Here is a 106,703-nt window from a genome sequence, read left to right on the forward strand (position 1 = left end):
TCCACTGAGGCGATCAATACGGTTGCCTATGGTTACGGCATGCCCAAGATCGGCGAGGGCGACGAGATCGTCATCTCGATCATGGAGCATCATTCCAACATTGTGCCATGGCATTTCATCCGCGAGCGGCAGGGCGCCAAGCTGGTCTGGGTGCCGGTTGATGATGACGGCGCATTTCATATCGAGGCTTTCGAAAAGAGCCTGACGGAGCGCACCAAGCTCGTTGCCATCACCCATATGTCGAATGCGCTCGGTACCATCGTGCCGGTGAAAGAAATCTGCCGCATCGCGCATGAACGTGGCATTCCGGTGCTGATAGATGGATCGCAGGGTGCGGTTCACATGCCGGTGGATGTGCGCGATATTGATTGCGACTGGTATGTGATGACCGGTCACAAGCTTTACGGTCCCTCGGGCATCGGCGTGCTTTATGGCAAGGCTGACCGCTTGCGCGAGATGCGGCCGTTCCAGGGCGGCGGCGAGATGATCCTCGATGTTTCCGAGGACAACGTGACCTATAATGAACCGCCGCACCGTTTCGAAGCCGGCACGCCGCCCATCGTGCAGGCGATCGGCCTCGGTTATGCGCTCGATTATATGGATAATCTCGGCCGCGCCGCGATTGCAGCACACGAGGCCGATCTTGCCGCTTATGCCGCCGAGCGGCTGCGCGAGATCAATTCGCTGCGGATCATCGGCAACGCGCCTGACAAAGGCGGCATTTTCTCCTTCGAGCTAGAGGGAATTCACGCCCATGATGTCTCGATGGTGATCGACCGGCGCGGCGTTGCTGTGCGGGCCGGCACCCATTGCGCCATGCCGCTCTTGAAACGCTTCGGCGTCACCTCCACATGCCGGGCATCGTTCGGCCTTTACAATACCCGCGCCGAAGTAGACTCTCTTGTCGAGGCGCTGGAATATGCGCGCAAATTTTTCGCCTGATATCGCAGCTTGAAATCAGGATTGAGGTTTAAGACCATGACTGCCGATGCCACTGCAAAGACCCAGGATGCGACCGAAGCTCAGGAAAAGGTATCCACCATTCCGCCTGATGAGCTTGCACGCCTCAGCGACGATGTGATCGCGGTGCTGAAGACCGTTTATGACCCGGAAATTCCGGCCGACATCTTCGAACTCGGGCTGGTCTACAAGATCGATATCGAAGACGACCGGATGGTCAAGATCGTCATGACGCTGACGGCACCCGGTTGCCCGGTGGCCGGCGAAATGCCGGGCTGGGTGGAGAACGCCGTTGGCGCCGTCGAAGGTGTTTCCGGTGTCACCGTCGAAATGACCTTCGATCCGCCGTGGACGCCGGACCGCATGTCGGAAGAAGCGCAGGTTGCCGTCGGCTGGTACTGATTTGATTTTGACTGGTGTCATCCCTTGATGACATCGTCAGGCGAACTTAAATTGAATTCCATAAGCATCGAGCCTTGAACTCGATTGTCGAAGGAGAATGGGCCCATGGGCTTTGCAATCATGACCATGACCGGGGCTGCGGCCTCCCGCGTTAAGGCGATCGTCGAAAATTCCGGACCGGACGCCAAGGGCGTGCGCGTCGGCATCAAGAAGGGCGGCTGCGCGGGCATGGAATATACCATCGACCTCGTGACCGAGCCGGATGCGAAGGACGATCTGGTGGAGTTCGAAGGCGCTAAAGTCTGGGTTCAGCCTTCCGCCGTGCTTTATCTGCTCGGTACGCAGATGGATTTCGAAGTGACCAAGATGCGCTCCGGTTTTACCTTCAACAATCCGAACCAGACATCCGCCTGCGGCTGCGGTGAATCGGTTGAGCTGAAGCCTGCGGATCTCGCGGCGCTGGCGAAGCAGCGTGAGGCTGAAGCCAGCGTTTGATTGGTTACGCTATCTCTGCGATGGAGAGACAGACCTTTCTTATGCACACGGCGTTGCTACAAACGCTACGTCATCCTCGGCTTGACGCGAGGATCCATCCCCGTGAAATCGCTTGAGACGTTTGTAGATCCTCGGGTCAAGCCCGAGGATGACGGATGACAAGTTTCAGATTCATTTTCCGCAAACTGTGTCCCGCGCAAATCAGCTTTCGAAGGATCATGATTGCTGTTTCAGCGTATCGATAAAATCCGCCAGCGGATGAACCGATGGCGTCGTCGTCAATAGAGGCTCCAGAGCCGCGGCGACCTCCCGGCAATCTTCTGCAGAGAGTGGCCGGAGGCTTGACGTGACCCTGTTATAGTCAGGCGTCCCGCGCGAGGCGAGCGAGCGATGGATCACAAACACTTCCGTCTGCCCGTCCTGTCGCTCCAAAAATAGGGCCAGCGATCCGCCGTCTGCAGCCGCAGCGCTATCGGATACGGATTTAAACATCCAGATTTCTCCCGCTACCTTTTACCCTCACTCGTGTCTCAGGGCTTCGATCGGGCTGAGACTCGCCGCCCGCCGAGCGGGAAAATAGCCGAATATCACCCCGATGGCTGCCGAAAAGGCGAAGGCGAGGAAGATGATGGACGGGCTGGTGACGAAGGGCACGTTGAGATAACCCACGACGGCATAAGCAAGGCCGAGGCCGGTGAGGATACCGACGAGGCCGCCGAAGGCCGACAGCATGACCGCTTCCACCAGAAACTGGGTCAGCACCTGTTTTTCCAGCGCGCCGATCGCGAGGCGAATGCCGATCTCGCGGGTACGTTCCGTTACCGAGACCAGCATGATGTTCATGATGCCGATACCGCCGACCAGCAGGCTGACGGCCGCGACCGCACCCAGAAGCCCGGTCAGCAGCGTCGTCGTACCGGTCATGGCCGAGGCGATCTGCGTCATGTCGTTGACAGTGAAATCATCCTCACGGCCGATGTTGATGCGGCGGCGTTCGCGCAGCAGGTTCTGCAAGTCGCTCTGCACTTTGGCGGTCGAAACGCCATCCTGCGCCGAAACCATGATCGAGGAGATGGTGGTGGTGCCACCGATGCGCCGCTGGTGGATTTTGAGCGGCATGATGATGGTGTCGTCCTGATCGTCGCCGAGGCCGGACTGGCCTTTTCTCGCCAGCACACCGATAACGGGGCAGGAGATGTTGCTGACGCGGATCGTCTGCCCCACAGGGTTTTCCGCACCGAACAGTTCCTGCCGCACGGTTTCGCCGATGATGCAGCCGATCTGGCCGCCGCGATCTTCGGCGGGCTGGAAGTCACGACCCAGCGCGATCGTCCAGTCCTGGGCGATCAGATAATCATTGGTGGTGCCAATGACGCTTGTCTGGTGGTTCTTGCCGCCGAAAATGACTGTGGCGGCGGAACTGCGGTTCTGCGGCGCGACGGCGCGGATGCCTGATATCTGGTTGCGGATGGCCTCAACATCGCGATCATCGAAGCGCTTGGCCTCGGTGCTGGCACGGCCGGGCCCGAACTGGCCGGGGCGCACGAACAGCATGTTGGTGCCGAGCCGCGACAGCTCGGATTTCACCTGTTCCGTGGTGCCGTTGCCGATGGTGACCATGGCGATAACGGCGGCCACACCAATGACGACGCCGAGCACGGTGAGGAAGGAGCGTAAGATGTTGCGGCTGATGGCGCGCAGCGCAAGACGCGACGTTTCAAAGAACATCGGATGTCTCCTTTTTATCCGCTGCACTATCGGAGGCGAGGTGGCCATCGACGAAACGCAGCAGGCGCCCCGCATGGGCGGCGATATCCTCTTCATGGGTAACCATGACGACGGTGATGCCTCTGTCGCGGTTGAGCGCGGTGATCAGATCCATGATCTCGTTGCTGGTCTTCGTATCGAGATTGCCGGTCGGTTCGTCAGCCAGAAGCAGGGCGGGGCGGGTAACGATGGCGCGTGCAATGGCCACACGCTGCTGCTGGCCGCCGGAAAGTTCCTGCGTGGTGTGATCCTCGCGGCCCTTCAGTCCCACCTGCGCCAGCGCCTCCATGGCGCGCTCACGCCGTTCCGAGGCCTTCATGCCGCGATAGACCAGTGGCAGCTCGACGTTTTCCACCGCCGAGGTGCGGGAGAGAAGATTGAAGCCCTGAAACACGAAACCCAGCATGTGACGGCGCAGCAGCGTCAGGTGCTCATTGTCGAAGCCGCTGGTCGGCACGCCCTGAAAAAGATATTCGCCAGCTGTTGGCACATCCAGACAGCCGATGATGTTCATCGAAGTGGATTTGCCCGAGCCTGATGGACCCATGATGGCGACGAATTCCTTTTCACGAATGGAAAGGCTGACGCCATCGAGCGCACGGATCGTCGCTTCGCCGCGTCCATATTGCTTGACGACATCGCGAAATTCGATGAGCGGCGGCTGTTGCATGCGGTTCTCCTGCGTCAACCGGCGTTGCGGGCGGTTGCGTCGGTAATCACCTGGTCATCGACTTTCAGTTCGCCCGATTTCACCACGGTATGCTGACCGTCGGTGGAGCCGGTTTCGATGGCGACGGAGACCGGATTGTTGTTGCGTAGCACCCATACCGTTCGTTTACCCGTCACCGCCTTCGCAGCGTCGCGGCCCTGCGAGCGACCCATGCGGGGAGGGCGGAACAGGCTCATCAACCCGCCGCCACGGGAGGCGGATTCGCGCGGCGGCGTGTAGCGAAGTGCCGAATTCGGCACCAGCAGCGTATCCTTGATGTCTTCAACGACGATATTGGCCGTCGCCGTCATGCCAGGGCGCAGCAGCAGTTCCGCATTGTCGACCGTTAATATGCCCTTGTAGGTCACAACGTTGGAAACGGTTTCAGAGGCGAAACGAACGGTTTCTATCTCGGCCGGAAAACTGCGGTCAGGATAGGCATCGACGTTGAAGGTGGCTTTCTGTCCGGTCTCGACCTTGCCGACATCGGCCTCATCCACCGAAACCTGCAATTCCATGTGGCGCAGATCGCCGGCGATGGTGAAGAGCACCGGCGCGTTCAGCGAGGAGGCGACGGTGGCGCCGGGGTCAACGCTCCGGGTGAGGATGACGCCATCGATGGGTGAGACGATCTTGGCCTTGCCGAGATTGACCTCGGCGAGCCGCAGATCCGCTTCCGCCGAAAGCACGGTTGCCTCATTCACCTCCAGCGTCGCAGCGGCGGCATCGTGGGTGAACTGTGCTGCATCCAGATCCTGCTGGCTGGACACACGGTTCTGCACCAGCGATCGAAGGCGCTCCATGGACGTCTTTGCCGAGCCGAGATCGGCACGCGCCTTCAGCACGTTGGCCTTGGCGGAGGCGAGTTTGGCGCGGGCGCTCTGGACGTCGGCCTCCAGCTTGTTGGTATCCAGCTCCGCCAGAACGTCTCCAGCCTTGACCGGGGTATTATAGGTGACGTTGACCTTGCGCACCGTGCCGGACAATTCGCTTGATATATCGACCTGATCCGTCGGCTGAACCGAGCCGGTTGAGGTGACGATGACCGAGAGATCGCCCTGACGCGCGGCTTCCGTCGTGTAGTTATAGGCAACGCCTGCGGCGCGCGACTGGTAATAATAACCAAGGCCACCGCCAACCAGCACGAGGAAGGCGGCCGCATAAAGATAGCGGCGCGATTTCTTCTTCCTGCCGTTTCGGTTCGTTCCCAGAATCTCACGCAGATCGGGCTGGCTGTCTGGTGTGTCGCGGCCATTGCCGTTGGCGTCATTCATTCTCGTCACTCGCAAATTTCAAAATGCCACAGAGGGTTGTTTCCGCTCTGCGGTTTGTCCGTCCATCTGTCGCCGTTGTATTCCTCTGATTGTGGGAAGTGACATAGCTTGCCTCAAGGGTGAAGTGAAAACTTGGTAATATTTATGATAGTTCTGGTCTGCTAGAGATAGGAATTGGAAAGACCGATGCCACCGATGCGGCAGAGGTTTCAGCAGCGACATTCAGGACGATGATGAAATGAACGACAACGTGGTGAAGTTCCGCAAACCGGTGCCGCCGAAAAAACCACGCGAACCAATGGGGCCAAAAGCGAAGAAGGCCCTGACGATCGTGGCCGTGATCGCCTTCTTCGTGGCTGCGTGGGGTTATTTTTCGTTTGTAGGGAAGGGGTGACGCGATCCTGCGTGCGACGGAATCCGGACGTGCTGTATGAGGACGATATTGGGAATTGACGCCGCTTGGACGGCGACCGAACCGAGCGGCGTCGCGCTGGTTGTCAAGGATGACTCATGCTGGCGGCTGCGCGCGGTTGCCCCCTCTTACGATCATTTTCTTGCACGACAATACGAGGCATCAGCCCGTAGCGACCGCCCTCGTGGTTCGGTTGCACAGGCGACAGAACTTCTGGACGCCGCCGAAGCGCTTGGCGGATGCAAGGTCAACCTCGTCGCGGTTGATATGCCGCTTTCACATGCCCCGATAACGGCTCGACGCGTTTCGGACAACAGGGTTTCCTCGGCTTATGGTGCCCGCCATTGCGGCACGCACACCCCGAATGCTCTAAGGCCGGGCAAGATAAGCGACGATCTCAAAATCTCCTTCGAACACGCAGGATATCCACTCCTGACGACGCGGGTCTGCGAGCGCGGTCTTCTTGAGGTCTATCCCCACCCCGCATTGGTTGAGCTGACGCAATCGGAGAAGCGGCTCCCCTATAAACACTCGAAGATCGGCAGCTATTGGCGATCAGACACCATTCCCGTTCGGCGCACGAAACTGGTTGAAGTTTGGCGTTCGATTGTGGCGCATCTCGATGCCCGCATTGGCAATGTCGCCGATGCTCTCACCATTCCTCCCATCGGCGCGCGAACATGGGAAATGAAGGCCTTTGAAGACATGATGGATGCAGTTGTTTGCGCCTGGATTGGCATCTGTGTTCTGGAGGGCGATGCGATCCCTTATGGCGACCAGACGTCCGCGATCTGGATACCGGCGGCGCAATGATTGTTGTCGCCTTTGAGGAAAGGTGGCGACCCCTGCAGGACTCGAACCTGCGACCTACTGCTTAGAAGGCAGTTGCTCTATCCAGTTGAGCTAAGGGGCCGTCATGCCGGGCAATTGATGCTCCGGCAGAAATCTTCAATGGGCGTGTTTCAGTGCGTCCAGGGCTGGGTGCGGTTGAAACGGAAATTGTCGGTGTAGGAAACCACCTTACGGGTTGCTTCCTTCGGCAGGATGACGCGGTATTCGATGCCCTTGCGCTGGGCATAGGCTTCGGCCTGTTCCTGCGTCTCGAATGTCAGCTTGACCTGCTGCTTCATGTCGGAACTGGAGGTGTAGCCCATGATCGGATCGATCTTGCGCGGAACCTCGGCGTCGAATTCCAGAACCCAGACATTGGTCTTCGCCTTGCCGGATTGCATGGCGGTTTTTGCAGGGCGGTAAATCTTCGCAGACATGTCGAAACTGCTCCGGTTGGACAGCGGGGTGAAACACCCCGGATTATTCATCACGTACCTGAATAGAATAACCAAATCGTGTCAGGAACGTCGAATTTGAAATGGACTGACTTCAGGTGAGAGTCAAGACGATTATCCCCTTACGGCTTCATCAAACCCTGCGGTTTCGGCGTCATCTTTTGCCCGTCGGGGGCGCGGCTGAATAAAGATGAATTTCCCTGTTGCGGACTGCGGGTGAACCGTGTATTCCCCAGCCATCGCCTCGGCGGAGTGTAGCGCAGTCTGGTAGCGCATCTGGTTTGGGACCAGAGGGTCGGGAGTTCGAATCTCTCCACTCCGACCATTTTAAAGCTGAACATCAGCTTTCCGGCGTAACCCTATCCCAAAGAACACATTTATTCCGCAGGTGGACCGGCGAGAGTGCTCTCTGCCGTGCCGATGGTCATGACATTGCCGCGCCATGCCACCGCGCTGCCAATCCAACTGCGGGTCCATACGACGGGCATGATCATGTCGCGGGCGATCATGGCCGGCAGCGTATGGAGCGATACCGGCCAGCCATTGAAGGCAGCGAGCGCCAGCTCCGGGCCGTACATCAGGGCGAGAACGACGGAGGCCGTCGCTATGAGGTTCACATCCGTCATCGCGGCAGCAGCAAGCGCGAAAAGAAGCGGCGGAAGCGCGCCGGTAAGAATCTCAGGTGCGAAATATTGCGGGAAGGTAACGCGTCTCAGCCGTGCCCAGCGGGTCTGTCGCGACCAGATTTCGCCGGCATGGCGCTGGCCGAGTGGTTGCTCGAACGGAGCGGAGACCAGATGCACCCGGCGGCCGGCGTTTCGAACCAGCTTGGTTGAGGCGGCGTCCTCGGCGATTTCGGCGGCCAGGGCGCGGATGCCGCCGCGGTCCTCCAGGAACGGCTTGTTCCACAGCATTGATTTGCCCTGTGCGAAACCCATGCCGATTGCTTCGGCAGCATATTGCCAGCGTCCCTGCGACCCATTGAGGAAGGCGCACTCCACATTGGCCCAGAACCCCACAGGGCGGGAACCGAGCGGCGGTGAGCAGACCAGCCCACTATCCTGCCGCCAGGCCGACATCATGGTGGTTATGTAGGATTTGGGCATCAGCACGTTTGAATCGGCCAGAATCACCCATTCGTGCCTGGCGGCGCGCCAGCCCTTGACGCAATTGTTCAGCTTCGGATTGGCGCTGACGCGGTCGTCGCCGAGAAGCAATTGCATGGAGACCGAAGGAAACGTGGCCGCGGCCTTGCGTACTTCCGCGATAACGGGATCGAATTCGTCCGCAACGCAGAACAGCAGTTCGTAATCCGGCCAGTCGAGCTCAAAGGCGCGCGAGAGCGTCAGCGGCGTGAAGTTTTCGACGCCGCGCAGCGGTACAACCAGTGAGACCGGTGGTTTTTTCTGGACAAGATCGTTTTCCGCGTCCCGTCTCGTCAGTCGCCAGCCGGCGAGAACGATGCCGAGAAGATTGAAGGCAAGGAGCAAAATTGCGCAAAGGGCAAAGACGGTTTCCATGCTGGCCAGTTCCACTCCCGCGCTTTTGGCGATCCACCGCCAATCGATTCCATGGAATTCATCTCTGCGGATTATAACGTTTGAGTGACAGTTACATGTCATCATCGGAAGGCAGAGGCAGGGAGGCGCGCCGTGCATGAGAGCACTGTGGAAGCCTCACGCAAAGAAAAGCCCTCCATGAAGAAGGGCCCAATCATCATGACGGTCAAATTGTTCTAGTGGACGTTCAGGATATGGGCATGGCTGCTTGCAACGAGAAACGATTCCCTTGCTATCTCGATGTCGCATTTGCCGGCGATGGCATCGAGGCAGTTTCTGCGAGCCTCCTCATATTCAGGTCCATGTTCTTCGGGCCAGCGATACATCAGCATGTCCAGCGCGACCAGCGGACTATAGATTTCCACCGCGGCCGAAAGCGGCAGGTGGATAGCCACCGGTTTCATCCACGAGGCGTGGTGACACGGCTCTGTTCTGTGAATCAGCATGTCATTTTCCTCCCTGTTTCGTGTGCCTTAAAGACCCTCCAAGCTCCCATGCGCGTAATGCCCACCTCACGCAATTGTTCCCGATCACCTAAAATGTGATCGGCCAGGGGGTTCCAATTTTTCAAGATGAATGGAAGATGAACAAATAGATGAACCGGAGATGAACAAAACCGCCGCTTGAGGCGTTGTTATGTCCATAAGAAGGAGAACGCATATGTTCAATTTATCAGGCATTCAGGAAAGCTTTTTCGGAGACCGCATGGCTGGCGTATGCCAGGCAATCACTTCGGCTCTGGCCTTCGAATCAGGGCTCGAAAAGTCGCGTATTTCCGCGATGGTCGAAAATGACGTGATTTATCTGGAAGGTACGGCCGATTCGGTCGAGGCGATCGATATCGCCATCAATCTTGCCGCTTCGATCTCCAATTGCCGGATTTTGAGCCATATCGAGCCGGTTTACTGATTATTGCGTCAGCCGGGCGAAAATTCGTCCGGCGCATTCAGAGGCAATAACGCGGCAAGGTCAGTTCCGGTTGCCGATTTGCGCGCTGCTAACCATATCGCCCGGCTTGATGCCATAGCGTTTCGCGGCGCCACCATTCAATTCCAGCACGAATTTTACCGGTCCGCGCGAGCTGATGATCGCTTCCGAATGCGGAACCGCATTTTCATGGATGTGGGTGATTCGGCCATCGCTGCCGATGAACAGCATATCTAGCGGTATCAGGGTATTGCGCATCCACATGGCGACCGGGCGTGGTTCATCGAAATCGAACAGCATGCCGCTTTCGGGGGGCATCGATTTGCGGAACATCAGGCCTTGTTGGCGCTGGGCGTCGTCCAGAGCCAGTTCAGCAGTGAAGTCGTATGTTTTTCCAGAAGCCGTTGCAATCGTCAGCGGTTCGGACGTGAACGTCACCCGTTCCTGAGCCTGAGCAACGCCAGCGAGCGTGAAAAAAAGAAGCGCCATGACGGCGCTTTTTACCATATGGGGCAGGGCGGACATCAGTGCGACATCCCCATCGACGCCGGGTTGTCGGGGTGGATTTCCGCCGCCATCAGGCCCTTGTCGCCATCGCCGTAGCGCACCAGCACCACCTGGCCGGGACGCAGTTCCGCCAGGCCAAAACGGCGAAGCGTTTCCATATGCACGAAAATATCTTCCGTTCCTTCGCCACGCGTCAGGAAACCGAAACCCTTGGTGCGGTTGAACCACTTGACGATGGCGCGTTCCAGCCCGCTTGAGGGCGTCACCTGCACATGGGTGCGTACCGGTGGCAGCTGCGAAGGGTGAACGGCGGTCGACTGATCCATGGACAGGATGCGGAAAACCTGAAAACCGCGGTCGCGCCGCTGGATAAGGGCGACGATGCGCGTGCCTTCAAGGATTGTCTGGTAGCCGTCGCGGCGCAGGCAGGAGACATGCAGCAGCACATCCTGCGCGCCATTATCGGGAACGATGAAGCCGAAACCCTTGGCGACGTCGAACCATTTCACGACGCCAGTGATTTCGGTCAGGTCCACGGCATCGCCCGAAAGGTCCTCGACATCGACTATCGTTTTCGATGACATCCTATCAGCCATATCCTGCCAACCCCTCGATTACGCGCCATACACCGGTCAACTGATTCCTGTGCGCCAGATTAACATCTTGGTAACGGTTTCACGCAAGCCCTAGTTTTTGATTTACGCAGCTGCTTTTATGTCGCCGTCCTTGTCCGGGGCTTGCCATTGTGCGTTTAACGGCTTCGGACCCGTGTAATGGAAAGGAATAAAATGCGGTATCTGCACACGATGGTTCGCGTCAAAGACCTTGGCGAATCACTTAAATTCTATGTCGACTTGCTCGGTCTTACCGAAATACGCCGAATCGAGAACGAAAAAGGCCGGTTCACGCTGGTATTTCTTGCGGCGCGTGACGACATTGCTGCGGCCAAGGAAAACAAGGCGCCGTGTCTGGAGCTGACCTATAACTGGGATACCGAGGATTATACCGGCGGCCGCAATTTCGGCCACCTCGCTTATGAGGTCGATAATATCTACGACTTCTGCGCGCGCCTGCAGGAAAACGGTATCGTCATCAACCGGCCACCGCGTGACGGTCACATGGCTTTCATTCGCTCGCCTGACGGTATTTCCTTCGAGATTCTGCAGAAGGGCGAAAGCCTCGCACCAGCCGAACCGTGGATATCTATGCAGAATACCGGTTCCTGGTAGGGGTTTTTCGGTGAATAGCTGCGTTTTCGGGCGCTCTTGCCTTGTCCTGAGAGGATGAGGCATAGTCCGCGAATCGAAACGGCCGGTTCCGTTTTGGAAAAAGCGCACGATTCCGTTCCCGTGCAGCTGCTTGGAAATGCAAGATACGGAGGCCATCCATGAAAACTGTCGGGAGTGCGAAAGGACGCCTTTCGTGTCAGCGTTTCGTTGTCGCGGTTTCGCTGCTGGGGCTTTCCGGTTGCGTTTCGGCGGTAACGGATGACGAGATGGCCGCCACGGCGAAGAAGCCGGAAATCGCCGCACAGCACAAGCAGCAGACGGCCGCGGCGACAGTTTCCGCACCGGCGGCCGGCACACAGCCGGGACATTATGTGGATCCCGCCGTCGCATCGGCGGCCGGTGCCGGCAATGTTCCCGCCCAGCATCAGGCACCCGGTAGTCCCGCCCAGGGTTATGGTGCGGCCGCTGACATTGGCGGGCTGACGACGCAGCCGACGGCGATTTCCGCTGGAACGTCCAGCATCTATTCCACAGCGAACAGGGCAATGCCTTCCGCTTCCGCAGCGGCTCAGGGCGCGGCCGCAGCCCAGGGCGGTTCCGGCCAGAAAATCGTTCCCGCTGTCAGCAGCGTCTATTCCGCGCCGATGCAGCCGCAGCCTGTTGCCGCGCCGGTCCCCGTTCCGGCAGCCGCTCAGGTGCCGACGGAACAGCATAGCCAAAACCGCCAGCCCGCCGCCGTGCCGGTGCCGCCGCCGGAACAGCTCGCGGCCGCGCAGCCTGCGGCCAATGGCGGAGCGACGGGTGAGGGGCAGGAAGGTGAAGGAAAGGGCGTGACGCTTGCGGCATTTTTCGCCGGCGCGGCCAAGAAGCGCCTGCCGAAGATGATCGAAAACGGCACGGCCGGTAACACTGAAGTTGCCGCCTTGTCCGGAGGCGCTGGCGGATCGATGGGCATTGCGCTTTCCGGTCGCTCGATGATGTCCGAGGAATTCGACGACGCCCATCTCGATGAAGAAGACGACCAACCGACCGGCCTGATGAAGCTCGCCTCACTCTCGGGGCTTACCCGTGTCGCCCCGAACGGGCTTTTCCTGCAGACGGATCATGTCGAAGTCGGCTGTTTCAAGCCGGAACTGGTGCGGATGATCAAGGATGTCGAGCGTCATTATAATAGCCCGGCGATCGTTACCTCGGGTTATCGCCCGCCGAAGGGAATAAGGCAGGGCTCCAAGCACTATACCTGCGATGCCGCCGACATCCAGATCAAGGGTGTTTCCAAGTGGGAGCTCGCCACCTATCTGCGTTCCCTGCCGGATCGCGGTGGCGTGGGCACCTATTGCCACACCGAATCCGTGCATATGGATACCGGCGAAGCGCGGGACTGGAACTGGCGCTGCCGCCGAACGGCCATTCGCAAATAATCCCTGGCGCGTTTTATAGCGCCGCGACCATGAGCCGTGCCTCTCGGGAAGGCTGGAGATCGCGCCCGCATGGACGGATGGCTCCGCTTGCTGTAGGAGGCGGTTCGTTGTGTCCCCCTATGGTGCCTTGCGAATGCAGCCTGTCTCCACTTTCCCTATCTATATCATTTCGATTGCCCGCGCACGGGCGCGGCTGGCGAAGATGCTTGAGGGCGCTTCCGGCCTCGATCTCGACCTGCGTCCGGTGGAGGGAGTGGACGGCAAGACCATTTCCCCGGACGACTGGCGGGATTTCGACCGGCGCGGCTTCGAACTGCGCAATGGCCGCCACGCTCTGCCGGGAGAATATGGCTGCTACGCCAGCCACATCAAAGCGCTCGAAACCTTCCTCGCGACGGACGCGCCTGTCGCCGTGATCGTTGAGGATGACGTTGCCTTCACGCCAGATTTCTCGGAACGGGTCAAGGCAATGGTTGCGGTGATGCCTGACGATGCCATCATAAAATTGACCAACCACCGTCGAAAGGGGTTCAAGGGCCGCAAAACCAGCGCCCTTGGTGACAACTTTGGCCGGTGCATCTACGGTCCCCAGGGCTCATCTGCCTGCTACATCATCTCCCGCATTGCTGCTGCGCGTTTCCTCAAGACGGCGCGAAGGATGACGCTGCCCTTCGACCGGGCTCTTGAATGCGGCTGGGGCTACGGCACCGAGGTTTACGTCACCGACAAGGATTTCCTGCCATTTGGCGACCCGGATACACTCGTTGGCACGCGCGACGAATATAAGGGCAGCAAGTTCGCCCGCTTGAGTAGGCTTCCCGCTTATCTTTCCAGCTTTTACGACAACATCGCGCGGTACATCTACGCCTATCGGTAGGCATGGCTATCCTACGGCCTTCAGTGCAATCTCTCCCGAAACATAGCGCAATCCTGTCGTGCTGTGAGGGTCACGCTACGACCGTATCCGCGTCAAAATGCCTAATGTTGCGGAAGGGAGTTCCGGGGTAATTCTCGCGGCGATAGTGTTGAATCAAAATCTGGAAATATCAGAAATGTGGGACTTTTTCCCTATAGTCTTCCTGCCGTTCAAGCTTCTCGTGTTAGGCATCGGCATGTTTTACGCCATCAAGTGGCATCACGATCAAGCCAAGAACAAGTAGAAAAACCAGCGGACCCCAATGTCCGCTGAGCAGGGAAAAAAACCCGTTTACTCCGTTTAGGGTTGTGCCGCTCTGGCATCGTTCCGCTAACTTTCGAACGTTCCTTCGGTTCGCAGCTGCGACGGACACAGGTGCGGTGGGCACCTTCCACTGTGCCGGTCAGCCGGGCGACGTCCAAAGTTTAGAGAGTGTCCTGTGTCACCGCTACAAGGAGCCGAGCTTGTCGTAGCCTCGGTCGCGGCAATGTCTGCAACGCTGCTTCCAACGCTGCATATTTAATGACGATCTTGCCGGCTTGAAGAGTGTTATCAACGGATAAGTGCTTGTTTCCGTTGGTGAGAGCGCAGGGATTCGAACCCTGGACCTACTGATTAAAAGTCAGTTGCTCTACCGGCTGAGCTACGCTCTCCCGCGGTGGGCTTGGTTGCCCTTCGGAAGTGCGCGGAACATAGGTAGAGCGATCCGTTCGGTCAACCCAAAAAAAGCGGTTTCGACACGCAATACGGTTTTTTTTGTCGCACCCCCGAAAAGGTGATTGGAGAGAGGGGGCGGCTGGGGATAAAACCGGCCTCAGACGTGTCGGCAGACGGGTGAAATCGTTTTGCAGCAATGACATGCATGAAAATGAAACGTGAAGCATCGGCGAATAGTGAGAATCGCGGGGCTTTGCGGGATGCGGAGTTCTTTCTTGTCGATTGCCGATATTTCCCTGTTCAGTGCGCTTCTGGCCGGCGCTCTTTCATTTCTCTCGCCCTGCGTCCTGCCGCTGGTGCCGCCTTATCTCTGTTACATGGCGGGTGTTTCGGTCGAGCAGTTCAGGACGGAGGAGACCGCGCCGCGGCCGGAGGTTCGCCGGGCGGTGCTGTTTTCGGCTTTCTGCTTCACGCTCGGTTTCGCCACGGTGTTTGTGGCGCTGGGGGCAGGCGCTTCGACGATCGGTACGCTTCTGCGGCAGAATCTCGATATCCTCGCCAAGATCGGCGGTTTCATCATTATCCTCATGGGTCTGAATTTTCTTGGTGTTTTCCGCATCGGCCTGTTTTCGCGCGAAGCGCGGTTTCAAGGGGCGGGCAAGCCCGCAACCCTGTCCGGAGCCTATGTCATGGGCCTCGCCTTCGCCTTTGGCTGGACGCCATGCATCGGCCCGGTTCTGGGGGCAATCCTTGGGGTTGCCGCTTCGCGTGATACGGTGGGCGATGGCGCGATGCTGCTTGCGGTCTATTCAGTTGGTCTTGCGGTGCCGTTCTGGATCGCGGCGGCGTTTTCCGGGTCGTTCATGCGTTTCCTTGTGCGCTTCCGCCGCCATCTCGGCCTCGTGGAAAAGCTGCTCGGCGTGTTGCTGGTGCTCACCGGTCTCGCTTTCATGTCCGGTTTCATCACCAATGTCGCGATCTGGTTCCAGGAGACCTTTCCGATCCTGATGCAAATCGGCTAAGCCTCCGGCTGTACTTGTTCTGAGGGAAGGCCGTGGCCGATATTGTTGGACTGCTTTTACCGTTTTTCGGCCTGATCTTCATCGGCTACGGTGCGGCGCGCATCACCAAACAGCCAGTCGAAGCAATGGGCTGGCTGAATACCTTCATTATTTATGCCGCGCTGCCGGCGCTGTTTTTCAAGCTTGTTTCGAAAACGCCGGTGGAAGAGCTGGCGCGGATGGATTTTGTCGTTGCCAGCCTTGCCTGCACCTACGGCATTTTCCTTTTGGTGTTCCTCATCGGCCGTTTCGTGCGAGGGAACAGCCTGGCCGAAACCACGATCCAGAGTTTCGCGGCCAGCTATGGCAATATCGGTTATATGGGCCCGGGCATAGCGCTTCTGGCGCTGGGCGAGAAGGCGGCGGTGCCGGTGGCGCTGATTGTCTGCCTTGAAAACGCTGCGCATTTCATCGTCGCGCCGGCGATGATGGCGGTTGCTGGCGGGGACAAGCGCTCGGCGGGAAGGCTTGCCCTGGATGTGGCGCGCAAGGTCATCACCCATCCCTTCATCGTGTCTGTCGTCGCCGGTTTTCTGGCCGCTTCGTTCTCCTGGCAGCCACCGGAGGCGGTGCAGCGGCTGGTGGATTATCTGGCGCAGTCGGCGGCGCCCTGCGCTCTCTTCGCCATGGGGGTGACGCTGGCGCTGCGGCCGATGAAACGGGTTCCGGTGGAAATCAGCTATATCGTGCCGGCCAAGCTGATCCTGCATCCGCTCGCGGCTTATCTCGTTCTTTCGTCGCTCGGGCGATTCGAGCCGGTGTGGATTTATTCCGCAGTGCTGCTGGCCGCGCTGCCGACAGCGACGAATGTCTTCGTCATCGGTCAGCAATATCACGTCTGGCAGGAGAGGGCGTCGGCAACGATCCTGATCTCGACGGTGCTGTCGGTCTTCACGCTGACCGGCGTGGTTTATTTCATCCAGCCTTTTTGAAACTGCCGAACAGCAGCGAGGGCAGGGCTTTCAGTCCACGTCCCGACTCGATGCCTTCGCGCATGACCATGCTTCTGAGCGTGCCGATGCCGGAGAGGATGTGCAGGCCTGCCGCGCGGGCCATCTGGATGGGCAGGAAGTCGGAAAGCAGCGACCGGTTCAAAAGGTCGACGCTCAGCGTCCGGCTATAGACATCCGCGCGCCGCCTGCGGTCGAAGCTATTGCCGGCATCGGCCGCAATCGGTCGGTCAGAGACGGCGCCGAGCAGTTCCGTCAGCACGATGATGTCGCGCAGGCTGAGGTTCAGGCCCTGTGCACCGATGGGTGGGAAACCATGCGCCGCCTCACCGATCAGGGCGACGCGGCCCTTGCCGAAACGATGCGCCGTCATGGAAGAGAGCGGCCATGCCTGTACGCTGTCTTCCACGGTCACAGCTCCGAGCATGGATTGCATGCGTTCCTCGACCTTAAGGCTTAGTGCCTCCAGCGGCAGAGCAGTCAATTCTTCGGCCTGCTGCGGCGTGACAACCCAGACGAGGCTGGAGCGGTTACCGGGCAAGGGTACCTGGGTGAAAGGTCCGGTGGGCGTGTGGAATTCCGTCGAAACATTGCCATGCAGACGGCTATGGCCGAAGTTCAAAACCACGGCGGTCTGCGGATAAGACCAGGATTTGGCACCGATGCCGGCCGCTTCCCGCACCATCGATTTCCTGCCATCCGCACCGATCAGGAAATCAGCGGAAACCACGTCGCCATCCGCGACCGTGATCGAAATCCGGTCATTGCCGATGTTGATCGTCTCGGCAGTTGTGTCGAGGCGGGTGATATTGTGTTCCTGCTCCACTGCTTCGCTGAGAACACCGAGCAACGCCTCGTTCGGAATATTCCAGCCGAAGGCGTCGAGACCGATTTCGGAGGAGCGAAACTGCACGGTCGGCGCATGCAGCAACCGATCAGTGCCGTCGATGATCTGCATGGTGGAAAGGCGTGCGGCGGAGGGTGCTACGCGTGACCAGAGGCCAAGGCGATCCATGAAACGGATGGACTGGTCCATCAAAGCCGTTGTGCGTCGGTCCTTCCTGTCGCTCGAAGGTGCGATGAGCGCCACATGGCGGCCGGCCCGCGCCAGCGCAATTGCCGCGATCTGGCCCGCAAGTCCCGCACCGGTAATAGCGATATCGAAGTGTCTCATGGTCCTGATCCGTTGTTATTTCCCGAGCATCATAGAAGCTTTGCGCGGGTAAATCCACTTGGGCGCCGGAACATCCGGGCACAAACATTCGTTGGTTGAGAGGCGATATTAGTCTTAGGATAAGCGGATTGAGCCGGTTGCAAAGCGTGGTGAATGGCCGCATACCGGAATGAACAGGGCGGATGGAAAAAACGGGGCGCAGACGCTGACTATGAAAATTTTCAACTACAAGCGTGTTCCCTACGCGGAAATCCGCGCCTTTTCCGTTCATATTCTCACGGCGTCCGGGTCGTTTCTGGCTTTTCTTGGCGTCGTCGCTGCTTCCGAACACCGGTTTGTCGATATGTTCTGGTGGCTGGGGCTGGCACTTTTGGTCGACGGTATCGACGGACCCATTGCCCGCAAGGTGCGGGTCAAGGAAGTTCTGCCCAACTGGTCCGGCGATACGCTCGACAATATCATCGACTACGTGACCTATGTGCTGTTGCCCGCCTTTGCGCTTTATCAGAGCGGCATGATCGGCGAGCCGCTGTCCTTCGTGGCGGCCGGCATGATCGTGGTGTCGAGCGCCATTTATTATGCCGATATGGGTATGAAGACGGATGAATATTTCTTCTCCGGCTTCCCGGTGGTGTGGAACATGGTGGTGTTCACCCTGTTCGTCATGGATGCCAGCGCAACCACGGCCATGATCATCGTCACCGTCTCGGTGTTCCTGACATTCCTGCCGATCAATTTCCTGCATCCGGTGCGGGTAAAACGGCTGCGGCCGCTTAATCTGCTCGTCGTGGCGATCTGGTGCGCGCTTGGCGGTTACGCGCTGCTGATGCATTTCCAGACGCCGACATGGGCGGTGGTCGCCTTCGTGGCGAGCGGCATCTATCTTTATTGCATCGGTGGGATATTGCAGTTTTTCCCCTCGCTGGGCGCGAAATAAGAAAAAGGTAAAGCCGTTTATTGCTTGTGCAAATTGCATTTAAGCAACTGCTTTTTATGTTGTGCGCAGCAGCAAAACAGTTATCAATACATCTTGATGGCGCAGCATTGCATACGACCTGCGGCGCGATTGGGAACAATGACCGCGGCCGTTGAAACGCCTCGCAGAAGGCATGGACGTCCGGTGAGAGAGGGAACTCGTGACTGGAACTTTGGCGCCGGAGGCCGTGCCTCTCCTGTCGGTTCGCAAGCTGACAAAGCTGTTCGGCAATTTCGCCGCCTGTAACGGCATCGATCTCGATATTGCGCCGGGCGAAATCCATGCGCTTCTGGGTGAAAACGGCGCGGGAAAATCCACGCTCGTCAAGATGCTGTTCGGCGTGCTTTCGCCCACTGAGGGCGATATCATCTGGCAGGGTCAGCCGGTTTCCGTGGGCTCGCCGAGCGAGGCCCGCAGGCTCGGAATCGGCATGGTGTTCCAGCATTTTTCGCTGTTCGAGGCACTGACGGTTGCTGAAAACATCGCCCTGTCGCTCGATCCGAAAATTTCTCTGAAGGAAATTGCCAGGGAAGCGGAAACGCTGTCGCGGGCCTATGGCCTGCCGCTCGACCCCAATGCGCATGTGGCCGACCTGTCGGTCGGCGAGCGCCAGCGGATCGAGATCGTCCGCGCCCTGTTGCAGAACCCACGCCTGATCATTCTCGACGAACCGACCTCGGTGCTGACGCCGCAGGAAGCCGACAAGCTGTTCGAGACGCTGGCAAAACTGAAGGCCGAAGGCCGCTCTGTGCTTTACATCAGCCACAGGCTGGAAGAGGTGCAGCGCATCTGCGACCGTGCCACTGTCCTGCGTCACGGCAAGGTGACGGGCGCCTGCGATCCGCGTAAGGAAACGCCGGCCTCGCTGGCGCGCATGATGGTCGGCAGTGACGTTGCCAGCGTTTCGCGTGCGACGGGCGAGGCGCTCGGCGCGCCGCAGATCGAAGTCATGGGATTGTCCGTTGCGCCGCGCACGCCTTTTGCCGTGGCCTTGAAATCGATTTCAATGAATGTGCGCGCCGGTGAAGTGCTGGCGATTGCCGGTGTGGCCGGCAACGGGCAGGGCGAGCTGTTTGATGCGCTCTCGGGCGAATATCCCGTCTATAATAATGACGCTATCCATCTGCGGGGCAAGCCGGTGGGCCGGATTGGCATCAATGGCCGCCGGCTGATGGGTGCGGGTTTTGTGCCGGAGGAGCGCCACGGTCACGCCGCCGTTCCCGGCATGAGCCTTTCCGATAATCTGTTGCTTGCGCGGGCGCGCTCAGACCGCAAGGCCTTTCTGACCGGCGGTTTTCTGCGCATCGTCAGAGGTTCGGCCATCAAGGCCGCGGCGCGGCGCATTTCGGAAACCATGGATGTGCGCAAAAGCGGGGCCGATCCGCTGGCAGGTTCGCTTTCGGGCGGCAATCTGCAGAAATTCATCGTCGGGCGCGAGCTTGACCGTCAGCCGTCCGTGCTTGTCGTCAACCAGCCGACCTGGGGTGTGGATGCGGGTGCCGCAAGTCGCATTCGCCAGGCGCTTGTCGATCTTGCCAAGGCGGGATCGGCCGTCATCGTCATCAGCCAGGATCTCGATGAAATCTTCGAGGTCGCCACCAATATCGCAGTGATTTCCGACGGCAAGCTTTCAGAGGCTCATCCGGTGGAGGAGATGACGCTTGAAAAGATCGGCCTGTTGATGGGCGGCATTCACTCGCACTCGGGAGCCGCCCAGCATGCGCATTGAGCTTGAAAAACGCGCAGGGGTTTCCCGGCTTTTCACCCTGCTTTCGCCACTGCTGGCGCTGGTGCTGACGCTGCTCGTCGGCGCCATCATGTTCGCCCTGCTCGGCAAAAATCCGGCCCATGCGCTTTATGCTTTTTTCGTCGAGCCGTTGCTGGAAGTGTGGTCGCTGCATGAGCTGGCGATCAAGGCCGCGCCGCTGATCCTAATCGGCGTCGGCCTGTCGATCTGTTATCGCTCCAATAACTGGAATATCGGCGCGGAAGGGCAGTTCACCATCGGTGCGATTACCGGCTCCATTCTGCCGGTGCTTTATCCCGACTGGCATTCGCCGCTCATCCTGCCTTTGATGATGATGATGGGTGCTGTCGGCGGTGCGCTTTATGCGGGTATTCCGGCGCTGTTGAAAACCAAGTTCAACACCAACGAAATCCTCGTCAGCCTGATGCTGGTCTATGTCGCGCAGCTTTTCCTCGACTGGCTGACGCGCGGCATCTGGCGCGATCCGGGCGGTTATAATTTCCCGCAGACCAAGCCCTTCAACGAGAGCGCCGTGCTGCCGGAAATGCTGGCGTCCGGCCGGGCGCATTGGGGCTTTGTGTTCGCCATCGTTGCAGCTATCGCGCTGTGGTTCATGATGCGTTACATGTTGAAAGGCTTCGAGGTCACGGTTCTCGGCCAGTCGGCGCGGGCAGGGCGCTTTGCCGGTTTCTCATCGAGCCGCATGGTCTGGTTTTCGATGCTGCTTTCCGGCGCGCTGGCCGGTCTTGCGGGCATTTCGGAAGCATCCGGCTCCATCGGCCACCTCCAGCCCAGCATTTCGCCGGGCTACGGCTTTACCGCCATCATCGTCGCCTTTCTCGGCCGCCTCAATCCGCTCGGCATCATCGTCTCGGGGCTGGTGCTGGCGCTGACTTATCTCGGCGGTGAGGCGGCGCAGCTTTCCATCGGCGTTTCAGACAAGGTGACGCGGGTGTTTCAGGGGCTGATGCTGTTCTTCGTATTGTCCTGCGATACGCTGATTTTTTATCGCATCAAGGTGGTCTTCAACGGTATGACGCATCGCAGAGAAGGAGCGGCGTGATGGATATGCTTCAGGCCATTCTCCTCACCGTCATCACGGCCGCCACGCCGCTGGTCATCGCCGCCTCGGGCGAGTTGGTGGTGGAGCGTTCGGGCGTGCTCAACCTCGGCGTCGAAGGCATGATGATCATGGGCGCCGTCTGCGCTTTCGCGACCGCGCATATGACGGGTTCGCCCTATCTCGGCATTCTCGCCGGCATCGCCTCGGGTGCAGTGTTTTCGCTGCTGTTTGGTTTCCTGACGCTGACGCTGGTGACGAACCAGGTGGCGACGGGTCTTGCGCTTACCATTCTCGGCCTCGGTGTTTCGGGCATGCTGGGCGAAAGTTTCGTCGGTCTGCCCGGCATCAAGCTGCAACCGATCGTGTTTCCTGTCCTGTCGGAAATACCCTTCATCGGGCCGCTCCTGTTCCGGCAGGATCTGATCTTCTACATGTCGATTGCGCTCGTCGCAGGCATAGGCTGGTTCCTGTTCAAGAGCCGCACGGGCCTGAAAATCCGTGCTATCGGCGACAGCCATGCTTCGGCCCATGCGCTCGGCATCAACGTTATCCGTACCCGCTATCTGACCGTTATGTTCGGCGGCGCGTGCGCCGGCCTTGCCGGTGCGCAGCTATCGCTGGTCTATACGCCGCAATGGGTGGAAAACATGTCGGCCGGGCGCGGCTGGATTGCGCTGGCCCTCGTCGTCTTTGCCTCCTGGCGTCCTTGGCGTCTGCTGGCGGGCGGTTATCTGTTCGGCGCTGTCACCATCGGCCAGTTGCACGCGCAGGCCTTCGGCATCGGCGTGCCGTCACAGCTGCTTTCGGCGCTGCCCTATATCGCCACTATTGTCGTGCTGGTTCTCATCTCGCATAATCGCCGCACGACCTTGATCAATACACCGGCATCGCTGGGCAAATCCTTCGTGCCGGACAGGTAAAAACTATCCAGTCTCCAAACCAACAGGGGTAAAAATGAAAAAACTGGTCATCGCACTTGCCGCTTCCATTGCGGCGCTTGGAGGCGTTGTTTCCTCCGCTGAAGCCGCCGACGCCAAGAAGGTCTGCTTCATTTATGTCGGCAGCCGCACCGATGGCGGCTGGACGCAGGCGCATGAAATCGGCCGCGAAGAGCTGCAGAAGCACTTCGGCGACAAGATCGAAACGCCGTTCCTCGAAAGCGTTCCCGAAGGCCCGGATGCCGAACGCGCCATCGAGCGCATGGCCCGTTCCGGCTGCGAGCTCGTCTTCACGACTTCCTTCGGCTTCATGGATGCGACCGTAAAGGTTGCCCAGAAATTCCCCAAGGTGAAGTTCGAACACGCCACTGGCTTCAAGACCGCTGAAAACGTTGCGACCTACAATTCGCGTTTCTATGAAGGCCGTTACATTCAGGGCCAGATTGCCGCGAAAATGTCCAAGAAGGGCGTTGCCGGTTACATCGCGTCCTTCCCGATCCCGGAAGTGGTGATGGGCATCGACGCCTTCGTTCTCGGCGCGCAGTCCGTCAATCCTGAGTTCAAGGTCAAGGTCGTCTGGGCCAACACCTGGTTCGACCCCGGCAAGGAAGCCGATGCCGCCAAGGCGCTGATCGACCAGGGCGTCGATATCCTCACGCAGCACACCGACACGACGGCACCGATGCAAGTTGCAGCCGAGCGCGGCATCAAGGCTTTCGGCCAGGCCTCCGACATGATCAAGGCTGGTCCGCAGACGCAGCTGACGGCGATCAAGGATACCTGGGGCGCTTATTACATCAAGCGCACGCAGGCGCTTCTGGACGGAACCTGGAAGTCCGAATCCGTCTGGGATGGCCTGAAGGACGGCATCCTGACCATGGCTCCCTACACCAACATGCCTGACGACGTGAAGAAGATGGCCGAGGACACCGAGGCCAAGATCAAGTCGGGCGAGTTGCACCCCTTCACCGGCCCGGTGAAGAAGCAGGATGGTTCTGAGTGGCTGAAGGCCGGCGAAAAGGCCGAAGACAAGGTTCTGCTCGGCCTTAACTTCTACGTTGCCGGCGTGGACGACAAGCTGCCGCAATAATGCGGATTATCTATCGTTACTGAAGCAAGGCCGCACGTGTTTCATGTGCGGCCTTGCTTATTTTCATGCGTTTTACTGTGCGGATGCAGTTTACCTTTGCTTTTCATGCGACTTGATGTTTTTCACTAGGATCTGAGTTGAAAGACACACGTCTGGCGCGATTTTTTAAGATTGCCCACCGAACGGAAGGACACGACATTTGCAGCGCGGAATGCTCGATGCGGCGATCGGTTTTCGAAAGCTGCGGACAAATCATGCACAGGTCGTCCACACGCTCGGTCTCGATATCGTCTCCGGCACTTTCAGGACGGGTGACATCCTGCCCGGCGATGCCGAATTGATGGAGCGGCTGAAAGTTTCCCGCACGGTGCTGCGCGAAGCGATGAAGACGCTGACCGCCAAGGGTATGATTTCGCCCAAAGCGCGTATCGGCACCCGCGTGACGGAGCGCGAAAGCTGGAACATGTTCGATAGCGAAGTGCTGCTATGGCACTTCGAGGCCGGAGTGAGCGACGAATTTCTGCTGCATCTCTATGATATCCGTCAGGCTTTCGAACCCTATGGCGCAGGTCTTGCCGCCATCAGGGCAATGGACACCGATATCGCCAAGCTTGCCGCTTACGCCAACGAAATGGGCAATACGGCCTATTCCAAGGAGAAGCGCGCGCTGGCGGATATGAATTTCCATGTGCTCATTACCGAAATGTCCGGCAATCCTTTCATGCGCACCGTCGGTTCGCTGATCAAGGCGGCGCTGGTGGGCATTTTCCGCATGAGCAACCCGGATACCGATCCCCATGAAATTTCCGATGTTTCTGCCTCGCATCTAAGGCTCGTCGAGGCGTTTCGCCTGCGAGACGAGGCGGGTGCCCGCCGTGAAATGGAACGGCTGATCGAAAACGGCCGCCAGCAGATATTGCAATTCACTGCCCGTAATCCTCGCAAATAGATCACTGCCTTCCGCCGCTGATCACGTTTGATGAAAATCGCTGCGGAAATTTTGGTTGGGATTTGCATGGTTTCTTAAGCGGGCCGCCGTTATAGCAATGCCGGAATACATTACCCATGCGCCTTTCCGCCTCGCCGGACGGCGTGAAGTCAAACATATGCCCTTGTCCCATCCGCCTTAGGCGTGTGACAGGTGTTGGAGGTCTTATGGAGCGCAGCTCTCTAGCCGTTATTCTCGCAGCGGGCGACAGCACGCGCATGAAATCGTCGAAATCCAAGGTGCTGCATACGGTCGCCGGTCGTCCGATGATTGCGCATGTGGTTGGTGCGGTGGCTGGATCAGGTGTCAGCACGGTGGCGCTCGTCGTCGGGCGCGATGCCGACAATGTTGCTGCGGCTGCAAGCCTGCCGGGCCTTGAGGTCGAAGCGTTTCTGCAGACGGAGCGCAGGGGCACCGGACACGCGGTTCTCGCTGCCCGCGCCGCCATCGAACGTGGCTTCGACGATGTCATCGTCGCATATGGCGATGTGCCGCTGATTACCTCGGCGACGCTCGACCGGGCCCGCGAGGCCATTGCTTCCGGCGCTGATGTCGCCGTGATCGGTTTCCATACGGAACGGCCTACGGGTTATGGCCGATTGCTGGTCAAGGATGGCGAACTGGTCGCTATCCGCGAGGAGAAGGACGCGACCGATGCGGAGCGTAAGGTAACCTGGTGCAATAGCGGATTGATGGCCATCAACGGCCGCAATGCGCTTGATCTGCTCGACCGCATCGGCAACAGTAACGTGAAGGGCGAATATTATCTGACCGACGTGGTTGAGATCGCCCGTTCCCTCGGTCGCCGCGCCGTCGCCATCGATGCGCCTGAAGCGGAACTGGTCGGCTGCAACAACCGCGCCGAACTGGCCTTTATCGAGAAACTCTGGCAGGAGCGCCGGCGTCATGAATTGATGGTCGATGGCGTATCGATGATCGCGCCTGAGACGGTGTTCCTCTCTTTCGATACGACGATCGGGCAGGATGCGCTGATCGAGCCCAATGTCGTTTTCGGCCCCGGCGTGACGATCGAACCGGGTGTTGTCATCCATGCCTTCTCGCATCTGGAAGGCGCGCATGTCGCTGAAGGCGCCACGGTCGGGCCCTATGCGCGGCTGCGCCCGGGCGCAAATCTGCATGCGAATTCCAAGGTGGGCAATTTCTGCGAGGTCAAGAAGGCCGAGATCGGCGAGGGCGCCAAGGTCAATCATCTGACCTATATCGGCGATGCGTTCATCGGCGCGGGCAGCAATATCGGTGCCGGCACCATCACCTGCAATTATGACGGCTACAACAAGGCGGAAACGCGCATTGGCGCCAACAGCTTCATTGGCTCGAACTCGTCGCTGGTTGCACCTGTCACCATTGGCGAAGGTGCCTATATCGCCTCCGGCAGCGTCATTACCGATGACGTGCCTGAAGATGCGCTGGCTTTCGGGCGCGCACGGCAGGAGGTGAAACCCGGTCGCGCGACGGTGGTGCGCGAGCGGGCAAAAGCGCTGAAGGAAGCGAATAAAAAGAAGTCCTGACGGACGTTACCAAACGATACCGAAAGTGACCGGCGCCATAATTGCGGATTGTTCGGGAACCGTTAGTAGTTTCGGCGAAGAGATCGCCGTCTGGAGAAATATATGTGCGGAATTGTCGGAATTGTCGGAACCCAGCCCGTTGCTGAACGACTTGTCGATGCGCTGAAGCGTCTCGAATATCGCGGTTACGATTCGGCTGGTGTCGCCACTATCGACAATGGTGCGATGGATCGCCGCCGGGCGGAAGGCAAGCTGTTCAATCTCGAGAAGCTGGTTTCGGAAAAGCCGCTGCCGGGTGTGGTCGGCATCGCCCATACGCGCTGGGCCACGCATGGTGTTCCCAACGAAACCAATGCCCATCCGCATTTCGTTGATGGCGTTGCCGTCGTCCATAACGGCATCATCGAAAACTTCGCGGAGCTGCGTGAAGAGCTGACCGCCGAGGGCGCGACCTTCACCACCCAGACGGACACCGAAGTGGTGGCGCAGCTTCTGGCGAAATATACCCGCGAGGGTCTCGGCCATCGCGAAGCGATGCTGAAGATGCTGAACCGCGTGACGGGCGCTTATGCGCTGGTGGTGATGTTCAAGGACGAACCCGGCACGCTTCTCTCGGCGCGCTCCGGCCCGCCGCTTGCCGTCGGTTACGGGCGGGGCGAAATGTTCCTCGGTTCGGATGCCATCGCGCTGTCGCCCTTTACCAACGAGATCACCTATCTGGTGGATGGCGACTGCGCCATCGTGACCCGGCAGGGTGCCGAGATCATCGATTTCTCCGGCAAGCCGGTGAAGCGCGAGCGTCAGATCTCGCAGGCGACGGCCTATGTGGTGGACAAGGGCAACCATCGCCACTTCATGGAAAAGGAAATCTATGAGCAGCCGGAAGTCATTTCCCATGCGCTCAGCCATTACGTGGATTTCGCCAGCAAGACCGTGAAGCAGGCCGACACGGCAATCGACTTCTCCAAGCTTTCCGGCCTTGCCATTTCCGCCTGCGGCACGGCTTATCTGTCCGGCCTGATCGGCAAATACTGGTTCGAGCGTTATGCCCGTCTGCCGGTGGAAATCGATGTCGCGTCCGAATTCCGCTACCGCGAAATCCCGCTCCTTCCCACCCAGGCCGCGTTGTTCATTTCGCAATCGGGCGAAACCGCCGATACGCTGGCGGCTCTGCGTTATTGCCAGCAGGAAGGGCTGAAGATCGGCGCGGTGGTCAATACGCGTGAATCGACCATGGCCCGCGAATCCGATGCAATTTTCCCGATCCTTGCCGGTCCGGAAATCGGCGTGGCCTCCACCAAGGCCTTCACCTGTCAGCTTGCCGTGCTCGCTTCGCTTGCCGTTGCCGCTGGAAAAGCGCGTGGCACGATCACGCCTCAGCAGGAAACTGAACTGGTTCGCCATCTCACCGAGATGCCGCGCATCATGAGCAAGGTCCTCAACAGCATACAGCCGCAGATCGAAGCGCTGTCGCGCGATCTCTCCCGGTTCAAGGACGTGCTTTATCTCGGTCGCGGCACCAGCTTCCCGCTGGCGCTGGAAGGTGCACTGAAACTCAAGGAAATCTCCTATATCCACGCCGAAGGTTATGCCGCCGGCGAGTTGAAACATGGCCCGATCGCGCTGATCGACGAGAACATGCCCGTTATCGTCATTGCGCCGCATGACCGCTTCTTCGAAAAGACCGTTTCGAACATGCAGGAAGTCGCCGCGCGCGGCGGCCGTATCATCTTCATCACCGACGAGAAGGGCGCCGCGGCGTCCAAGCTCGACACTATGGCGACGATCACGCTGCCCAATGTCGATGAGCTCATTGCGCCGATGGTCTTCTCGCTGCCGATACAGCTGCTCGCCTATCACACCGCCGTCTTCATGGGCACTGATGTGGACCAGCCGCGCAATCTGGCGAAGTCGGTAACGGTGGAATGATCATCCGGCCGGAGCGGCAGGAAGATGAAGAGGCGATTGGAAGGCTGACGGAAGCGGCGTTCCGGGACATGTCGTTTAGCGACCAGACGGAACATCTTATCGTTGACCGGCTGCGCAAAGCGGGTGCGCTGGTCGTTTCGCTGGTGGCGGAAGATGGCGGGCAGATCATCGGCCATGTCGCCTTTTCGCCGACAACACTATCCGAGACAGAAGGGCGCTGGTTTGCGCTTGGCCCGATTTCGGTCTCCCCGGACAGGCAGCGTCAGGGCATCGGATCGCGTCTTGTTCGGGAGGGGATTGCGACGCTGGATCGCCTTGAAGCGGCCGGCTGCGTTCTGGCGGGTAGCCCGCACTATTACGGCCGGTTCGGATTCGAGCGTTTCGACGGCCTCACCAGCAAAGGCATTCCTGACAAATATTTGTTGGCCTTGCGCTTGCATGGCGGAACTCCATCCGGCATTGTCGGTTTTCATCCGGCTTTCGATGGCGACAACGCTTAACGCGAACGGTAAATGACCGAGATTCCTCCCAAAATTTCCTTCGCAGCCCGCCTGCGCAACAGTTTCCTCACGGGCGTTCTGATCCTCGCGCCCGTCACCATCACCATGTGGCTGGTGTGGAGCTTCCTGCAATGGGCGGATAGCTGGGTGAAACCCTATATTCCCGCCCGTTACGATCCCGAGCAATATTTCGATGTGGCGATCCCCGGCTTCGGACTGCTGATCGCCGTCATCGGCATCACGCTTATCGGCTTTCTCGGCAACAACCTGATCGGCAAATGGATCGTCGGCGTCGGCGAATCCGTGCTCAACCGCATGCCGCTGGTGCGGCCGATTTACAAGAGCATCAAGCAGCTGTTCGAATCCGTCCTGAAGGAGCATTCGAACTCCTTCAAAAAGGTCGGGCTTATCGAATTTCCATCGTCAGGCACCTGGGCGATGGTGTTCGTATCCTCCGAAGTCAAGGGTGAGCTTGCCCACCGTTTCAACGAAATGGGTCAGCAGATGGTCGCCGTGTTCCTGCCGCCCACACCGGTGCCGACAGCGGGCTTCCTGCTGTTCGTACCGAAAGACAAGATCGTGATGCTGGACATGACACCGGAAGATGCGGCGAAACTGCTGATATCGGGTGGTCTTGTTGCACCGGATTTCACACCGCCAAAGATGATCGCGCCGGTTTGAACGCATTCGCAAGGCGCTAGATTCCGTCCTCCATTCTCACCGAGGAAGGTAAAGCCATACAGTTGACGAACCAATGTGGTTCACCAATAATCACAGTGAACCAACAAGGGTTGCGATTATGACTGCATTTACTGTGCGTCTGCCTGATGAGGTTGCTGACAAACTCGACCAATTGGCGGAAAAACTTGACCGGTCGCGATCCTACATGGCGGCACGGGCGATTGAGGACTTTATCGCCCGCGAGGAGTGGCAGCTTGCCGAGATCGAGGCGGGTGTGGCGGAAGCCGATCGCGGAGAGTTCGGGACAGCTGAGGATCTCGCAAACATTGTCGGGAAATATGTAAAATCCGCCCGGCCGTCATGAGTGACCGGCGAATTCGTTGGACCTTACGGGCGCTGCGACGGCTCGATGAAATTGGTGCGCATATCGAAAAGGATAATCCAGCGGCTGCTGCCCGGGTAATTTCCCGCATTGTTTCAGCGGTTGATATGTTGGTGGAACAGCCAGCCATGGGGCGGGTCGGACGCATCAGAGGAACACGGGAAGCCGTGCTTCCCGACATTTCCTACATCATTGCCTATCGTGTGGACGAGGATATCGAAATTTTGACGATCATCCACACATCGCAGCGGTGGCCTTCGGCGCTTTAGCCCAACAGTCTCCGGACTTCATGGTCAATCCTCGTCGTCCAGATCATCGACCTCGGTTCCGGTGGTCGTGGCGTGGAACACGGGAACGAAAAGCCGCATATAGACAAGGCGCACGCTCCAGCCCTGTTCCAGTGCCTCCGCCCAAGCCTTTTTGCGGCCGGGCTTCTTGAACGCCTTGCCAATCGCCTTTTTCGCGCTCTTTGCAAATGTCTCGGGTTGCAGGATGTTCTGCGGCGAGCACAGCGCGTATCCCTTGCGGAAGGCGGGTGGCGGGCGGCGCGGGTCGATCATGTTCATGGCGGTTCACTTTCAGCCGGCGTGCAGGAAACGAATCGCTTCGTCGCGGCGGTGCAGATAGAGCAGGGTGCGCAGGCTCTCTCCGCGCGGGCCGGTCAGTTCCGGGTCGCGCTCGATGACGTAGGCTGCGTCCTTGCGGGCGATTTCGAGAAGATCGGCATGGGCCTCAAGGCTGGCGATGCGGAAGCCCGGCGTGCCGGACTGGCGGGTGCCGAGCAGCTCGCCTTCGCCGCGTAGCTTCAAATCTTCCTCGGCGATCAGAAAGCCGTCCTCGCTGTCGCGCAGGATGGAGAGCCGGGCACGGCCGTTTTCGCTGAGCGGGCCCTTATAGAGCAGGATACAGGTGGAGGCCTCGTTGCCACGGCCAACGCGGCCGCGCAGCTGGTGAAGCTGGGCAAGGCCGAAACGTTCGGCATGTTCGATGACCATGATCGTCGCGTCAGGCACGTCGACGCCCACTTCCACCACTGTCGTTGCCACCAGAAGCCGGGTTTCGCCGTTCTTGAAGGCCAACATGGCGGCGTCTTTTTCCGGGCCACTCATACGTCCGTGAATGAGACCGATATTGGCGCCAAGCATTTGCGACAGAACCGCGTGGCGCTCTTCTGCCGACATCAGGTCGGACTCCTCCGTCTCCTCCACCAGCGGGCAAATCCAGTAGGCCTTCTTGCCGTCCTTCAGTGCTGCGCGCAGCCGCTCGACAATATCGCCGATGCGTTCGGTGGGGATCGTCACGGTCTGGATTGGTTTGCGGCCAGCCGGTTTTTCGGTGAGCTTGGAGACATCCATATCCCCGAAGGCAGCCAGTACCAGCGTGCGTGGAATGGGCGTGGCGGTCATGACCAGCATATGCGGCGTGATGCCCTTGGCGGTGAGGCGCAGGCGCTGATGCACGCCGAAGCGATGCTGTTCGTCCACCACGGCCAGCACAAGGTTCTTGTAGCTCACGCTGTCCTGAAACAGCGCGTGGGTGCCGATGACGATCTGCGCTTCGCCCGAGGCGACGCGCTCCTCGATCTCGCGGCGCTCCTTGCCCTTGGTGCGGCCGGTCAGCACTTCCACTGTGAGGCCCACGGCCTGTGCGAGTTTGGAGATGGTGGCATAATGCTGACGGGCGAGGATTTCGGTCGGCGCCATCAGCACCGCCTGTCCTCCGGCCTCCACCGCCGTCGCCATGGCCATCAGCGCCACCAGCGTCTTGCCGGCGCCGACATCGCCCTGCAACAGCCGCAACATGCGGTCTTCGCCGGCCATGTCGGTCAGGATATCCTTCACCGCCGCGCTCTGGCTTGCCGTCAGCGAGAAGGGCAGTTGCGACAGGATCTTTGCGGCGATATCGCCTTTGGCGCGGATCGGCTGGCCTGCCACCTTGCGCAGCCGCTGGCGCACCAGCGCCAGTGAGAGCTGCCCGGCCAGGAATTCGTCGTACGCAAGCCGTCTGCGTGCCGGGGCCTGAGGATCGATATCGGCGCTGTCGCGCGGATCGTGCAATTCGCGGAAGCTGGACGCCACGTCACCGAAGCCCTGCCGGGTCTTGAGTGTCTCGTCTATCCATTCCGGGAAGACCGGCAGCTTCGAGAGCCCGCCTTCGATCGCCTTGCGCAACACCTTGGCGGAAAGGCCGGCGGTCATGGGATAAACCGCTTCCACAAGCGGCAGATTTTCCGCCTCGGAAAGCTTCACCATGAAATCCGGATGCACCATGGAGGCGCGGCCGTTGAACCAGTCCACTTTGCCGCTGACCAGAACCTCTTCATCGACAGGCAGCGCCTTGGACAGCCAGTCGCCCTTGGCGCGGAAGAAGGTCAGCGCCAGTTCGCCGGTCTCATCGTGCAAGAACACGCGATAGGGCGCGTTGCGGTTTCCCGGCGGTGGCGGCTGATGACGGTCGACACGTCCCTGGATGGTGACAATGGCGCCGGGCGCGGCCAGCGCGATGCCGGGACGGTTGCGGCGGTCGATGACGTTGGAGGGCGCGTGGAAGAGGAGATCGATGACGCGGGTATCGTCGGCACTTTCCCGGCTCAAGAGCTTGGCCAGGAGATCGGCGAGCTTCGGCCCCACGCCGGCAAGCGTGGAGACGGAGGCAAACAGCGGATCGAGAATGGCCGGGCGCATGGCCAGCAAAATCGGGGAAGGGGGCGGCTTATGCAAGACTTCGCTTATCACAAAGGCGGGTTATCACCGGCAGATTTCACGGCTGCAGCATTATTTCGATAAAAACCGGTTCCCAAGCGTTCGCCTCCTGTTCTATAGGAGGTCGCAGTCAACATCCTGTTGAATAGCCAACCGAAAGGTGAATGCGATGACTGGACTGGTGCGCACGAGTGCCGACCTCGATCCGAGACGCCGGCGGATACTCTATCGCTGCTGGCACCGCGGCATTCGCGAGATGGACCTCGTTCTCGGGCAATTCGCGGAAGACAATATTGCGCTGCTTTCCGATGACCAGCTCGATGAGCTTGAGATTATCATGGCGGAAGAAGACAATGACCTCGTCAAGATGGTGACGGGCGCGCTTGCCATCCCGGAGAAATTCCAGACCCCGCTGTTTGAAAAGATCGCCTCCTACCGTCCCGATTTCGATCTCGTCACCGCAGACAACGTGAAAGCCTGAAACCATGATAGCCGGATTCGATGCAAAGCTGGTGTCGTCGGCCGATACGCCGCTGACCATCGGAAACGTGCCCGCAGGCATGGAAGCGCTGCTGCTTGCCGAGATGGCGCGCGCAGGCACCTCGGTCGCCTATGTCATGTCGGATGGCCAGCGCATTGCCGATCTCGAGCAAATCCTCGGCTTTGTTGCGCCCGATATTCCGGTCATGACGCTGCCGGCTTGGGACTGCCTTCCCTATGACCGCGTGTCACCAAGCGCCGACACGTCGGCGCGTCGCCTGGCGGCGCTTGCCGGTCTCATCAGCCACGCGAAGAAACCGCATCCGGCCATCGTGCTGGTCACCGTCAACGCCATGCTGCAGAAGATGGCCCCGCGCGAGATCATCGAAAGCCTTGGTTTCTCTGCGAGACCCGGCAACCAGATCCGCATGGAGGATATTGCCGCGCGGCTGGAGCGCAACGGTTTCGACCGGGTCGCGACGGTGCGTGAAGTGGGCGAGTTCGCCGTGCGCGGCGGTATTCTCGATGTTTTCGTGCCGGGAACCGAAGAGCCTGTGCGGCTCGATTTCTTCGGCGATACGCTGGAGAGCATCCGTACCTTCGATCCGGCCAGCCAGCGAACCATCGGCCAGGCGCGCTCGCTCGACCTGAACCCGATGAGCGAAGTGACCCTGACGCCCGATACGATCAGCCGGTTCCGCAAAAATTACCTGTCGCTGTTCGGCGCGGCGACGCGCGACGACGCGCTTTATCAGGCCGTCTCCGAGGGCCGCCGTTATGCGGGCATGGAGCACTGGCTGCCGCTGTTTTACGAGAAGCTGGAGACCGCCTTCGATTATCTCGAAGGGTTCCGCATCGTCACCGATCATACGGCGCGCGAGGCAGCCAAGGAGCGCTCCAAGCTGGTGCTCGATTATTACGAAGCGCGGAGAAGTTCCGGCGAAACCAAAGGTTCGACGCAGGGCGCGCCCTATAAGCCCGTGTCTCCCGGCCAGCTTTATCTCAACGGCAAGGATTTCGACACGGCCCTGTCTGCCGTCAATGCGGTGCGTCTGACGCCCTTCAATGAGCAGGATAGCGAGGGAAGACCCGTCGCCACGCTGGACGCGCATGTAGGACCGCGCTGGGCGCGGCCGCCAACCGAAGGCGAAAGCGAAGAACGGGTCAATGTCTTCGATCTGGCCGTGAAGCATATTGCCGAGCGCCGCGCCAAGGGTTGGAAGGTGCTGATAACAGGCTGGTCGGAAGGTTCGCTCGACCGGCTGCTGCAGGTGCTGAACGAGCATGGGCTTGAGAAGATCAAGCCGGTCACCTCGCTGAAAGAGGTGGAGAAGCTCGGAAAAGGCGAGGCGGCCTCGGCGGTGCTGAGCCTCGAAGCGGGTTTCGAGACGGGAAACCTTGCCGTTATTGGCGAGCAGGATATTCTCGGCGACCGTATGGTGCGTCGCTCGAAGCGTCGCAAGCGCGGTGCCGATTTCATCTCGGAAGTGGCTGGGCTGGACGAGGGCTCGCTGGTCGTCCACGCCGAACATGGTATAGGCCGTTTCGTCGGCCTGCGGACCATCGAGGCGGCGGGTGCGCCGCGCGCGTGTCTGGAACTGCATTATGCCGATGACGCCAAGCTGTTTCTGCCGGTTGAAAACATCGATCTTCTGTCCCGTTACGGTTCCGACGCGGCGGAAGCCACTCTCGACAAGCTCGGCGGCGGCGCATGGCAGATGCGCAAGGCCAAGCTCAAGAAGCGCCTGCTCGACATGGCCGATGAGCTTATCCGCATCGCAGCCGCGCGTCTGGTGCGCCATGCGCCGGAGCTCATTGCGCCGGACGGGCTCTACGATGAGTTTGCAGCTCGTTTCCCCTACGACGAAACCGAGGATCAGCTGAACGCCATCGAGGCGGTGCGGGAGGATCTCGCGGCCGGCCGGCCGATGGACCGCCTCATCTGCGGCGACGTTGGCTTCGGCAAGACCGAAGTGGCGCTACGCGCAGCCTTCCTTGCCGCCATGAATGGCGTGCAGGTGGCGGTGGTGGTGCCAACAACGCTTCTCGCCCGCCAGCATTTCCGCACTTTCTCGGAGCGCTTCCGCGGGTTGCCCATCCGCGTGCAGCAGGCGTCCCGTCTTGTCGGCTCCAAGGAACTGGCGCTGACCAAAAAGGAAGTGGCCGATGGCAAGACGGATATCGTCGTCGGCACGCATGCGCTGCTCGGCGCGGGCATCAGCTTTGCCAATCTAGGCCTGCTCATCATCGACGAAGAGCAACATTTCGGCGTCAAGCACAAGGAGCGGCTGAAAGAGCTGAAAAGCGATGTGCATGTGCTGACGCTTTCTGCGACGCCAATTCCACGTACGCTGCAGCTGGCGATGACCGGCGTTCGCGAACTCTCGCTCATCACCACGCCGCCGGTCGACCGCATGGCGGTGCGCACCTTCATCTCGCCCTTCGATCCGCTGGTGATCCGCGAGACCTTGATGCGTGAGCATTATCGCGGCGGCCAGAGTTTTTACGTCTGCCCCCGTCTTGCCGATCTCGCCGATATCCACGCCTTCCTGCAATCGGATGTGCCGGAGCTGAAGGTGGCTGTGGCGCATGGGCAGATGGCGGCGGGCGAACTTGAAGACATCATGAATGCCTTTTACGACGGCAAATATGATGTGCTGCTGTCGACCACCATCGTCGAATCCGGCCTTGACGTGCCGACCGCCAATACGCTGATCGTGCACCGTGCCGATATGTTCGGTCTTGCCCAGCTGTACCAGCTGCGCGGCCGCGTGGGCCGCTCCAAGGTGCGCGCCTTTGCGCTCTTCACCCTGCCGGTCAACAAGGTACTGACCACGATGGCGGAGCGGCGGCTGAAGGTACTGCAATCGCTCGATACGCTCGGCGCCGGTTTCCAGCTGGCGAGCCACGATCTTGATATTCGCGGCGCGGGCAATCTGCTCGGCGAGGAACAATCCGGCCATATCAAGGAAGTCGGTTTCGAGCTCTATCAGCAAATGCTGGAAGAGGCCGTGGCCGAAGTGAAGGGCGACGAGCAGGTGCAGGATAGCGGCTGGTCGCCACAGATTTCGGTCGGCACCTCGGTCATGATTCCGGAAGACTACGTTCCTGATCTGCATCTTCGCATGGGTCTTTACCGCCGGCTTGGCGAGCTTGCGGATATCAGCGAGATCGACGGTTTCGGCGCTGAAATGATCGACCGCTTCGGCCCGCTGCCGAAAGAAGTGCAGCATCTGCTCAAGATCGTTTACATCAAGTCGCTTTGCCGCATTGCGAATGTGGAGAAGCTGGATGCCGGGCCGAAGGGCGTTGTCGTGCAGTTCCGCAACAAGGAATTCCCCAACCCGGCGGCGCTGGTCGGTTACATCGGCAAGCAGGGATCGATGGCGAAGATCCGGCCGGACCATAGCCTGTTCCTCAACCGTGATCTGCCGACGCCGGAAAAGCGGCTGACGGGTGCGGCGATGATCATGACGCAGCTTGCGGAGCTGGCTCGGTCGTAGATTTGAGCCTTTGGGGGGCGGTGGGTGGGGCTTTACCCCCCTCTGCCCTGCCGGGCATCTCCCCCTCAAGGGGGGAGATCAGCAAGAGGCGCCGTTGCCGCCTCATTCGAAGGGGTTGAGATGTGCGAGATGTTGCCGCATATCGATCTCCCCCTTGAGGGGGAGATGCCCGGCAGGGCAGAGGGGGGTAAACCCCACCCGCCTGCAGCCGCTACCAGGTTGCTAATCTTCCCAAAGCCTTCAGCCAAAATTACCGCGATGTAACGAAACGGACATCTACCGGTATTCTTCGCAGGCGTAATCTCATCCTCATACCCGGTGCGGCGGATCGTTAAGCCGCCGGGTAATGAAGGAGCAGGACGATGTGGACCAATATCAACAGGTTTGCCACCGCTGGTCTGGTTGCTTTGACAATTGCGGGCACCACAATTGCCACCACCAGCCAGGCGGAAGCGCGCAATAATTTCGGCCGCGGCCTTGCCGCCGGCATCGCAGGCACGATCATTGGCGGAGCGCTGATTGCGGGTGCAAGACACCCGGGCTACGCTTACGGCCCCGCCTATTACGCGCCGGCTTACGGTCCACCCGTCTACGCTTCCCCGGCTTATGGCCCGCCTGTTGTTTACCAGCCGGTCTATCCGCGCTGCCACGTTGCCTGGAGGCAGAATGCCTGGGGTGACATGTATCGGGTCAGGGTTTGCGATTGATCGACTGGCAGACCGGCGGCGTGCAGAGCGTCGCCGGTTTTTGCATGATTTTGGCTAGCGGCTGTCTTCCGGGGTGATGCCAACAGCCACGTTCTGGTCGGTCGCGGCGATCGAGGCGGGAAGCGGTACTTTTCTCTGCTTTTCACGGATCAGCGTCAACAGGCCCGAGCCGACGATGAGGGCGATGCCGATCAGCATCCATCCGTCGATACGGTCGCCGAAAATCAGATAACCGAAGAGAATTGCCCAGAGCATCTGGCTATATTGCGTCGGACCGATCATAGCGGCCGGCGCATATTGGGCGGCATACATGACCAGGACGTTACCAAGCGCGCCGAGCAGGCCGTACCCTGCCAGCAGCAGCCATTGTTCCCCACCCGGCATGACAAATGTCGGCACCATGGCAACGCCGCTGATGACGAGACAGCCGAGCACGCCGGCGCCATAAAGCGAAACGTTCTTTTCCGATGGGCCCATGGCGCGGAAGATGACGATGCTGAGCGCGCCGCTGAAGCCGGCGATGATGGCGCCCAGATGGCCGATGCCCAATTCTCGGAATCCAGGCCGCAGAATGATGAGCACACCCACAAAACCGATGATGACGGCCGACCAGCGGCGAATGCCCACCTGTTCCTTGAGGAACACCACTGACATGATGGTGACGAAGGAAGGAAGCAGGAAGATCAGCGCGAAGGCCTCGGCCATGGAGAGATGGGTAAAGGCAGTCACACTGCCGACCGCGCCGGTCCCGGCGGAAAAAAAGCGGATGATCCACAAGGGCCGGTTGGTCGTCTTCACCACATCCAGCCAGCTGTCATTGCGCTTGCGGATGAAGGGCAGGGCGACAAGGCCGAACAAGGCGCCGAAAAAGACCGATTCGATCGGCGAAATCTGGCCTTCTATGAGTTTAACGCTGGCATCGCTCCAGGCGTAGGCAGCAAAGGCGGCAAAGGCGAGTAAAATGCCTTTCAGGGTCTGGTCGGACACGGAGCACCGGCGGAAAATCGAGTTGCAGAAAACCGCCGGTGGTTTGGCCGTCAGTTCATCGATCTATGCTCGTCCGCCTTGATTTTTGCAATATCCCGCAATGCAGCAATTAGGACGTCTGGCGTTTGTGCACCGCTTATGGCGTATTTCTGATCGATGATGAAGAAGGGTACACCGGCGACGCCCATCTGCTGGGCAGCATCGATTTCGGCGACGACCGTGTCCTTGTCCGCGTCCGAAGCCAGCAGCCGTTCGACCACTTTCGCATCCATGCCGGCCTTTGCGGCAACGTCGATCAGCACGGTGTGATCTCCGATGTTGCGGCCCTCTTCGAAATTGGCCTTGAACAGGCCGGTCACGACCTTCTCCTGGACATCGCGGCCTTCGGAATGGGCCCAAAGCGACAGGCGGTGTGCATCAAGCGTGTTGGGGCCGATCTTGATGGCGTCGAAATTGTAGTTGATGCCAACTTCCCTGCCGAGCTGAACCAGCGAGGCATGCGCCTGTTCCAGACGCTCCTTGCCGAGTTTTTCCTCAAGCGCTGCTTTCTGGTCGACGCCTTCCGGCGGATAGTCCGGGTTGAGGCGGTAGGGACGCCAGTTCACGTCAACGCTGATTTCATCCTGGACCTCGGCAATGGCGAGATCGAGCCGGGCCTTGCCGAGGTAACACCACGGGCAGACCATGTCCGATACGACGTCAACAACGATGCGTTCCATGGCTGAGGTTCCTTATATGATCGATCTGACGGTGGCAGGTTATTGCGCCCGCGCGTCCCACCAGGTCTGTTTCTGATTGCCCTGTATCGGTGTCATATCCGGGCGGTCGATATATTTCCAGCGTGCGACCCATTGGGCGCCGATGTAATAGAGCGGAATGATATAATGGCCGGCTACGAGAAGACGGTCATAGGCGCGCACGGCCGCCTGGAAATCTTCCGTCGAGCGGGCCTGCAACAGCGCCTCTATCATCCGGTCTATATCGGGATTGGCAACACCTGCATAGTTGAAGCTGCCCTGCGCATCACGCGAAAGCGAATTCCAGCGGTTCAGTTGCTCCATACCAGGCGAAAGCGACGAGGGCAGGGAGCGGATGATCATGTCGTAATCGAAGCTGTTCGAGCGGGCCTGATATTGCCCGTCATCAACCGAGCGGATGCCCATGGCGACGCCGATCAGGTTCAGCGAGCGCTGATAGGCAAGCGCGATACGTTCCTGCGCCGGGTTTTGCGTCATGATCTCGAAGGCGAGCTGGCGGCCATTGGCATCGGACATCCTGCCGTTCTTGATGCTGTAGCCAGCCTCTTTCAGCGTGTCGACGGCCATTTTGAGCACCTTGCGGTCGGCGCCCGTGCCGTCTGTCGTAGGCAGGGCGTAGGTGCCGGCCAGCAGCTCCGGAGACATGGTCTTCGCCGCGTCGCCAAGCAGCGCCAGCTCACGCGCGTCGGCGGCGTTACCATAGGCGCCGAGCGGCGAGTTCTGCCAGTAGCTCTGGGTGCGCTTGAAGGAGCCGCCGAGGATGTTTTTGTTCATCCATTCGAAATCGAACGCATAGGTAAGGCCCTCGCGTACCTTTTCGTCAGCGAAGACGGCACGGCGGGTGTTGAAGACGAGGCCGAACATGCCGGTCGGCAGGCGCGGCTGGAACACGTCCTTGACGATATCGCCGCGATGGACGGCCGGGAAATTGTAAGCCTGTCCCCAATGGGAGGTATCGGAGGTGCCGTTGATGGCGTCGCCTTCGGGGTAGATGTCGATATCGCCCTTCTTGAAGGCCTCGAACATGGTTGTAACCTGGAGGAAATAGGTGATGCTGATTTCGTCGTAATTATCGAAGCCAACTTTGCCTGGAATATCCTTACCCCAGTAGTCGGGGTTTCTCTCCCAGATGATTCGTTCACCCGGACGCAGCGTTTTGATTCGGTATGGACCCGAGCCGACAACCGCGCCGAGGCCCGCCTGCTCGAATTTTTCCGGATCGATCGCATGTTTCGGCAGGATCGGCGTGGAGGAGGCGAGAATAAGCGGGGTTTCGCGATTGGCTTTTTCATTGAAGGTAAAGCGCACGCTGCGTTCGCCGGTCTTCTCCATCTTGGCCACGCCGTCGAGACGGCTGTTGAAAGGCGGGCGGCCCTTTTCCTTCAGGAGATTGAAGGTGAAGATCACATCATCGGGCGTTACCGGCTCGCCATCCGACCATTTCGCCTTGGGGTTGATGTTGAACTGGACAAAGCTGCGCTCGTCGTCCCACTCCACGGTTTCGGCGAGTAGCCCATAGAGGCTGAAGGGCTCGTCGCTGGAGCGCGACATCAGCGGCTCGTAAAGAAGATTGCCGAACTCAGGATCCCAAACACCACGGGCCGTGGTGCGCATTCCCTTGAGAACAAAGGGATTGAGGCTGTCGAAAGTGCCGACAACGCCGTAAGAAATGCGACCGCCTTTCTTCACGTCCGGATTGACATAAGGCAGGTGTGAAAAATCCGCGGGAAGCGCCGGTGTGCCATGCATCGAGATGGCGTGCAGCGGCTGCGCTACGGCACTCCCGCCGGGAAGCAGGGATGATCCCAAAAGAAACAATGCGGGGATGAGGGCCGCAAGGTTGCGCATGTCACTGTCCTGTCTCAACTGTCCGTCCGATGTGCGTCAGGACCGTTTATCATCATGATTCTGGCAGATATGTAGCACAGGGACATTGCAGGACCCATGCGGGCGCGGGAAATCTTGGGTCCGCTCAAGAAAAAGTTAAAGAAGTGCTGGATATCGCCGCGAACGGCATGTAACAGGGTGGCCGGAAGAGACGGGTCACGCATTTGCCTCATTTAAACGACAGTTGAACGGGCAGAAGGATACCGCCATCGACGAACAGAGCCTCGAACGGCCTGTTCTGGCAGACATTCAGGAGACGGAACTCTTATGATGCACAAGGCAAACACATTCACCCGGACGGCTCTGTCCGCTCTGGTCCTTTCTCTCGGCGCAGTTTCCGCTCCGGCCATTTCGCAGGCGCAGGATGCTGCACCGGCCGCTCAGGGTGGCGCTGGCGCTCCGCCCCTCGGTTGGTTCAAGACTTGCTCCAAGCAGGAAGACAACGATGTCTGCGTCGTGCAGAACGTGGTTCTTGCCCAGAACGGCCAGATGATTACCGCTGTCGGCCTCATCACCGTTGAAGGTAAGGTCAACCGCAAGCTGCTGCAGGTTTCCGTTCCGACCGCGCGTCTCATTCCTCCTGGTGTGATGATGCAGATCGATGGCGGCAAGGGCCAGAAGCTCGACTACGCCGTTTGCCTTCCCGACAAGTGCACGGCCGAAGTTCCGCTGACGGATGCCATGATCGCTTCGCTGAAGAAGGGTAGCGAGGTGGTCTTCACCTCCATCAACTTCCGCCGCGCGCCGAACCCCATCAAGATCGCGCTGACCGGTTTCACCGGCGCTTACGATGGTGCTGCCATTTCCCAGTCGCAGCTGGCTGAAAGCCAGCGCAGCCTGCAGGAAGGCATGCAGAAAAAGGCTGAAGAAGCTCGCAAGAAGCTGGAAGCCGCTCAGGATGCCGCCAAGGGCGCGCCGAAGCCCTGATTGCTGCAAAGTATCAAGAATGACAAAACCGGTCTGGCGACAGACCGGTTTTTTTATGCGTGTTTTACGTCCCTGGGAGGGGGGATGGTTGGCGGGCGTCAGTGTGCCGTCGACATTTTCGGTCGCCATTCGCCGTTTGGCGACTTGTCGAAGATGCGGCCGATATTCTGGTTTCTGAGCGGTGTCTCGTCTTCGTCGTGTACGAGGTTCTGTTCGGAAACATAGGCGACATATTCCGTCTCCTCGTTTTCCGCCAGAAGATGGTAGAAGGGCTGGTCGCGATCCGGCCTGATTTCTGCCGGGATGGCGTTCCACCATTCCTCGGTATTGGCGTATTCCGGGTCCACGTCGATGACCACGCCGCGGAACGGAAACACCTTGTGGCGGACGATCTCGCCAAGCGTGAATTTTGCGTCTCTTTGTTTCATGGCATGAATTTCCTTTCCCAATATTAGTTGGGTGTGCATTGGGAAATATCAAGACCTAGCGGTTTTGACGGGGTGTTCAGCGCCTTCGGCCAATCGGCGCAGTGGCGAGAACGACGCCGCCGGTGACGAGTACGATGCCGATGGCGTGATAGGTCTCGAAGCTCTCGCCGAGGAAAAACGTGGCCATGAGGATCGAGACCGGCGGCATCATGTAAAGCGTGATGCCTGCCGTGGCCGGACCGAAAACACGCACCGTATGGGTGAAGCAGTAGAAGGCCAGAAGCGAGGCGAAGAGGATGATGCCGCCGATCTTCGCCCAGGCGATTGGCGTGGTGGGCAACATGCCGCCCTGTGCCAGTTCCAGTGCTGCCGGCGGCAGAAGGACAAGCGCGCCGGAGAGCGCGATCAGACCGAAAAGGCTTAAGGAGGCCATCTGCCGTGCTGCCGGTTCGCGCAGCAGCAGCGAATAGATCGCAAAGGCGATGGCAGCTGTCAGGATCGCGAAATCGCCGATGTTGAAATTCATATGCCGGAGAGCGGAGATATCGCCCTTGAGCACGATGGCGGCGACGCCGGCGAAGGCGATAATCATGCCTGCCACTTCAAGCTTGCGGATCGGCCGGCCCTGAAAGATGCGCTGGAACAGGATGATGAACAGGGACGATGTCGTGTAGATCAGCGTGCCGTTGGCGGCCGTGGTCATGGTCAGACCCCAATAGACCACGCCGCCGCAGATACCCATGCCGAGAATGCCAAGGACGAGCCAAAGCAGCGTCTTGCGCCGCACAAAAGCAAGGAAGTTGTGCCAGTCGGCGACCATGAAGGGTGCGATGATGAGGGTCGAGCCCATCCAGCGGATGAAAGCGGCGATGAAAGGCGAGACTTCGCCGACGACGCCGCGGCCGAAAATGACGTTGCTGGAAAAAAAGAACGGCACAGCCAGAAAGATGAGCCAGTCCGTGAGGCGTGTTTGCTGCGTGGCTGGCTTGTTCGACATTCTTTACGATACGGCTGGGCTTCAAAAGAAAACGGCGGCTTTCCGGGGAAAACCGCCGAGATGGATCGAGCGCCCAGAGAGCGCTCGCAGGGCCAATCAGGCCGAATAGTACATGTCGAATTCGACCGGGTGAGGGGTCATTTCGAAACGCATGACTTCCTGCATCTTCAGCTCGATGAACGAGTCGATCTGGTCGTCATCAAACACACCGCCGGCGGTCAGGAACTTGCGGTCCTTGTCTAGGCTTTCCAGCGCTTCGCGCAGCGAACCGCAAACGGTCGGGATCTTCTTCAGTTCCTTGGCAGGAAGGTCGTAAAGGTCCTTGTCCATCGGCTTGCCGGGGTGGATCTTGTTCTTGATGCCGTCGAGGCCGGCCATCAGCATGGCCGCAAAACCGAGATAGGGGTTCTGGGTCGGGTCCGGGAAGCGGACTTCGACGCGCTTTGCCTTCGGGTTGGAGCCGAAGGGGATACGGCAGGAGGCAGAGCGGTTGCGCGCGGAGTAAGCGAGCAGAACCGGCGCTTCATAACCCGGCACCAGACGCTTGTAGGAGTTGGTGGTCGGGTTGGTGAAAGCGTTGATGGCCTTGGCGTGCTTGATGATGCCGCCGATGTAGTACAGGCAGGTCTCGGAAAGACCGGCATATTCGTCGCCCGCGAAGGTCGGCTTGCCGCCCTTCCAGATCGACTGGTGAACGTGCATGCCCGAGCCGTTGTCGCCGAAGATCGGCTTCGGCATGAAGGTTGCCGTCTTGCCATAGGCATTGGCGACCTGGTGCACGACGTACTTGTAGATCTGCATCTTGTCGGCGCTGGAGACGAGCGTATCGAACTTCACACCCAGCTCGTGCTGAGCGGCAGCCACTTCGTGGTGGTGCTTTTCGACGACGACGCCCATTTCGGCCAGAACCGTCAGCATTTCGGAGCGCATGTCCTGCAGGCTGTCGATCGGCGGAACCGGGAAATAACCGCCCTTGACACGCGGACGGTGACCGAGGTTGCCCGTCTCGTAGTCGGTGTCGTCGTTGGACGGCAGTTCCGACGAATCCAGCTTGAAGCCGGTATTGTAGGGGTCTGCCTTGTACTTCACGTCGTCGAAGACGAAGAATTCAGGCTCGGGGCCGACGAAAACGGTGTCGCCGATACCGGAAGCCTTAAGGTAGGCTTCGGCCTTCTTGGCAGTGCCGCGTGGGTCGCGGTTATAGGCTTCGCCCGAAACCGGGTCGAGAATGTCGCAAAGGACGACCAGGGTGGACTGGGCGAAGAACGGATCGACATGGGCGGTTGCCGGATCGGGCATCAGCACCATGTCGGACTCGTTGATGGCCTTCCAGCCGGCGATCGAGGAGCCGTCGAACATGACGCCGTCGGCGAACATGTCTTCGTCGACGCATACCACGTCCATGGTGACGTGCTGCAGCTTGCCCTTGGGATCGGTAAAGCGCAGGTCCACGAACTTGATGTCGTTATCCTTGATCTGCTTCAAGATATCGTTTGCGGTCGTCATTTAAACTTTTCCTTGAGTGTGATGATGACGAGGTGAAAACCCAAGCCTCCCCGGCTCGGGACTTTTTTTAATTATATGGCGTCCACGCCTGTTTCACCGGTTCGGATGCGGATGACTTCCTCGACATTGGAAACGAAAATCTTTCCATCGCCGATGCGTCCTGTCTGCGCCGCATTGCGGATCGCCTCGATGACGGCTTCCGCATTCTCATCCGCCAATACGACTTCGACTTTCACTTTCGGCAAAAAGTCCACAACGTACTCTGCACCGCGGTAGAGTTCCGTGTGGCCCTTCTGACGACCAAAGCCTTTTGCTTCCGTGACCGTGATTCCCTGAAGTCCGACTTCCTGAAGGGCTTCCTTCACTTCATCGAGCTTGAAAGGCTTAATGATCGCTTCGATCTTTTTCATGAGAAAATATCTCTCCGCTTCTCCCGTTAAAGCAGGTAAATCCCGCTCTGCCACAAGAATGCACGTATTGTGCCAGATCGGAAGCGGGCGTGAAGAAAAAACTTCGTTCCTCCGGCCTTCCAGCACAAAATGCATTCGCTTTTTGCGCTTTTCCAGCCAATTTCTCGCCGAAACCCGAAAAATCCATCTGCATTTCTGTGAAATTGTATTATTTTAGGTTTTTTGAATATTTTGAAAAACGCGAGAAGGGGAAAGGTCGTCTGTTTATATTTTATGCATTTGTCTATTATTTGGACATGGCTAGTTGCTCATTTTTGTATCGATTGCCTTTCCGACGTTTTGAAGGGATGATCGTGACATGAAATCCCTCTCGCATCTCTTTCTCATCGACCCTGTTGTCATGGCCCGCATCGATGCGGCGGCCGGGCAATCCGGTATTCCTCTTTATGACCTTATGGAGCGGGCGGGGCAGGCGGTTGCCGCCTCGGCGTTGCGTCACTACCCGCAGGCGCAGCGTTTGATCGTGCTCTGTGGCGGCGGCAATAATGGCGGCGATGGTTATGTGGCGGCGCGCGCGCTCTTGCACAGCGGAGCGGTCGTCGCGGTTCATCATCTCGGTGATGTCGTCGCGCTCAGGGGTGATGCGCGGACGGCCTTCGAGCGAAGCGGCGTGACGCCGCTGCCGCTCGGCGATTATAGGCCGCTCTCGGGTGACGTGGTGATCGATGCGGTATTCGGGGCTGGATTGTCCCGCGATGTTCCGCAGGAACTTGTCCGCGTGATCGAAGCGGTCACGCAGGCGAAGGTGCCGGTTCTCGCTGTCGATCTGCCCTCGGGTCTCTGCGGCAGGCGGGGCGTGCCTCTCGGCGCGTCGTTCAGGGCCGAGCGGACGATCACCTTCATGGCGCGCAAGCCGGGCCATCTGCTCATGCCGGGACGGGAGCTTTGCGGGACGCTCGAGGTATTTGATATCGGCATTCCGTCCCGCATCCTTGAAGCCCATTCTGGCTCGATTGCGGAAAACGATCCGCTTGTCTGGCGTTCTGCCTTGCCTGCGGACGATCTCGAGACGCATAAATTCCGCCGCGGGCATCTCACCGTTTTTTCCGGCCCGGCTCATGCGACGGGGGCATGCCGCATGGCGGCGCTTGCGGCGCTGAAGGCAGGTGCAGGCATCGTCACCGTTGCCGCGCCGCGCCAGGCGCTCGACGTGCTGTCCACGACGTTGACGGCCGTGATGAACGCGCCGATGGACGATGCCGACGATCTGCGGTCGTGGCTGGAGGATGGGCGTCATGGCACCTTCGTTCTCGGTCCTGGTTTCGGCGACCTCGAAAAGGCGCGGCAATTCGTGTCCCTGCTTGGAGACAGGGCGGTGGTGCTGGATGCCGATGCGATCACGGCTTTCAGGGATCATAAGGAGGCCCTGTTTGCGCGTGTCACGTCGGGAACGGGCAAATTCGTGCTGACGCCGCATGAGGGCGAATTTGCCCGGCTGTTTCCCGATCTTGCCGCCGACAAGATGCTGAGCAAGATCGAGAAGGCCCAGGTAGCCTCGGCGCGCAGTGATGCCGTACTGGTCTACAAGGGCGCGGATACGGTGATTGCCGGGACGGATGGCCGGGCGGTGGTCAACACCAATGCGACCGCGAGCCTTGCGACGGCTGGGTCAGGTGATGTGCTGGCCGGTATCATCGGCGCGCTGATGGCGCAGGGCACGCCTGCCTTCGAGGCGGCTGCGGCCGGGGTCTGGCTGCATGGCGAGGCGGGCCATAGGGCAGGTAGCGGCATGACGGCGGAGGATTTGGCCCATGCGGTTCGGCCGTTCGTCTGATGTAGGGATGCGCATCTCAACTTTCGCCGCCGCGGACTTGATACGTGGTCCAGGGCGATCAAGTCTTTGATTGTGACGCACTGATCTCACGGCGCAAACGCGCCGTGGCCTGATGCCGGATCAAGCCCGACATGACGGAGGATAGGTTTCTATCCTGCCAAGCGTCTCGCTTTTCAGGCCTTCACACACGCCCTCAATGCGCGGCCTTGCCTGCCTGGCTCGCCATTGCCATTCGCGAGGCGCTGATCAGCAGCTTGCGCTCAGCGCGCTCCTGCTGCGGTGTGCGATTGTAGATTTCGCGATAACACTTCGAGAAATGCGAGGCGGAGACGAAGCCGCAGGCGACGGCCACTTCGACCACCGGCATGGCGGATTGCACCAGCAGGTGACGCGCGCGGTCGAGGCGGATTTCGAGGTAATAACGGGCGGGCGAGCGGCCCATTTCCTGGCGGAAGAGGCGTTCCACCTGCCGGCGCGACAAATCGGCGGCATCGGCGATGTCGAGCAGGGATAGCGGTTCGGCAAGATTGCCTTCCATCAATTCGATGATCGACAGAACCTTGCTGTTCTGCACGCCGAGGCGGGCGCGTAGCGGCAGGCGCTGGCGATCATTCGGGCTGCGCACGCGGTCGGTCAATTGCTGTTCGCAAACGCGGTTGACGAGGTTTTCGCCGAAATCCTGGCCGATCAGGCTCAGCATCATGTCAAGCGAGGCCGTGCCGCCGGCGCAGGTATAGATGTTGCTGTCGACTTCGAAGAGATCGGCATAGACTTCCACCTGCGGGAAGGCTTCGGAAAAGCCGGGCAGGTTCTCCCAATGGATCGCGCAGCGCTTGCCGTTGAGGAGGCCTGCCTGCGCAAGGATATGGGCGGCGGTACAGAGGCTGCCGATGGCGATGCCGCGATTATAGGCCTCACGCAGCCAGGCATTGACCGACTTGTTGATGTGTTGGTCCACATCAATGCCCGAACAGATGATCGCCATTTCCGGGCGGTTTTCGCCGCTGACATAGCGCCGCTCATCGGCAAGACAGGTATCGGCCTCAAGACAGATGCCGCTCGATGACATGACCTTCTGGCCGTCGAGCGAGGCGATCCGCCATTCGTAAGCCTGATAGCCCAACATTCGGTTGGCGATGCGAAGCGTTTCAACCGCTGCAGCGAAGGGCAGCATGGTAAATTGCGGAATGAGAAAAAAGACGATTGAGCGTTTCTTCTGGGAGTTTCTGCTCATTTGCCCGTGCTCCGTTGCGAATACGCAATTCCTCCCTTGGAATTGGTCTTCTGGATGTCCTCTCTGCGACATCTTTAACGAAAAATACGCCGTGGAATCGGGGCTGTCAAAAAATAGCTTTTGAATTATGCAAAATTTGCGACAAGGCTTTAAAACGGGCGCTGTGTCGCATGTAAAACAGGCAGGCAATTTTGCGCCTTCGGTCCCTTTGGTCAGGGGCGGCGCTTATGGCTCGCAACGCAAGAGAGGGTCGCGAGCCATCTGTCCGCCATCATTTGCGACCGGCGTGTGTGCGGGTGGTGTCGGCTGTCGGCCATCCGATATCCTTCAATGTTTCCGGCGGCAATCCCTCCAGTGTACGAAGCATCCGGTCTCGCCGCCATTCTGCGTAACGGGCGGAAACATGTTCGGACAGGCGCTGGAGCCAGCCACCGGATGCTGGGCGGTGCGAAGACCGGTTGGTTACCGGCAGATAATGTACCATGGTCATGTCTTGATCCTTTCCTGAACCACGATCGTGTTTGCGACTTCGGTATGCGCCCGCTTGTTTTATCAAGCAAGCGAATGAGACTTATGTCATTCATCAATTTATCGAATGAATTACCGGCTCGGAACGCGGGATGTCCGCGAGGTCGTTGCCGCTTCATTCCGACGAAGCTTAAATCGCCCCGTCAATCGATGTCCCAGATGGTGCGCCGTTGTTGACATTCAATCAAACGAAATGATATCCATCTATAAATCAAAATATTTGAAGGTGCGTGCCATGACCGTGACTTTCCGCCAACCGCTACCGTTGCTGGATAACGACATATTGAGAACCTTCGTCGCCATTGCGGAAACGGGAAATTTCTCTACCGCTGCGGAAGTGGTGTTCAGAACGCCCTCGGCCGTCTCCATGCAGATCAAGAAGCTTGAGGAGCAGTTGAAGACGACACTGTTCCTGCGCGATGCCCGCTCAGTGACATTGACCGCGCACGGCGAGACGCTGCTGACCTACGCGCGGCGGATGATTGCTCTCTCTAATGAGGCCGTGTCGCGTTTCGTCATGCCGGAACTGTCAGGTGTCGTCCGGCTCGGTGCGCCGGAGGATATTGGCGAGCGTGGCTTGTTGCCGGGCATTCTCAAGCGTTTTGCCGATGCTTTCCCCGGTATCATGATCGATGTCACCATCGATTCCAGTTCCAATCTCTATAAGCGCATGGACGAGCAGCGGCTTGACCTCGCCCTCGTCAACTGCGCCTCCCACCCGCTGCGCGATACCGGCGAGGTGCTGATGCGCGAACGTCTGGTCTGGGCAGGCGCAAAATGCGGCACGGCCCATCTGCGCGATCCGCTGCCGATTTCCATTTGGGAAGAGGGCTGCATCTGGCGCTCGGAGGCGATCAATTCGCTGGAAAAACGCGGGCGCAATTTCCGCGTGGCCTATCTCAGCGGCCATACCATGGCGCAGCGCGCGGCGATTGCCGCCGATCTAGCCGTTGCGCCGCTGCCGCGATCCTACGTGCTGAACGACATGGTCATTCTGGGTGACAAGGAAGGCCTGCCGGAACTCGGCTTTTTCGATATCCGACTGATCATGGGCGACAAGGCGTCGCGCCCTGTTCTTGCGGTGGCTGAAAGCATTCGAAACGCTTTTGTCGAGGTCGCCAAAGCGGCCTGAGGTCCAGGACGTGCGCGGCGGCCGTGGACCGTCGCGCGTTCGGGATGGTGGTATTCAACCCGCCATCGAATCCTGGGACGCCGAATGGTCAGTTGCGCCGGTTTGCCAGCTTCCACGCTTGACCAGCCAGTCGGCCGAATTCTGCAATCCGCCAAAGGGAAAGACGTGAATCTGCCGGATGGGGCCTTGCGGATTGGCCTGCCAGTGCCTCTCTATCGGACCGACGACGCTTTCCGGTGAATGACCCTTCGCGAGCGTCGTCAGGGAAAGCGCGTTTTTCTTCAGATAAGCAATGGAATTGCCGACGCCGCAGAGTGCCGCATATTTCAAAAGCGTCGTGATCTTGGCCGGGCCGGATACGCCGATATGCACCGGAAGCTCGATGCCAGAGGCCGAAAGCCCTTCCGCCCAGGCGATGAAACGGGCGGGATCAAAACCGAACTGCGTGACGATGCGCATGGCGGCATCGCTTCTCTCGGCAAAATCGCGTTTCAACCGGAGTGCGGCCATTGCCGTGTCATCGTTGAAGTCCGGGCTGCCTTCGGGGTGGCCGGCGATGGCGATCTGCCTTATGCCGCAATGGTCAAAAATGCCTGTCGACAACATGTCCATGCTGGATGCGAAGGGACCGGTAGGTCGATCGACGCCGCCACCGACAACCAGAACATCCGTAACACCTGCTTCTCCGGCAAGCCGTCTCACCTGTTCCTCAAACGCCACGCGTGAGGGGATGCGCCGCGCTGCAAGATGCGGCACCGGTTCGTAACCGAGGTCGCGCAAATGTGCTGCGGCTTCAACCAGCCTTTCCTGTGAGGCTGCTCCGGTGTCGGTGAGGTAGACGCGGACACCCCGCGGAAAGAGGCCGGCAAGCTCCGTCGCGCCAAGCACCTGTGCGGGTGAGGCTTCAATGGAGGCCGGGATGACGGAAGCGGCGGAAATATCGGGCAATTTGTGCAATATCCTTTTTATTACCATGCACCGGTTTTGCGGCGAAGTCTGTGCCTGTTGCGGCAAGACAGGCTTGCATCTGCGACGAAGCTCGGTCCGGTTTCCCTCAGACGCGGTTCACCAGATCCGCTTTGTCAGTCCGTTCCATAGCCAGGTCCAGATGGTGGGCGGAAAACGCAGCACCGATTTGCCGGGTGAGGGCGGCTGCGGGGCGAGGCTGCCGGAAAGGGCGTCCTCTATGGCGCTGACGGCGATATCCACCGATGCCGCGGTCAAAAGCAGTGGATAGGTAGCAATCGTATCGGAGGGCGACGGTTTCAGCCGTTTCTCGTAAAGCGTGGCGCCGGTATCCACGCCCTTGTCGACCAGATGCACGGTCGCACCGAAATTGCCGCGGTCTTTTTCCACCAGCGCCCAGTAACCGCCCATCTGCCCGCGATAGGCGGGGTTGATGCCGGCATGGAAATTGATGATCGGGCATTGGAGGTCCTGAAGCGTGGCTGGCGTCAGCAGGCGGCAGGAAATGGTGAATATGACCGCCGGTTTCAGCAGATTGGCGGCCTCGCGGCATTCCTCATCATTGAGCGAGGCGAATTGCGTGACGGGAAGACCGGGGTGGAGATCAGGAGAAAGGCCGTGTTCGGCGATGATCTCATTGCTTCTGCGAACCGTGAAGCGTTTGCCGAGCCGCGAGGCGATCATCGTCGCCATCTGGCCCGCAGCGACAATCCATCCGAGCCGTCGCGCGCGCCGCCTGAGAATGACCGACTTGCTTTCCGGCTGCTCCAGGAAGACGTGGATGTCGGAAAACCGGGCAGCCAGCGCGTTGATCATGACATTGGGGTTCGTGCCGCCCGCCGTCATCACCAGAAGCCGATTGTTGATGTCAGTCATATCACCCACGCGATTTTCCCAAACCATGATCCGGTTGGCGAGTGTGCCCTGTGAACTTCAAAACCCTGTTAATTTTCATAGACGGGATTTTTTGAAATACCGCTGGAACCGTTTTTTCGGACTCACGTTATTGTGACGCATATCACATCGGCGCTTGCCTTTAGACGGCAAGTCATAGGGGAGTAGTTTCACATGATCACACGCATTCTTTCGACCGTTTTCGTGGCTTTGCTGACTGTTGTCACCCTGAGCTCCTGCGGTAACACCATTCGCGGCGTGGGCCGGGATACGGCAAACGCCGTCGACGCGACGCAGGATGCCGGCCGCAGCGTAGACCGCGCAGCGCGCCGTTAATCAACGCTCCCCTCCCGGAAAGGCGTTACCCGAAAGTCGGGTGACGCCTTTTCTTTGACCGAATTTCCCTGCGAATGTTCGCCTGGCGAGAATCAAAGGGGCGGGCATGATTGTATCGGTAAAGAAACTGGCGCAGCTGCTGTTGCCATTGCTGCTGCCGTTCTCGGCGCAGGCCGCAGGGCAGACGGATTTCTGCAAGAGCATCGACCATGCGGGCGGTCGATACACGGTCTGCAGTTTCGACCCGGCAAAAAGCACCATCCGCATTTATGATCAGGACCATGTCTCCGGGCAGGGATATCGGAATTTTGCCGATCTCTCTTCGGCCCTGTGGCACCAGCATATGTTCAGCATCTTCGCCATGAATGGCGGCATGTATCATTCCGACTATTCGCCGGTTGGCCTTTTCATCGAAAATGGCGTGGAGCGCTCACCGATCAGCACGCGGGGCGGCTGGGGCAATTTTCACCTTCTGCCGAATGGCTTGTTTTATATAAAGGGTGCGAAGGCCGGGGTGCTGGACACCGACGCCTATATGGCGGCGGATCCGAAGCCGGATTTCGCCACGCAATCCGGGCCGATGCTCGTGATCGACGGCAAGCTGCATCCGCGTTTTCTGCCTGATAGCGACAGCCTGAAGCGCCGCAACGGTGTTGGTGTCTCCCGCGACGGCATGGTGCATTTCGCCATTTCGGAAAATACTGTGCGCTTTTACGATTTCGCTACCCTGTTCAGGGATGTGCTGGATGCGCCAAATGCGCTCTATCTCGACGGTACGATATCCAGCGTCGATATTCCCGCGATGAGAAGGCGGGACTCGCTGTTTCCGATGGGGCCGATCATCGCTGTTGTCGATCGGGTGCCGGATTAGCCGGAAAGATCAGATCGGCGCCTTGGGATAGGCTTTTTCGAGGCCTGCCGATGCCGTCAGGCCCTTGCGGAACGCGAGAAAAGCGGGGTGCTGGCTCGCTCTTGCGGTTTCCGTGATGCGGATCTGCAACCGGGCTGGGGCATTGCCGCCAAGCCATTCGCCGGTCGCCTCCAGCTTCAGGCTGTTGAGGAAAGGGGCGTTGGTTTGCTGATCGAGATAAAGATTGAGGCCGGCCAGCAGATTTTCATCCTGCAAGGCATTTTCCATCAACAAGAGCACCCACGCTTTATCTTCGCTCGTTAGCGACGTGAGTTTCGACGCGACCGTTTCGCGGTCGGGAAATGAGGATGCCTGCTGCATGGAAAGACTCGCGTCGTTGTCGTTGCCATCGTCGATAAAGCAGCACCGGCGGCCTTTCAAGGCGCGGCGCTTTAGCGCGAGAAATTCTACCCTTAGATGTTCGGCCGTCAGGGCTTTCAACAGGTGTTTGTAGGGAAGCTTTAAATAACGGTTACACTTTAGCCCAAATTGCGGCGAAGCCCAAAACGGCTCTTTTTCGCACGTCGCCCTAACGCCTTGTTTTTTCACATACCTATGCACGAGGCGAATGGCAGCCTGTCAAAAACGCCTTCATTTAGCCGCTTTTTGCATTTGCGTTCCTCGTCGGATTTTAATAAATGCTTGCCCCAACGGGCCGGGTCTTGAAGATCCCCCGGAGAGTGAATAGCTGGAGTAATCATGGAAGAAACCGCTCAGAAATCCTGCTGGGGCGTCACCTTGCGCGCACTTGCAGGCTTTGCCGCTTTTCTCGCATTGACGTACATTTTTGGCAGCCCATAAGCTTCTCTCCTGAATAACAGGTTTTGAAACGGCGCGGTTTTCCTCTGGAAACCGTGCTGTTTTCGTTTCCGGGACGCTCATGTCGCAGCTGCGCAAACCGCTGACGCTCTTTTGTGGCGATCCTTTTCGGCTTTGGATATGATGGTGGAGGAATCCATTCATATTCAGGGCGAACTTCATGTTTCTTTCGGTCTTCGACGTCTTCAAGATCGGTATTGGTCCTTCGAGCTCCCACACGATGGGGCCGATGACGGCGGCCAACCGCTTCCTGGCGCTGATCCTCAGCGATGACTGGCCGCGTCCGGCCGGTGCCGCCGTTGCGCAGCTGAAGGTCAGCCTGCACGGTTCGCTTGCCTTCACCGGCATTGGCCACGGCACCGGCCGTGCCGTCATCCTTGGCCTCACCGGCGAGCGGCCGGACCTCGTCGATCCCGATGCCATGGATGCGATCATCGAGACGGTGGAAAAGGCGGGCACGGTCACGCCGCCCGGTCACCCGTCCTATCTGTTCCGCCCGGCCGAGGATCTGGTCTTCGATAAGAAGAACCCGCTGCCCGGCCATGCCAACGGCATGACCTTTTCCGCCTTCGACAATCAGGGCAGGCTTCTCATCAAGCGCATCTATTATTCCGTCGGCGGCGGTTTCGTCGTCACCGATACGGAACTGGAGGCGATCAAGCAGCGCGGCAAGACCATCGATAATGGTCCCCGCGTGCCTTATCCATTCGGGACGGCGCGGGAAATGCTCGAGATGGCGGCCCGTTCCGGCCGCACCATCGCCCAGATGAAGCGCGCAAACGAGGAGACGGTGGTTTCCCGCGAGGAACTGAACGAGCGTCTCGACCAGATCTGGGAAGCCATGAATGGCTGCATCGAGCGCGGTTTGAAAGTGGATGGCATCATGCCCGGCGGTCTGAAGGTGCGCCGCCGCGCCCGCTCCATTTATGAGAAGCTGAATGCGGAATGGCGCAGCAACCGGCTGAACCCTGTTATGGCCAATGACTGGCTGAGCGTCTACGCGATGGCCGTAAACGAGGAAAACGCCGCCGGCGGCCGCGTGGTGACCGCGCCGACCAATGGTGCGGCGGGTGTCGTTCCGGCCACCGTCCGATATTTCCGGCATTTCCATGAGGATGCGACCGTCGACGACGTGCGGGACTTCCTGCTGACGGCCGCCGCCATCGGCGGCATCATCAAGCACAATGCTTCGATATCGGGCGCGGAAGTGGGCTGTCAGGGCGAGGTCGGATCGGCTGCGGCCATGGCGGCGGCGGGTCTTGCCGCGGTCATGGGCGGATCGCCCGAACAGGTGGAGAATGCCGCAGAGATCGCGCTCGAACATCACCTCGGCATGACCTGTGATCCGATCGCGGGCCTTGTGCAGGTGCCGTGCATCGAGCGCAACGCGCTTGGCGCCGTCAAGGCGGTAACCGCGGCTTCGCTGGCGCTGAAGGGGGACGGCCAGCATTTCGTGCCGCTTGATGCCTGTATCGAGACCATGCGCCAGACCGGCAACGACATGAGCGAAAAATACAAGGAAACTTCCACCGGCGGCCTCGCCGTCAACGTTGTGGAGTGCTGAGCGGGCAGGGCGGCAGGCGTCGTGCAGATGCTTGACGCCCGTCGCAAAAAGGCATTGATAGGGGCATGCCTCTACATCTCATCAAACTATGCGTTGGCGCGGACTCAATCCAGGACTTGCGAGACTGGGTCGCGCATCGCGCACTGACAGCAATTGCCGCTGGCCTTGAGCCGCATAGCGTCCATACCACCCGGATGATCCCAAAGCGCGTCGAGGAACTGCTGGAAGGCGGCTCTCTCTACTGGGTCATCAAGGGACAGGTGCAGGCGCGGCAGAAACTTCTCGATATCCGCTCCTTCAAGGGCGAAGACGGTATTTCCCGCTGCGACCTCATTCTCGGCCCCGAGGTTATCGAGACCTCACCTGCGCCGAAGCGCCCGTTTCAGGGCTGGCGTTACCTGAAGGACGACGAAGCGCCACGCGACCTCGGCGGCGGGGCGGGCGGCGAGGACTTGCCTTCCGATCTCAGGCGGGAACTCGCCGAGCTTGGCTTGCTATGATGCATGAAAATGAAAACCTCGATTAGTCGGCGGAGTTGCTGGCGCCCTGAAAGCTGTCCTCCGTCATGCTCGGGCTTGTCCTGAGCATCTGCGACGTCTCGATTGCGTTGGCGTGGTTAGATCCTTGGGACAGGCCCAAGGATGACGCCTGGTAGGTCAGTTGTTCAGAGTATTTAGCCGGCCCCTTGCGGAGCCGGCTTTTTAATTGTGGAGACGGGAAGGGTATGCTGTCTGACTAACTTACCGGATGCCGCCAACCGCCGTGGTGGCGCGGCCATCCTGAATTTTCACCCAGCGGCCGGGATTGGCGGTGTCCTGGCGCTTCAGGTAGGTATATTCGGTTTCCGACCAGTTCATGACCTTGTTGCGCATGTTGTCGAGAACGAAATCGCCACGATCGGTACGGACGGTCAGGACGGCGTGGCCTTCGCCATTGGGCTGAAGAACGACTGTGATCAGCAGGTTGGAGGCAGAGAACCCCTTGTTCATCAGCATCTTGCGCTTCAGAAGCACGAAGTCTTCGCAATCGCCGACAGTGGTGGGATAGGCCCAGCGCTCCTCGACGCCATAGATTTCCATGTCGGTCATCGGCGTGATGGTGGTGTTGACGCTGTAGTTGACGTCGAGCATCGTCTTCCAGCGCTCTTCGGTCAGCTGCATCGGTCCATTGTCCAGCGAGGTCGGCTGGCATTCGCTCTGATAGGTCTGGCAGAACTCATAGTGGCCAATCGGCGGATTGGCCTTGCCGATGACGCGCATGACGGCGGCTGGCGAAGCGCTTGCCTGATGGGCGAAGGCGCTGACGATGAATGCGATCAGAGTGAAAACGAAACGGTTGTTCTTGTTCATTGCTTGTCTCCCCGTGGTGAGGAGACATTCGCAGTTATATTTTGAGCCGACGGAAATTTGCGCGGCGCAATTTGAGCTTAAATTTCAGCAAATTAGCCGATGTTTTGAACTGTATTCGAGTTAGTTTTTATGCGTGTTTGAAGCAAATTTTATTACAATTTTACGCATCTCGCCCTTAGGCTTTTGGTAGTCATTTAGGCTGCTGTATTAAAAGCGATTTTCGGCGCGTCGCTGTCCGCGCTGTTATCCGCTATCGTCTTGCTGGACTTGGCTAGGCGGTGAATTTCCCGTTTTGGGATAGTTCTTTCAGGCTGAAACAGGCCGAAAAAAGCGGCAAAAAAAATTCAAAAAACTGCTTTTTTTCTGCAAAAAAAGATTTGCCGAATGTTTTTTGTCCCCATTCGCGCGATCGGCGACCCGAAAGGACGTGCCGCGTTCCGCTCAGTCAACCGCGCATGCAAAGGACATATCGCATAGTCGGCGCATCAGAATGGGAACTCGTGAAGGAGAAAATGAATCGCGCCAGACGCCATGCGCGGCGCGCGAACCCGCACAGCCGCGAATGTTGCCGCTGGCGGTTTATGCCTCTTCATGGCAATGGGGTCAGGCAGAACCCAACGCGCGCAGAACATTCTGCGCGTTTTTAACCGGCGCAAAGGTGCCGTGTGTTGTCAACGTCCTAGAGAAACTCGATCAGAGCGTCGGGCGATTGCACGCGGTCGAACTCGACCGCCACGCCTTCCATGAAGTGGCGCACGATCTTGCCGCTCATGTTCTTGCCAAGCTGAACCCGGGTTCCGAGGGGGGGCCGGTTTTCGATCTCGATGGCCGCACCCGACAGGGAGAGGTCGATCAGTCGGCAGGCGACGAGCACGCCGTCTTCCAGAACGAGCTGTGCCTTGGCATTGCGCGGCGTCAGGCGGTCATGGCGGCGGTCTTCCGGCAGGCCGAGCAGCTGGCGTTTGGCGATCCATGCGAGCTGGGCGGCGAGTTTTTCGCGCTTGCGCTCCGGCGCGTTGATGGCGATGAGGAAACCTGCTGGGGTCAGCGTCGTGACGGTGCCTTCGATCCGGCCGATATGCTGGAGATAGGCGATGACACGGTCACCGCGGCGGGCAACACCCGGGCAGGTGAACTGCGCTCTTTCTGCGGTCATCTCGGTTGCGGTGCAATCATATTCTTCGTGGTCGGGCAACATGAGACGGCCGGTGAAGGACACACGGACGGCGTCGTCCAGGTGAGCTTCTTCAACCGGACGCGGGATCTGGGCGGTGTTGGCCGAGCGGGACGAAAACATGGGCATCGCAATTGTAATGAATGATGATGCCTCGTTTCTACATTGCGCGAGTTAACAGACTGTATTGTTTGATATCTACAATTTTTCCAATCGACAAAATGATTACAGTATTGACGTATTTATTGCGCTGGACCGCCGTGACAGCCCCCTGATCCCGTGGCGCGATGCGTGCGGAAGCCGTCAAAGCCGTCCTGCAAAGGGGGCCGCTGCTGCACTGGTGTTTGCCGCGCGCTCTGTGGGCACAATGTCCAGGTGCAACAGCCGGCTGCTTTTCATGGAGAGACATTGGATCGGAGCGGCAAAATCAAGCCTGGGACTTTCCGGCAACAGGGCCCCCAGCAGTCTTGGTGAAGCGTCCGTCTCCGTGAGCAATGGCAGAAGGAGCATTTCGAAGGCCAATGGTGCGACGCCGTGCTCGTCTTCGGCTTCAACATCGAAAATCACCGGCAACTGGTGTTGCAGGATGCCGCGCGCGACACGACAGGGGAAGACGGCATTGGCCTGATGCCACAGTTCCGAAAAGGGGCGATCCCGCAATTCCCGGCCAAACAGGTCGCAGAGACGTGTGCCGGCAAGGCGGAAGAACGGCGTGTTCTCTCCCTTGTCGGTGAGGATGAAAAGATCGCCGAGGTGATGTTTCAGCTTTGCGGGATCAATGTCTTCGCGGCGAGGGGCAGGGCGCTTGCCGCGCAAGTCGTCCCAATAGGCATATATGTCCAGTCCGGCCATGCTCTTCATAGCATTTCTCCATGTTCGTTTTTGGGACATCATGTCCATCCGAACGTCTGTATCTGGAGGTGTAGCGATTTTCGTGCCAACCGGATTTGTTAAGGTTAACAAATGGTTGAGATTGCTTCTCGGCCGCGGTCGTGGCATCCGTGTCGCCATGTCGGGGGAACGCTCCCTTCAGCACAATTGATGGCGCTGCCCGCGATTTCACGGGCTCGCCTGCAAGCCGGACCGTCCGTGGCCCGGCGCTCGAACCGGTTGCGGTTTAGCGTCGCGCGCACAAAGGCGGGACGGCTTTTTTTTCGTTCGGGCTTCCTATATTGCTCGGGGAACGCAAAATTCGACCAAGACAGGGATGGGATCATGTCCTACGAGGACGGCGAACAGCCGCCGGTTTCGGAATCGCCGGAGCCGAAAGACGATACGAATACGCCCGTCTTCAACCTGCCGGGGCTGCTCGTCGGCATCCTGGCCGCGCTGGTCATCGCTTATGTGGTCCCCGCTTATCTTCTGTCGGAGGAAGGTGAACGCTGGTTCGTCTTCACCTTTGGCTTCATCCCGCTGCGTTACGCTGTCCCTTTTTCGCAGCAGGGCCTGGAATGGCTCTGGACGCCGGTGACCTATTCTTTCCTGCATGGTGGCATCGAGCATATTCTCTTTAACGGATTATGGTTGATGGCCTTCGGTGCGCCGGTTCTGCGCCGGATCGGAACAGTGCGCTTTGTACTGTTATGGTGCATTTCCGCCGCCGTTTCCGCCTTTGGCCATGCGGCGTTAAACTGGGGTGATGTGACGGTACTCATCGGCGCATCCGGTGTCGTATCGGCGCTGATGGGCGCGGCTTGCCGCTTCGCTTTCCCTGCGCGTGGCGGATATAGCGCCTCCTTCGGCCATCTGATGCCGCGGCAGAGCATTCTTGCGGCACTCTCCAACCGCACGGTTCTGATCTTCACGCTGATGTGGCTGTTCGGCAATGTGCTGATTGCCGTCGGCGTGCCGCTGTTCGGAGATGTCGGCGGTCAAATCGCTTGGGATGCCCATGTTTTCGGGTTTCTGCTCGGCTTCCTGTTCTTCGGCCTTTTCGATCGTCCACTACGCTAGGTCGATCACGCTCCTTGTCGGCCGTGGCGCAAATTTGCTTTCGCGCGTCCCATGCGGGATTGCATTCAAGCGGGCCTCAGCGCACCATACCGCATGATTTGCAACCGCCGGGGGAGACTGCGGCACTGCGGATCGCTGCAAAGAGGAGGAAGGCATGCCCACATTCGTAAAAGATCTTCTCGACCGCAAGGGCCGGGATGTCGTGACTGTCAATCCTGAGGTCAGCATCGGTGAGGCGGCGGCCACGCTGCACGCGCACAAGATCGGTTCCGTCGTCGTGACCGATGGCGATGGTGTCGTTCTCGGCATCTTCACGGAGCGCGATCTTGTCAAGGCCGTTGCGGGTCAAGGTGCCGCCTCCCTCCAGCAATCCGTTTCCGTGGCCATGACCAGGAATGTCATTCGCTGTCACCACAATTCCACCACCGATGAGCTGATGGAAATCATGACGGGCGGACGCTTCAGGCACGTCCCGGTTGAAGAGAACGGCCGCCTGGCCGGCATCATCTCCATCGGTGACGTGGTCAAGGCGCGGATCGGTGAAATCGAGGCCGAAGCGGAGCATATCAAGGCCTATATCGCGGGCTGAGTTAGTGTCACTTCCCTCATTTCTGTGACAGGCGCAGGAATGAGGGAGCTTCTCGCCTCACCGCCGGAATGCCTGCTGCATGCGCTCCAGTTCCGGAATGCGCGCACGTGTTTCCTGATATCCCCGGTCGATGGCTTCGCTGGCGCGATGGAATTCTGACAGGCCGATATCGTTGATACGCGGATGCAGCATCAGATCGGGCGGATCACCGGCCAGGCGCGAGCGCGAAATCCTGTCCTGAATGATGTTGAAGGCCTGCACCATGACGCCCGGCAGGCCGGGACGCGGCGCCGTTTCCGTGGGCGCTATGCCACCGCCATGCGGTGAAGACGCGTGCTTGACCACCGCGGAGCGGCCGAAAAGATCGTAGTTGAGGTTTACCGCAACGACCAGCGCCTGCTCATAGGCCCGGCAGACGGAAACCGGCACGGGATTGACGAGCGCCCCGTCAATCAGGGTGCGGCCATTGCATTGCACCGGTTCGAAAATACCCGGCAGCGCATAGGATGAGCGCAGCGCGGTGACGAGGTCACCCTGATGGATCCAGACCTCGTGGCCGGTGCGCAGTTCGGTGGCGACGGCGATGAAGGGGTGGTCGAGGTTTTCGACACGCAGGCCTTCCAGATGCTCCTGCATGCGCTTGGTCAGTCGCATGCCGCCGAACAGACCGCCGCCGCCGATCGTGAGATCAAGCAGGCCGGCAATGCGGCGCATCGTCAGCGACCGGGCGAATTCTTCCAGCTCATCGAGCTTACCGGCGAGATAACAACCGCCCACCAGCGCGCCGATCGACGTACCCGCGATCATGCCGATCTTCACGCCAGCCTCGTCCAGTGCCCGCAGCACGCCGATATGGGCCCACCCCCGAGCAGCCCCGCCGCCAAGGGCGAGCGCTATGCGATGCTTGTCGACAATCTGGGTGACGGGCGGCTCATTGCCGGTGCCTTCGGGATTTCCAGCCGCAAGTTGATTATGACGATTTCCCCATCCCAACATGACCGCACTCCCTGCCAGTTCCTCGGGCGTCCCTCAAATCCCTGAAGCCCGTTATATTGGTAGCAAATTGGTGCGGCCGATGGAAGGCGGCCGTTTATGTGTCGGAATAGGTTGTGGCCGGATCGAAATGGCGGGTGTCGTCGGTGATCCTGGTCACAGCATCGCCATTGGAGAGTTCGACGGTGCGGTAAAAGCACGAGCGCCGGCCGGTATGGCAGGTGGCGTCATGGCCGGCGACGGAGACCTTCAGCCACACGGCGTCCTGATCACAATCGGTGCGGAATTCCTTCACCGTCTGCAAGTTGCCGGAGGTTTCGCCCTTCTTCCAGATCTTGTCGCGCGAACGGCTGTAATAGTGGGCGATGCCCGTTTCCAGAGTCAGCGACAGGGCCTGCGCATTCATATGGGCGACCATCAGCAATTCACCGTCGCGCGCATCGGTGACCACGGCGGTGACGAGGCCGTGAGCGTCGAATTTCGGTGAAAAGAGACCTGCGTTTTCGAGCACTTCCTTGTCCGCAGAGGCGGGCGGAAACGAAATGGACATGATAACCCCGGAAAATCAACTGGCGGAATGATGAGAGTGGCGGATAAAACGGAATCGCTTCCGCCACCATAAATTTTTGCGCGTCGGATTTTCCGAAAGCCTCGTTACGGCTTTCGGTCCAACGCCTAGCGGTTCCGCACCATGGTCATGAAGCGCACCTGCTCGGCCGGATCGTTCTTGAACGTGCCGGTGAAGCTGGTGGTGAGGGTCGTGGACCCCTGCTTGTTTACGCCGCGCATGGACATGCACATATGTTCGGCATCGATCATCACGGCCACACCGCGCGGCTTCAGCGTTTCCTCGATCGATCTGGCGATCTGCGCCGTCATGTTCTCCTGCGTCTGCAGGCGGCGACCGAAGATTTCAACGACGCGGGCGATCTTCGACAGACCAAGCACGCGACCGGCTGGAAGATAGGCGACATGCGCCTTGCCGACGATCGGCACCATATGGTGTTCGCAATGGGAGAAGAAGGGGATGTCGCGCACCAGCACCACATCGTCATATCCGCCGACTTCCTCAAAGGTCGTGCCGAGCACGTCCTGAACGTTCAACTCGTAACCGGCAAAAAGCTCACGATAGGCCTTCGCGACGCGCTTTGGCGTGTCCAGCAGGCCCTCGCGGGCGGGGTTTTCTCCTGCCCAGCGCAGAAGAACGCGTACTGCTTCTTCGGCTTCCGCCTGGCTTGGGCGAGCCTCGGCCACGTCGGGTTTTGCGCCAGCGCCGGGGAAATTCTTCACGATCGCATCCATTCCGTCTCTCCCGATGCGGGTAAAGGCCGCACCTGAATTCGTTTTTCATCGCGAACTCATGTTCGCAGCTGCTGCTATCTGGTTGTTTTACAGCATTTTGGCAAGACCGATGCTGTTTTTTCGGTATCGGAGCCGTTAATTTGATCACGGCTTGATGTCCAGAAAGCTCGTTAGCATATAATGAGAACGAAGGGCAGGAAAGCTTCACTGCGACAAACGCTGTGTTTGAAAAATTTGACCTGTCCTGTTTTTGGGCATTCTTGAGCGCGCCGGACACCTGACCATGGATGACATCTACAATAATCGCATTCTGGACTTTGCCGGCAATATCCCGCTGATCGGCGTTCTTGAGGATGCCGATGCCAGCGCTGAAAAACACTCGCGGCTGTGCGGCTCGAAACTCAAGGTCTATCTGAAAGTGGAAGGCGGCATCGTGACCGGATTTTCGCACGAGGTTCGTGCCTGCGCGCTCGGCCAGGCCTCCGCCTCCATCATGGCGCATCACGTTGTCGGCGCTTCCAGCTCTGAAATCCGCCAGGCGCGGGAAGATATGCTGGCCATGCTGAAGCAGGGCAGCGAGGGGCCGACGGGTCGTTTCGAGGATATGCGGGTGCTTTCCCCGGTCCGGGATTTCAAGGCCCGTCACGCCTCCACCATGCTGACCTTCGAAGCGGTGGTCGATGCGCTCGACCAGATCGAAGGCCGGCCGGTTCTAAACGCTGCGGGTTAGGCGATGTGCGGAGAACCGGGCTGCCGGCATCAAGAGACGGCGGTAAAAGCCGGGCGATCCCGTAATTGGGGTGGCACCTTTGCCAAAACACCGGGACGGCTTTTCGGCGTCTGTTTCATCAGGCTGTATCAGTTGACGCTTTCGGGTTTCGTCGGCAATTCCTGTCGCCACATCCCCACCTGTTCCGAATATGGCTATGAAGCCATCGCCCGCCACGGGCTCTGGGCCGGCGGATGGATGGCGGTGTTTCGTGTGGCGCGTTGTGGCCCGGGCGGCACCAGCGGGCTGGACCCGGTGCCGGAGACGCTTGGCGAAAAGAGGCATTGGTGGGCGCCCTGGCGTTACTGGAGCCTGCGCGGATGAGCGACTATGTGGCCCTGCTGCACAGCATCGTTCTTGGTGCCGGCAAACGGCTTATCATGGCCGATCTCAGGGCCCTGGCGGGAGAGCTGGGGTTTGCCGACTGCAGGACGCTTGTAGCGACCGGAAATCTGGTTTTTCGCACGAAAGCGGCCCCTGTTCGCGAAATCGAGCACAGGCTGGAGCGCGCCTTCGAAGAGCGTTTCGGCAAACATGTCGATATTGTCGTTCGCGCGGGTGGCGACTGGCTGAAACTGGCGGCGGATAATCCGTTTCCGCAAGGCAATCCGCCGGATGTCTGCGTCAGGTGCATGCGGGCGCCGTTGGACCACGGCGTCCTGGAATTGCTGGAGAAATACCGGGGCAGGGAGAAGATCGCGCTCGCGGGCGGCGATCTCTGGATCGATTTCTGCGGGAAACCGAGCGAGAGCCGGCTGCTGTCCGTCCTTACCACCAAAAGGCTTGGTATCGGTACGACACGCAACGCCAATACGGTCAATGGTCTTGCGGAAATGCTTCGCTGAACCGCCCTTCACCTTTGACTGCAATGGCAAAAGCCTTTATCAGCCTGCCTGTTCGCTTATCGCGGGCAAATCATTATTCCAACACCACCCGCATTCGTTGGCGGGACTGGACAGGAGCACGAGACGATGTCTGAAGCCATTTCCCTTACATTTCCCGATGGATCCGTGCGCAGCTACCCCGCCGGTACGACCGGCCGCGAGGTCGCCGAATCCATTTCCAAATCGCTTGCCAAGAAAGCCGTCGCCATTGCGCTTGACGGCACCGTGCGCGATTTGTCCGAGACCATCACCGACGGCAAAATCGAGATCGTCACGCGTGAAGACGGGCGTGCGCTGGAACTCATCCGCCACGATGCCGCCCACGTCATGGCCGAAGCCGTGCAGGAATTGTGGCCCGGCACGCAGGTGACGATCGGCCCGGTCATCGAGAACGGTTTCTATTACGACTTTGCCAAGAACGAGCCTTTCACGCCGGAAGATCTGCCGAAGATCGAAAAGCGCATGAAGGAAATCATTCTGCGCAACAAGCCGTTTACCCGCGAAATCTGGTCGCGCGAAAAGGCGAAGGAAGTCTTTGCCGCCAAGGGTGAGAACTACAAGGTCGAGCTTGTCGATGCCATTCCGGCGGGGCAGGACCTGAAGATCTATTATCAGGGCGACTGGTTCGATCTCTGCCGTGGTCCGCATATGGCCTCTACCGGCCAGATCGGCACGGCCTTCAAGCTGATGAAGGTGGCTGGCGCCTATTGGCGTGGTGACAGCAACAATGCAATGCTGTCGCGCATTTACGGCACCGCCTGGGCGACACAGGAAGAGCTGGACAATTATCTCCACATTCTCGCAGAAGCCGAAAAGCGCGACCACCGCCGCCTCGGCCGCGAAATGGACCTGTTCCATTTCCAGGAAGAGGGTCCGGGCGTCGTGTTCTGGCACGGCAAGGGCTGGCGCATGTTCCAGACGCTGACGGCCTATATGCGCCGGCGGCTTGCCAATACCTATCAGGAAGTCAACGCGCCGCAGGTGCTGGACAAATCGCTGTGGGAGACCTCCGGTCACTGGGGCTGGTATCAGGAAAACATGTTCGCGGTAAAATCCGCCCATGCCTTCACCCATCCCGATGACGAGGATGCCGATCAGCGAGTTTTCGCACTGAAGCCGATGAACTGCCCCGGCCACGTGCAGATCTTCAAGCATGGCTTGAAGTCTTACCGTGAAATGCCTGTCCGTCTTGCGGAATTTGGCACCGTACATCGCTATGAGGCTTCCGGTGCGCTGCATGGCCTGATGCGCGTGCGTGGCTTCACGCAGGACGATGCGCATGTCTTCTGCACGGAAGAGCAGATGGCGGCGGAATGCCTGCGTATCAACGACCTCATCCTCTCTGTTTACGAGGATTTCGGTTTCAGCGAAGTCGTCGTCAAGCTCTCCACGCGCCCCGAAAAGCGCGTTGGTTCCGACGACCTCTGGGATCGCGCCGAAAGCGTGATGATGGAGGTTCTGAAAACCATCGAGGAGCAGTCCGAAGGCCGGATCAAGACCGGCATTCTGCCAGGCGAGGGCGCATTCTATGGGCCGAAGTTCGAATATACGCTGAAAGACGCCATCGGCCGTGAGTGGCAGTGCGGCACGACGCAGGTGGACTTCAACCTGCCGGAACGTTTTGGTGCCTTCTATATCGACCAGAACTCGGAGAAGACCCAGCCTGTCATGATCCATCGCGCCATTTGTGGTTCGATGGAGCGTTTCCTCGGCATTCTGATCGAGAACTTCGCCGGACACATGCCGCTGTGGTTCGCGCCGCTGCAGGTCGTGGTCGCGACGATTACCTCTGACGCAGATGATTACGGCCGCGAAGTCGCCGAAGCGCTGCGCGAGGCAGGCATGGCGGTCGAGACCGACTTCCGCAACGAGAAGATCAACTACAAGGTCCGCGAGCATTCGGTGACCAAGGTTCCGGTCATCATCGTCTGCGGACGCAAGGAAGCCGAAGAGCGCACCGTCAACATCCGCCGTCTCGGTTCCCAGAACCAGACGTCAATGTCGCTGGAAGAGGCGATCACCAGCCTCGTGGACGAGGCAACACCGCCGGATGTGAAGCGCAAGCTTGCGGCGAAGAAGCAGGTTGCTTGACCAAGATGACGGCTCCTTCGGGGGCCGTTTTTCGTTTGTGGGGAACGTGCTGCAAGCTCCGTCCCGTCATGCTCGGGCCTGTCCCGAGCATCTGCAGCGTCTCGATTGAATTGGACGTGGTTAGATCCTTGGGACAAGCCCAAGGATGACATCCCGTTAGAGGCAGAGAGTCACCATCCTCAAGGCCGAGGATGATTTCAAGAGTGGCGAAACCTATTCAAAGTCCCCGGTCATATCTTCCGGCGCCTGATCCTTCATCAGCACTTCCACATCGGAATCACGTCCCGACGTGACTTTGAAATTGCGCTGGTAGACCTTGTCCTTGTTGCGGGCGATGGCGGTATATTCGCCTTCTGCCAGAACCATGGTCGAAAAGGCGCTGACGCTTTCATTCACCACGTCGCCGCCGCCGTTCAGCACCGACCAGGCCGTATCGGCAATCGCCTCGCCGCCCTGTTCGGAAACAAGCTTGAGGGTGATCTGCGCTGCCTGGTGCTGCAACGTCGCTTCGGTCAGCTTGCCGGCTTCCACCTGGATATCGGCGCGAACCACCGCATTGACGTTGCCGTATTCGGAGACCACGTGATAGGTGCCGGCATTCAGCCGCACGATGGTGTTCGGCTTGATATCGGACATGACCAGACCGCGTTCGCCATCCGGTCTTGCATCGGAGGAATAGACGGAGAATTTCAGCTGGTTGCCGGAAATCTGCTTGTCGGAACCGGCGACCGCGTTCAGCACAAAACCGCCGGCATCGAGAATAAGCACCTGCTTTTGCACAGTGCCTGCGGTTGGAATATTGAGCTTCTTGGTGACGCCCGCTCGGCCGAAGGCGACGTTGACGAAATATTCGCCCGGCGCCAGATGGAATTCCGCCGAGCCGCCCTCCGAGCTTGCCAGCATCGGCAATTTGCCATCGGCACCCGGAATGGGGCTGAACACGCGCCAGAACAGACCTTCCTTCACCGCTTCGCCGCTGCTCGTCAGCTTGGCTTCCATGGCTATATCGCGGGCGGTGCTTTCCGGGGCGTTGGGTGCTGTCGGGGCGGTGAAAGCATTGAGCTTCGGCATTTTCGGCGTGCCGCCGAGTTGCTTGAAGTCTTTAAAGGCGTCCTGCGAAAAAGCGGTTTGTGATAAAAGGCCGAGCGCGGCGCATGCGATGCCCAGACGTGCCGCGATTTTGATTGCCGACATTTTCGATACCGATTGACTTCTTGATTTTCCCGGATCACTTCAAAACCAATGCCATGGCTATTTCAAGGCCCATAATTTCGCGATGACAGCAGAATGGAAGATTTTTGATCATGACTAGCGATATCAAGCTCCTCGACTATCTCAAGGTTCGCCGCTCCACACCGGCTTTGCAGCTTGCTGAGCCTGGACCTTCTAAGACGGAAATCGAGGATATCCTGCGCCTTGCCGTGCGCGTGCCTGACCATGGCAAGCTCGCGCCCTGGCGTTTCGTGGTTTATCGCGGTGAGGAGCGGGTGCGTCTCGGGGAGACGGCGCTCAGGATCGCGCTTGAAAAGAACCCGGAACTTGATCTGCAGCAGCAGAACGCCGAGCGCACGCGCTTCACCCGTGCGCCCGTCGTCATTGCTGTCATCAGTACCGCAAAACCACATTTCAAGATTCCTGAATGGGAGCAGGTCATGTCCGCCGGTGCGGTGTGCCTCAACGTTATTTTTGCGGCCAATGCCAATGGTTTTGCGGCAAACTGGCTGACGGAGTGGCTTGCTTTCGACCCGGTCTTCCTTGCGGAGATTGGCGTTAGCGCGGAAGAGAAGGTGGCTGGCTACATCCACATCGGCTCGACGACATTCCCGCCGGTGGAGCGGCCACGGCCGGAGCTTGCCGATGTCGTCACCTGGGTTGGGGATGTCTGATGTTCTACACCACCGACACCAACCAGCACGGCATGCCGCATGATCCTTTCAAGGCGATCGTCGCACCGCGGCCGATCGGCTGGATCGGCTCGAAGGGTAGGGAGGGGGTGCTGAACCTCTCTCCCTACTCCTTCTTCAACGCGATTTCAGACCGGCCGAAGCTCGTCATGTTTTCCTCCAGCGGCCGCAAGGATAGCCTGCGCAATGTGGAGGAAAGCGGTGTCTTCACCGCCAATCTCGTCAGCCGCCATCTGGTCGACCGGATGAATGCATCTTCCGCGCCGGTTGCTTATGATGTCGATGAATTCGCCCTTGCCGGTCTCACCGCCGTTGATGGTCGGGTGGTTGATGCACCTTTTGTGCGCGAGGCGCTGGCGGTTCTGGAGTGCCGTGCAACGCAGATCCAGCAGCTCACCGATATCGACGGCAAGCCGACCGACTCGTGGATGGTGATCGGGCAGGTCATGGCGATCCACATCGACGAGACGATCATTCGTGACGGCCGCATCGACATGGGGCTTGCGCGTCCGGTGGCGCGCATGGGTTATATGGATTACTGCGACGGCGGCAGCGATGTATTCCAGTTGCAGAGGCCGTCTACTGCGCCGTAAATATAGCCCTTCTTGTGCAAGGGTTAAATTTTATGGTGAACCAAACGTAAACCATTTGCGCCTAGAGTTTTATACATGGTGGCGGCGATGATGCCGTCATCCATTGTGTAAATGTGTTTCGAGGCTCAGGTGATCGTACAGGCATTTCTTCGCTGGTCTGAAAAGGCCGGATCGACCGAGCGGGCAAAAGCCGCCAATTCGCTCGGCCGTGCCTATCTGCAGGGCGACATGGCGCGGGAAAACCGCGATGCCGCCTATATGGCGATGACCTATCTGCTGGATGATCCTTCACCGCGTGTGCGGCTGGCGCTTGCCGACGCGCTGGCGGACGCCCATGATGCACCGCGTGCCATTCTCGTCTCGCTCGCCGAAGATCAGCCGGAAATCGCCTGCACGGTGATTGCCCGTTCGCCGGTCTTGACCGAGGCTGATCTGGTCGATCTCGCCGGGCGTGGCGAAAGCCTGACACGCTCTCTTATCGCCGCGAGGCCCGGTCTGCCGCGTGGTGTCTGCGCCGCACTCGCCGAAGTCGGGGATTTGCCGGAAACCCTCATCCTGCTCGAAAATGACGATGCTTTCATCACGCCGTTTTCGTTGCGGCGCATTGCCGAGCGCCATGGGTGCGACGCCGATATTCGCGACCTCCTGCTGCGCCGGGAGGCGCTGCCGGCCGATGCGCGCCACCTTTTGATGGGCCGCATCAGCGAGGCGCTGGCGGGCTCCGCGCTTGTTCACGCCATGATCACCCGCAGCCGTGCCGACAGTCTTTTCCGCGAGGCGGAGGATTCCGGCACCATCCTCATCGCATCAAGCATTTCCTCCACGGAATTGCCGGCGCTGGTGGAACATCTGCGCCAGCGGCTGGAGCTGACCCCGGCGCTGCTCATCCATGCTGTCTGCTCCGGCCGGCTGGAGTTCTTCACGGCGGCGATGGTCAACCTCTCCGGTCTCGATGACCGCAAGGTGCGTGCCATTCTGGCAACGGGACGTCCGCATGCGCTAAAGGCCCTGTTCCAGTCCATCGGTCTTTCGGGTGATGTTATCGATGTCTTTATCGCGGCGACGTCGATGTGGCGCCGTGCCGCCCGCTCGCAGCTTTCCGAAGCGGCCGCTTCCGTCTCGGCCGAATTGCTGGCGCATTTCCGTGACGTCAGCGGCTCTGAAACGCTGTTCGAACTGCTGCATGCCGTGCGCAAGCTGTCCATTGCGGAAGAGCGCCAGAAGGCGCGGTATTATGCGGAAGCGCTTTCGGTTGAGGCGGCGTGAGGTCGGGTTAATTTTCGGCTGCTACAAATCGCATGGGTGTCATAATTTTCCCGGAGGGGGCAACCTCTCATCCTCATCCCTGTGCTCGTCACGGGGATCCAGCCAGCCCAAGTCCTTGGCTGGAAGGACTCTCCCTGCCGCGTAGACGCGCGTCGACTGGATTCCTGTGACAAGCACAGGAATGAGGGAAGATTGGTTTACCCGCAATCACTTGTCGAACCGCTTGGCGATCCACGAATAGCTGTTCTCGACCATCCTCACCGGCGTTCCCAGGAAGTGCTTTATGCCCTCTGTGGACGGCAGGATGCGGCTGACGCGGCCGATCGCCTGTCTGGTAAGGCCTTCTTCTTCCTTTGGCGTAACCTCCGCCGTTGCCTGCTGTGCATCGGTCGGTGCGGCGGCGGGGGGCTGCGTGCCGGCGGTCTGTGGTGCCTGCTCTCCCGGCGTCTGGCACACCGCCACCACGACCGGATAGGACGCATTGGCAAAGCGTTCCAGCTCCTTTTCCGAGACGGCGTCGCACAGCTCTATGCTCGTCCAGCGCTGCTGCGAGGTGGCGAGGTAATGGCAATCGGTGGCGCTGTCGTCGCAGCCAAGGAAGGTCATGAGAACGAGGGCTGTTTTCATGGTGTGTGGTTGCCTCTGTCGGGAATAATGCTCTAGAAACTCATCTATCCGGATTGCAGTGACATTACGACGAAATACGCATTTTTTGAAAGAAAGCAGGCATCGCATTGGCCATCGAAATCAAGCTCGAAACGCCGCGTCAGGACGCTGTTCTGCGCCTTATCGATCTCTCCAACGCCTATATGGCTTCGCTTTACCCCGCCGAGAGCAATCACCTGGTCGATATCGGCGCACTCGAGCAGGACAATGTCTCGTTTTTCGTCGCGCGGCATGACGGCAGAGTCGTCGGCTGCGGTGCGCTGGTGGAGGCGGGTGATGGCACGGCGGAGGTGAAGCGCATGTTCGTCGATCCCGAGGCGCGGGGTTTGCGAATCGGCAAGCTGATCATGGACACGCTCGTTGCCCGCGGCGTCGAGCTTGGTCTTTCCGCCATTCGGCTCGAAACCGGAATCAGCCAGCCGGAGGCGATTGGTCTTTACCGCAAGGCTGGGTTCGTGGAGATCGAGGCCTTTGCGCCCTATAAGCCTGATCCGCTGAGCCTGTTCATGGAGAAGCCGCTTTAGAACGAAGGTATGAGGTTGCTCTGTCAGCCTTGCCGCATGCTCCACGTCTTCCTCGGGCTTGTCCCGAGGATGTAACCAAGCATCTTAAAACAACCGACAGCAGATGCTCGGGACAGGCCCGAGCATGACGAAGGCGAGTTTTTTGGACTTTTCGACGGTAGCGGCAAACCCTTCACCGCTGGCTCAGACGATCAAAACGCGGCCTTCCGAAACGCCGTCGTTTCGTCGCTGTCACCGTCTCGCGACACCACGTCCTCGATGGGCCGGTCCTCCGTGGAGGGAGGTGGTGGGATGTCCGTGCTGACAGCGGCGGAGATTTCCACTTCGCGCACCCATTCGCGCCAGATTGCCACCAGCAGCGCCATCAGCACCGGGCCGATGAACAGGCCGAGGAAACCCATGGTCTTGACGCCGCCGACGAGGCCGAAAAAGGTTGGCAGGAAGGGCAGCTTGATCGGTCCGCCAACGAGCTTCGGCCGGATGGTCTTGTCGACGATGAAAAGTTCGACCGAACCCCAGACGAAAAGCGCCAGACCGTGGGCGGGAGAGCCGCTGGCGACCAGATAGACCGACACCAGCGTAAACGAGAGCGGCGCACCGCCCGGAATGAGCGCCATGACGCCTGTCAGCACGCCGAGCGTGACGGGCGACGGCACGCCGGCGATCCAGTACGCGATGCCGAGAATGATGCCTTCACCGATGGCGATCAACGTCATGCCGGTGACCGTGGAACTGATGGTCGCGGGCACGACGCGCGAAATGCGTTCCCAGCGGCTCGGCAGGATGCGCTCGCCCACCAGATCGACCTGGCGGGTAAAGGCGGCGCCGTTGCGGTACACGAAGAACAGCGCGATCAGCATGAACAACAGGGTCAGAACCAGGTGGAACGCGCCGTTGCCTGCGGCGAGGATCGCCCGGTAGATGTTGCCGATATTGGCGCCGCTGACGAGCTGGATGAGTTCGCCGATGGCGCCCGGCGTACCGATATATTTCACCCATTGTTCGCCGAGCCAGGGGCCGACGGCCGGAAGGGCGGCAATCCAGTCCGGCACCGGAGCGCCGGTCTTGTTGACGTGCACCGCCCAGCCGAACCATTCGCGAATTTCGGTTGCCGTATAGGAGGCGGCGATGAAGATCGGCACCACGAGGAAGGCAATGATGAGGATGATGGCGATGGTGGCGCCGAGCGTGGTGTTGCCGCCCACCTGCCGCAGAAGCCGCGTATAGACCGGCCAGCTGGCGAAACCGATGACGAGGGCGGCGAGAACCGGGACCAGAAAGCCGTTGAAGAAGTAGATTCCCGCAAGCACGACCAGAAGAAGCAGCCAGCGCGCAGCCGAAATAGGCGGGATCAGGGCGATCCGCGTCGGGCTCGCGGGACCAAGCCATCTCGGCTCGCCATTCTGCTTACGGCTATCAATATTACTCACGGCAGGCTCTTTCTCGCATTCTCCCCCGCAGGGGTGCATTCACTCTGTCACACCGATACATATAAGTGCAATATAACCGGATCACATTACCGTTGTGTGTGTATTGTGTAGGCTATTGAATGATTTTGGTAAAAATAACGCATCAGTCTTGGCTGGCGCCATGAAATATGACACTTAAACTCCGTTTTATGCGGTGTCAGATTGCCGCGCCCGATCCCCAGGTCATGCCATGCTCCGCCGTTTCTTCGCTTATTATCGCCCCTATCGCGGTCTGTTCATTCTCGATTTTTCCTGTGCAGTCTTGTCGGGCGTGCTCGAGCTTGGCTTTCCGATGGCGGTGAAGGCCTTTGTCGACGTGCTGCTGCCGGGCGGTGAATGGGCCATCATCCTTGCCGCTTCGGTCGGGCTGCTCCTCATCTATGTGCTGAACACCGGGCTGATGGCGACCGTCACCTACTGGGGACACATGCTCGGCATCAATATCGAGACCGATATGCGGCGGCTCGCCTTCGATCATCTGCAGAAGCTTTCCTTCCGTTATTTCGATAACCAGAAGACCGGCCATCTGGTCGGGCGGCTGACCAAGGATCTGGAAGAGATCGGTGAGGTGGCCCACCATGGGCCCGAAGACCTGTTCATCGCCATCATGACCTTTATCGGCGCGTTCCTGCTGATGATGTCGGTCAATGTGCAGCTGGCGCTCATCACCGCCGCCGTCGTGCCCGTTACCGCCTGGGTGACCAGCCGTTACGGCGGCCGCATGACGCAGAATTTCCGGGCGCTCTATGGCCGGGTTGGTGATTTCAACGCCCGCATCGAAGAAAATGTCGGCGGCATGCGGGTGGTGCAGGCTTTCGCCAATGAAGACCACGAGCGGGCGCTTTTTGAGAAAGACAATCTGAAATACCGCCGCACAAAGCTTGACGCCTACAAGATCATGGCCGCCAGCACCTCGCTCAGCTATATGAGCATGCGCCTGACGCAGATGATCGTGATGATCTGCGGTGCATGGTTCGTGCTGAATGGCGACCTGACAGAAGGTGGCTTCGTCGGCTTCTTGTTGCTGGTCGGCGTGTTTTTTCGCCCGGTGGAAAAGATCAATTCGGTCATCGAGACCTATCCCAAGGGCATTGCCGGTTTCCGCCGGTTTACCGAGCTTCTCGACACAGCGCCCGATATCGTTGATGCGCCCGATGCGGTGGAGGCGCCGCTTCTACGCGGTGATATCGAATATCGTCATGTCGGCTTTGGTTATGCCGAAGGCAAGCAGATTCTCACCAATATCGACCTGAAGATCAGCGCCGGCGAGACCGTGGCTTTCGTTGGCCCGTCCGGTGCGGGCAAGACGACGCTGTGCTCGCTGCTGCCGCGCTTTTATGATGTGACCAGCGGTGCGATCACCATTGACGGCGTGGATATCCGCAAGATGAAGCTCGCCTCGCTGCGCAACCAGATCGGCATCGTGCAGCAGGATGTCTTCCTGTTCGGTGGCACTATTCGCGAGAATATCGAATATGGACGGCTGGGCGCCTCAGACGCAGAGATTATGGATGCCGCCAGGCGCGCGCGGCTGGACGGCGTCATTGAGGCCATGCCGCTCGGGCTCGACACCGTCATTGGCGAACGCGGCGTAAAGCTGTCCGGCGGACAGAAGCAGCGCCTCGCCATTGCGCGCATGTTCCTGAAAAATCCGCCGATTCTCATTCTGGACGAGGCCACCTCGGCGCTCGACACCGAAACCGAACGGGCTATCCAGCAATCGCTGACGGAGCTTGCCAGGGGACGCACGACGCTTGTGATCGCGCACCGGCTGGCGACGATCCGCGATGCATCACGCATTGTGGTGGTGGACCAGACGGGCATTGCCGAGACAGGTGCGCATGCCGAGCTGCTGGCCGCGAAGGGCCATTATAGCCGCCTGCACGAGGCGCAATTCAGCGGTCATCTCGCGGGCCTCAGCTAACCGACCCGCACGTCTCTTAGCCTTTTACTGCCTGTTCTTCGACGATGCCGGGATTTGGCTCCGGCTTGCCGGGATGGCTGCTGACGAGATATCCCATGGCGACCGCGGCCGCGACGACGAAGAGCAGCAGGACGCCGCTGATCGTCATCAGCCATTCGCGTGGCTTTCTGTGCCCCATGATATAGTTCGGCCACCGGCTTGGATGGTTCACCACGTCGTTATTCCGGTGCTGTCGCATGAACTTCCCCAGATTTAAGCGTTTTGGTGAAAGATCAACGCCAGCGCTACCGCGACCGTTCCGTGTGGGTGGCGAACAGGTGATGACAAGGACGTGAGTCCGGTCATTTCGTCTCGGGAAGCGCGATCAGGCGGATTGAATGGCGATCCGGTTTCCCTCGCTATCGGAAATCTCCGCGACGAAGAGCGCGTCATTCACTGCCGTTTTGGGAAATAGTAGCTCGCTTCCAATGGCAAGAGCTTTGGCAATAACATCGTCCACATCAGCGACACTGAAATAGACGATCGCTCCATCTCGCGTCGGCACATAGGCCGGGCCTTCGGCAAGCGCGGCACTGGCGCCATTGCTGTTTTCGTCAAAAGGGAAATAGGCCATTCTGCTATCGTGGATCGCGACGATTTCGGCAAAAGGCACATCGAAAACCGCGCGGTAGAAGCGGATCGCCCGATCAAGATCGGTCACGGGGATTTCGACATGGGCGACAATATTCACGCGCTTCTCCTCAGCCAGACTGACGCACTTTCCAATTTCTGATGGCACCGATCTTTCTAGCGACGGCTGACATGGAGAGGCAATGGCGCGCGGTGTCGAGTAACCACATTGTCAATCGTCCAGCACGCGCGTGACCGGTCGCAGTGCCGGTAGAGGGCGCTAAGCAGGACATGCGGCGTCAAAAGTCAGCTTGCGTCCTGCGTCTCTTTATGCGAATGATTTGCAATTGCACTAAACAGATTTCGGTTCAGAAAGCGCATAATATGGACAAGCCAGTCTTTGGATGGCGACGAAATGGCGACGATCTGTCGTTGTCCGATGTTCACTCCTCGATCCGGATCAAGCCGAATGCCGGCACGTTTCGCCGGGCCATGGCTTTTTTCGGCCCCGGCTATCTCGTTGCGGTCGGGTATATGGATCCCGGAAACTGGGCGACGTCGCTCGCTGGCGGCTCAAAGTTCGGCTATACGCTGCTGACGGTCGCGCTGGTCTCCAACATCATGGCGATCGTGCTGCAATCGCTCTGCGCCCGTCTTGCGATTGCCTCCGGCCGCGATCTCGCCCAGGCCTGCCGTGATGCCTATCCGAAACCGGTGGCCATGCTGCTTTGGCTGCTCGCCGAGATCGCGATCATCGCTACCGATATCGCTGAGGTGATCGGCACGGCCATCGGCCTTAACCTCATCTTCGGCATACCGCTCGAACTCGGCGTTCTCATCACCGCACTCGATGTTTTCCTGATCCTTTATCTGCAGAGGCTCGGTTTCCGCTGGGTGGAGGCGCTGGTCATCACGTTGCTTGGCGTTATCGCTGTGTGTTTCGCCATTCAGGTGGCGCTCGCCGACCCTGACTGGGGGCAGGTGATCCTTGGTTTTGCGCCGACGACCGAGATCGTCACCAATCCTGACATGCTCTATCTGGCGCTCGGCATTCTCGGCGCGACCGTCATGCCGCATAATCTCTATCTGCATTCTGGCATCGTGCAGACCCGCGAAATCGGCGAGACGATTGCCGAAAAACGCGAGGCGCTGAAATTCGCGACCCTCGATTCCACCATTGCGCTGATGTTCGCGCTTCTCATCAACGCCTCGATCCTCATTCTGGCGGCGGCGACCTTCAACAAGGCGGGACAGACCAATGTCGCCGAACTCGGCGAGGCGCATAATCTGCTGGCGCCTCTGCTTGGCCTTGCCATTGCTCCGACGCTGTTCGGCGTGGCGCTTTTGTGCTGCGGCATCAATTCGACCGTTACGGCAACGCTTGCCGGCCAGATCGTGATGGAGGGTTTCCTCAAGATGCGGCTCGCGCCCTGGCTGCGCCGCCTCATCACCCGCGCCATCGCCATCATCCCCGCCGCCGGCGTGACTATTCTTTATGGCGACAGCGGTACGGGCGAACTGCTGATCCTGACGCAGGTGGTCTTAAGCCTGCAACTCTCCTTCGCCGTCTTCCCGCTTGTCATGTTCACTGCCGACAAGGGCAAGATGGGCGAACTGCGCTCGCCGCTCTGGCTCTCGGCTTTTGCGTGGCTGATTGCGGTGGTGATTGCGGCGTTGAATGTGAAGTTGCTGATGGATTTTATCGGGTGAGGCGGGTCAGGCCGCGCCTTTACGGAGCGCGGCGGCCGTGCCCTCCGGGTCGACGGCGATGACCTTAAGATAAGCGCGGGCCGGCTGGTCCGGCTCGCTACGGCCCTGTTCCCAGTCACGCAGGGTGCCAAGCGGAATATGATAGAGCGCGGAAAACTCTTCCTGCGTCAGCTTCAGAGCCCGGCGAATGATCTTGATGCGCGGCATTCTGGGAGCCGAGGCAAGTTGTTCGGCGGAAAGCGGAATATTATCAGGGTCGGCCAGCGCATTGGCCTCCGCCTCTTCGTCGGTCATGGCGTGAAGGCGAGCCCAGTCTGTTTGATCGATTTTACCAGTCATTGTCGTCGTATTCCTTGCGCTCCGCGCGTGTCGCCTTTCGTGCCGAGATGATGCGGATTACTTCGCTGCGTTCGGTATAGATCACGGTCAAAACCAATCCGTTGCCCAAACCGACTATACGTCGTCGGACTTCACCGTAATTTGCTGAACGATCCTCGATATCCACGGCAAATGGATCGTCAAAAACCTTGCGGGCGGTTTCGAAGCTGACGCCATGTTTGGCGAGATTGGTTAAAGCCTTTCGGTAATCCCACTCGAAATATAACATTGTGGACTACGGGTTTCCAGTAGTGGAATGGATAAAATATTAAAACAACAAGGGCTCTTTCAGATCTGAAAGAGCCCTCAAAACTAGTCATTTTTTGGTGGTGTCTAAGCTAATTCTCAGCTGCAACCGCTCGTCGCACCACAAGTATCGCACTTCTCGCAAGTGCCGTTCCGCACCATCGTGAAGTTCTGGCATTCCGAGCACATGTTGCCGGTGTACCCTTGAGCAATCGAGCGCATGCGGCGTTCGTTTTCGACCTTCTTGGCTTCCGTCTTGGCCGAAGCGGCGTCTGCGGCGGCCTTGTCGGAGAAGAGGGCGGTTGCCGTCTGCTGGGCTTCCTGGACGACCTCGTCGATTACTTCTTCGGCGATTTCTTCGGCCAGTTCCTTGGCGCGCTCTTCATAGTCCCGCTTGAAGGAGACGATTTCCGAGGTTGCGATGGCGACTGTCGGTTCCAGCTTCCGGGCGGCGGAGCCGGCGAAAGCCGTTACGTTGGCGGAAGCGCGGGCAGGGGCTGCCGTTGCAGAACCCTTGGGCTCGGAAGCGGTGCGTTCGCCGTCATTGCGGGACACGATGGTCGGCTTGTAACCGCGGGTCCAGCCGGTGGAAACGAGGTTGGTCTTGCCTTCCTGGATACCCTTGCCGAGCGCCGTGTTGGAGAAGTCGGACGTATCGACATGGGCGAGATCATGGCGGCCGAGATAGGAGACGGCGAGTTCGCGGAACACGTAGTCGAGGATCGACGTGGCGTTCTTGATCGCGTCGTTGCCCTGCACCATGCCGGCCGGTTCGAACTTGGTGAAGGTGAAGGCCTCCACATATTCTTCCAGCGGCACGCCATATTGCAGGCCGAGCGAAATGGCGATGGCGAAGTTGTTCATCATCGCGCGGAAGGCAGCGCCTTCCTTGTGCATGTCGATGAAGATTTCGCCGATGCGGCCGTCACCGAATTCACCGGTGCGCAGATAGACCTTGTGACCGCCGACAGTTGCCTTCTGGGTGTAACCCTGACGGCGGTTCGGCAGCTTTTCACGCTCACGCGAGACACGCTCGATGACGCGTTCAACGATCTTTTCGGTGATCGTCACAGCCTGCTGGGCAAGCGGCTGCTGGACCAGTTCTTCGACGAAATCGTCTTCGTCGTCATCTTCCACCAGCGAGGCGTTGAGCGGCTGGGAAAGCTTGGAACCATCGCGGTAAAGGGCGTTGGCCTTCAGCGCCAGCTTCCAGGACAGCATGTAGGCCGCGCCGCAATCTTCCACCGTCGCATCGTTCGGCATGTTGATCGTCTTGGAGATCGCGCCCGAGATGAAGGGCTGTGCCGCCGCCATCATGCGGATATGCGATTCGACCGAGAGGTAACGCTTTCCGATCTTGCCGCAGGGGTTGGCGCAATCGAAGACGGGCAGGTGCTCATTCTTCAGGAACGGTGCGCCTTCCAGCGTCATCGCGCCGCAGACGTGCACGTTTGCTGCTTCAATATCCTTTTTGGCAAAGCCGAGGTGCTCGAGCAGGTTGAAGCTCATGTCGGAGAGCTGCTCGCCGGAGACCTTCAGCGTTTCCTTGAGGAAGTCGGCGCCGAGCGTCCACTGGTTGAAGACGAACTTGATGTCGAAGGCGCTCTTCAGCGCGCCGTTGACGGCCTCGATCTTCTCATCGGTGAAGCCCTTGGCCTTCAGCGTCGAGGGGTTGATGCCGGGAGCCTGGTTGAGATTGCCATGGCCGACGGCATAGGCCTCGATCTCGGCGATCTGGCTTTCGGAATAACCGAGCGACCGCAGGGCATCGGGAACCGCGCGGTTGATGATCTTGAAGTAACCGCCACCGGCGAGCTTCTTGAACTTTACCAGTGCAAAGTCAGGCTCAATGCCGGTCGTGTCGCAATCCATCACGAGGCCGATCGTGCCTGTCGGCGCGATAACGGTGGTCTGGGCGTTGCGGTAGCCGTGCTTTTCGCCAAGTTCCAGCGCCTTGTCCCAGGCGGCGGTTGCGTGGGCGATCAGGTCCTGATCCGGGCAGTCGCCATGGATGAGTGCGACCGGGTTGACAGACAGGCCCTCATAACCTTCCGACTGGCCAAGGGCGGCGCGGCGGTGGTTGCGGATGACACGCAGCATGTTGTCGCGGTTCGGCGCAAAGCCTGGGAAGGGGCCAAGCTCGCCGGCCATTTCGGCCGAGGTGGCATAGGACACGCCGGTCATGATGGCGGTGAGGCTACCTGCAATAGCGCGGCCTTCGGCGCTGTCATAGGGAATGCCCGAGGACATCAGGAGGCCGCCGATATTGGCGTAACCGAGGCCGAGCGTGCGGTACTCATAGGAGAGCTCGGCGATCTGGCGCGAGGGGAACTGCGCCATCATGACGGAGACTTCGAGCACGACGGTCCAGAGGCGAACGGCGTGTTCGTAATCGGCGATATCGATGCGCTTCGTCGCCTGATCCTTGAACTGCAGAAGGTTCAGCGAGGCGAGGTTGCAGGCCGTGTCGTCGAGGAACATGTATTCCGAGCACGGGTTGGAAGCGCGGATCGGGCCGGCCGCCGGCGAGGTGTGCCAGTCGTTCATCGTCGTGTTGAAGTGCAGACCCGGATCGGCAGACGCCCAGGCGGCGTGGGAAATCTTTTCCCAGAGGTCGCGGGCCTTCAGCGTCTTCATGACCTTGCCGTCCTTACGGGCGGTGAGGTTCCAGTCGCCATCGTTCTCGACGGCGCGCAGGAAGTCGTCCTTCAGCGAGACGGAGTTGTTGGAGTTCTGGCCTGACACCGTGAGGTAGGCTTCCGAATCCCAATCCGTGTCATAGGTCTTGAACTGGATGTCCTTGTAACCCTGCTCGGCGAACTGAATGACGCGCTTGACGTAGTTTTCCGGCACCATGTCCTTCTTGGCAGCGCGGATTTCGCGCTTCAGGGCAGGGTTCTTGGCCGGGTCGAAGCAATCACCATTGTCAGCCTCGCAGTTGACGCAGGCCTTCATGATCGCCTTCAGGTGCTTGGCGACGATCTTGGAACCGGTGACGAGAGCGGCAACCTTCTGCTCCTCGTTCACCTTCCAGTCGATATAAGCTTCGATATCCGGGTGATCGGCATCAACGACGACCATCTTCGCTGCACGACGGGTGGTGCCGCCGGACTTGATGGCGCCGGCTGCGCGGTCACCGATCTTGAGGAAGCTCATCAGGCCGGACGATTTGCCGCCGCCGGACAGCTTTTCGCCTTCGCCGCGCAGATAGGAGAAGTTGGAGCCGGTGCCGGAGCCGTATTTGAACAGGCGCGCTTCGCGCACCCACAGGTCCATGATGCCGCCTTCATTAACAAGGTCGTCCTCAACGGACTGGATGAAGCAGGCATGCGGCTGCGGATGTTCGTAAGCCGACTTGGACTTGGTCAGCTTGCCGGTGAAGGGGTCGACATAGAAGTGGCCCTGGCCGGGACCATCAATGCCATAGGCCCAGTGCAGGCCGGTGTTGAACCATTGCGGGGAGTTGGGGGCAACACGCTGGGTGGCGAGCATATAGGCAAGCTCGTCGCGGAAGGCGAGGGCATCTTCTTCGGACGAGAAATATTTGCCCTTCCAGCCCCAATAGGCCCAGGTGCCGGCCAGACGATCGAAAACCTGGCGTGCATCTGTTTCGGAACCGTAGCGCTCGGCTTCCGGAACGTCTTTTAGCGCCTTCTCATCGGCAACGGAGCGCCAGAGGAAGGAGGGAACGTCGTTCTCTTCGACCTTCTTCAGGAACTTCGGCACGCCGGCCTTGCGGAAATATTTCTGCGCCAGAACGTCGGTCGCAACCTGGCTGAACTGCGCGGGAACGTCGATGTCAGCCAGACGGAACACGATGGATCCATCCGGGTTCTTGATTTCACTGACGGCCTTACGGAAGTCGATTTCCGCATAAGGCGATTGGCCGGGCTTCGTGAAGCGGCGTTCAATGCGCATGGTTTCTGTCCTCGTCCATTGGGCGCCCGGTAAAGGGCGCAAAAATTCGTTCCAGCCGTGCGATGCCTTCGCGCAGCCGGTTGTTGCCGATCTGGTAGGGATGTTCATCCTTGGATGTCACCCCTGTATCTCGTGTTTAAGATGGCTGCAAGCCTACTATATATAGTATTAACACATTCTTGCTGCCAGTCCCCGCGTGATGTTTTTGGCGGTTTCCGAAGGCGCAGAAAAGCCATCGGCGAACCGCCCCCTCATGGCCGGGACGCCGTTTGGACATGCGCGCTGAAGATGGAGAAGAACCGGCCTCGTTACTTTCCGGTCCGTTGCCGCCGCAACATAAGTGTCACTTTCCTCTCGCGGCACAGATTCGTCAAGCCATAGATTGAAACCCATTTTTAACCACAAGATATTGTGTGGAGTGCCTGTGGAAAACGGGGATAGGAAAAGCTCTCAGAAAAATCAGTGACTTGGCGAGAAAATTTGAAGCTTGCGCGAGGCTGGTTTCCGCAACGGAAAGGCAAAACCCCGCATTTCCGGGGTGAGGCATAATGGCGACACTGCGGTTTTTCCGTGTTTTCCGCACCTGTCAGAAAAGACGTTTCTCCACAAAAAACCGCCCTCGGTGGGGCGGCTTTTCCTGTCGGATTTTGCGTGAAGGCAGCACTTAGCCGCGCGATCCCTTGGCAATCGGCTCCTGATAGGTGAAACCCATGTCCCAGGGGAAATAGATCCAGGTGTCCTGGCTCACTTCGGTGACGAAAGTGTCGATGGTCGGCACGCCCTTCGGCTTGGCGTAAACGCAGGCAAAATGCGCCTTCGGCAGCATCTCGCGCACTTCCAGTGCGGTCTTGCCGGTATCGGTCAGATCGTCGACGACAAGTACGCCTTCGCCGGCGTCGCTCGTCAACTCGGGGGCCACGCCTTTCAAGAGGACCGTATCACCCTGGTTGACGTAATCATGGCGCGTGGCGATGCAGACTGTGTCGATCATGCGGATGTTCAGTTCGCGGGAAATGATCGCCGCCGGAACGAGGCCGCCGCGGGTGATGCAGACGATCGCCCGGAACTCTTTGTCGAGACCGGCAAGACGCCAGGCAAGCGCACGGGCGTCGCGGTGAAACTGGTCCCAGGAAACGGGAAAGGCTTTATCGGGAAGGGACATGTCGTCTACCATCTGGTCAAAATTGTCGATGGCTTTGGCTAATAGCCGCAAGACCGGCAAAAAGGCAAGCTTTGCGCTTATCAGCCGTGATTTTGGCTAGGAAAATGCCGCTTGTTTCTTCTCCCCTCGGGGGAGACGGTGGCCCGACGGGTCGGATGAGGGGGCAACGTTGCCGGATTTCGGAGAGCTTGCCCCCTCATCCCGCTGCCGCGGACTTCTCCCCGGCGGGGAGAAGAAACAAGCGGCGGACGCTCGTTTAAAGCGAGATGGCGGGGGGCCGACGGCGCCATTTGTGCCGCATCCATATCAACGCGACAGCAGCGTCATCGCGGTCATGGAATCGAGCAGCGTGCGGGTGACGCCGCCGAACAGCAGTTCCCACCAGCGGGAATGGCCATAGGCGCCCATGACCAGAAGGTCGATGCTGTGATCCGACAGGCGGTTTTCGATGGCGGCCTGCGCCGAAATTCCGGCGATCTTTTCCTGCGAGGTGACCGTGACGTTGACGCCGTGGCGCGCAAGCGTGGCAGCGAGTTCGGTGCCGGCGAGACCTGATGATTGTGTTTCGCTTTCGGCCTGATCGACGGAGAAAATCTCGACGCTGTCGGCGGCTTTCAGGAAGGGCAGGGCGTCAAAAGTGGCGCGCGTTGCTTCGCGAGAACCGTTCCAGGCAATCAGGACGCGCTTGATCGGTTTGGCGACGGTCAGCACATGCGGCACGAGGAGAACGGGGCGGCCGCTTTCATAAAGGAAACCGTCAATATCAGAGCGGCTGTCTGACAGTGCCGACGAGTTGCTCTGGCGGGCAACGACGAGATCGGCACAGCGGGCGCTGTCTATTGCGGATGCGGAAGCGTAACCGACCGAGGTCACGAAGCTGCGCCATTCATGCGAGATGCCGTTTGCGGAGAGCGTCCTTTCAAAAATGGTCCCGACTTCGGTGGTTTCCTTGTGCGCCACATCCTGCAGCGCCTGCACGGTGGCGGGGTCGGGAATTTCCATCGGTGCGACGAGCGGAACCGCGGCCAGCGTTTCCATGTGCAGGCCGATCACATGCGAGGAAAACTGATCGGCAAGGCTCACCACGAATTCGCCGAGCTTCTGCGTGTTCGAAGCATTATCGACCACGGCCAGTATCGTTTTGTAACCCATTTTTATCTCCTCGGTGACATCTGGTTTCTGTGGGGAGAATGGCCATCTTTGCCGATGGCCACCTTGATTTTGGTCAACTCCCGTACCGCCTTTGAAACTTCTGTTTCAGGCGGTTGCGTCGCCCTTGCTGGCGGCCAGCTGCTTTTCCTGGCCGATCGCCTCAATCATGGCCGCCACGGCATCCGCGGCCGCCTTCAGCACGCCGGCGTCGCGGGCGCGCACGACGATCTCCGTCGAAAAACGCTGCCCGTCATATTTCGGATAGGAGCCGATGCTGGTTTCTGGATGGGCCTTCTGGATGGCCGTCAGCGGCGTACCGATATCACCCTCGCCATAGGGGGAGCGCACCGCCTGCGACATGACCTTCGCGCCGGTGCGCAAGGTGGGCATGACATTATCGAGCATGGCCTGGAACACCTGCGGCACGCCTGCCATGACATAAACATTGCCGATGACGAAGCCGGGGGCGACTGAAACCGGATTGGCGATGTGGGCGGCACCTCTCGGCATGCGCGCCATGCGCTTGCGCGCCTCGGTGAATTCCATCTCGCGGACGCGGTACATGTCGCCCAGCAGGCGCAGCGCCTCGGCATCATGTTCGCAGGGCAGGCCGAATGCCACTGATACCGCATCTGCCGTGATGTCGTCATGGGTCGGACCGATGCCGCCCGAGGTGAAGACATAATCATAACGGCTGCGCAGCGCGTTCAGCGCCTCGACGATCTGCTCTTCCTCGTCGGCGACGATGCGCACTTCCTTGAGGTCGATCCCAGACATGGTGAGCACATCCGCAAGATGCCCGATATTCTTATCCTTGGTGCGGCCCGACAGCAGCTCGTCGCCGATAGCAAGCATGGCAGCGGTGACAACGGAGGAGGTGGAGGAGGGATTGGACATGGGTGCACTCGTCAACTGTTTTATCAGACGTTAGCCCCGCGCCCGATGAATGCAAAGCGGTTTTGAAAAAATGTACTTCAGCAAACGGTTGACGTTCCGACTTTCCGTTCACTTATCGTGAACAGTGCGTATGCCAATCCCCGGCTGGCGGGATAAGGGTCCGTCAGCTACCTTTTTGTCATATACATTTCACGGGTCAACGCCGATGATCATCGAGTTTTTGAAGAAGCTTCTGGCCGGTACGCCGGAAACAGTTCCAGCAAAGGAAACGAAGAGAATGACAAAGGTTCTGGTACTTTATTACTCCTCTTACGGTCATATCGAGACAATGGCCTATGCCGTCGCAGAAGGTGTCAAGTCCACCGGCGCGGAAGCCGTGGTCAAGCGCGTTCCTGAACTGGTTCCGGAAGAGGTCGCCAAGGCCTCGCACTTCAAGCTGGATCAGCAGGCTCCGGTGGCAACGGTGGATGAACTGGCCGAATACGACGCCATCATCGTCGGCGCCGGCACGCGCTTCGGTACGGTTGCCTCGCAGATGCGCAATTTCTGGGACCAGACCGGCGGTCTGTGGTTCAACGGCAAGCTGGTGGGTAAGGTTGGCTCGGCCTTTACCTCATCCGCCACGCAGCACGGCGGCCAGGAATCGACCATTCTCGGTTTCATTCCCACCTTCCTGCATCACGGCATGGCCGTTGTTGGTCTGCCCTATGCCTTCCAGGGCCAGATGGGTGTAGACGAAATCAAGGGTGGTTCGCCCTATGGCGCGTCTACCATCACCGATGGCGACGGCTCGCGTCAGCCTTCCGCAATTGAGCTGGAAGCCGCGCGTTATCAGGGCGCGCACGTCGCCAAGCTGGCGGCCAAGCTTTCCGCTTGAGACCTGGCTGATTGAAAAAGAAATGCGGCCCAAAAGGCCGCATTTTCTTTGCGCCGGATATCAGAGAGACCGGACCGCTGGACTAGGAATTTGTAAGTTGGTCAAATCGGCGGATTGACCAAAAAAAAGCAGCTTGCGATCACGAAGCCGAGCATCGAAATTTCGAGAAAACCGTTCAATCCATCACGCATTTCAATCCTCCTTGTGAGTGGCGAAAAGAGAACGGACAGAGCTTCCCCTAGTTCCATAACAGCAAAATGAAATTTAGGATTTTTTAAGGCGCGGTCGGCTTGCGGCGCGGGGCGGCTTAGCCCGTGACGACGAAGGCCACCACGAGGTGGCCAACAAGACCGATGGCGAGGCAGGAGAGGAGGAAAATGAACAGGGCTTTTTTCATGTTTACGGAAGCTTCCATCTGTTTTTCCCTTCGAACCCGTGGGTCTTGAAGTTTTTGCGCTACAGGGCGCATATTTCGGCCAAGCGGGGCGATATCATCAGGCCTTGATGTCTAGGCCGGCCTCGATTGCGGCGGCGATGAAGGCCTTGCGCGCATCTTCCGGCTTTTTCTTACCCGCGTCGACCGCGGCGCAGACCAGCAACGCCTTGTCCAGAGCATCGCCGTCTTCTATCGGCCAATCCTCGATCAAGGCCCAGGATGCCGCCTGTGTGGTCTCGATGCTCGTATAGTCGCCCGGCGTTTCAAACGCGATCAGGACGGGTTTTTGCCAGCGCGTGTTCATCGCCTATCCATCGTGGTTGTTGCGACCGGCTCTAAACGAACGGGCCAGGATGCGCAATCCCGTTCCGGGCCGGTTTCTTGCCGCCAAGGTGCGGTCAGTCGTCGCGGCCGAACAGCCATTCGCGAATGATGCGGCGGTCGATGAGTTCGAGGGAACGATCCGGCGCGATGCGATAGGTCTCTACCGCCCTTGTGCTGCCATCGATGCGGAAGTCATGGGTGAAGGTGCTGCCGATCGGCGATTTCGTCAGCTTGGTACGCGGCTGGCCCCTATAGATGATGCTGCCGGGGATGGGCTCCACATAGGGCGCAGGGCCGGCATAGGAACCCGGTCCGGCGGTCGTGCATCCTGAAAGTGCCAGTGAAAGCATAATAGCGGCCGATGATAGGAGCGTTTTCATCCTGTCCTCCGAAGTGCGTCTTTAAAAACGAAATGGAGGCGCAGCGGTTCCTCACGGGCAAGAAAATAGGGAAGAATTCGTCCCGGCTATTTGCCTTTCGGATTCTGAATGTCGCGCGCGACCCAGCGGAAGAAAACGTAGACGAGGAAGGCGAAGATGAAAAGCGGGATGAGGTTCGCAAAACCGGACATATGATTCTCGTTTCTCCCTCCCTGTCCGGGGTCTAGCCGGAGTGAAACCGGCAAGGCAAGGGGAGCGCATATCATCGCCGGTAAAATATCCGTGTGACTGTCTGCAAGACTTGGGGAGGGGCGGGAGAGATCTGGCGCACTGCCAGTGGTGCCAGATCTCTCCGTCTCCCGCCAGTTTCAGGGGACGGGGGAGTTTTTCCACTATGACGGACAACAGCCAATCGACATAGGCCGAGAAATTACCTCGAATAAATCGCTGCCACTGTCCGGCTGTCCAGGAGCCCGCGGGCATGCATCCAAAACCGAAGGACTGCGCCGTCTAACGCCGACGCTTTTTATCCGGCAAATTACCTTATACGGCAGGCGGCAACGGCACGATCTGCCACTCCGTCTCCGATGATCGCTTAACCCTTTGACACCGCTGGGGTGGGTTCCTCTGAACGTGCTGCGGGGAGAGAAGTGCAAGGGAACTTTTTTCACGCCGCATCATTGAAGCCCTCAAACACATGCCAAGAGTGGAGGGTTACACATGCTCGGCACCATCCTCGTCATCCTGCTCATCCTGTTCCTGATCGGCGCGCTGCCGAGCTGGGGATACCATAATTACGGCTATGGCCCGTCGGGCGGCCTAGGGCTGGTTCTGGTCATCGTGCTGATCCTGGTCCTGCTCGGGCGGATATAACCGATTACCCACGGCAAAACCTTATGCCCGCATCGCCGCAAACGCGCGATGGGGGCATTGTTTCTTCTGAAATATGAGGAAGATACAAAAAACCACGCAATCTTAAGCGCTTAGAGTTTTCCTCATCCGTTTCGGCAAGAGGGTTCGAAAAAACATCACATTCAGAACGAACCCTCTTGCGCCCAAAATGGATTCGTTCTAAATGCCCGCCATCGCTTGAATTAAAGAGCGTGTGAGGCCTCGTGGCGGAGTGGTGACGCAGAGGACTGCAAATCCTTGTACCCCGGTTCAATTCCGGGCGAGGCCTCCAAAAATTTCACCTATGAAATCAATTGCTTGCAGTCGAAACCTCAATTGGTTTGTGGAATTTCGTGTTGCGACTTGTTGCGACCTGCTTCCCTTTAATTTCGGATGATTCCTTCTAGTCACCGCGAATCCATGCGACATGAGTTGCGACATGGAGAAGCGGCCTATGAGAGACAAGAGCGAAATATTTCATTGGAACAAGGCAGCGATCCGTCTGGCCGCGGACATAGCGAAAGAGAAGGGTGTCATCGTCAAACTGAATCGCGACGGATCAATCCATGTCGCCCCAGTACAAGACGACGCTGTGGAAGAAATGCGCAATTTTATTGCATCGCAAGCATTGCCTGAGGCTTGGTGAATGACGGCCTCAAAGGTTCGATCTGTTCCGCGCCTTTGCCTGAATAGGGCAGAGGTCGCGATATCAATTGGGGTGAGCCCAAACACAGTTGATGCAATGGTGAGAGAGGGTTGCCTTCCAAAACCGCGGAAGTGGCATACACGCAAGGTGTGGCTAATCTCCGAGATTGAGGCTGCGCTCTTTGAGTGGCCCACGGATGAGGTGGGACAGGATGATGACGACGAATGGCGGGCAAGCCTATGACAAAGAGAACACCCATTACGCAGGCCGAATTGAAGCGGATGGCGGCGATCGCGAAGTCGGAGGGAGTGACCGTATCCGTCGAAATGGATGGGCGAAAGTTTTCCGTGTCGCCACACACAGCCCTTAAGCCAGCGCGTGAAGAATATGAATATGCTGATATCAATTCCTACGAGGGGTGGAAGAAGCGAAACTCGCACAAAAAACTTCCCGACGATTTCGCTCTCTGATTGACTCTAACGTGTATTCTGGCAGTTTGCGTCTACAAGGTGTGGGGGCATTCCGTGAAATCAATTTGGCTACCGGCCGCTTTAGCCGTTGTGTTGATCGGCGGCTTGTTCGTCGTCGGCGGCGTTCGGATTGTCGTCACGGCACCGAACTATTCCGCGCAGCTTGCGCCGGCCGCGCTCATTGTCGCCAACGCCTCGAACCTCAACCTCATCTATAGCCCGCAAGCGTTCTGTGCCCGCACGGGGAAACCTGGCAATGACTTCTGTGCTGCAGGAGCGTTGGCGGGGATCATGCAAAATGGCAAGATACTGGTTCGCGGTCCTCACAGCGAATCCCTTTAACGAATGACAGAAATTACGAGATGACTGCGAAAGAGATTATTACCGCACTTGTAACCGCGATTTTCACCGCGATAGGTGTAGTGGGCGCCGCCTCATTCGGTTACTTTAATAAGGACCGTGAGCTCGACATAGAAATGGTAAGAGTTTCTCTGAACATACTTTCTGGAGAGGCAAAAGACACATCTGTGCCGGGGAGGCGTTTTGCTTTGCGCACTCTGGAAAAATACTCCGGTGTTGAAATACCCGTAGAAGAACTCAAAGAATGGGCAGAACGAGGCACAATCCCTACTGGTGCATGGGCCTCCGCATCCTGTACCGCTCTGGTTTCTCGCTACATTGAGACAACACGTACTTTGGATTACATCACTTTAACAGACGAGCTGAACAATATGATGTCTGCTCTGGGCTGCACGAGTCCTATTAAAAAGAAGCGTTGATCCACCCGCGTAAGACAAGCTTCCATCGCGGCAATCAGATTTAAATGGGGATTCTTATGAACTGGAAGATTACGCTAGACGACGGATCTCAGCACGACGTCGAAATGCAAATCACCTACAAGGTTGGCAATGGGAAAGAGATGAAGGAAGGCGTGCTCTTAGGCGATCCAGAAGCTCTTACGGCTGCGATTACAGACAGCGCGGTAACTCTTGACGGACCAACAGGGGTTAGAATTCCCGTCCACGTCGAATTGGTTAACGGGCAATGGAAAATGTACCCACGTACTCTCTGACACTGGAAAGATATTCGCTTATAGTCGCGAGTGCAGTTCCTATCTCAGCCTCGTTGACTATGGGGGAACCAGCAGAATTCATGCTTGCCTCCTCCGCTGCTCGCATACCATGCGGCGAGCAATGCTGGTTCCTGATCCATCGAATTGCAACTCACCGCTGAACGGTCGCCACTCGTCCTCAGAGTGGCAGCAATCTTGCTCGTCGCCGTTCTGGTCGGTTTCTTCTGGCTCCGGGTCGTCGTCTTCCTCTCTGTCGGCGTCCTCAGGGTCGCTGTCTGCCAGATAGGGCTCTAAGTTCTCGTCACCGTCGAGAAGATCGAGAAGCGCTATAAGTTCCTCGATTTTGGCTTCTAGCGCGGCTCGTCGGGCTTGAAGGCTTTCGGTGGCGGCAATCATGGGAGTATCCCCCGCAAGTCTTCGATATGATCGAGAATGATGCAGATGCGGTTCTCGATCTCATCGGTCACCGACTGCAGCGCGTTGGTTTTCTCCATGTTCCCGATATCGGCAGTGGCCATGTGCAGCGCCATGTTCATGTTTTTGACCATGTCGATCATGTTCACGATATCGAGCAGTTGGAGATGGGCTTTTGAAGGGCTCGTCATAATGCAGCCCTCCCGATCGCCGCCAAAGCGTCAGCAAGGACACCAGATAGATTTTCTCCATCGTACAGGTAGCAATAGTCATCGACCGCCGCCCAGACGCACCAGTTGGCTTTGTCGATCGCCTCTTGGAAGGTCGTCGGCACATAGGCGATGATTTCAGCCTCAATGCCCTTCACGATATCAGAAAGGCGGCGGGCTTCTGTCAACGCGGCTGTGTAACCCCACTCATCCTCAATCCGCTGACGTTCGTCTTTTATGGCTTGAAGTTCGCGGATCTTCTCTTCCATCTGCTGGTAGTGCTGAGCCCGTTTCTCGGCTACCCACTTCTGTGGGCCGTGAAACATCCGACCCGGCGCCCAGTTGTCGTGCCGCTCATAAACCCTGCGGATGTCTTCCTCAGTCCAGGAAAAACTGGGAGAGAAAACCTCAACGCCGTTGTTGTTTCGGCCCTGATAGGTGCGCGCAGTTTGAACCTTTGCAGTGGGCCGTTCGGGCAGGATGTCATCCAGATCAGAAACGCCTTCCCATGCCGCCTTATCAAGATCGAGAGCAGCCTTATGTTTTGCGATCAACGCTGACATACCCGTTGCTAGGACTTCCTGAGAGGGCATGGCAACCTCGCAAGCGGATGCAGCGGCAGGGACTGAAATGGCAGCCACGCCAGCAAGAAATGCACGTCTGGTGGTTTTCGGCATAGCTTCGCCAGCGGCCGGAATCGTATTCGGCATGATGGTGTCTCCAGATTTTCGGGTTGGTGCGGTCAGTGCGCCGTGAGGGCGGCTATCTCGAATTTGATGACAGCGCGGCGAGCAGCGGCGCTGTATCGGAGCGACAGGTAATTGGTATCGGCCAGAGCCGACTGGAGAGCGCGGAGACGGTCACCGGCAGGGGTTTTCATCACCTTGGCCACCTTCACAGACTGACGGGCTTCCTCGCGGCGCTGCTTGGCAACGCGCCATGCGGTCTTGAGGCATGCCGAGAACGAGGCATCAACAATGCCACGCTCAATCTGCCATTTGCCGTACTGGCGACGGATGTAACGGTAACGCTCCCATGCATCGGCCATGATGGCGGCGCGGTCGAATTTGGGCATGCCTTCGGCGGTGGCCGGAACGGTGCTGTTCGGCATTGTCATTCTCCAAATTGTCGAGAGGGTTTTGTCACTCCCTAAAAAGGGAGGCGGCCTTTATGCGAGTTCGAGAGCGGCGCCGCCGGTCAGCTGCGGATCACGAGGAGCCGGGACAACCAGAGCCGCGCCATTGTCGCGCTCTGCACGTTCGAAGGCTGCTTTCAAAGCCGGGTTGGTGAAGAGGCTGGAGAGGCGGACGTTAACTGTGTTGCGTGTCATTGTTTGATTTCCCTTGTTATCATGTTGCATTATTGGTATAAGGCTACATCAAACCAAAGTCAACACTTTTAATGTAAGGTTATATAAAATTGTCGATATCTCCCGCTCAGTGCCGTGCCGCACGCTCCCTTATCGGTTGGTCGCAAGACAAGCTTTCCGAGGAGTCCAAAGTCGCAAAAGCTACCATCGCCAACTTTGAAGCTGGCAAGCGCTCGCCGTATGAACGGACCCTTGATGATATTCAGGAGGCTCTGGAAAAGGGGGGCGTGATATTCATCGCGGCTGACGAGATGAAGACCGGAGGCGCTGGCGTTCGGCTCGATCCTGAAGTCCAAGGCGACTAACGGGAAACCCGATTATCGCTACCAAAAGGGATGGCCATCATGACCATCCCCTCAGGGTGCATCCAATTTTGGTTAGACGCCTTGCATGTGCATGACACACATACCAAGGCACCTGCATCATACAGGCACCCAAGGGATTGCCACCATGGCAACACCTTTCGATAGGAGAGCTTTGAATGTCCGCATTGACGTTGATCTCCTCACAGCCGGGAATAGAGGCTGTCTCCGATCTCTCTGACGCTGCGCTCGACTATGGCCGCGCTGCGCTGTCCAGCAACACCATGCGAGCCTACAAGAGCGATTGGCAAGATTTTCAGGGCTGGTGCGCTGAGCGAGGCAGATCGCATCTGCCGGCGAACGCTGCGACAGTGGCCAACTATGCCTCATTTCTGGCCGACGCTGGCAAGAAGGTGCCGACAATCGCCCGCAAGCTGGCCGCCATTCGCTTCTTTCACCGCGGCGCTGGTCTGGACAATCCGACCGACAATGCAGGCGTGGCGGCCATCCTGAAGGGCATACGCCGTACAGTGGGCACAGCAGCCCGCCAGAAGGCTCCAGCAACGGTTGATGTCATTCATGCCATGATGGCGAGGATCAACGCTGACAGCCTCCAGGGCAAGCGTGACAGGTCATTGCTTTTGCTCGGTTTCGCTGGCGCCTTCCGTCGATCGGAGCTTGTGGCGATCACCGTCGAGGATTTGACCTTCAGCGAGGAAGGCGTGGACGTGTTCCTGCCGAAGTCCAAGACCGACCAGGAGGCGAAAGGCCAATCTGTTGCCATCCTGAACGGCAAGGCACTGAAACCCGCTGACAGGCTCAAGGAGTGGCTTCAGGCAGCCGGGATAACCTCGGGCCCGATCTTTCGCCGCTTCAATCGTGGTGACCGCCTGACGACCGAGACGCTGACGGATCAAGCCGTGGCGCTGATCGTGAAGAAGTATGCCGACGCCGCCGGCCTTGATGTGGCGAGCCTATCCGGCCACTCGCTGCGTGCTGGCTTCGTCACGTCGGCGGCAGAGAACCGGGCGAGCATATCCCGCATCATGGAAGTGACCCGGCACCGCGATCCACGCACCGTTGAAACCTATGTGCGCCGTGCTGATCGGTTCAAGGATCATGCAGGGGACGGTTTCCTATGATCTTTGGTGAGGACTTCCTGCAGACTGATGCAGGGCAGATTATTTCAGGCGCTCATCGGTACATCAGCGCAGCGCGAGAACTCAGGTACAGCAAGACATGGGAGGAGCGCCCGACACTGCTTCAAACGCCGACCCTCAACATGCTGGCCCATGGCATCGAGCTATTGCTGAAATACCCGTTGCTGGCTGGTGGCATGTCAGCCGACGATGTTCGCAGAGAGTTTAACCACGACCTCATGAAGCTATGGGGCCGAGATGAGAACGAACCTATGCGAAACCTTCTGTGTGTTCAGGCCTCGATAGAATGGGAGGAGGCTCGGGCGTCGGGAAAATGGGGGAATGATGATTTTGAGAAGTCACCACCTGATGAGCTGGTAGCGGCTCTGGAAAAGCTTGCTCACTTGCACAGCAGCAAGAGCGGATTCCCTCTCCGGTACATCGTGCCACCAGACACGACCGCGCCAAGGCCCGCGTTCCTTATCGATGTGTTCGGCTACGTGGCTGAGAGATCGACTATGAACGGGAATTTCCCGCTTTCACAATAAGCGAATGATTGGATTATTCTTTTCGGCCTATGGTAACTGCCGATTACATTTTCGGACATATGTCACCACCGAATGCGCGCGAAGAACGGGCGCTTGTAGCGAGTGGTTCTGACAGCGAAGTAAGACACCCGCAAACCTTGACGGATCTGCGCTTCAACGTGTTCGTTTATACCGCCGGCCCAAGTGTCTCCGGGAGAAATCTTGCTCGGAACAGAGCTTTCAGGGGTGGCAAATGTCGTGGTGTCTAAAACTGCCATTCGGGTGAGTCCTACTCGAAGCAATGAGTGGATCAATGTTGGATAGACCCAAACCTCCAGCCCTGTAATCGTCGTTGGAGCGTCACCTATACTGGTCGCTGTGGCCGTTATGACGTGTTGTTTGAAGTCAGGCGCGGAATATTGATGGTTCGAAGTGACCTTAATTTTTACTCCGCTTTCGAACCAGCGTCGGACCTCAAGGAAAAGAGCTCCCGTTGCTACGATCGCCGCGTAAAATGCGGCGATATCTGATGCTGTAAACTTCATTTTCTTCCCCGATTGGCAGCGATAAGGGTCATTATCGCTACTGGATTGTAACCGTCTTCAGTAGCCATTCGGGATAGACGATCTTGTTCATAGTACCGAGCATGGCGCTCGTGTCACCCATCAAAGATCCTGTGAAGGGCGGCGCCACTCTAGACCCATCAGCGTAATACGTCAGACTGTCGGCAAGCTCGCGCAATAGATGGATCGGGTTTTGTCCTCCCTCCGCACCCCAGACGAACTGGCAGCCAATTGCATGGATATCCTGATAGCTGACTTGGAACAGACCCTTGTCACCGTCAGCAAGTACCAGCTTGTCATACCCTGGCTGCACAACGCGTCCGATCACCAGCAGCGAGCGCAATGAGGCGATCACCGAAACCTCGGGAGGGTACTGGACTATATCAAGCCAGACTTCCTTTCCTTTCATCGAGACGTGGAACTTGATTCCGTCGATAGCCGGCGACGTGTCGAGAAACCTCTGCAAGCCGGATACCGGTATCTGGTCAATGGTGTGCTCTGGTCCGGTTCCTTGCCAATACTTTTCACCGCATGAGTTATCAGCGGCCATGGCAGGCGCGACACTGAGAAACCCAGCTAAGACAGTTTGAACGAGTGTTTTCATGAAAGCCCCCAACGTATGCGCGTAGATGAGCCGGTCGTGGATTGTGTGTCAACTATCGCTAAAGGACGCATCGTCTTTTAGGCTGCCACCTGAGCTTTTGCGGCGCTCATATATCGCTGCGCCTGGCTGTAGGTAATCCCGCTCTTGTCTTCCACCCATCGCCGGAAGTGTCCATGAGGCAAGGAAGCTTTGACGTGGAGCAGCTGCCGCCCATAGGCTGCCTTCTCGGCCTCTGACAGCCTCTCCCATGCGCGTGGGGGCTTTGCCGCAGGTTCAGTCGTCGGCCTGCTGGGCGCACAAGCACCGGGCGCTGTGAGGCGATTGTGAGCATCCCAGATTAGGCGCTGCTGATCAGCACTGAGTTTCTTGAAATCCTGAACTGTCAATCCGATGCCAAATGCTGCCAATGCGATGGCTCGGTTCTTCCTGTCGGCAATGCGCAATGCTCTCCGCATCTGGAAAGCGTTCATGTGCCGCATGGTGCCGATGCCTTCGACTTCGATCTCAGTAATCATGGGAAACTCCAGGCAAAAAGAAAGGCCGTCACCTCGGGAGGCCGGCCAATCCTTTGCGCCAGTTCATCCGTGGTCGCTGGCTGATGTATAACAGGTGTTGATGGGTCGAGGCAATATCATCAGATTTTGTTTTGAATTGCTTTACATATGCTTTATCGGCCGCCACCGGAAAGAAGCGCCATCATGTCGCGATGCTGGCGCCCGATCTCGGCAATCTCCTTGCGGACCGCGGTCATTTCGCAGGTGAAACGACCATGCTTGAACGCACCGTTCTTGCTACCTTTTGGCGCCCCGGCCCGCGCGCCGTGAAACCGGCAAACTATCTTCCCGCGTTCCGCCGGCGCCTGGCATCTGCACTTGGTCCGCTTCGACATAGCCGAGCACCGCGGCGCGAGTTGGTAAGGATAAATCTTGCTGTTCATGGGATTGTACCCCCTTTTGATTTCTGCCCCGCCCCCCGTGGGTGACATTGCCTACGATGGCCTGGCCTCCGCTGTGAACGTGAACGTGCTCGACAACCACCTTCTGATTACCGCCATTGCGATGCTTGCGAAGGGCTTCCATCTGGGTCGTGAAGGTTCGCATGAGCTTGTTGACGACACGCTCCTGAATGTCGAGTTGGTCGATCGTGTCACATGTCAGCATAGACCTCGTATGCCTCATGCTGGTGAAATGAACAGTAACCATCTGGACAGCCAGCATCGCTTCCAAGGGATCGCGCGGCGCAATGCCCGCTACCATTGCAACAGCGGCGTTCAGCTGATCAGCATCGATCCTGTCGCCTTTCGAAACTGCGTTCACCAGTTGCCGAATGAGGCCATTGAACATTCGCTGATCGGTGACACCGAAAGCCTGCATCACTACCGCGCCGGCCACCTCCTGCGATGGATGGTCGAAGCAGATGATTTTTAACGCGCCGCCGTCAGTGTACTTTGGCAGTTCGTCGGGAGAGGACAGGAGTGCGTCAACAGCCGCCTGCTCGCGAGGAGTAATCTCGTGCTCCGGTTTGGGATTGGCCTCGATCTGCTCCATTGTCTCACCGGCCGACAGGCGAATAATCCGGTCGATCTTCTCCTGCCTCTCGCGCTTCAGTTGCTCTTGAGAATTCCCGTTATCGTTAGTCATCCGACCGGTTCTCCTTCAGTCTTCTCCGCAGATCAGGGCCAGCGATCATCATGCCGTCGTCGTCACGCTTGGGGTTGATGACCCTGCCGATGCGATCCGGCCATGTCTTGAGGTTCCGAATGTGGATGCCACCTGCTGTCACCACTGTTTGCTGGCAAAAGCCTCCGACGTAGTGACCTATCCACGCTGGATTGAGGACCGCCTGCACCTGCATGCGCCTCTGCCCTTGCATCAATGCCAGGCCGTCGCGTTCAGCATGCTGTGGATCGAAAGGAAACCCGTCAGCGACAGGGTGCCGAAAATCCTTGACGTCTCTCGGGATGAAAGCTTTCCCGTGTTCGCTGTCGTACACGTCAACGATGGTCGCAACGGGCCGATTGGACGTTTCCGACCAGCCCATGAGAATCATACTGGTAGCGCCCCAATCGCGCATCTGAGGTTGCTCAGCGCTGCGAATGACAGTTTCTCGCACCTGGCCTGCGAACGCTTCTCTCAGGTCGTCAAAGCCTGAGAAGCGCTTTTCTCCGAGGTGCACATACAGCATGACGTTGGACCAGCCCACACCGACGAAGCCCACCACCGCGTTGTACTGAGGTAGGGTGAACACCTTGCTGCCGACGCCCATCACATGGCCGCCAGTGCTTTCGTCATAGGTCGCACCGTCCGTGTAGAGGTAGCCGGCGCTATCCGTGATTAAGCAGTTCAGCGCGCTCAACGTTTGCTGCCCTTCTTCTCGACTGGCTTGCATGCCGTGCCACCAAACAGTGCGGCTCCGGCCAGACCTATAAGACTGAAAATAGCCATGTCTTTCTCCTTTAGGCGGCTTGTCGCTCGCCGTTTTGATAGAGGTTCTGCTGGTTCTTGTTGTTCTGCTTCACGACGGCTGTCGACACTTGCACTGCCTCGCCTCTGGCCACGTCTTTGACGTAAGCCTCAAGGTTGCCATTCTGGTCGACAGAGACGCCGACCGTGACATGGACGTTCTGGGTTCCAGCTTGCCCGGTTCCCTGCGCGGTGCTGCCCGAGAATGGTGTCACGTAGCCGCCGGACTGGTAGCCCTTCTTGGCTCCTTTGTGCATGCGGTCGAGATTGCCGACACCGAGACGCTTTGTTGCTGCTGCGCTAAAAACGTATTCGCCAGCGTGAACGATACCGGCAGCCTTGGAAGCTGCACCATCGCCGGTGTATCCGCCGCTTTCGAACAAGCCCGCGCCTGGCATAGTCGGGAAGAAGCTCTTGCCGCCGCCAAACAGGCCACTGAACAGGCTCGACAGGAAGCCGCCGCCACCGCCGCCAGATCCTGCGCCACCGACCTTGAACAGAGCATCGAGAACATCGTTCAGCAACTTGTCGGTAATCCGGTCAAGGACAGACAGCGCGGCATTCCCGAAGGACTCCCAGAATGTCTCACCGTTGCGCAGACCATTTCGAAGCTCGTTCAGAAAACCGGCCGTCGTTTGCTTTGCGAAGGCCACCGCTTCTTGCGCGCGCTTCGTCGCCTCACTGACTTTGTTCTGTTCCACGACCTGATTTGCGTAAGCATCGGCTATGCTGTTGATGTCGGCAATGAGTTGAGGGGTGATTGCGCGCTTGTCCCGCTCGGCTGCCAAGAGCAGATCAGTTGCCACCTTCACTCTCGCCTGCGAGTAGCCAAAATCTTCGACAAGTGGGTTCAATGCCGCCTGTGCTTGGGTCTGAGCCTGCAAGGCCCGTGTCTGTTCCTTGACCGACAGCGTGGCAGATTCGTAAGCCTTCTGCTTGGATGCGCTGCTCGTCTTGCTGGCGCCGGGGAGACCTTCAAGCTCGATCAGTGGCCGACTGGAAGGCGTTGGCGCATCACGAGGGGTGAAGTCCTCGCCAGAATAGAATTTACCGTTCTCCGAGAAGAGCGGCGATAGGCTGCCAAGCTGTGGACCGTTCTTTCCCACCAACAGCGCTTGAAGAGCGGCTTGCGTGTAGGTTTCCGCCTGTCTGGTTGCGCCGGCCATGGTCTGTGTGAGGTCCGCAAACGCGGCCTGGAATGAAACCAGCGCCGGCACACCGGTTTGCGATATCGCTGATGCGAGCGCGTCTTGAACCTGCTTTACGGCGCTCAGGTTCTGTTCGCCTTTCGACACAGAAACGGAGACGTCCTCCCACGCGGCGTGGAAAGCTTGAACAGTCGTGCTTTCGGTACCAGCCTGGTTCATGAGGCTGATAGTGTTGCTCAGTTCCACATTGAGATTGGCAACCTGTTGGCGGGCCAACTCCCATTGTTTGTCGGCCACGGATCGAGTGGATGTCAAAAGCTCCTCATTACTTTTGGAAGCCTTGAGTGCTGCGACATAAGACTGAAGAGCTGGAACGGCTTTACCCCATTCTTCAGCCACTCGCTCGATCATATCGGCATGGTCTTTCAATGTCTTATCAGTCTCGACCCCGCTGCTCATCCACTCGCTAAAGTAAGAAACAGCCGCGCTGCCAATGAGGACAAAGGCGGTCGTTGCCAGGCCGAGAGGGCTTATAAGACCGCTGATCGTCTGCTTCATTGCTGCGAAAACGCCATTCAATTGCCCACCGTTCTGGGTGACCTGCGGCAACTGCTGAGCAAGCAGCATGAAAGGAGCCTGTCCAGAGATGAGCATCGTGATGATGTCCTGCATCTGGTACGACAGGTTCTGCACCTGCGCGCGCGCCGCACCGGATGCTTGACCCAGCGCCTTCACACCAGATGCACCAACAGAGCCGGCACGCTGCGCAGCGAGAGAGGCTGCTGCGAGAGCCTTCCCAGCAGCGGTAGAGGCGCGCTCCACTCCTCCCATTGCCGCTGCCATCGCTTTGATCTCAGCCGAGGAAAATTTGTTCGAGGTATTAGACAGGCCAGACGCTGCCCGCTCCGCAACCTTGGCAGCGTTCGAGAACTGCACGAATTCGTTCTTCGCTGATTTGAGGTCCCTGGTGTCAACCGAAATCCCAAGCGCTGCAATGTCAGTCATGGGCTTGCTCCTCCTCGCTACGGGTCACTTGAATGCCGGCTGCTTCGATGAGCTTGGCGTGCTGCTCGACCGATACGACGGTGCTGCCGCGACCGGTATCTGTGGCGGGGCACGCCTGGAAATACAAAGCCCTGCAGAAATCCTCTGTATCGAGGACAGTCGCGGGATCAGCCTTGATCATCATCCGGTGCAGTTGATTTGTTTCAGCCAACACCCGAACGAGTACGAGCGAATATTGCTTATGCTCATCGGCCACCCAACCATCACCCTCGAAAGGAATGGGCTGGCGCAGGAAGAAGCGGCGATCCGGCTCTTTACGAAGCATTACGAGTTCGCGCCGCTCCGCCTCCCGCTGCGCCTTTCTGATGCGCCATGCATGCTGTGGATCGGAAACGCCGTATTCCGCGGGATCGATGCCAAGGGCTGATTTAGTCATTGAATTCTCTCCCGGGAAAGACGGTTATCGTTAGCGATGGCGCCGGAGGCGAAAGACGAAAACTCCTCCGGCGCCATCATTCTCAGCTATCGACCCGATAGCCTTGAACTCCAAAGCCGACCTGATGCTGGCCTTCAGCCGCGGCGAGACGATCGACAATGTCGTGGTGTGTCTGAGGGGCCAGCGCCTTGATGCGCTCGCTGGTGAACTTGCCCATGGTTGGCATTTCAACTCCGTTCGACTGAGAAATCGACCAAGCCTCATCTGTCAGAGTGGCTGATCGACGTCTGAGCTCGTCCCAAGCGTCGAGCGCTGAAACGAAGGCCTCCCAGGCCGACACGACGCGATCCACTGCCTTTGCTGCGTCTGCGGCGAGTTTTCGGTGCTGGTCCACCTTGTCACGGGTGAGAGTTTCGCCCTCCCGCTTTTTCGCGAGGGGTAAGTCAGCCTCAAGGGCTTGCCGTTCGACGCGTAGGCGGCGGGACTGTCGCTCCGCATCGAGATGAGCATTTTCCAGAGCATCGATGTCACCACCGCTACGCATTACGTCACGCAGCTCGGCGTCGAGATCACGACGGGAATGCTCTTCCTGCTTCGCGCTGATCTCGACAATTCGTGCCTCAATATCAGCTACGCTGAGGTGCTTCACCGGCGCCGTCATATCAATCACCTTCCGGGGCTTTGTAGCCGGCGGCCGACGGCAGCTTAAAGCCAGTGCCAGGTTTACGGGTATTGGTCAGGGTGCCGTTCGCGTTCAGCCGTTTGTCGATCGCTTCATCGACCGCCTTGGATACGATGTCAGCGATGACATCCGTCAGTTGGTTGAGAACGGGCTCGCTAATTTCGGATTTCGCCATTGCTGCAGTTCCTTCTAGTGATCGACGCGCACATGATCCTGCGCCGCCTGGTTTCGTTCTGTGATTGCGAGAATTCCGGCCACCGCGCCGCCGACCGCAGAGCCCACAGTTTCCGGTATGGTTTTGGTGTGGCTCATGAGTTTCTGCTGGTTTTCAGTCAGCCGGCCGACCAGATCGAACAATTGCTTGACCTGGTACTCCAAGGCCCTGATATCTTTGCGGATGGCGCGGCTCTTTTTGCTCATGCGGCGCTCTGGACGTTATGCGGGATATCACCCGGCTCGAAGACACCAGAGAACCGGCTACCAGAGGCACAGAGCTTTTCAGCAGCAGCAGTCAGCACGAATTCATTGACGGAGACGCCCGCGCGGCTGGCAGCGGCGAACAGGGCTGTTCTGAAGCCCGAAGTGACCCGGCCGCCGTTCAACATAACGTTGACGATCGGGTCTTTCTGCTTTCGCTGTTTGGTGACGATGGACATAACCGTAACCTCCTGATCTCGACTTCAGGAAGCATAAAAACATATCCTGGGGGCTATGCAGACTGGAAACGTACGGTAGTGTGTGCCGGTAAATTCAACTTAGGGGGTTTGTATGATTACATCAGGAGAGAAAATCGTCAGGCTGTCGGAAACGCAACCTGGAGAGCTTGTACGCATATCTATTCGTGAAAAATTGCTTTACGCGATCGTGCTTGGACAAGAGGGAAGACGCACCATTCTTGCTTCGCTCGAAGCGCTTCCGGAACGCACAATTCATCCATTCCATTTTACACCAGCCAGCGAGAGGCGGGTGATCTCCTACGGCTCTGATTGGTTTGCCGAAATTTTACCGGGACCGGAATTCGCGGTTGGTTCCTCCGCTTTCAGATGGGCGTCAGGCGCGCTACGACTGGAGGGTGGAGAATGGATTCTAGCGATCCATCCAGGCCCAGATGATCACGAACACACCGAAGTATACTATAATTTGTCTTCCAATCAGATGACAGCCATGCCAGATCAAGAAGACACGGCCCCGGTGGGTCGTTGGCGCGTCTGGAGAAGCCACTCAGCGTATATGGACCCTCGGGCGGAGGCCCTGCTTACCGTCGAAGCCGTTGACATGCCCTAAGTGTTGTTAAGCCCAAGGTGATCAAATATCCGCCTAACGCGGGGGTGGTCTCTCTGGCCATCCCTGAACCTCTCCAGCGCGATGAAGTCGCCGTGTCTTACCATTTCTAGCGCTGGAGCGGATATATCGAGGGGAGCCCCCGGACACGGCTGTACCCCTATCGCAAACTCTTTGCACCAGGCTCGGATAGTTTTCTCACTGCGGCCGGTAATATGAACGGCAGTCTTTAAGTTGATGATCTCGTCCTTTCGCATCAAGATGGGCGGAAGGCCCAAGCCCTCGCATCGGTCGAGATCCGTATGGGTGAAAAGCTCGCCGCTCAAAACGCATCCCCGATGATGTTCTCTTGAGCCCACGCCACATATCGATCGAGGAAGGGGCCTGCATCTTCACCGGTGCACTTACGATAGGCTTCGCGCGTCGGTCGGTCATAGATGGCCCATAGGAGCGCCTCAGCGTTCACAGGGAGCCGATATCCTTCCTCAGGATTGATATCGGGAATGCCGTTTATCGTGACTGGTTCGGCTGTCATGCTGCGCCGCCTTCACGCGCGCGCGCAGCGTCGTACTCAGGTCTTTCATGGGCTCCGCCCAAACCCGCAAGGAACTTCGTCCCTTGACCCAAAGCACTGGCTTCGCCAGCGCCGTCACCATGCGGAGGCGCTTTAAGTTGCTGCTTCGTCGCGAAAGAAATCACCGTTTCAGAATGGCTTTTTTGCTTATGAAAGGTGGGCTTCTCACAATAAGCAAAACCGACCTTGATTGCGCGTATGAGATCGTCTGCGGCCTTGTCAGCCCGATCGACACCAATAAATGGCTCCAGCCTCTTGCGTGTTTGCGAACGAATGCTGTTGAGCTTGCCGGATCGCTTTGCGGTTTCAATGTTGACGATCGATCTTGCGACAGCGATCGTGGCACCGTGAGAGCGATGAAAAGGAAACGGCAATACCTCTGCAGGCGGATACCAGTCGAGGAGAGATAGTTGCTCACACATCTCGGCGTTCTCCTTTATCAGAAGGATCAACGTATGGGGTATGCGTTGATCCTGAATAATGCCCAGGTTCTATAGCGATACGTTGATCGTCATTTCGGGGTATACGTTGATCCTTATCCAGCACGTCGGGGATCGACAGATAGAGAACCCGCCGACGCTTCCGATAGGCAACATCGGAGGTCGTCTCGGCTATGAGAAAACCCATCTTCTTTAGCCTGCAGACGTCGCGTTTGATGGATGGAATAGACCGTCCTGTTCTGCTGGATAAAGATGCATCCGACAGAGAGCACCGGCCATCTCTTCTCGATGTGTGAGAAGCAATCATCATCATTGCCCTTTTCGAAAGCTTCAGAGCACCGAGAGCCAGACCAGCACGATCGCGCCAGTACTCTACAAGCTCATCAGCGGCCTTAGGGCTGTTCGGCCAGCGGAGAGGCCGCGCGTCAACGATAGGAAATTTTCGCGCGGTTTTGGTGAAGAGGAATTTGCTCTTCGCCTCGTCTTGCTCGATTAGGTGTTGGGCATGAACCGTCAACCGTGCGCCCTCCGCCAAACCTTGTATTTGTTCGACAGGGCGGCCGCCTCACATGCTTCCAGTGCCGAGAGGCCAAAGCGCTCGCGCAGATTAGGAACGATAGGCGTAGGGGCCGGGTTTTGTTCGGCCAGCCATTGCGCTGCCTGGATAACTGTTTCGCTGTGCTGGTGATCGGCGCCTGTCATGCCGCCTCCATGAAGAAGTCTATTAGCTTCTGGCGGGCGATGACCCATCGACCATGAACTTTCTTAGCGGGAAGCTGGCCTTTGTCGAGCATATCAAACGTGGCGCGAGTGGACCGACCGATGACTTTTGCAATCTCCTCAGCGCCCCAAATCAGGTCCAGAGCGTCAGGCTTCAATTTCTCCATTTGTAAATCCCGTCAACTACTCGTATTAGCACCGTGCTAAACGTACTTATATCTAGCACCGTGGTAATATTGACGCAACAGTCGATTTAGCACAGTGCTATATGAAATTAACTGGAATGAAGTGAAATGGCGAAAGCGGGACGTGGTTCGGAACAGGTTATGATCAGGCTGCCCGACGGGATGAGGGATCGAATTCGTGACTCTGCCGAGAAAAATAATCGAAGCATGAACGCGGAGATCGTAGCTGTTCTTGAAGAGGCGTTTCCGTCAGAGCCTTACGATTTCTCTGCGGAATTAAGCTTTATGGATGAGATCGATGAGATCGCCGCAAAGCTTGAGCGCCTCAAACTTGGGGCTGCCAGGCAGGAACTAGAACGTCTTGATAAACACATCCAGAAAGCAGACGACCTTCTCACGAAACCAGATGCGGAAAAGTAATGTCAGTTCGCAAACGAGAATGGACAACCCCTAGGGGTGAAGCAAAAAGCGCCTGGGTAGTCGACTATTTCGACACTGCCGGTAGGCGCCGACTAAAGACTTTCAAGCTCAAGAAGGAGGCCGACAAGTTCGCCGCTACGGCTTCCGTAGAGGTCAGGGAGGGAGTTCACGTAGCCGACAGCGCTAGTGTGACCGTCGAGAAGGCCGGCTCTCTGTGGATCGCCTCGGGCGAAAGCGCCGGGCTTGAGCGCTCATCCATGGATCAGCGCAAAAGCCACCTGAAGCACCACATCAATCCTTTGATCGGCCAGACACTGCTATCGCGGCTTACTGTGCCGGCCGTGAGGGACTTTGAAGATACGATGAGACAGAACGGCCGATCGCCGGCGATGGTCAAAAAAGTTCTGACCTCGCTCGGCTCGATCCTGTCTGATGCAAACGAGCGTGGGCTGGCAACGCGCAATCCAGTGCGTGACATCCGGTCCAGCCGCAAGGGTCGCGATCGGCGCCAGGAGAAGCGCCAGAAGGGTAAACTCGTTATTGGGGTGGATATACCCAGCAGAAACGAGATCAAGGCGCTGGTGGCTGCGCTGGATGGCAACTGGAGGCCATTGCTTGTCACGGCCATCTTCACCGGCATGCGGTCGTCGGAAATTCGGGGCCTTCGCTGGCGTGACGTGAATTTCAAGAAGGCCGAGATCCACGTCAATCAGCGCGCCGACCAGTTCAAGGAAATAGGCCCGACGAAGTCAGAGGCCGGCGTCAGAACGATCCCGGTTCCTCCTGTCGTCATCGCAGCGCTGAAAGAACACAAGCTTCGGCAGCCGCCTGGTTTCGATCTCGTCTTTGCCAATCCAGACGGAGAACCGCGGTCACACGCGAACATCGTCAACAAGGGCCTGAAGCCGGCGATGATTCGAGCTGGCGTGACCGTAGGCGAGGCGGATGACATCGGGGCGAAATACACCGGCCTTCACGCGCTGCGCCACTTCTATGCCTCCTGGCTTATCAACCGAAAGGAAGACGGGGGCTTAGGTCTGCCGGTCAAAATGGTGCAGGAGCGCATGGGGCATTCCTCTGTCGTGATGACGATGGACACCTACGGACACCTGTTCCCGCGGCTGGATGATGGGACAGAACTAGCACAAGCCGCGAACATTTTGCTCGATTGACTGCAACATGGTTGCGACAAGCAGGGAGATTACGATGGTAAATCAAGAGCGGGTGAAAGCCTGCAAATCCTTGTACCCCGGTTCAATTCCGGGCGAGGCCTCCAAAATTCTCTCACCATCGGCATTACATTCGATCTGCGATCCGTAGATAATGCGGATGCGCGCCGTTTTGGCCGGGATGCAGGAGGAGAGCGTGGATCAGGATCAGCGGGAAAGTGCGGGCAACGACCGGAAGCGAAGGCTCTGGCCATGGCTGCTTTTGGGTGTCGTTACTGTCTTGGCAATCTATGCCTATACGACGACGGTCCAGATGATCGAGGACCTGACGCAGCTTTGGAGTGATCTCGTTCAGCTTTTCTGGTGGATCATGCCGGATGTTCCCGCCTCCTGACGAGGTATTTCATGCCTGTCGCGAGAAATTTGCATCACCCGCCTGTGCTTTTTGGGATCGCAGTCAATGAGCGCGCTTGAAAGCGCAGCTTCTGGCAATTATGAGATTGTTTTAACGGTCGGCTGCATCTTCCGACTTCGGGCTGGTTTTCAGCCCCTATCCTTGAAATTGAGGCGATAAGGACATGATGGATTTCGAAACCGCACGCGCCAATATGGTCGACAGCCAGTTGCGCACGACCGACGTGACGTCGCATTCCGTGCTGAAGGCGTTTTTGAGCGTGCCGCGCGAGGCATTCGTGCCAGCGGGTGTGCGGCAGATTGCCTATGCGGATGAGGATCTGCAAATCTGTCCGGCGGTCGACGGTCGCCCGGCCCGCTATGTCATGAAGGCCTCGCCGCTCGCGAAGCTGCTGCAGCTTGCCGCGGTCTCCAAAGAAGATGTGGTGCTGGAAGTTGGTGGTGGCTCCGGTTATGCAGCTGCCATCCTGTCCCAGCTTGCCGGTTCGGTGGTTTCGCTCGAAAGCGACGAAGCGCTGGCCGCACAGGCAACCGAGACCCTCGCGTCGCTTGGATATGACAACGTCGCCGTGGTGACCGGCGATCTCGAAAAGGGTTATGCGGGCGAAGCGCCTTATGACCTGATTTTCATCAACGGTTCGGTCGAGGAAGTGCCTGCCGCGCTGACCGACCAGTTGCGTGATGGCGGACGTCTTGTCGTCGTCGTCGGATATGGCAATGCCGCCAAGGCCAATGTCTATCGCCGTGATGGCAACAGCACCTCGGCTGCGAGCTCCTTCAATGCGTCGGTCAAGCCGGTGCCGGGTTTTGCCAAGGCGGCCGAGTTCGTTTTCTGATCGATAGGCGATCGTTTTCTTTCCAGGGCCGGGGTGGATTTTTCACCCCGGCTTTTTTGTGGCCGACGTATCGGCAACTGCGTCGTCCCGGACGGTTTCACAAAGCTGTGCATCACCGCGAAACTTGTCGAATCAGTGATTTAGTTCC

At 58.6% G+C, this 106,703-nt stretch carries 126 protein-coding genes, 4 tRNA genes and 1 pseudogene (1 of these 131 cut by a window edge); 63 read left to right on the top strand and 68 right to left on the bottom strand.

The genetic code is table 11. The features are described from left to right. From ACFVTJ_RS03570 to sufA, 3 genes are all read left to right on the top strand, one after another. A protein-coding gene (locus ACFVTJ_RS03570) for a cysteine desulfurase (protein WP_386904675.1) crosses the window boundary here: on the top strand, positions 1 to 942 show its 3' portion. Its footprint begins 309 nt before the window's first position; the window shows 942 of its 1,251 coding nt (coding positions 310-1,251); its start codon lies off the left edge, out of view; its stop codon occupies positions 940 to 942. A 36-nt stretch (positions 943 to 978) separates the two neighbouring features. After that, positions 979 to 1,362, top strand: a complete 384-nt coding sequence (locus ACFVTJ_RS03575) for an SUF system Fe-S cluster assembly protein (RefSeq protein WP_386904677.1) — start codon at positions 979 to 981, stop codon at positions 1,360 to 1,362. A gap of 105 nt (positions 1,363 to 1,467) precedes the next feature. Next, positions 1,468 to 1,857: a Fe-S cluster assembly scaffold SufA gene (gene sufA / locus ACFVTJ_RS03580; RefSeq protein ID WP_004442383.1), complete on the top strand. Its 390-nt coding sequence runs from the start codon at positions 1,468 to 1,470 to the stop codon at positions 1,855 to 1,857. A 216-nt stretch (positions 1,858 to 2,073) separates the two neighbouring features. Here sufA and ACFVTJ_RS03585 read toward each other — a convergent pair whose 3' ends face one another. The 4 genes from ACFVTJ_RS03585 to ACFVTJ_RS03600 are packed head-to-tail and all read right to left on the bottom strand — an operon-like array spanning position 2,074 to position 5,607. Next, on the bottom strand, positions 2,074 to 2,349 hold the full coding sequence (locus ACFVTJ_RS03585) for a hypothetical protein (RefSeq protein WP_386904680.1): 276 nt from the start codon (positions 2,347 to 2,349) through the stop codon (positions 2,074 to 2,076). A gap of 27 nt (positions 2,350 to 2,376) precedes the next feature. Then, positions 2,377 to 3,585, bottom strand: a complete 1,209-nt coding sequence (locus ACFVTJ_RS03590; protein WP_386904682.1) for an ABC transporter permease — start codon at positions 3,583 to 3,585, stop codon at positions 2,377 to 2,379. Further along, complete coding sequence (locus ACFVTJ_RS03595; protein ID WP_386904685.1) at positions 3,575 to 4,294, bottom strand: ABC transporter ATP-binding protein; 720 nt, start codon at positions 4,292 to 4,294, stop codon at positions 3,575 to 3,577. Before ACFVTJ_RS03595 ends, ACFVTJ_RS03590 begins: the two co-directional genes overlap by 11 nt. Positions 4,295 to 4,308: 14 nt before the next feature. Continuing rightward, positions 4,309 to 5,607 carry an efflux RND transporter periplasmic adaptor subunit gene (locus tag ACFVTJ_RS03600; protein ID WP_386904687.1) on the bottom strand — a complete coding sequence of 433 codons (1,299 nt, stop codon included), beginning with the start codon at positions 5,605 to 5,607 and terminating at the stop codon, positions 4,309 to 4,311. 238 nt (positions 5,608 to 5,845) lie between these two features. Between ACFVTJ_RS03600 and ACFVTJ_RS03605 the strand changes: the two genes are divergently transcribed. Together ACFVTJ_RS03605 and ACFVTJ_RS03610 are read left to right on the top strand one after the other, a co-directional pair. Continuing rightward, entirely contained in the window at positions 5,846 to 6,001 is a 156-nt protein-coding gene (locus ACFVTJ_RS03605; RefSeq protein WP_386904689.1) for a hypothetical protein, read from the top strand. A 36-nt stretch (positions 6,002 to 6,037) separates the two neighbouring features. Next, positions 6,038 to 6,832, top strand: a complete 795-nt coding sequence (locus ACFVTJ_RS03610) for a DUF429 domain-containing protein (RefSeq protein WP_386904691.1) — start codon at positions 6,038 to 6,040, stop codon at positions 6,830 to 6,832. A gap of 23 nt (positions 6,833 to 6,855) precedes the next feature. Here ACFVTJ_RS03610 and ACFVTJ_RS03615 read toward each other — a convergent pair. Together ACFVTJ_RS03615 and ACFVTJ_RS03620 are read right to left on the bottom strand one after the other, a co-directional pair. Further along, a tRNA-Arg gene (locus ACFVTJ_RS03615) sits at positions 6,856 to 6,932 on the bottom strand. 49 nt (positions 6,933 to 6,981) lie between these two features. After that, entirely contained in the window at positions 6,982 to 7,287 is a 306-nt protein-coding gene (locus ACFVTJ_RS03620) for an ETC complex I subunit (protein WP_173987132.1), read from the bottom strand. Between the two features lie 266 nt (positions 7,288 to 7,553). On the opposite strand from ACFVTJ_RS03620, the gene ACFVTJ_RS03625 reads away from it, so the two are divergent. Beyond that, positions 7,554 to 7,630 (top strand) — tRNA-Pro (locus tag ACFVTJ_RS03625). 52 nt (positions 7,631 to 7,682) lie between these two features. On the opposite strand, the gene ACFVTJ_RS03630 is transcribed toward ACFVTJ_RS03625, so the two are convergent. Together ACFVTJ_RS03630 and ACFVTJ_RS03635 are read right to left on the bottom strand one after the other, a co-directional pair. Continuing rightward, positions 7,683 to 8,825, bottom strand: a complete 1,143-nt coding sequence (locus ACFVTJ_RS03630; RefSeq protein ID WP_386904693.1) for a ceramide glucosyltransferase — start codon at positions 8,823 to 8,825, stop codon at positions 7,683 to 7,685. 215 nt (positions 8,826 to 9,040) lie between these two features. Continuing rightward, a complete protein-coding gene (locus tag ACFVTJ_RS03635) occupies positions 9,041 to 9,310 on the bottom strand; it encodes a DUF982 domain-containing protein (RefSeq protein ID WP_386904694.1) in 270 nt (89 codons plus the stop codon). Positions 9,311 to 9,524: 214 nt separating this feature from the next. Between ACFVTJ_RS03635 and ACFVTJ_RS03640 the strand changes: the two genes are divergently transcribed. Continuing rightward, positions 9,525 to 9,773 (top strand): BON domain-containing protein, encoded by a 249-nt coding sequence (locus ACFVTJ_RS03640; RefSeq protein ID WP_386904696.1) that lies wholly within the window; start codon positions 9,525 to 9,527, stop codon positions 9,771 to 9,773. 60 nt (positions 9,774 to 9,833) lie between these two features. Here ACFVTJ_RS03640 and ACFVTJ_RS03645 read toward each other — a convergent pair whose 3' ends face one another. Beyond that, positions 9,834 to 10,316, bottom strand: coding sequence for a DUF192 domain-containing protein (locus ACFVTJ_RS03645; RefSeq protein WP_386904698.1), 483 nt, complete (start codon positions 10,314 to 10,316; stop codon positions 9,834 to 9,836). Further along, complete coding sequence (locus ACFVTJ_RS03650; RefSeq protein WP_386904700.1) at positions 10,316 to 10,894, bottom strand: cold-shock protein; 579 nt, start codon at positions 10,892 to 10,894, stop codon at positions 10,316 to 10,318. Before ACFVTJ_RS03650 ends, ACFVTJ_RS03645 begins: the two co-directional genes overlap by 1 nt. A 192-nt stretch (positions 10,895 to 11,086) precedes the next feature. Here ACFVTJ_RS03650 and ACFVTJ_RS03655 point away from each other — a divergent pair, with 192 nt between their 5' ends. The 3 genes from ACFVTJ_RS03655 (at position 11,087) to ACFVTJ_RS03665 (ending at position 13,825) form a co-directional block, all read left to right on the top strand. Next, positions 11,087 to 11,527: a VOC family protein gene (locus ACFVTJ_RS03655; RefSeq protein ID WP_386904702.1), complete on the top strand. Its 441-nt coding sequence runs from the start codon at positions 11,087 to 11,089 to the stop codon at positions 11,525 to 11,527. Positions 11,528 to 11,685: 158 nt separating this feature from the next. Continuing rightward, positions 11,686 to 12,948, top strand: a complete 1,263-nt coding sequence (locus ACFVTJ_RS03660; protein ID WP_386904704.1) for a YcbK family protein — start codon at positions 11,686 to 11,688, stop codon at positions 12,946 to 12,948. A gap of 109 nt (positions 12,949 to 13,057) precedes the next feature. After that, entirely contained in the window at positions 13,058 to 13,825 is a 768-nt protein-coding gene (locus ACFVTJ_RS03665) for a glycosyltransferase family 25 protein (RefSeq protein WP_386904706.1), read from the top strand. 616 nt (positions 13,826 to 14,441) lie between these two features. On the opposite strand, the gene ACFVTJ_RS03670 is transcribed toward ACFVTJ_RS03665, so the two are convergent. Beyond that, positions 14,442 to 14,517, bottom strand: a tRNA-Lys gene (locus tag ACFVTJ_RS03670). A 279-nt stretch (positions 14,518 to 14,796) separates the two neighbouring features. Between ACFVTJ_RS03670 and ACFVTJ_RS03675 the strand changes: the two genes are divergently transcribed. Both ACFVTJ_RS03675 and ACFVTJ_RS03680 read left to right on the top strand, forming a co-directional pair. Further along, positions 14,797 to 15,543, top strand: a complete 747-nt coding sequence (locus ACFVTJ_RS03675; RefSeq protein WP_386904707.1) for a cytochrome c biogenesis CcdA family protein — start codon at positions 14,797 to 14,799, stop codon at positions 15,541 to 15,543. A gap of 32 nt (positions 15,544 to 15,575) precedes the next feature. Further along, positions 15,576 to 16,514, top strand: coding sequence for an AEC family transporter (locus ACFVTJ_RS03680; RefSeq protein ID WP_386904709.1), 939 nt, complete (start codon positions 15,576 to 15,578; stop codon positions 16,512 to 16,514). On the opposite strand, the gene ACFVTJ_RS03685 is transcribed toward ACFVTJ_RS03680, so the two are convergent. After that, positions 16,498 to 17,706 carry a UbiH/UbiF family hydroxylase gene (locus ACFVTJ_RS03685; RefSeq protein ID WP_386904711.1) on the bottom strand — a complete coding sequence of 403 codons (1,209 nt, stop codon included), beginning with the start codon at positions 17,704 to 17,706 and terminating at the stop codon, positions 16,498 to 16,500. The genes ACFVTJ_RS03680 and ACFVTJ_RS03685 overlap by 17 nt on opposite strands. A 211-nt stretch (positions 17,707 to 17,917) precedes the next feature. Between ACFVTJ_RS03685 and pcsA the strand changes: the two genes are divergently transcribed. The 12 genes from pcsA (at position 17,918) to ACFVTJ_RS03745 (ending at position 29,798) form a co-directional block, all read left to right on the top strand. Next, on the top strand, positions 17,918 to 18,643 hold the full coding sequence (gene pcsA / locus ACFVTJ_RS03690; RefSeq protein ID WP_386904713.1) for a phosphatidylcholine synthase: 726 nt from the start codon (positions 17,918 to 17,920) through the stop codon (positions 18,641 to 18,643). Positions 18,644 to 18,854: 211 nt separating this feature from the next. Beyond that, positions 18,855 to 20,411 carry an ABC transporter ATP-binding protein gene (locus ACFVTJ_RS03695; protein WP_386905267.1) on the top strand — a complete coding sequence of 519 codons (1,557 nt, stop codon included), beginning with the start codon at positions 18,855 to 18,857 and terminating at the stop codon, positions 20,409 to 20,411. Beyond that, positions 20,401 to 21,492 carry an ABC transporter permease gene (locus ACFVTJ_RS03700; RefSeq protein ID WP_386904715.1) on the top strand — a complete coding sequence of 364 codons (1,092 nt, stop codon included), beginning with the start codon at positions 20,401 to 20,403 and terminating at the stop codon, positions 21,490 to 21,492. The genes ACFVTJ_RS03695 and ACFVTJ_RS03700 overlap by 11 nt, the downstream gene beginning before the upstream one ends. Further along, positions 21,492 to 22,412, top strand: coding sequence for an ABC transporter permease (locus ACFVTJ_RS03705; protein WP_386904717.1), 921 nt, complete (start codon positions 21,492 to 21,494; stop codon positions 22,410 to 22,412). Before ACFVTJ_RS03700 ends, ACFVTJ_RS03705 begins: the two co-directional genes overlap by 1 nt. Before the next feature lie 34 nt (positions 22,413 to 22,446). After that, the gene (locus ACFVTJ_RS03710) at positions 22,447 to 23,520 is read left to right on the top strand and encodes a BMP family ABC transporter substrate-binding protein (RefSeq protein WP_386904719.1); all 1,074 of its coding nucleotides are present in this window, start codon (positions 22,447 to 22,449) and stop codon (positions 23,518 to 23,520) included. 211 nt (positions 23,521 to 23,731) lie between these two features. After that, positions 23,732 to 24,469, top strand: coding sequence for a FadR/GntR family transcriptional regulator (locus ACFVTJ_RS03715; protein WP_386905269.1), 738 nt, complete (start codon positions 23,732 to 23,734; stop codon positions 24,467 to 24,469). 206 nt (positions 24,470 to 24,675) lie between these two features. Next, positions 24,676 to 26,037 (top strand): bifunctional UDP-N-acetylglucosamine diphosphorylase/glucosamine-1-phosphate N-acetyltransferase GlmU, encoded by a 1,362-nt coding sequence (gene glmU, locus ACFVTJ_RS03720; RefSeq protein WP_386904721.1) that lies wholly within the window; start codon positions 24,676 to 24,678, stop codon positions 26,035 to 26,037. A 102-nt stretch (positions 26,038 to 26,139) separates the two neighbouring features. Beyond that, positions 26,140 to 27,966 carry a glutamine--fructose-6-phosphate transaminase (isomerizing) gene (gene glmS, locus ACFVTJ_RS03725; protein ID WP_386904723.1) on the top strand — a complete coding sequence of 609 codons (1,827 nt, stop codon included), beginning with the start codon at positions 26,140 to 26,142 and terminating at the stop codon, positions 27,964 to 27,966. Beyond that, the gene (locus ACFVTJ_RS03730; RefSeq protein WP_386904724.1) at positions 27,963 to 28,466 is read left to right on the top strand and encodes a GNAT family N-acetyltransferase; all 504 of its coding nucleotides are present in this window, start codon (positions 27,963 to 27,965) and stop codon (positions 28,464 to 28,466) included. The genes glmS and ACFVTJ_RS03730 overlap by 4 nt, the downstream gene beginning before the upstream one ends. A gap of 12 nt (positions 28,467 to 28,478) precedes the next feature. Continuing rightward, positions 28,479 to 29,147 (top strand): DUF502 domain-containing protein, encoded by a 669-nt coding sequence (locus ACFVTJ_RS03735; protein WP_386904726.1) that lies wholly within the window; start codon positions 28,479 to 28,481, stop codon positions 29,145 to 29,147. Between the two features lie 118 nt (positions 29,148 to 29,265). After that, positions 29,266 to 29,511: a CopG family ribbon-helix-helix protein gene (locus ACFVTJ_RS03740; protein WP_065655213.1), complete on the top strand. Its 246-nt coding sequence runs from the start codon at positions 29,266 to 29,268 to the stop codon at positions 29,509 to 29,511. Then, positions 29,508 to 29,798: a type II toxin-antitoxin system mRNA interferase toxin, RelE/StbE family gene (locus ACFVTJ_RS03745; protein WP_065655168.1), complete on the top strand. Its 291-nt coding sequence runs from the start codon at positions 29,508 to 29,510 to the stop codon at positions 29,796 to 29,798. The genes ACFVTJ_RS03740 and ACFVTJ_RS03745 overlap by 4 nt, the downstream gene beginning before the upstream one ends. 24 nt (positions 29,799 to 29,822) lie before the next feature. On the opposite strand, the gene ACFVTJ_RS03750 is transcribed toward ACFVTJ_RS03745, so the two are convergent. Beyond that, positions 29,823 to 30,095, bottom strand: a complete 273-nt coding sequence (locus tag ACFVTJ_RS03750; protein WP_149740855.1) for a hypothetical protein — start codon at positions 30,093 to 30,095, stop codon at positions 29,823 to 29,825. Between the two features lie 12 nt (positions 30,096 to 30,107). Continuing rightward, positions 30,108 to 32,213, bottom strand: coding sequence for an ATP-dependent DNA helicase RecG (gene recG, locus ACFVTJ_RS03755; protein ID WP_386905270.1), 2,106 nt, complete (start codon positions 32,211 to 32,213; stop codon positions 30,108 to 30,110). A gap of 187 nt (positions 32,214 to 32,400) precedes the next feature. On the opposite strand from recG, the gene ACFVTJ_RS03760 reads away from it, so the two are divergent. The 3 genes from ACFVTJ_RS03760 to ACFVTJ_RS03770 all read left to right on the top strand — a co-directional run bounded on the left by ACFVTJ_RS03760 (position 32,401) and on the right by ACFVTJ_RS03770 (position 36,921). Further along, positions 32,401 to 32,712, top strand: coding sequence for a succinate dehydrogenase assembly factor 2 (locus tag ACFVTJ_RS03760; RefSeq protein ID WP_386904729.1), 312 nt, complete (start codon positions 32,401 to 32,403; stop codon positions 32,710 to 32,712). 4 nt (positions 32,713 to 32,716) lie between these two features. Then, the gene (gene mfd, locus ACFVTJ_RS03765) at positions 32,717 to 36,214 is read left to right on the top strand and encodes a transcription-repair coupling factor (RefSeq protein WP_386904731.1); all 3,498 of its coding nucleotides are present in this window, start codon (positions 32,717 to 32,719) and stop codon (positions 36,212 to 36,214) included. A gap of 362 nt (positions 36,215 to 36,576) precedes the next feature. After that, positions 36,577 to 36,921, top strand: a complete 345-nt coding sequence (locus tag ACFVTJ_RS03770) for a hypothetical protein (RefSeq protein ID WP_144573999.1) — start codon at positions 36,577 to 36,579, stop codon at positions 36,919 to 36,921. Between the two features lie 54 nt (positions 36,922 to 36,975). Here ACFVTJ_RS03770 and ACFVTJ_RS03775 read toward each other — a convergent pair whose 3' ends face one another. The 3 genes from ACFVTJ_RS03775 to ACFVTJ_RS03785 are packed head-to-tail and all read right to left on the bottom strand — an operon-like array spanning position 36,976 to position 40,514. After that, a complete protein-coding gene (locus ACFVTJ_RS03775; RefSeq protein ID WP_386904733.1) occupies positions 36,976 to 37,908 on the bottom strand; it encodes a DMT family transporter in 933 nt (310 codons plus the stop codon). A gap of 50 nt (positions 37,909 to 37,958) precedes the next feature. Then, the gene (locus tag ACFVTJ_RS03780; RefSeq protein ID WP_386904735.1) at positions 37,959 to 38,627 is read right to left on the bottom strand and encodes a DsbA family oxidoreductase; all 669 of its coding nucleotides are present in this window, start codon (positions 38,625 to 38,627) and stop codon (positions 37,959 to 37,961) included. A 39-nt stretch (positions 38,628 to 38,666) separates the two neighbouring features. Then, positions 38,667 to 40,514, bottom strand: coding sequence for an extracellular solute-binding protein (locus ACFVTJ_RS03785; protein WP_386904737.1), 1,848 nt, complete (start codon positions 40,512 to 40,514; stop codon positions 38,667 to 38,669). A gap of 306 nt (positions 40,515 to 40,820) precedes the next feature. Here ACFVTJ_RS03785 and ACFVTJ_RS03790 point away from each other — a divergent pair, with 306 nt between their 5' ends. Next, positions 40,821 to 41,480 carry an invasion associated locus B family protein gene (locus ACFVTJ_RS03790; protein WP_386904739.1) on the top strand — a complete coding sequence of 220 codons (660 nt, stop codon included), beginning with the start codon at positions 40,821 to 40,823 and terminating at the stop codon, positions 41,478 to 41,480. A gap of 98 nt (positions 41,481 to 41,578) precedes the next feature. On the opposite strand, the gene hspQ is transcribed toward ACFVTJ_RS03790, so the two are convergent. From hspQ to ACFVTJ_RS03810, 4 genes are all read right to left on the bottom strand, one after another. Beyond that, entirely contained in the window at positions 41,579 to 41,908 is a 330-nt protein-coding gene (gene hspQ, locus ACFVTJ_RS03795) for a heat shock protein HspQ (protein ID WP_386904741.1), read from the bottom strand. Between the two features lie 76 nt (positions 41,909 to 41,984). Then, on the bottom strand, positions 41,985 to 42,905 hold the full coding sequence (locus ACFVTJ_RS03800; RefSeq protein ID WP_386904743.1) for a DMT family transporter: 921 nt from the start codon (positions 42,903 to 42,905) through the stop codon (positions 41,985 to 41,987). A gap of 96 nt (positions 42,906 to 43,001) precedes the next feature. Then, positions 43,002 to 44,411: a type I glutamate--ammonia ligase gene (gene glnA, locus ACFVTJ_RS03805; protein WP_004442307.1), complete on the bottom strand. Its 1,410-nt coding sequence runs from the start codon at positions 44,409 to 44,411 to the stop codon at positions 43,002 to 43,004. A gap of 71 nt (positions 44,412 to 44,482) precedes the next feature. Continuing rightward, positions 44,483 to 44,821 carry a P-II family nitrogen regulator gene (locus tag ACFVTJ_RS03810; protein ID WP_003515720.1) on the bottom strand — a complete coding sequence of 113 codons (339 nt, stop codon included), beginning with the start codon at positions 44,819 to 44,821 and terminating at the stop codon, positions 44,483 to 44,485. 89 nt (positions 44,822 to 44,910) lie between these two features. On the opposite strand from ACFVTJ_RS03810, the gene ACFVTJ_RS03815 reads away from it, so the two are divergent. Both ACFVTJ_RS03815 and ACFVTJ_RS03820 read left to right on the top strand, forming a co-directional pair. Next, on the top strand, positions 44,911 to 45,183 hold the full coding sequence (locus tag ACFVTJ_RS03815) for a hypothetical protein (RefSeq protein ID WP_386904746.1): 273 nt from the start codon (positions 44,911 to 44,913) through the stop codon (positions 45,181 to 45,183). Then, on the top strand, positions 45,180 to 46,655 hold the full coding sequence (locus ACFVTJ_RS03820; protein WP_386904748.1) for an NAD(P)H-hydrate dehydratase: 1,476 nt from the start codon (positions 45,180 to 45,182) through the stop codon (positions 46,653 to 46,655). The genes ACFVTJ_RS03815 and ACFVTJ_RS03820 overlap by 4 nt, the downstream gene beginning before the upstream one ends. 193 nt (positions 46,656 to 46,848) lie before the next feature. Here the strand turns inward: ACFVTJ_RS03820 and ACFVTJ_RS03825 are convergent, their stop codons facing one another. Both ACFVTJ_RS03825 and ACFVTJ_RS03830 read right to left on the bottom strand, forming a co-directional pair. Continuing rightward, positions 46,849 to 47,889, bottom strand: coding sequence for a GlxA family transcriptional regulator (locus tag ACFVTJ_RS03825; protein ID WP_004442297.1), 1,041 nt, complete (start codon positions 47,887 to 47,889; stop codon positions 46,849 to 46,851). A gap of 271 nt (positions 47,890 to 48,160) precedes the next feature. Beyond that, on the bottom strand, positions 48,161 to 48,379 hold the full coding sequence (locus ACFVTJ_RS03830) for a hypothetical protein (RefSeq protein WP_386904750.1): 219 nt from the start codon (positions 48,377 to 48,379) through the stop codon (positions 48,161 to 48,163). Between the two features lie 231 nt (positions 48,380 to 48,610). Between ACFVTJ_RS03830 and ACFVTJ_RS03835 the strand changes: the two genes are divergently transcribed. Further along, positions 48,611 to 49,549: a LysR family transcriptional regulator gene (locus ACFVTJ_RS03835; protein WP_386904752.1), complete on the top strand. Its 939-nt coding sequence runs from the start codon at positions 48,611 to 48,613 to the stop codon at positions 49,547 to 49,549. Between the two features lie 54 nt (positions 49,550 to 49,603). On the opposite strand, the gene ACFVTJ_RS03840 is transcribed toward ACFVTJ_RS03835, so the two are convergent. Together ACFVTJ_RS03840 and ACFVTJ_RS03845 are read right to left on the bottom strand one after the other, a co-directional pair. After that, positions 49,604 to 50,524 carry a methylenetetrahydrofolate reductase gene (locus ACFVTJ_RS03840; RefSeq protein WP_386904754.1) on the bottom strand — a complete coding sequence of 307 codons (921 nt, stop codon included), beginning with the start codon at positions 50,522 to 50,524 and terminating at the stop codon, positions 49,604 to 49,606. Positions 50,525 to 50,614: 90 nt separating this feature from the next. Next, entirely contained in the window at positions 50,615 to 51,391 is a 777-nt protein-coding gene (locus ACFVTJ_RS03845) for a formyl transferase (RefSeq protein ID WP_386905272.1), read from the bottom strand. A 192-nt stretch (positions 51,392 to 51,583) separates the two neighbouring features. Between ACFVTJ_RS03845 and ACFVTJ_RS03850 the strand changes: the two genes are divergently transcribed. Together ACFVTJ_RS03850 and ACFVTJ_RS03855 are read left to right on the top strand one after the other, a co-directional pair. After that, on the top strand, positions 51,584 to 51,745 hold the full coding sequence (locus ACFVTJ_RS03850) for an entericidin A/B family lipoprotein (protein ID WP_003515706.1): 162 nt from the start codon (positions 51,584 to 51,586) through the stop codon (positions 51,743 to 51,745). A 106-nt stretch (positions 51,746 to 51,851) separates the two neighbouring features. After that, entirely contained in the window at positions 51,852 to 52,616 is a 765-nt protein-coding gene (locus ACFVTJ_RS03855; protein ID WP_386904756.1) for a phosphodiester glycosidase family protein, read from the top strand. Between the two features lie 9 nt (positions 52,617 to 52,625). Here ACFVTJ_RS03855 and ACFVTJ_RS03860 read toward each other — a convergent pair whose 3' ends face one another. Both ACFVTJ_RS03860 and ACFVTJ_RS03865 read right to left on the bottom strand, forming a co-directional pair. After that, positions 52,626 to 52,976: a hypothetical protein gene (locus ACFVTJ_RS03860; RefSeq protein ID WP_386905273.1), complete on the bottom strand. Its 351-nt coding sequence runs from the start codon at positions 52,974 to 52,976 to the stop codon at positions 52,626 to 52,628. 270 nt (positions 52,977 to 53,246) lie between these two features. Beyond that, positions 53,247 to 53,636 (bottom strand): hypothetical protein, encoded by a 390-nt coding sequence (locus ACFVTJ_RS03865; protein ID WP_386904758.1) that lies wholly within the window; start codon positions 53,634 to 53,636, stop codon positions 53,247 to 53,249. Between ACFVTJ_RS03865 and ACFVTJ_RS03870 the strand changes: the two genes are divergently transcribed. Together ACFVTJ_RS03870 and ACFVTJ_RS03875 are read left to right on the top strand one after the other, a co-directional pair. Further along, positions 53,635 to 55,038, top strand: a complete 1,404-nt coding sequence (locus ACFVTJ_RS03870; RefSeq protein ID WP_386904760.1) for an L-serine ammonia-lyase — start codon at positions 53,635 to 53,637, stop codon at positions 55,036 to 55,038. The two genes, ACFVTJ_RS03865 and ACFVTJ_RS03870, sit on opposite strands and share 2 nt — an antisense overlap. Before the next feature lie 65 nt (positions 55,039 to 55,103). Beyond that, positions 55,104 to 55,538, top strand: coding sequence for a DUF1489 family protein (locus tag ACFVTJ_RS03875; protein ID WP_386904762.1), 435 nt, complete (start codon positions 55,104 to 55,106; stop codon positions 55,536 to 55,538). Between the two features lie 240 nt (positions 55,539 to 55,778). Here the strand turns inward: ACFVTJ_RS03875 and ACFVTJ_RS03880 are convergent, their stop codons facing one another. From ACFVTJ_RS03880 to ACFVTJ_RS03890, 3 genes are all read right to left on the bottom strand, one after another. Next, positions 55,779 to 56,387 (bottom strand): transglutaminase-like cysteine peptidase, encoded by a 609-nt coding sequence (locus tag ACFVTJ_RS03880; protein ID WP_386904764.1) that lies wholly within the window; start codon positions 56,385 to 56,387, stop codon positions 55,779 to 55,781. Between the two features lie 679 nt (positions 56,388 to 57,066). Next, positions 57,067 to 57,684: a PilZ domain-containing protein gene (locus tag ACFVTJ_RS03885; RefSeq protein ID WP_386904765.1), complete on the bottom strand. Its 618-nt coding sequence runs from the start codon at positions 57,682 to 57,684 to the stop codon at positions 57,067 to 57,069. 180 nt (positions 57,685 to 57,864) lie between these two features. After that, on the bottom strand, positions 57,865 to 58,422 hold the full coding sequence (locus ACFVTJ_RS03890) for a PAS domain-containing protein (RefSeq protein WP_386905275.1): 558 nt from the start codon (positions 58,420 to 58,422) through the stop codon (positions 57,865 to 57,867). Between the two features lie 354 nt (positions 58,423 to 58,776). Here ACFVTJ_RS03890 and ACFVTJ_RS03895 point away from each other — a divergent pair, with 354 nt between their 5' ends. Both ACFVTJ_RS03895 and ACFVTJ_RS03900 read left to right on the top strand, forming a co-directional pair. Beyond that, on the top strand, positions 58,777 to 59,514 hold the full coding sequence (locus ACFVTJ_RS03895) for a rhomboid family intramembrane serine protease (RefSeq protein ID WP_386904767.1): 738 nt from the start codon (positions 58,777 to 58,779) through the stop codon (positions 59,512 to 59,514). 154 nt (positions 59,515 to 59,668) lie between these two features. Further along, the gene (locus ACFVTJ_RS03900) at positions 59,669 to 60,103 is read left to right on the top strand and encodes a CBS domain-containing protein (RefSeq protein WP_386904769.1); all 435 of its coding nucleotides are present in this window, start codon (positions 59,669 to 59,671) and stop codon (positions 60,101 to 60,103) included. Positions 60,104 to 60,160: 57 nt separating this feature from the next. Here the strand turns inward: ACFVTJ_RS03900 and ACFVTJ_RS03905 are convergent, their stop codons facing one another. The 3 genes from ACFVTJ_RS03905 to folE all read right to left on the bottom strand — a co-directional run bounded on the left by ACFVTJ_RS03905 (position 60,161) and on the right by folE (position 62,398). Then, entirely contained in the window at positions 60,161 to 61,099 is a 939-nt protein-coding gene (locus ACFVTJ_RS03905; protein ID WP_386904771.1) for a patatin-like phospholipase family protein, read from the bottom strand. 94 nt (positions 61,100 to 61,193) lie between these two features. After that, a complete protein-coding gene (hisI, locus tag ACFVTJ_RS03910; protein WP_386904773.1) occupies positions 61,194 to 61,646 on the bottom strand; it encodes a phosphoribosyl-AMP cyclohydrolase in 453 nt (150 codons plus the stop codon). 125 nt (positions 61,647 to 61,771) lie between these two features. After that, positions 61,772 to 62,398, bottom strand: a complete 627-nt coding sequence (gene folE, locus ACFVTJ_RS03915; RefSeq protein WP_003495569.1) for a GTP cyclohydrolase I FolE — start codon at positions 62,396 to 62,398, stop codon at positions 61,772 to 61,774. 283 nt (positions 62,399 to 62,681) lie between these two features. On the opposite strand from folE, the gene ACFVTJ_RS03920 reads away from it, so the two are divergent. The 4 genes from ACFVTJ_RS03920 (at position 62,682) to thrS (ending at position 66,142) form a co-directional block, all read left to right on the top strand. Then, positions 62,682 to 63,128 (top strand): iron-sulfur cluster assembly scaffold protein, encoded by a 447-nt coding sequence (locus ACFVTJ_RS03920; protein WP_386904776.1) that lies wholly within the window; start codon positions 62,682 to 62,684, stop codon positions 63,126 to 63,128. Positions 63,129 to 63,131: 3 nt separating this feature from the next. Continuing rightward, complete coding sequence (gene yidD / locus ACFVTJ_RS03925; protein WP_386904778.1) at positions 63,132 to 63,491, top strand: membrane protein insertion efficiency factor YidD; 360 nt, start codon at positions 63,132 to 63,134, stop codon at positions 63,489 to 63,491. Beyond that, positions 63,488 to 64,012: a DUF1697 domain-containing protein gene (locus tag ACFVTJ_RS03930; protein WP_386904780.1), complete on the top strand. Its 525-nt coding sequence runs from the start codon at positions 63,488 to 63,490 to the stop codon at positions 64,010 to 64,012. The genes yidD and ACFVTJ_RS03930 overlap by 4 nt, the downstream gene beginning before the upstream one ends. Before the next feature lie 126 nt (positions 64,013 to 64,138). Continuing rightward, positions 64,139 to 66,142 (top strand): threonine--tRNA ligase, encoded by a 2,004-nt coding sequence (gene thrS / locus ACFVTJ_RS03935; protein WP_386904782.1) that lies wholly within the window; start codon positions 64,139 to 64,141, stop codon positions 66,140 to 66,142. Between the two features lie 213 nt (positions 66,143 to 66,355). Here the strand turns inward: thrS and ACFVTJ_RS03940 are convergent, their stop codons facing one another. Continuing rightward, positions 66,356 to 67,336, bottom strand: coding sequence for a hypothetical protein (locus ACFVTJ_RS03940; protein ID WP_386904784.1), 981 nt, complete (start codon positions 67,334 to 67,336; stop codon positions 66,356 to 66,358). A 110-nt stretch (positions 67,337 to 67,446) separates the two neighbouring features. On the opposite strand from ACFVTJ_RS03940, the gene ACFVTJ_RS03945 reads away from it, so the two are divergent. The 3 genes from ACFVTJ_RS03945 (at position 67,447) to ACFVTJ_RS03955 (ending at position 69,905) form a co-directional block, all read left to right on the top strand. Further along, positions 67,447 to 68,028, top strand: a complete 582-nt coding sequence (locus ACFVTJ_RS03945) for a nitroreductase (RefSeq protein WP_386904786.1) — start codon at positions 67,447 to 67,449, stop codon at positions 68,026 to 68,028. Next, positions 68,028 to 68,639 carry a flavin reductase family protein gene (locus ACFVTJ_RS03950; protein WP_386904787.1) on the top strand — a complete coding sequence of 204 codons (612 nt, stop codon included), beginning with the start codon at positions 68,028 to 68,030 and terminating at the stop codon, positions 68,637 to 68,639. Before ACFVTJ_RS03945 ends, ACFVTJ_RS03950 begins: the two co-directional genes overlap by 1 nt. A gap of 111 nt (positions 68,640 to 68,750) precedes the next feature. After that, on the top strand, positions 68,751 to 69,905 hold the full coding sequence (locus ACFVTJ_RS03955; RefSeq protein WP_386904789.1) for a DUF2336 domain-containing protein: 1,155 nt from the start codon (positions 68,751 to 68,753) through the stop codon (positions 69,903 to 69,905). Between the two features lie 207 nt (positions 69,906 to 70,112). On the opposite strand, the gene ACFVTJ_RS03960 is transcribed toward ACFVTJ_RS03955, so the two are convergent. Then, positions 70,113 to 70,532, bottom strand: a complete 420-nt coding sequence (locus ACFVTJ_RS03960; RefSeq protein WP_386904791.1) for a hypothetical protein — start codon at positions 70,530 to 70,532, stop codon at positions 70,113 to 70,115. 107 nt (positions 70,533 to 70,639) lie between these two features. Between ACFVTJ_RS03960 and ACFVTJ_RS03965 the strand changes: the two genes are divergently transcribed. Beyond that, positions 70,640 to 71,095, top strand: a complete 456-nt coding sequence (locus tag ACFVTJ_RS03965; protein WP_386904793.1) for a GNAT family N-acetyltransferase — start codon at positions 70,640 to 70,642, stop codon at positions 71,093 to 71,095. Positions 71,096 to 71,286: 191 nt separating this feature from the next. On the opposite strand, the gene ACFVTJ_RS03970 is transcribed toward ACFVTJ_RS03965, so the two are convergent. Then, positions 71,287 to 72,525: an AI-2E family transporter gene (locus tag ACFVTJ_RS03970; protein WP_386904795.1), complete on the bottom strand. Its 1,239-nt coding sequence runs from the start codon at positions 72,523 to 72,525 to the stop codon at positions 71,287 to 71,289. 229 nt (positions 72,526 to 72,754) lie between these two features. Between ACFVTJ_RS03970 and ACFVTJ_RS03975 the strand changes: the two genes are divergently transcribed. Further along, complete coding sequence (locus ACFVTJ_RS03975) at positions 72,755 to 74,488, top strand: ABC transporter ATP-binding protein (RefSeq protein ID WP_386904797.1); 1,734 nt, start codon at positions 72,755 to 72,757, stop codon at positions 74,486 to 74,488. A gap of 16 nt (positions 74,489 to 74,504) precedes the next feature. On the opposite strand, the gene ACFVTJ_RS03980 is transcribed toward ACFVTJ_RS03975, so the two are convergent. Continuing rightward, the gene (locus ACFVTJ_RS03980) at positions 74,505 to 74,726 is read right to left on the bottom strand and encodes a hypothetical protein (protein ID WP_386904799.1); all 222 of its coding nucleotides are present in this window, start codon (positions 74,724 to 74,726) and stop codon (positions 74,505 to 74,507) included. A 126-nt stretch (positions 74,727 to 74,852) separates the two neighbouring features. Beyond that, the gene (locus ACFVTJ_RS03985; protein WP_386904801.1) at positions 74,853 to 75,218 is read right to left on the bottom strand and encodes a VOC family protein; all 366 of its coding nucleotides are present in this window, start codon (positions 75,216 to 75,218) and stop codon (positions 74,853 to 74,855) included. 263 nt (positions 75,219 to 75,481) lie between these two features. Here ACFVTJ_RS03985 and ACFVTJ_RS03990 point away from each other — a divergent pair, with 263 nt between their 5' ends. Further along, complete coding sequence (locus ACFVTJ_RS03990; RefSeq protein ID WP_386904803.1) at positions 75,482 to 76,807, top strand: Nramp family divalent metal transporter; 1,326 nt, start codon at positions 75,482 to 75,484, stop codon at positions 76,805 to 76,807. A gap of 6 nt (positions 76,808 to 76,813) precedes the next feature. Here the strand turns inward: ACFVTJ_RS03990 and ACFVTJ_RS03995 are convergent, their stop codons facing one another. The 7 genes from ACFVTJ_RS03995 to ACFVTJ_RS04025 all read right to left on the bottom strand — a co-directional run bounded on the left by ACFVTJ_RS03995 (position 76,814) and on the right by ACFVTJ_RS04025 (position 84,560). Beyond that, positions 76,814 to 77,146: a helix-turn-helix domain-containing protein gene (locus ACFVTJ_RS03995; protein ID WP_386904805.1), complete on the bottom strand. Its 333-nt coding sequence runs from the start codon at positions 77,144 to 77,146 to the stop codon at positions 76,814 to 76,816. Next, positions 77,136 to 77,414 (bottom strand): BrnT family toxin, encoded by a 279-nt coding sequence (locus ACFVTJ_RS04000; RefSeq protein WP_386904807.1) that lies wholly within the window; start codon positions 77,412 to 77,414, stop codon positions 77,136 to 77,138. The genes ACFVTJ_RS03995 and ACFVTJ_RS04000 overlap by 11 nt, the downstream gene beginning before the upstream one ends. 116 nt (positions 77,415 to 77,530) lie before the next feature. Continuing rightward, on the bottom strand, positions 77,531 to 81,349 hold the full coding sequence (locus tag ACFVTJ_RS04005) for a vitamin B12-dependent ribonucleotide reductase (protein WP_386904809.1): 3,819 nt from the start codon (positions 81,347 to 81,349) through the stop codon (positions 77,531 to 77,533). Then, positions 81,339 to 81,470, bottom strand: a complete 132-nt coding sequence (locus tag ACFVTJ_RS04010; protein WP_386904811.1) for a hypothetical protein — start codon at positions 81,468 to 81,470, stop codon at positions 81,339 to 81,341. The genes ACFVTJ_RS04005 and ACFVTJ_RS04010 overlap by 11 nt, the downstream gene beginning before the upstream one ends. A gap of 543 nt (positions 81,471 to 82,013) precedes the next feature. Beyond that, positions 82,014 to 82,511: a xanthine phosphoribosyltransferase gene (gene gpt, locus ACFVTJ_RS04015; protein WP_060724333.1), complete on the bottom strand. Its 498-nt coding sequence runs from the start codon at positions 82,509 to 82,511 to the stop codon at positions 82,014 to 82,016. A 306-nt stretch (positions 82,512 to 82,817) separates the two neighbouring features. Continuing rightward, positions 82,818 to 83,663 (bottom strand): universal stress protein, encoded by an 846-nt coding sequence (locus tag ACFVTJ_RS04020; RefSeq protein WP_386904813.1) that lies wholly within the window; start codon positions 83,661 to 83,663, stop codon positions 82,818 to 82,820. A gap of 105 nt (positions 83,664 to 83,768) precedes the next feature. Further along, positions 83,769 to 84,560, bottom strand: a complete 792-nt coding sequence (locus ACFVTJ_RS04025; RefSeq protein WP_386904815.1) for a competence/damage-inducible protein A — start codon at positions 84,558 to 84,560, stop codon at positions 83,769 to 83,771. 277 nt (positions 84,561 to 84,837) lie between these two features. Here ACFVTJ_RS04025 and wrbA point away from each other — a divergent pair, with 277 nt between their 5' ends. Beyond that, entirely contained in the window at positions 84,838 to 85,437 is a 600-nt protein-coding gene (gene wrbA / locus ACFVTJ_RS04030) for an NAD(P)H:quinone oxidoreductase type IV (protein ID WP_386904817.1), read from the top strand. Positions 85,438 to 85,931: 494 nt separating this feature from the next. On the opposite strand, the gene ACFVTJ_RS04035 is transcribed toward wrbA, so the two are convergent. After that, positions 85,932 to 86,177, bottom strand: coding sequence for a DUF982 domain-containing protein (locus tag ACFVTJ_RS04035; RefSeq protein ID WP_003495620.1), 246 nt, complete (start codon positions 86,175 to 86,177; stop codon positions 85,932 to 85,934). A 94-nt stretch (positions 86,178 to 86,271) separates the two neighbouring features. Continuing rightward, entirely contained in the window at positions 86,272 to 86,577 is a 306-nt protein-coding gene (locus tag ACFVTJ_RS04040; RefSeq protein WP_386904820.1) for a hypothetical protein, read from the bottom strand. Positions 86,578 to 87,297: 720 nt separating this feature from the next. On the opposite strand from ACFVTJ_RS04040, the gene ACFVTJ_RS04045 reads away from it, so the two are divergent. From ACFVTJ_RS04045 to ACFVTJ_RS04075, 7 genes are all read left to right on the top strand, one after another. Continuing rightward, a complete protein-coding gene (locus tag ACFVTJ_RS04045) occupies positions 87,298 to 87,450 on the top strand; it encodes a DUF3309 family protein (RefSeq protein ID WP_003495626.1) in 153 nt (50 codons plus the stop codon). Between the two features lie 236 nt (positions 87,451 to 87,686). Then, positions 87,687 to 87,760, top strand: a tRNA-Cys gene (locus ACFVTJ_RS04050). A 162-nt stretch (positions 87,761 to 87,922) separates the two neighbouring features. Continuing rightward, the gene (locus ACFVTJ_RS04055; protein ID WP_174069683.1) at positions 87,923 to 88,114 is read left to right on the top strand and encodes a hypothetical protein; all 192 of its coding nucleotides are present in this window, start codon (positions 87,923 to 87,925) and stop codon (positions 88,112 to 88,114) included. Between the two features lie 224 nt (positions 88,115 to 88,338). After that, a complete protein-coding gene (locus tag ACFVTJ_RS04060) occupies positions 88,339 to 88,584 on the top strand; it encodes a hypothetical protein (protein ID WP_174069681.1) in 246 nt (81 codons plus the stop codon). Positions 88,585 to 88,638: 54 nt separating this feature from the next. Beyond that, positions 88,639 to 88,926, top strand: coding sequence for a hypothetical protein (locus ACFVTJ_RS04065; protein ID WP_386904823.1), 288 nt, complete (start codon positions 88,639 to 88,641; stop codon positions 88,924 to 88,926). A gap of 20 nt (positions 88,927 to 88,946) precedes the next feature. Continuing rightward, positions 88,947 to 89,363: a hypothetical protein gene (locus ACFVTJ_RS04070; protein WP_386904825.1), complete on the top strand. Its 417-nt coding sequence runs from the start codon at positions 88,947 to 88,949 to the stop codon at positions 89,361 to 89,363. A 56-nt stretch (positions 89,364 to 89,419) separates the two neighbouring features. After that, on the top strand, positions 89,420 to 89,656 hold the full coding sequence (locus ACFVTJ_RS04075) for a hypothetical protein (protein WP_386904827.1): 237 nt from the start codon (positions 89,420 to 89,422) through the stop codon (positions 89,654 to 89,656). 78 nt (positions 89,657 to 89,734) lie between these two features. On the opposite strand, the gene ACFVTJ_RS04080 is transcribed toward ACFVTJ_RS04075, so the two are convergent. The 5 genes from ACFVTJ_RS04080 to ACFVTJ_RS04100 are packed head-to-tail and all read right to left on the bottom strand — an operon-like array spanning position 89,735 to position 91,609. After that, a complete protein-coding gene (locus ACFVTJ_RS04080; RefSeq protein ID WP_386904829.1) occupies positions 89,735 to 90,052 on the bottom strand; it encodes a hypothetical protein in 318 nt (105 codons plus the stop codon). After that, positions 90,049 to 90,261, bottom strand: coding sequence for a hypothetical protein (locus ACFVTJ_RS04085; RefSeq protein WP_386904831.1), 213 nt, complete (start codon positions 90,259 to 90,261; stop codon positions 90,049 to 90,051). Before ACFVTJ_RS04085 ends, ACFVTJ_RS04080 begins: the two co-directional genes overlap by 4 nt. After that, a complete protein-coding gene (locus ACFVTJ_RS04090; protein ID WP_386904833.1) occupies positions 90,258 to 90,989 on the bottom strand; it encodes a WVD2 family protein in 732 nt (243 codons plus the stop codon). The genes ACFVTJ_RS04085 and ACFVTJ_RS04090 overlap by 4 nt, the downstream gene beginning before the upstream one ends. 32 nt (positions 90,990 to 91,021) lie before the next feature. Further along, positions 91,022 to 91,390, bottom strand: a complete 369-nt coding sequence (locus ACFVTJ_RS04095; protein WP_386904835.1) for a hypothetical protein — start codon at positions 91,388 to 91,390, stop codon at positions 91,022 to 91,024. 57 nt (positions 91,391 to 91,447) lie between these two features. Further along, a complete protein-coding gene (locus ACFVTJ_RS04100) occupies positions 91,448 to 91,609 on the bottom strand; it encodes a hypothetical protein (RefSeq protein ID WP_174069665.1) in 162 nt (53 codons plus the stop codon). An 89-nt stretch (positions 91,610 to 91,698) separates the two neighbouring features. On the opposite strand from ACFVTJ_RS04100, the pseudogene ACFVTJ_RS04105 reads away from it, so the two are divergent. The 3 genes and pseudogenes from ACFVTJ_RS04105 to ACFVTJ_RS04115 all read left to right on the top strand — a co-directional run. Beyond that, a pseudogene (locus ACFVTJ_RS04105) lies at positions 91,699 to 91,929 on the top strand (helix-turn-helix domain-containing protein); the annotation flags it as partial. Between the two features lie 200 nt (positions 91,930 to 92,129). After that, positions 92,130 to 93,092 (top strand): site-specific integrase, encoded by a 963-nt coding sequence (locus tag ACFVTJ_RS04110; protein WP_386904837.1) that lies wholly within the window; start codon positions 92,130 to 92,132, stop codon positions 93,090 to 93,092. Further along, entirely contained in the window at positions 93,089 to 93,637 is a 549-nt protein-coding gene (locus ACFVTJ_RS04115) for a hypothetical protein (protein ID WP_386904839.1), read from the top strand. The genes ACFVTJ_RS04110 and ACFVTJ_RS04115 overlap by 4 nt, the downstream gene beginning before the upstream one ends. Positions 93,638 to 93,699: 62 nt before the next feature. Here ACFVTJ_RS04115 and ACFVTJ_RS04120 read toward each other — a convergent pair whose 3' ends face one another. The 11 genes from ACFVTJ_RS04120 to ACFVTJ_RS04170 form a co-directional block, all read right to left on the bottom strand. After that, positions 93,700 to 94,161, bottom strand: coding sequence for a hypothetical protein (locus ACFVTJ_RS04120; RefSeq protein ID WP_386904840.1), 462 nt, complete (start codon positions 94,159 to 94,161; stop codon positions 93,700 to 93,702). Between the two features lie 37 nt (positions 94,162 to 94,198). After that, complete coding sequence (locus ACFVTJ_RS04125; protein WP_386904842.1) at positions 94,199 to 94,783, bottom strand: hypothetical protein; 585 nt, start codon at positions 94,781 to 94,783, stop codon at positions 94,199 to 94,201. Positions 94,784 to 94,860: 77 nt separating this feature from the next. Continuing rightward, a complete protein-coding gene (locus ACFVTJ_RS04130; protein ID WP_386904844.1) occupies positions 94,861 to 95,298 on the bottom strand; it encodes a hypothetical protein in 438 nt (145 codons plus the stop codon). Between the two features lie 276 nt (positions 95,299 to 95,574). Next, positions 95,575 to 96,423, bottom strand: a complete 849-nt coding sequence (locus tag ACFVTJ_RS04135; protein ID WP_386904846.1) for a hypothetical protein — start codon at positions 96,421 to 96,423, stop codon at positions 95,575 to 95,577. Beyond that, a complete protein-coding gene (locus ACFVTJ_RS04140; protein ID WP_386904848.1) occupies positions 96,416 to 97,138 on the bottom strand; it encodes a hypothetical protein in 723 nt (240 codons plus the stop codon). The genes ACFVTJ_RS04135 and ACFVTJ_RS04140 overlap by 8 nt, the downstream gene beginning before the upstream one ends. Positions 97,139 to 97,238: 100 nt before the next feature. After that, on the bottom strand, positions 97,239 to 99,398 hold the full coding sequence (locus ACFVTJ_RS04145; RefSeq protein ID WP_386904850.1) for a phage tail length tape measure family protein: 2,160 nt from the start codon (positions 99,396 to 99,398) through the stop codon (positions 97,239 to 97,241). After that, complete coding sequence (locus ACFVTJ_RS04150) at positions 99,391 to 99,834, bottom strand: hypothetical protein (RefSeq protein WP_386904852.1); 444 nt, start codon at positions 99,832 to 99,834, stop codon at positions 99,391 to 99,393. The genes ACFVTJ_RS04145 and ACFVTJ_RS04150 overlap by 8 nt, the downstream gene beginning before the upstream one ends. An 82-nt stretch (positions 99,835 to 99,916) precedes the next feature. Then, entirely contained in the window at positions 99,917 to 100,495 is a 579-nt protein-coding gene (locus ACFVTJ_RS04155) for a hypothetical protein (protein WP_386904854.1), read from the bottom strand. Between the two features lies 1 nt (position 100,496). Continuing rightward, on the bottom strand, positions 100,497 to 100,691 hold the full coding sequence (locus ACFVTJ_RS04160; protein WP_386904856.1) for a hypothetical protein: 195 nt from the start codon (positions 100,689 to 100,691) through the stop codon (positions 100,497 to 100,499). Between the two features lie 14 nt (positions 100,692 to 100,705). Beyond that, on the bottom strand, positions 100,706 to 100,936 hold the full coding sequence (locus ACFVTJ_RS04165; RefSeq protein WP_386904858.1) for a hypothetical protein: 231 nt from the start codon (positions 100,934 to 100,936) through the stop codon (positions 100,706 to 100,708). Then, positions 100,933 to 101,172, bottom strand: a complete 240-nt coding sequence (locus ACFVTJ_RS04170; protein WP_149916433.1) for a hypothetical protein — start codon at positions 101,170 to 101,172, stop codon at positions 100,933 to 100,935. Before ACFVTJ_RS04170 ends, ACFVTJ_RS04165 begins: the two co-directional genes overlap by 4 nt. Positions 101,173 to 101,284: 112 nt before the next feature. On the opposite strand from ACFVTJ_RS04170, the gene ACFVTJ_RS04175 reads away from it, so the two are divergent. Further along, a complete protein-coding gene (locus ACFVTJ_RS04175) occupies positions 101,285 to 101,800 on the top strand; it encodes a hypothetical protein (RefSeq protein WP_386904860.1) in 516 nt (171 codons plus the stop codon). Between the two features lie 319 nt (positions 101,801 to 102,119). On the opposite strand, the gene ACFVTJ_RS04180 is transcribed toward ACFVTJ_RS04175, so the two are convergent. Genes ACFVTJ_RS04180 through ACFVTJ_RS04200 form a run of 5 tightly spaced genes read right to left on the bottom strand, consistent with a single transcriptional unit; the run spans position 102,120 to position 103,698 of the window. Continuing rightward, positions 102,120 to 102,332 (bottom strand): hypothetical protein, encoded by a 213-nt coding sequence (locus ACFVTJ_RS04180; protein ID WP_386904862.1) that lies wholly within the window; start codon positions 102,330 to 102,332, stop codon positions 102,120 to 102,122. After that, complete coding sequence (locus ACFVTJ_RS04185) at positions 102,329 to 102,793, bottom strand: hypothetical protein (RefSeq protein WP_386904863.1); 465 nt, start codon at positions 102,791 to 102,793, stop codon at positions 102,329 to 102,331. Before ACFVTJ_RS04185 ends, ACFVTJ_RS04180 begins: the two co-directional genes overlap by 4 nt. Then, positions 102,786 to 103,328, bottom strand: a complete 543-nt coding sequence (locus ACFVTJ_RS04190) for a hypothetical protein (protein WP_386904865.1) — start codon at positions 103,326 to 103,328, stop codon at positions 102,786 to 102,788. The genes ACFVTJ_RS04185 and ACFVTJ_RS04190 overlap by 8 nt, the downstream gene beginning before the upstream one ends. Then, positions 103,325 to 103,513 (bottom strand): hypothetical protein, encoded by a 189-nt coding sequence (locus ACFVTJ_RS04195; RefSeq protein WP_174069629.1) that lies wholly within the window; start codon positions 103,511 to 103,513, stop codon positions 103,325 to 103,327. The genes ACFVTJ_RS04190 and ACFVTJ_RS04195 overlap by 4 nt, the downstream gene beginning before the upstream one ends. Then, on the bottom strand, positions 103,510 to 103,698 hold the full coding sequence (locus ACFVTJ_RS04200; protein WP_386904867.1) for a DNA-binding protein: 189 nt from the start codon (positions 103,696 to 103,698) through the stop codon (positions 103,510 to 103,512). The genes ACFVTJ_RS04195 and ACFVTJ_RS04200 overlap by 4 nt, the downstream gene beginning before the upstream one ends. Positions 103,699 to 103,824: 126 nt before the next feature. Between ACFVTJ_RS04200 and ACFVTJ_RS04205 the strand changes: the two genes are divergently transcribed. From ACFVTJ_RS04205 to ACFVTJ_RS04220, 4 genes are all read left to right on the top strand, one after another. Then, positions 103,825 to 104,136: an Arc family DNA-binding protein gene (locus ACFVTJ_RS04205; RefSeq protein WP_386904869.1), complete on the top strand. Its 312-nt coding sequence runs from the start codon at positions 103,825 to 103,827 to the stop codon at positions 104,134 to 104,136. Beyond that, positions 104,136 to 105,308, top strand: a complete 1,173-nt coding sequence (locus ACFVTJ_RS04210; protein WP_386904871.1) for a tyrosine-type recombinase/integrase — start codon at positions 104,136 to 104,138, stop codon at positions 105,306 to 105,308. Before ACFVTJ_RS04205 ends, ACFVTJ_RS04210 begins: the two co-directional genes overlap by 1 nt. Before the next feature lie 148 nt (positions 105,309 to 105,456). Continuing rightward, positions 105,457 to 105,699 (top strand): hypothetical protein, encoded by a 243-nt coding sequence (locus ACFVTJ_RS04215; protein WP_386905277.1) that lies wholly within the window; start codon positions 105,457 to 105,459, stop codon positions 105,697 to 105,699. A gap of 184 nt (positions 105,700 to 105,883) precedes the next feature. Further along, complete coding sequence (locus tag ACFVTJ_RS04220; RefSeq protein ID WP_386904873.1) at positions 105,884 to 106,555, top strand: protein-L-isoaspartate O-methyltransferase; 672 nt, start codon at positions 105,884 to 105,886, stop codon at positions 106,553 to 106,555. Positions 106,556 to 106,703: the final 148 nt, after the last annotated feature.

It is taken from the genome of Agrobacterium sp. NPDC058088 (genome assembly GCF_042885035.1).
Classification (GTDB): Bacteria; Pseudomonadota; Alphaproteobacteria; order Rhizobiales; family Rhizobiaceae; genus Agrobacterium.

Bases quoted from the DNA above. Each gene is read 5' to 3' on its own strand.
- ACFVTJ_RS03575 (WP_386904677.1), top strand. From the start codon at position 979: ATGACTGCCGATGCCACTGCAAAGACCCAGGATGCGACCGAAGCTCAG.
- sufA (WP_004442383.1), top strand. From the start codon at position 1,468: ATGGGCTTTGCAATCATGACCATGACCGGGGCTGCGGCCTCCCGCGTT.
- ACFVTJ_RS03585 (WP_386904680.1), bottom strand. From the start codon at position 2,349: ATGTTTAAATCCGTATCCGATAGCGCTGCGGCTGCAGACGGCGGATCG.
- ACFVTJ_RS03590 (WP_386904682.1), bottom strand. From the start codon at position 3,585: ATGTTCTTTGAAACGTCGCGTCTTGCGCTGCGCGCCATCAGCCGCAAC.
- ACFVTJ_RS03595 (WP_386904685.1), bottom strand. From the start codon at position 4,294: ATGCAACAGCCGCCGCTCATCGAATTTCGCGATGTCGTCAAGCAATAT.
- ACFVTJ_RS03600 (WP_386904687.1), bottom strand. From the start codon at position 5,607: ATGAATGACGCCAACGGCAATGGCCGCGACACACCAGACAGCCAGCCC.
- ACFVTJ_RS03605 (WP_386904689.1), top strand. From the start codon at position 5,846: ATGAACGACAACGTGGTGAAGTTCCGCAAACCGGTGCCGCCGAAAAAA.
- ACFVTJ_RS03610 (WP_386904691.1), top strand. From the start codon at position 6,038: ATGAGGACGATATTGGGAATTGACGCCGCTTGGACGGCGACCGAACCG.
- ACFVTJ_RS03620 (WP_173987132.1), bottom strand. From the start codon at position 7,287: ATGTCTGCGAAGATTTACCGCCCTGCAAAAACCGCCATGCAATCCGGC.
- ACFVTJ_RS03630 (WP_386904693.1), bottom strand. From the start codon at position 8,825: ATGGAAACCGTCTTTGCCCTTTGCGCAATTTTGCTCCTTGCCTTCAAT.
- ACFVTJ_RS03635 (WP_386904694.1), bottom strand. From the start codon at position 9,310: ATGCTGATTCACAGAACAGAGCCGTGTCACCACGCCTCGTGGATGAAA.
- ACFVTJ_RS03640 (WP_386904696.1), top strand. From the start codon at position 9,525: ATGTTCAATTTATCAGGCATTCAGGAAAGCTTTTTCGGAGACCGCATG.
- ACFVTJ_RS03645 (WP_386904698.1), bottom strand. From the start codon at position 10,316: ATGTCCGCCCTGCCCCATATGGTAAAAAGCGCCGTCATGGCGCTTCTT.
- ACFVTJ_RS03650 (WP_386904700.1), bottom strand. From the start codon at position 10,894: ATGGCTGATAGGATGTCATCGAAAACGATAGTCGATGTCGAGGACCTT.
- ACFVTJ_RS03655 (WP_386904702.1), top strand. From the start codon at position 11,087: ATGCGGTATCTGCACACGATGGTTCGCGTCAAAGACCTTGGCGAATCA.
- ACFVTJ_RS03660 (WP_386904704.1), top strand. From the start codon at position 11,686: ATGAAAACTGTCGGGAGTGCGAAAGGACGCCTTTCGTGTCAGCGTTTC.
- ACFVTJ_RS03685 (WP_386904711.1), bottom strand. From the start codon at position 17,706: ATGAGACACTTCGATATCGCTATTACCGGTGCGGGACTTGCGGGCCAG.
- pcsA (WP_386904713.1), top strand. From the start codon at position 17,918: ATGAAAATTTTCAACTACAAGCGTGTTCCCTACGCGGAAATCCGCGCC.
- ACFVTJ_RS03700 (WP_386904715.1), top strand. From the start codon at position 20,401: ATGCGCATTGAGCTTGAAAAACGCGCAGGGGTTTCCCGGCTTTTCACC.
- ACFVTJ_RS03705 (WP_386904717.1), top strand. From the start codon at position 21,492: ATGGATATGCTTCAGGCCATTCTCCTCACCGTCATCACGGCCGCCACG.
- ACFVTJ_RS03710 (WP_386904719.1), top strand. From the start codon at position 22,447: ATGAAAAAACTGGTCATCGCACTTGCCGCTTCCATTGCGGCGCTTGGA.
- ACFVTJ_RS03715 (WP_386905269.1), top strand. From the start codon at position 23,732: ATGCTCGATGCGGCGATCGGTTTTCGAAAGCTGCGGACAAATCATGCA.
- glmU (WP_386904721.1), top strand. From the start codon at position 24,676: ATGGAGCGCAGCTCTCTAGCCGTTATTCTCGCAGCGGGCGACAGCACG.
- glmS (WP_386904723.1), top strand. From the start codon at position 26,140: ATGTGCGGAATTGTCGGAATTGTCGGAACCCAGCCCGTTGCTGAACGA.
- ACFVTJ_RS03730 (WP_386904724.1), top strand. From the start codon at position 27,963: ATGATCATCCGGCCGGAGCGGCAGGAAGATGAAGAGGCGATTGGAAGG.
- ACFVTJ_RS03735 (WP_386904726.1), top strand. From the start codon at position 28,479: ATGACCGAGATTCCTCCCAAAATTTCCTTCGCAGCCCGCCTGCGCAAC.
- ACFVTJ_RS03740 (WP_065655213.1), top strand. From the start codon at position 29,266: ATGACTGCATTTACTGTGCGTCTGCCTGATGAGGTTGCTGACAAACTC.
- ACFVTJ_RS03745 (WP_065655168.1), top strand. From the start codon at position 29,508: ATGAGTGACCGGCGAATTCGTTGGACCTTACGGGCGCTGCGACGGCTC.
- ACFVTJ_RS03750 (WP_149740855.1), bottom strand. From the start codon at position 30,095: ATGAACATGATCGACCCGCGCCGCCCGCCACCCGCCTTCCGCAAGGGA.
- recG (WP_386905270.1), bottom strand. From the start codon at position 32,213: ATGCGCCCGGCCATTCTCGATCCGCTGTTTGCCTCCGTCTCCACGCTT.
- ACFVTJ_RS03760 (WP_386904729.1), top strand. From the start codon at position 32,401: ATGACTGGACTGGTGCGCACGAGTGCCGACCTCGATCCGAGACGCCGG.
- mfd (WP_386904731.1), top strand. From the start codon at position 32,717: ATGATAGCCGGATTCGATGCAAAGCTGGTGTCGTCGGCCGATACGCCG.
- ACFVTJ_RS03770 (WP_144573999.1), top strand. From the start codon at position 36,577: ATGTGGACCAATATCAACAGGTTTGCCACCGCTGGTCTGGTTGCTTTG.
- ACFVTJ_RS03780 (WP_386904735.1), bottom strand. From the start codon at position 38,627: ATGGAACGCATCGTTGTTGACGTCGTATCGGACATGGTCTGCCCGTGG.
- ACFVTJ_RS03785 (WP_386904737.1), bottom strand. From the start codon at position 40,514: ATGCGCAACCTTGCGGCCCTCATCCCCGCATTGTTTCTTTTGGGATCA.
- ACFVTJ_RS03790 (WP_386904739.1), top strand. From the start codon at position 40,821: ATGATGCACAAGGCAAACACATTCACCCGGACGGCTCTGTCCGCTCTG.
- hspQ (WP_386904741.1), bottom strand. From the start codon at position 41,908: ATGAAACAAAGAGACGCAAAATTCACGCTTGGCGAGATCGTCCGCCAC.
- ACFVTJ_RS03800 (WP_386904743.1), bottom strand. From the start codon at position 42,905: ATGTCGAACAAGCCAGCCACGCAGCAAACACGCCTCACGGACTGGCTC.
- glnA (WP_004442307.1), bottom strand. From the start codon at position 44,411: ATGACGACCGCAAACGATATCTTGAAGCAGATCAAGGATAACGACATC.
- ACFVTJ_RS03810 (WP_003515720.1), bottom strand. From the start codon at position 44,821: ATGAAAAAGATCGAAGCGATCATTAAGCCTTTCAAGCTCGATGAAGTG.
- ACFVTJ_RS03820 (WP_386904748.1), top strand. From the start codon at position 45,180: ATGAAATCCCTCTCGCATCTCTTTCTCATCGACCCTGTTGTCATGGCC.
- ACFVTJ_RS03825 (WP_004442297.1), bottom strand. From the start codon at position 47,889: ATGAGCAGAAACTCCCAGAAGAAACGCTCAATCGTCTTTTTTCTCATT.
- ACFVTJ_RS03830 (WP_386904750.1), bottom strand. From the start codon at position 48,379: ATGACCATGGTACATTATCTGCCGGTAACCAACCGGTCTTCGCACCGC.
- ACFVTJ_RS03835 (WP_386904752.1), top strand. From the start codon at position 48,611: ATGATATCCATCTATAAATCAAAATATTTGAAGGTGCGTGCCATGACC.
- ACFVTJ_RS03840 (WP_386904754.1), bottom strand. From the start codon at position 50,524: ATGGTAATAAAAAGGATATTGCACAAATTGCCCGATATTTCCGCCGCT.
- ACFVTJ_RS03845 (WP_386905272.1), bottom strand. From the start codon at position 51,391: ATGACTGACATCAACAATCGGCTTCTGGTGATGACGGCGGGCGGCACG.
- ACFVTJ_RS03850 (WP_003515706.1), top strand. From the start codon at position 51,584: ATGATCACACGCATTCTTTCGACCGTTTTCGTGGCTTTGCTGACTGTT.
- ACFVTJ_RS03855 (WP_386904756.1), top strand. From the start codon at position 51,852: ATGATTGTATCGGTAAAGAAACTGGCGCAGCTGCTGTTGCCATTGCTG.
- ACFVTJ_RS03860 (WP_386905273.1), bottom strand. From the start codon at position 52,976: ATGCAGCAGGCATCCTCATTTCCCGACCGCGAAACGGTCGCGTCGAAA.
- ACFVTJ_RS03870 (WP_386904760.1), top strand. From the start codon at position 53,635: ATGTTTCTTTCGGTCTTCGACGTCTTCAAGATCGGTATTGGTCCTTCG.
- ACFVTJ_RS03865 (WP_386904758.1), bottom strand. From the start codon at position 53,636: ATGAAGTTCGCCCTGAATATGAATGGATTCCTCCACCATCATATCCAA.
- ACFVTJ_RS03875 (WP_386904762.1), top strand. From the start codon at position 55,104: ATGCCTCTACATCTCATCAAACTATGCGTTGGCGCGGACTCAATCCAG.
- ACFVTJ_RS03880 (WP_386904764.1), bottom strand. From the start codon at position 56,387: ATGAACAAGAACAACCGTTTCGTTTTCACTCTGATCGCATTCATCGTC.
- ACFVTJ_RS03885 (WP_386904765.1), bottom strand. From the start codon at position 57,684: ATGTTTTCGTCCCGCTCGGCCAACACCGCCCAGATCCCGCGTCCGGTT.
- ACFVTJ_RS03890 (WP_386905275.1), bottom strand. From the start codon at position 58,422: ATGAAGAGCATGGCCGGACTGGACATATATGCCTATTGGGACGACTTG.
- ACFVTJ_RS03895 (WP_386904767.1), top strand. From the start codon at position 58,777: ATGTCCTACGAGGACGGCGAACAGCCGCCGGTTTCGGAATCGCCGGAG.
- ACFVTJ_RS03900 (WP_386904769.1), top strand. From the start codon at position 59,669: ATGCCCACATTCGTAAAAGATCTTCTCGACCGCAAGGGCCGGGATGTC.
- ACFVTJ_RS03905 (WP_386904771.1), bottom strand. From the start codon at position 61,099: ATGTTGGGATGGGGAAATCGTCATAATCAACTTGCGGCTGGAAATCCC.
- hisI (WP_386904773.1), bottom strand. From the start codon at position 61,646: ATGTCCATTTCGTTTCCGCCCGCCTCTGCGGACAAGGAAGTGCTCGAA.
- folE (WP_003495569.1), bottom strand. From the start codon at position 62,398: ATGGATGCGATCGTGAAGAATTTCCCCGGCGCTGGCGCAAAACCCGAC.
- ACFVTJ_RS03920 (WP_386904776.1), top strand. From the start codon at position 62,682: ATGGATGACATCTACAATAATCGCATTCTGGACTTTGCCGGCAATATC.
- yidD (WP_386904778.1), top strand. From the start codon at position 63,132: ATGTGCGGAGAACCGGGCTGCCGGCATCAAGAGACGGCGGTAAAAGCC.
- ACFVTJ_RS03930 (WP_386904780.1), top strand. From the start codon at position 63,488: ATGAGCGACTATGTGGCCCTGCTGCACAGCATCGTTCTTGGTGCCGGC.
- thrS (WP_386904782.1), top strand. From the start codon at position 64,139: ATGTCTGAAGCCATTTCCCTTACATTTCCCGATGGATCCGTGCGCAGC.
- ACFVTJ_RS03940 (WP_386904784.1), bottom strand. From the start codon at position 67,336: ATGTCGGCAATCAAAATCGCGGCACGTCTGGGCATCGCATGCGCCGCG.
- ACFVTJ_RS03945 (WP_386904786.1), top strand. From the start codon at position 67,447: ATGACTAGCGATATCAAGCTCCTCGACTATCTCAAGGTTCGCCGCTCC.
- ACFVTJ_RS03950 (WP_386904787.1), top strand. From the start codon at position 68,028: ATGTTCTACACCACCGACACCAACCAGCACGGCATGCCGCATGATCCT.
- ACFVTJ_RS03955 (WP_386904789.1), top strand. From the start codon at position 68,751: ATGTGTTTCGAGGCTCAGGTGATCGTACAGGCATTTCTTCGCTGGTCT.
- ACFVTJ_RS03960 (WP_386904791.1), bottom strand. From the start codon at position 70,532: ATGAAAACAGCCCTCGTTCTCATGACCTTCCTTGGCTGCGACGACAGC.
- ACFVTJ_RS03975 (WP_386904797.1), top strand. From the start codon at position 72,755: ATGCTCCGCCGTTTCTTCGCTTATTATCGCCCCTATCGCGGTCTGTTC.
- ACFVTJ_RS03980 (WP_386904799.1), bottom strand. From the start codon at position 74,726: ATGCGACAGCACCGGAATAACGACGTGGTGAACCATCCAAGCCGGTGG.
- ACFVTJ_RS03990 (WP_386904803.1), top strand. From the start codon at position 75,482: ATGGACAAGCCAGTCTTTGGATGGCGACGAAATGGCGACGATCTGTCG.
- ACFVTJ_RS03995 (WP_386904805.1), bottom strand. From the start codon at position 77,146: ATGACTGGTAAAATCGATCAAACAGACTGGGCTCGCCTTCACGCCATG.
- ACFVTJ_RS04000 (WP_386904807.1), bottom strand. From the start codon at position 77,414: ATGTTATATTTCGAGTGGGATTACCGAAAGGCTTTAACCAATCTCGCC.
- ACFVTJ_RS04005 (WP_386904809.1), bottom strand. From the start codon at position 81,349: ATGCGCATTGAACGCCGCTTCACGAAGCCCGGCCAATCGCCTTATGCG.
- gpt (WP_060724333.1), bottom strand. From the start codon at position 82,511: ATGTCCCTTCCCGATAAAGCCTTTCCCGTTTCCTGGGACCAGTTTCAC.
- ACFVTJ_RS04020 (WP_386904813.1), bottom strand. From the start codon at position 83,663: ATGGGTTACAAAACGATACTGGCCGTGGTCGATAATGCTTCGAACACG.
- ACFVTJ_RS04025 (WP_386904815.1), bottom strand. From the start codon at position 84,560: ATGTCCAATCCCTCCTCCACCTCCTCCGTTGTCACCGCTGCCATGCTT.
- wrbA (WP_386904817.1), top strand. From the start codon at position 84,838: ATGACAAAGGTTCTGGTACTTTATTACTCCTCTTACGGTCATATCGAG.
- ACFVTJ_RS04035 (WP_003495620.1), bottom strand. From the start codon at position 86,177: ATGAACACGCGCTGGCAAAAACCCGTCCTGATCGCGTTTGAAACGCCG.
- ACFVTJ_RS04040 (WP_386904820.1), bottom strand. From the start codon at position 86,577: ATGAAAACGCTCCTATCATCGGCCGCTATTATGCTTTCACTGGCACTT.
- ACFVTJ_RS04045 (WP_003495626.1), top strand. From the start codon at position 87,298: ATGCTCGGCACCATCCTCGTCATCCTGCTCATCCTGTTCCTGATCGGC.
- ACFVTJ_RS04055 (WP_174069683.1), top strand. From the start codon at position 87,923: ATGAGAGACAAGAGCGAAATATTTCATTGGAACAAGGCAGCGATCCGT.
- ACFVTJ_RS04060 (WP_174069681.1), top strand. From the start codon at position 88,339: ATGGCGGGCAAGCCTATGACAAAGAGAACACCCATTACGCAGGCCGAA.
- ACFVTJ_RS04070 (WP_386904825.1), top strand. From the start codon at position 88,947: ATGACTGCGAAAGAGATTATTACCGCACTTGTAACCGCGATTTTCACC.
- ACFVTJ_RS04075 (WP_386904827.1), top strand. From the start codon at position 89,420: ATGAACTGGAAGATTACGCTAGACGACGGATCTCAGCACGACGTCGAA.
- ACFVTJ_RS04080 (WP_386904829.1), bottom strand. From the start codon at position 90,052: ATGATTGCCGCCACCGAAAGCCTTCAAGCCCGACGAGCCGCGCTAGAA.
- ACFVTJ_RS04085 (WP_386904831.1), bottom strand. From the start codon at position 90,261: ATGACGAGCCCTTCAAAAGCCCATCTCCAACTGCTCGATATCGTGAAC.
- ACFVTJ_RS04090 (WP_386904833.1), bottom strand. From the start codon at position 90,989: ATGCCGAATACGATTCCGGCCGCTGGCGAAGCTATGCCGAAAACCACC.
- ACFVTJ_RS04095 (WP_386904835.1), bottom strand. From the start codon at position 91,390: ATGCCGAACAGCACCGTTCCGGCCACCGCCGAAGGCATGCCCAAATTC.
- ACFVTJ_RS04100 (WP_174069665.1), bottom strand. From the start codon at position 91,609: ATGACACGCAACACAGTTAACGTCCGCCTCTCCAGCCTCTTCACCAAC.
- ACFVTJ_RS04110 (WP_386904837.1), top strand. From the start codon at position 92,130: ATGTCCGCATTGACGTTGATCTCCTCACAGCCGGGAATAGAGGCTGTC.
- ACFVTJ_RS04115 (WP_386904839.1), top strand. From the start codon at position 93,089: ATGATCTTTGGTGAGGACTTCCTGCAGACTGATGCAGGGCAGATTATT.
- ACFVTJ_RS04120 (WP_386904840.1), bottom strand. From the start codon at position 94,161: ATGAAGTTTACAGCATCAGATATCGCCGCATTTTACGCGGCGATCGTA.
- ACFVTJ_RS04125 (WP_386904842.1), bottom strand. From the start codon at position 94,783: ATGAAAACACTCGTTCAAACTGTCTTAGCTGGGTTTCTCAGTGTCGCG.
- ACFVTJ_RS04130 (WP_386904844.1), bottom strand. From the start codon at position 95,298: ATGATTACTGAGATCGAAGTCGAAGGCATCGGCACCATGCGGCACATG.
- ACFVTJ_RS04135 (WP_386904846.1), bottom strand. From the start codon at position 96,423: ATGACTAACGATAACGGGAATTCTCAAGAGCAACTGAAGCGCGAGAGG.
- ACFVTJ_RS04145 (WP_386904850.1), bottom strand. From the start codon at position 99,398: ATGACTGACATTGCAGCGCTTGGGATTTCGGTTGACACCAGGGACCTC.
- ACFVTJ_RS04150 (WP_386904852.1), bottom strand. From the start codon at position 99,834: ATGACTAAATCAGCCCTTGGCATCGATCCCGCGGAATACGGCGTTTCC.
- ACFVTJ_RS04155 (WP_386904854.1), bottom strand. From the start codon at position 100,495: ATGACGGCGCCGGTGAAGCACCTCAGCGTAGCTGATATTGAGGCACGA.
- ACFVTJ_RS04160 (WP_386904856.1), bottom strand. From the start codon at position 100,691: ATGGCGAAATCCGAAATTAGCGAGCCCGTTCTCAACCAACTGACGGAT.
- ACFVTJ_RS04165 (WP_386904858.1), bottom strand. From the start codon at position 100,936: ATGAGCAAAAAGAGCCGCGCCATCCGCAAAGATATCAGGGCCTTGGAG.
- ACFVTJ_RS04170 (WP_149916433.1), bottom strand. From the start codon at position 101,172: ATGTCCATCGTCACCAAACAGCGAAAGCAGAAAGACCCGATCGTCAAC.
- ACFVTJ_RS04175 (WP_386904860.1), top strand. From the start codon at position 101,285: ATGATTACATCAGGAGAGAAAATCGTCAGGCTGTCGGAAACGCAACCT.
- ACFVTJ_RS04180 (WP_386904862.1), bottom strand. From the start codon at position 102,332: ATGACAGCCGAACCAGTCACGATAAACGGCATTCCCGATATCAATCCT.
- ACFVTJ_RS04185 (WP_386904863.1), bottom strand. From the start codon at position 102,793: ATGTGTGAGCAACTATCTCTCCTCGACTGGTATCCGCCTGCAGAGGTA.
- ACFVTJ_RS04195 (WP_174069629.1), bottom strand. From the start codon at position 103,513: ATGACAGGCGCCGATCACCAGCACAGCGAAACAGTTATCCAGGCAGCG.
- ACFVTJ_RS04200 (WP_386904867.1), bottom strand. From the start codon at position 103,698: ATGGAGAAATTGAAGCCTGACGCTCTGGACCTGATTTGGGGCGCTGAG.
- ACFVTJ_RS04205 (WP_386904869.1), top strand. From the start codon at position 103,825: ATGGCGAAAGCGGGACGTGGTTCGGAACAGGTTATGATCAGGCTGCCC.
- ACFVTJ_RS04210 (WP_386904871.1), top strand. From the start codon at position 104,136: ATGTCAGTTCGCAAACGAGAATGGACAACCCCTAGGGGTGAAGCAAAA.
- ACFVTJ_RS04220 (WP_386904873.1), top strand. From the start codon at position 105,884: ATGATGGATTTCGAAACCGCACGCGCCAATATGGTCGACAGCCAGTTG.